This window comes from Saccharothrix longispora (assembly GCF_030852425.1).
Lineage (GTDB): Bacteria > Actinomycetota > Actinomycetes > Mycobacteriales > Pseudonocardiaceae > Actinosynnema > Actinosynnema longispora.
On sequence record NZ_NSDM01000005.1, the window covers coordinates 1 to 113,779 of the forward strand.

Annotated in this window: 111 protein-coding genes, 1 pseudogene and 1 riboswitch (1 of these 113 cut by a window edge); of the genes and pseudogenes, 50 read left to right on the top strand and 62 right to left on the bottom strand. The window is 73.8% G+C overall.

From position 1 onward, the window contains the following. Positions 1-139: 139 nt before the first annotated feature. Positions 140-433 (top strand): annotated as a pseudogene (locus CKY47_RS36900) (DUF222 domain-containing protein); the annotation flags it as partial. A 240-nt stretch (positions 434-673) separates the two neighbouring features. On the opposite strand, the gene CKY47_RS13100 reads toward CKY47_RS36900, so the two are convergent. The 4 genes from CKY47_RS13100 to CKY47_RS13115 form a co-directional block, all read right to left on the bottom strand. After that, on the bottom strand, positions 674-1,948 hold the full coding sequence (locus CKY47_RS13100) for an MFS transporter (protein WP_306746025.1): 1,275 nt from the start codon (positions 1,946-1,948) through the stop codon (positions 674-676). A 100-nt stretch (positions 1,949-2,048) separates the two neighbouring features. Next, a complete protein-coding gene (locus CKY47_RS13105; RefSeq protein WP_306746026.1) occupies positions 2,049-3,239 on the bottom strand; it encodes a MalY/PatB family protein in 1,191 nt (396 codons plus the stop codon). A gap of 12 nt (positions 3,240-3,251) precedes the next feature. Further along, complete coding sequence (locus CKY47_RS13110) at positions 3,252-3,680, bottom strand: GFA family protein (RefSeq protein WP_306746027.1); 429 nt, start codon at positions 3,678-3,680, stop codon at positions 3,252-3,254. Next, entirely contained in the window at positions 3,677-4,516 is an 840-nt protein-coding gene (locus CKY47_RS13115) for a 2OG-Fe dioxygenase family protein (protein WP_306746028.1), read from the bottom strand. Before CKY47_RS13115 ends, CKY47_RS13110 begins: the two co-directional genes overlap by 4 nt. 402 nt (positions 4,517-4,918) lie before the next feature. Between CKY47_RS13115 and CKY47_RS13120 the strand changes: the two genes are divergently transcribed. Next, positions 4,919-6,217, top strand: a complete 1,299-nt coding sequence (locus CKY47_RS13120; protein WP_306746029.1) for a preATP grasp domain-containing protein — start codon at positions 4,919-4,921, stop codon at positions 6,215-6,217. 100 nt (positions 6,218-6,317) lie between these two features. Here CKY47_RS13120 and CKY47_RS13125 read toward each other — a convergent pair whose 3' ends face one another. Further along, positions 6,318-7,208, bottom strand: coding sequence for a MurR/RpiR family transcriptional regulator (locus CKY47_RS13125; protein ID WP_306746030.1), 891 nt, complete (start codon positions 7,206-7,208; stop codon positions 6,318-6,320). 135 nt (positions 7,209-7,343) lie between these two features. On the opposite strand from CKY47_RS13125, the gene CKY47_RS13130 reads away from it, so the two are divergent. The 3 genes from CKY47_RS13130 to CKY47_RS13140 are packed head-to-tail and all read left to right on the top strand — an operon-like array spanning position 7,344 to position 10,380. Further along, positions 7,344-8,735 (top strand): MFS transporter, encoded by a 1,392-nt coding sequence (locus CKY47_RS13130; RefSeq protein ID WP_306746031.1) that lies wholly within the window; start codon positions 7,344-7,346, stop codon positions 8,733-8,735. Further along, complete coding sequence (locus CKY47_RS13135; protein WP_306746032.1) at positions 8,732-9,175, top strand: GAF domain-containing protein; 444 nt, start codon at positions 8,732-8,734, stop codon at positions 9,173-9,175. The genes CKY47_RS13130 and CKY47_RS13135 overlap by 4 nt, the downstream gene beginning before the upstream one ends. Next, positions 9,172-10,380 carry a metal-dependent hydrolase family protein gene (locus tag CKY47_RS13140; RefSeq protein WP_306746033.1) on the top strand — a complete coding sequence of 403 codons (1,209 nt, stop codon included), beginning with the start codon at positions 9,172-9,174 and terminating at the stop codon, positions 10,378-10,380. Before CKY47_RS13135 ends, CKY47_RS13140 begins: the two co-directional genes overlap by 4 nt. 43 nt (positions 10,381-10,423) lie before the next feature. Here the strand turns inward: CKY47_RS13140 and CKY47_RS13145 are convergent, their stop codons facing one another. Beyond that, a complete protein-coding gene (locus CKY47_RS13145; protein WP_306746035.1) occupies positions 10,424-11,053 on the bottom strand; it encodes a TetR/AcrR family transcriptional regulator in 630 nt (209 codons plus the stop codon). A 31-nt stretch (positions 11,054-11,084) separates the two neighbouring features. Here CKY47_RS13145 and CKY47_RS13150 point away from each other — a divergent pair, with 31 nt between their 5' ends. Further along, positions 11,085-11,750 (top strand): hypothetical protein, encoded by a 666-nt coding sequence (locus CKY47_RS13150; protein ID WP_306746036.1) that lies wholly within the window; start codon positions 11,085-11,087, stop codon positions 11,748-11,750. On the opposite strand, the gene CKY47_RS13155 is transcribed toward CKY47_RS13150, so the two are convergent. Both CKY47_RS13155 and CKY47_RS13160 read right to left on the bottom strand, forming a co-directional pair. Then, positions 11,705-12,379 carry a response regulator gene (locus CKY47_RS13155; RefSeq protein ID WP_306746037.1) on the bottom strand — a complete coding sequence of 225 codons (675 nt, stop codon included), beginning with the start codon at positions 12,377-12,379 and terminating at the stop codon, positions 11,705-11,707. The two genes, CKY47_RS13150 and CKY47_RS13155, sit on opposite strands and share 46 nt — an antisense overlap. Continuing rightward, positions 12,376-13,758, bottom strand: a complete 1,383-nt coding sequence (locus tag CKY47_RS13160) for a sensor histidine kinase (protein WP_306746038.1) — start codon at positions 13,756-13,758, stop codon at positions 12,376-12,378. The genes CKY47_RS13155 and CKY47_RS13160 overlap by 4 nt, the downstream gene beginning before the upstream one ends. 47 nt (positions 13,759-13,805) lie before the next feature. Between CKY47_RS13160 and CKY47_RS13165 the strand changes: the two genes are divergently transcribed. Beyond that, entirely contained in the window at positions 13,806-14,588 is a 783-nt protein-coding gene (locus tag CKY47_RS13165; protein ID WP_306746039.1) for an alpha/beta hydrolase, read from the top strand. On the opposite strand, the gene CKY47_RS13170 is transcribed toward CKY47_RS13165, so the two are convergent. The 5 genes from CKY47_RS13170 to CKY47_RS13190 are packed head-to-tail and all read right to left on the bottom strand — an operon-like array spanning position 14,578 to position 20,414. Next, positions 14,578-15,237, bottom strand: coding sequence for a TVP38/TMEM64 family protein (locus CKY47_RS13170; protein WP_306746040.1), 660 nt, complete (start codon positions 15,235-15,237; stop codon positions 14,578-14,580). The two genes, CKY47_RS13165 and CKY47_RS13170, sit on opposite strands and share 11 nt — an antisense overlap. Beyond that, the gene (locus tag CKY47_RS13175; protein ID WP_306746041.1) at positions 15,234-16,376 is read right to left on the bottom strand and encodes a CHAT domain-containing protein; all 1,143 of its coding nucleotides are present in this window, start codon (positions 16,374-16,376) and stop codon (positions 15,234-15,236) included. The genes CKY47_RS13170 and CKY47_RS13175 overlap by 4 nt, the downstream gene beginning before the upstream one ends. Further along, entirely contained in the window at positions 16,370-18,187 is a 1,818-nt protein-coding gene (locus tag CKY47_RS13180) for a tetratricopeptide repeat protein (protein ID WP_306746042.1), read from the bottom strand. Before CKY47_RS13180 ends, CKY47_RS13175 begins: the two co-directional genes overlap by 7 nt. Beyond that, entirely contained in the window at positions 18,184-19,164 is a 981-nt protein-coding gene (locus CKY47_RS13185; protein ID WP_306746043.1) for a hypothetical protein, read from the bottom strand. The genes CKY47_RS13180 and CKY47_RS13185 overlap by 4 nt, the downstream gene beginning before the upstream one ends. Continuing rightward, positions 19,161-20,414 (bottom strand): hypothetical protein, encoded by a 1,254-nt coding sequence (locus CKY47_RS13190; RefSeq protein ID WP_306746044.1) that lies wholly within the window; start codon positions 20,412-20,414, stop codon positions 19,161-19,163. The genes CKY47_RS13185 and CKY47_RS13190 overlap by 4 nt, the downstream gene beginning before the upstream one ends. 81 nt (positions 20,415-20,495) lie before the next feature. Between CKY47_RS13190 and CKY47_RS13195 the strand changes: the two genes are divergently transcribed. Both CKY47_RS13195 and CKY47_RS13200 read left to right on the top strand, forming a co-directional pair. Continuing rightward, entirely contained in the window at positions 20,496-21,533 is a 1,038-nt protein-coding gene (locus CKY47_RS13195) for a PA2928 family protein (protein WP_306746045.1), read from the top strand. Positions 21,534-21,547: 14 nt separating this feature from the next. Further along, positions 21,548-22,327 carry a hypothetical protein gene (locus CKY47_RS13200; protein ID WP_306746046.1) on the top strand — a complete coding sequence of 260 codons (780 nt, stop codon included), beginning with the start codon at positions 21,548-21,550 and terminating at the stop codon, positions 22,325-22,327. A gap of 190 nt (positions 22,328-22,517) precedes the next feature. On the opposite strand, the gene CKY47_RS13205 is transcribed toward CKY47_RS13200, so the two are convergent. Then, positions 22,518-23,150, bottom strand: a complete 633-nt coding sequence (locus CKY47_RS13205) for a superoxide dismutase family protein (RefSeq protein ID WP_306746047.1) — start codon at positions 23,148-23,150, stop codon at positions 22,518-22,520. A 311-nt stretch (positions 23,151-23,461) separates the two neighbouring features. Here CKY47_RS13205 and CKY47_RS13210 point away from each other — a divergent pair, with 311 nt between their 5' ends. From CKY47_RS13210 to CKY47_RS13250, 9 genes are all read left to right on the top strand, one after another. Further along, a complete protein-coding gene (locus CKY47_RS13210) occupies positions 23,462-24,175 on the top strand; it encodes a hypothetical protein (RefSeq protein WP_306746048.1) in 714 nt (237 codons plus the stop codon). Further along, on the top strand, positions 24,160-24,639 hold the full coding sequence (locus CKY47_RS13215) for a hypothetical protein (RefSeq protein ID WP_306746049.1): 480 nt from the start codon (positions 24,160-24,162) through the stop codon (positions 24,637-24,639). The genes CKY47_RS13210 and CKY47_RS13215 overlap by 16 nt, the downstream gene beginning before the upstream one ends. Beyond that, positions 24,614-25,159 carry a hypothetical protein gene (locus tag CKY47_RS13220; RefSeq protein WP_306746050.1) on the top strand — a complete coding sequence of 182 codons (546 nt, stop codon included), beginning with the start codon at positions 24,614-24,616 and terminating at the stop codon, positions 25,157-25,159. The genes CKY47_RS13215 and CKY47_RS13220 overlap by 26 nt, the downstream gene beginning before the upstream one ends. Continuing rightward, a complete protein-coding gene (locus CKY47_RS13225) occupies positions 25,159-25,281 on the top strand; it encodes a hypothetical protein (protein WP_306746051.1) in 123 nt (40 codons plus the stop codon). The genes CKY47_RS13220 and CKY47_RS13225 overlap by 1 nt, the downstream gene beginning before the upstream one ends. An 18-nt stretch (positions 25,282-25,299) precedes the next feature. Continuing rightward, positions 25,300-25,842: a hypothetical protein gene (locus CKY47_RS13230; protein ID WP_306746052.1), complete on the top strand. Its 543-nt coding sequence runs from the start codon at positions 25,300-25,302 to the stop codon at positions 25,840-25,842. Between the two features lie 22 nt (positions 25,843-25,864). After that, positions 25,865-28,990: a S8 family serine peptidase gene (locus CKY47_RS13235; protein ID WP_306746053.1), complete on the top strand. Its 3,126-nt coding sequence runs from the start codon at positions 25,865-25,867 to the stop codon at positions 28,988-28,990. A gap of 79 nt (positions 28,991-29,069) precedes the next feature. After that, positions 29,070-29,501 carry an SRPBCC domain-containing protein gene (locus CKY47_RS13240; RefSeq protein WP_306746054.1) on the top strand — a complete coding sequence of 144 codons (432 nt, stop codon included), beginning with the start codon at positions 29,070-29,072 and terminating at the stop codon, positions 29,499-29,501. After that, positions 29,491-29,859: an ArsR/SmtB family transcription factor gene (locus CKY47_RS13245; protein ID WP_306746055.1), complete on the top strand. Its 369-nt coding sequence runs from the start codon at positions 29,491-29,493 to the stop codon at positions 29,857-29,859. Before CKY47_RS13240 ends, CKY47_RS13245 begins: the two co-directional genes overlap by 11 nt. Before the next feature lie 46 nt (positions 29,860-29,905). Then, positions 29,906-30,601, top strand: coding sequence for a DUF899 domain-containing protein (locus CKY47_RS13250; protein WP_306746056.1), 696 nt, complete (start codon positions 29,906-29,908; stop codon positions 30,599-30,601). A gap of 7 nt (positions 30,602-30,608) precedes the next feature. Here CKY47_RS13250 and CKY47_RS13255 read toward each other — a convergent pair whose 3' ends face one another. From CKY47_RS13255 to CKY47_RS13270, 4 genes are all read right to left on the bottom strand, one after another. After that, positions 30,609-31,022: a roadblock/LC7 domain-containing protein gene (locus tag CKY47_RS13255; RefSeq protein ID WP_306746057.1), complete on the bottom strand. Its 414-nt coding sequence runs from the start codon at positions 31,020-31,022 to the stop codon at positions 30,609-30,611. Beyond that, positions 31,019-31,387 (bottom strand): hypothetical protein, encoded by a 369-nt coding sequence (locus CKY47_RS13260; RefSeq protein ID WP_306746439.1) that lies wholly within the window; start codon positions 31,385-31,387, stop codon positions 31,019-31,021. The genes CKY47_RS13255 and CKY47_RS13260 overlap by 4 nt, the downstream gene beginning before the upstream one ends. 149 nt (positions 31,388-31,536) lie before the next feature. Continuing rightward, complete coding sequence (locus tag CKY47_RS13265) at positions 31,537-32,016, bottom strand: hypothetical protein (RefSeq protein ID WP_306746058.1); 480 nt, start codon at positions 32,014-32,016, stop codon at positions 31,537-31,539. Then, on the bottom strand, positions 32,013-32,540 hold the full coding sequence (locus CKY47_RS13270; RefSeq protein WP_306746059.1) for an RNA polymerase sigma factor: 528 nt from the start codon (positions 32,538-32,540) through the stop codon (positions 32,013-32,015). Before CKY47_RS13270 ends, CKY47_RS13265 begins: the two co-directional genes overlap by 4 nt. A gap of 203 nt (positions 32,541-32,743) precedes the next feature. Here CKY47_RS13270 and CKY47_RS13275 point away from each other — a divergent pair, with 203 nt between their 5' ends. Together CKY47_RS13275 and CKY47_RS13280 are read left to right on the top strand one after the other, a co-directional pair. After that, positions 32,744-33,205, top strand: a complete 462-nt coding sequence (locus CKY47_RS13275) for an ATP-binding protein (RefSeq protein ID WP_306746060.1) — start codon at positions 32,744-32,746, stop codon at positions 33,203-33,205. A 40-nt stretch (positions 33,206-33,245) separates the two neighbouring features. Beyond that, positions 33,246-33,632, top strand: coding sequence for an STAS domain-containing protein (locus CKY47_RS13280; RefSeq protein WP_306746061.1), 387 nt, complete (start codon positions 33,246-33,248; stop codon positions 33,630-33,632). A 43-nt stretch (positions 33,633-33,675) separates the two neighbouring features. On the opposite strand, the gene CKY47_RS13285 is transcribed toward CKY47_RS13280, so the two are convergent. After that, positions 33,676-34,623 (bottom strand): EamA family transporter, encoded by a 948-nt coding sequence (locus CKY47_RS13285; RefSeq protein WP_306746062.1) that lies wholly within the window; start codon positions 34,621-34,623, stop codon positions 33,676-33,678. Between the two features lie 39 nt (positions 34,624-34,662). On the opposite strand from CKY47_RS13285, the gene CKY47_RS13290 reads away from it, so the two are divergent. After that, positions 34,663-35,193: a CGNR zinc finger domain-containing protein gene (locus CKY47_RS13290; protein WP_306746063.1), complete on the top strand. Its 531-nt coding sequence runs from the start codon at positions 34,663-34,665 to the stop codon at positions 35,191-35,193. Positions 35,194-35,203: 10 nt separating this feature from the next. Here the strand turns inward: CKY47_RS13290 and pdxR are convergent, their stop codons facing one another. Next, the gene (pdxR, locus tag CKY47_RS13295) at positions 35,204-36,706 is read right to left on the bottom strand and encodes a MocR-like pyridoxine biosynthesis transcription factor PdxR (RefSeq protein ID WP_306746064.1); all 1,503 of its coding nucleotides are present in this window, start codon (positions 36,704-36,706) and stop codon (positions 35,204-35,206) included. A 28-nt stretch (positions 36,707-36,734) separates the two neighbouring features. Here pdxR and CKY47_RS13300 point away from each other — a divergent pair, with 28 nt between their 5' ends. From CKY47_RS13300 to CKY47_RS13310, 3 genes are all read left to right on the top strand, one after another. Further along, positions 36,735-37,643, top strand: a complete 909-nt coding sequence (locus CKY47_RS13300; protein WP_306746065.1) for a DMT family transporter — start codon at positions 36,735-36,737, stop codon at positions 37,641-37,643. 170 nt (positions 37,644-37,813) lie between these two features. Continuing rightward, positions 37,814-37,996, top strand: coding sequence for a hypothetical protein (locus tag CKY47_RS13305; RefSeq protein WP_306746066.1), 183 nt, complete (start codon positions 37,814-37,816; stop codon positions 37,994-37,996). A gap of 125 nt (positions 37,997-38,121) precedes the next feature. Next, a complete protein-coding gene (locus CKY47_RS13310) occupies positions 38,122-38,274 on the top strand; it encodes a hypothetical protein (RefSeq protein ID WP_306746067.1) in 153 nt (50 codons plus the stop codon). Here the strand turns inward: CKY47_RS13310 and CKY47_RS13315 are convergent. Genes CKY47_RS13315 through CKY47_RS13325 form a run of 3 tightly spaced genes read right to left on the bottom strand, consistent with a single transcriptional unit; the run spans position 38,247 to position 47,460 of the window. Next, positions 38,247-39,197: a Dyp-type peroxidase gene (locus tag CKY47_RS13315; protein WP_306746068.1), complete on the bottom strand. Its 951-nt coding sequence runs from the start codon at positions 39,195-39,197 to the stop codon at positions 38,247-38,249. The two genes, CKY47_RS13310 and CKY47_RS13315, sit on opposite strands and share 28 nt — an antisense overlap. Continuing rightward, the gene (locus CKY47_RS13320) at positions 39,197-39,700 is read right to left on the bottom strand and encodes an immunity 26/phosphotriesterase HocA family protein (RefSeq protein WP_306746069.1); all 504 of its coding nucleotides are present in this window, start codon (positions 39,698-39,700) and stop codon (positions 39,197-39,199) included. The genes CKY47_RS13315 and CKY47_RS13320 overlap by 1 nt, the downstream gene beginning before the upstream one ends. Then, positions 39,670-47,460 carry an RHS repeat-associated core domain-containing protein gene (locus CKY47_RS13325; protein ID WP_306746070.1) on the bottom strand — a complete coding sequence of 2,597 codons (7,791 nt, stop codon included), beginning with the start codon at positions 47,458-47,460 and terminating at the stop codon, positions 39,670-39,672. The genes CKY47_RS13320 and CKY47_RS13325 overlap by 31 nt, the downstream gene beginning before the upstream one ends. 418 nt (positions 47,461-47,878) lie before the next feature. On the opposite strand from CKY47_RS13325, the gene CKY47_RS13330 reads away from it, so the two are divergent. The 3 genes from CKY47_RS13330 (at position 47,879) to CKY47_RS13340 (ending at position 50,923) form a co-directional block, all read left to right on the top strand. Continuing rightward, positions 47,879-48,583, top strand: coding sequence for a phosphatase PAP2 family protein (locus tag CKY47_RS13330; RefSeq protein WP_306746071.1), 705 nt, complete (start codon positions 47,879-47,881; stop codon positions 48,581-48,583). Between the two features lie 148 nt (positions 48,584-48,731). Further along, complete coding sequence (locus CKY47_RS13335) at positions 48,732-50,027, top strand: choice-of-anchor B family protein (RefSeq protein ID WP_306746072.1); 1,296 nt, start codon at positions 48,732-48,734, stop codon at positions 50,025-50,027. A 17-nt stretch (positions 50,028-50,044) separates the two neighbouring features. Further along, positions 50,045-50,923, top strand: a complete 879-nt coding sequence (locus CKY47_RS13340) for a DUF8832 domain-containing protein (protein WP_306746073.1) — start codon at positions 50,045-50,047, stop codon at positions 50,921-50,923. Position 50,924: 1 nt separating this feature from the next. Here the strand turns inward: CKY47_RS13340 and CKY47_RS13345 are convergent, their stop codons facing one another. The 5 genes from CKY47_RS13345 to CKY47_RS13365 all read right to left on the bottom strand — a co-directional run bounded on the left by CKY47_RS13345 (position 50,925) and on the right by CKY47_RS13365 (position 55,629). Continuing rightward, positions 50,925-51,434 (bottom strand): hypothetical protein, encoded by a 510-nt coding sequence (locus CKY47_RS13345; RefSeq protein WP_306746074.1) that lies wholly within the window; start codon positions 51,432-51,434, stop codon positions 50,925-50,927. Continuing rightward, complete coding sequence (locus CKY47_RS13350; RefSeq protein ID WP_306746075.1) at positions 51,431-52,510, bottom strand: DNA polymerase III subunit beta family protein; 1,080 nt, start codon at positions 52,508-52,510, stop codon at positions 51,431-51,433. Before CKY47_RS13350 ends, CKY47_RS13345 begins: the two co-directional genes overlap by 4 nt. A 45-nt stretch (positions 52,511-52,555) precedes the next feature. Then, entirely contained in the window at positions 52,556-52,870 is a 315-nt protein-coding gene (locus tag CKY47_RS13355; RefSeq protein ID WP_306746076.1) for a DMT family transporter, read from the bottom strand. A 10-nt stretch (positions 52,871-52,880) separates the two neighbouring features. Beyond that, positions 52,881-52,945, bottom strand: a riboswitch (guanidine-III (ykkC-III) riboswitch). 294 nt (positions 52,946-53,239) lie between these two features. Further along, entirely contained in the window at positions 53,240-54,604 is a 1,365-nt protein-coding gene (locus tag CKY47_RS13360; protein WP_306746077.1) for a Gfo/Idh/MocA family protein, read from the bottom strand. An 11-nt stretch (positions 54,605-54,615) separates the two neighbouring features. Next, positions 54,616-55,629 carry an Lrp/AsnC family transcriptional regulator gene (locus tag CKY47_RS13365; RefSeq protein WP_306746078.1) on the bottom strand — a complete coding sequence of 338 codons (1,014 nt, stop codon included), beginning with the start codon at positions 55,627-55,629 and terminating at the stop codon, positions 54,616-54,618. A gap of 86 nt (positions 55,630-55,715) precedes the next feature. On the opposite strand from CKY47_RS13365, the gene CKY47_RS13370 reads away from it, so the two are divergent. Beyond that, a complete protein-coding gene (locus tag CKY47_RS13370) occupies positions 55,716-56,126 on the top strand; it encodes a hypothetical protein (protein ID WP_306746079.1) in 411 nt (136 codons plus the stop codon). Between the two features lie 67 nt (positions 56,127-56,193). Here CKY47_RS13370 and CKY47_RS13375 read toward each other — a convergent pair whose 3' ends face one another. Further along, entirely contained in the window at positions 56,194-56,436 is a 243-nt protein-coding gene (locus tag CKY47_RS13375; protein ID WP_306746080.1) for an acyl carrier protein, read from the bottom strand. A 146-nt stretch (positions 56,437-56,582) separates the two neighbouring features. On the opposite strand from CKY47_RS13375, the gene CKY47_RS13380 reads away from it, so the two are divergent. Then, on the top strand, positions 56,583-57,041 hold the full coding sequence (locus tag CKY47_RS13380; RefSeq protein WP_306746081.1) for a PaaI family thioesterase: 459 nt from the start codon (positions 56,583-56,585) through the stop codon (positions 57,039-57,041). 27 nt (positions 57,042-57,068) lie between these two features. Here the strand turns inward: CKY47_RS13380 and CKY47_RS13385 are convergent, their stop codons facing one another. Continuing rightward, complete coding sequence (locus tag CKY47_RS13385; protein WP_306746082.1) at positions 57,069-57,764, bottom strand: class I SAM-dependent methyltransferase; 696 nt, start codon at positions 57,762-57,764, stop codon at positions 57,069-57,071. A gap of 212 nt (positions 57,765-57,976) precedes the next feature. On the opposite strand from CKY47_RS13385, the gene CKY47_RS13390 reads away from it, so the two are divergent. After that, entirely contained in the window at positions 57,977-58,726 is a 750-nt protein-coding gene (locus CKY47_RS13390) for an inositol monophosphatase family protein (RefSeq protein WP_306746083.1), read from the top strand. Between the two features lies 1 nt (position 58,727). On the opposite strand, the gene CKY47_RS13395 is transcribed toward CKY47_RS13390, so the two are convergent. Next, on the bottom strand, positions 58,728-58,967 hold the full coding sequence (locus tag CKY47_RS13395; protein WP_306746084.1) for a hypothetical protein: 240 nt from the start codon (positions 58,965-58,967) through the stop codon (positions 58,728-58,730). Between the two features lie 6 nt (positions 58,968-58,973). Here CKY47_RS13395 and CKY47_RS13400 point away from each other — a divergent pair, with 6 nt between their 5' ends. The 5 genes from CKY47_RS13400 to CKY47_RS13420 all read left to right on the top strand — a co-directional run bounded on the left by CKY47_RS13400 (position 58,974) and on the right by CKY47_RS13420 (position 62,865). After that, complete coding sequence (locus CKY47_RS13400; protein ID WP_306746085.1) at positions 58,974-59,717, top strand: NAD-dependent protein deacetylase of SIR2 family; 744 nt, start codon at positions 58,974-58,976, stop codon at positions 59,715-59,717. Positions 59,718-59,835: 118 nt separating this feature from the next. After that, the gene (locus CKY47_RS13405) at positions 59,836-60,705 is read left to right on the top strand and encodes an LLM class F420-dependent oxidoreductase (RefSeq protein WP_371320662.1); all 870 of its coding nucleotides are present in this window, start codon (positions 59,836-59,838) and stop codon (positions 60,703-60,705) included. A 113-nt stretch (positions 60,706-60,818) separates the two neighbouring features. Beyond that, positions 60,819-61,499, top strand: coding sequence for a GTP cyclohydrolase II (locus tag CKY47_RS13410; protein WP_306746086.1), 681 nt, complete (start codon positions 60,819-60,821; stop codon positions 61,497-61,499). A 20-nt stretch (positions 61,500-61,519) separates the two neighbouring features. Then, on the top strand, positions 61,520-62,413 hold the full coding sequence (locus tag CKY47_RS13415) for a dioxygenase family protein (protein ID WP_306746087.1): 894 nt from the start codon (positions 61,520-61,522) through the stop codon (positions 62,411-62,413). After that, the gene (locus tag CKY47_RS13420) at positions 62,410-62,865 is read left to right on the top strand and encodes a MarR family winged helix-turn-helix transcriptional regulator (RefSeq protein WP_306746088.1); all 456 of its coding nucleotides are present in this window, start codon (positions 62,410-62,412) and stop codon (positions 62,863-62,865) included. Before CKY47_RS13415 ends, CKY47_RS13420 begins: the two co-directional genes overlap by 4 nt. Before the next feature lie 18 nt (positions 62,866-62,883). Here CKY47_RS13420 and CKY47_RS13425 read toward each other — a convergent pair whose 3' ends face one another. The 7 genes from CKY47_RS13425 to CKY47_RS13455 all read right to left on the bottom strand — a co-directional run bounded on the left by CKY47_RS13425 (position 62,884) and on the right by CKY47_RS13455 (position 69,616). After that, entirely contained in the window at positions 62,884-64,053 is a 1,170-nt protein-coding gene (locus CKY47_RS13425) for an RtcB family protein (protein WP_306746089.1), read from the bottom strand. A gap of 108 nt (positions 64,054-64,161) precedes the next feature. Next, positions 64,162-65,082: a PDR/VanB family oxidoreductase gene (locus tag CKY47_RS13430; RefSeq protein ID WP_306746090.1), complete on the bottom strand. Its 921-nt coding sequence runs from the start codon at positions 65,080-65,082 to the stop codon at positions 64,162-64,164. Continuing rightward, positions 65,075-65,854 (bottom strand): MOSC domain-containing protein, encoded by a 780-nt coding sequence (locus CKY47_RS13435; protein WP_306746091.1) that lies wholly within the window; start codon positions 65,852-65,854, stop codon positions 65,075-65,077. Before CKY47_RS13435 ends, CKY47_RS13430 begins: the two co-directional genes overlap by 8 nt. Before the next feature lie 228 nt (positions 65,855-66,082). Beyond that, the gene (locus CKY47_RS13440) at positions 66,083-67,336 is read right to left on the bottom strand and encodes an SGNH/GDSL hydrolase family protein (RefSeq protein ID WP_306746092.1); all 1,254 of its coding nucleotides are present in this window, start codon (positions 67,334-67,336) and stop codon (positions 66,083-66,085) included. Between the two features lie 13 nt (positions 67,337-67,349). Further along, positions 67,350-68,048, bottom strand: a complete 699-nt coding sequence (locus CKY47_RS13445) for a polysaccharide deacetylase family protein (protein WP_306746093.1) — start codon at positions 68,046-68,048, stop codon at positions 67,350-67,352. Positions 68,049-68,225: 177 nt separating this feature from the next. Then, entirely contained in the window at positions 68,226-69,353 is a 1,128-nt protein-coding gene (locus CKY47_RS13450; protein WP_306746094.1) for an endo-1,4-beta-xylanase, read from the bottom strand. A gap of 122 nt (positions 69,354-69,475) precedes the next feature. Further along, the gene (locus CKY47_RS13455; RefSeq protein WP_306746095.1) at positions 69,476-69,616 is read right to left on the bottom strand and encodes a hypothetical protein; all 141 of its coding nucleotides are present in this window, start codon (positions 69,614-69,616) and stop codon (positions 69,476-69,478) included. A gap of 81 nt (positions 69,617-69,697) precedes the next feature. On the opposite strand from CKY47_RS13455, the gene CKY47_RS13460 reads away from it, so the two are divergent. The 6 genes from CKY47_RS13460 (at position 69,698) to CKY47_RS13485 (ending at position 74,377) form a co-directional block, all read left to right on the top strand. Further along, positions 69,698-69,928, top strand: coding sequence for a hypothetical protein (locus tag CKY47_RS13460; protein ID WP_306746096.1), 231 nt, complete (start codon positions 69,698-69,700; stop codon positions 69,926-69,928). 231 nt (positions 69,929-70,159) lie between these two features. After that, positions 70,160-71,605 carry a family 43 glycosylhydrolase gene (locus tag CKY47_RS13465; RefSeq protein ID WP_306746097.1) on the top strand — a complete coding sequence of 482 codons (1,446 nt, stop codon included), beginning with the start codon at positions 70,160-70,162 and terminating at the stop codon, positions 71,603-71,605. Positions 71,606-71,615: 10 nt separating this feature from the next. Further along, complete coding sequence (locus CKY47_RS13470) at positions 71,616-72,047, top strand: RbsD/FucU family protein (RefSeq protein WP_306746098.1); 432 nt, start codon at positions 71,616-71,618, stop codon at positions 72,045-72,047. A gap of 127 nt (positions 72,048-72,174) precedes the next feature. Further along, a complete protein-coding gene (locus tag CKY47_RS13475) occupies positions 72,175-72,675 on the top strand; it encodes a DUF2231 domain-containing protein (RefSeq protein ID WP_306746099.1) in 501 nt (166 codons plus the stop codon). A gap of 371 nt (positions 72,676-73,046) precedes the next feature. Next, complete coding sequence (locus CKY47_RS13480) at positions 73,047-73,430, top strand: ATP-binding protein (protein ID WP_306746100.1); 384 nt, start codon at positions 73,047-73,049, stop codon at positions 73,428-73,430. A 173-nt stretch (positions 73,431-73,603) separates the two neighbouring features. Beyond that, complete coding sequence (locus CKY47_RS13485) at positions 73,604-74,377, top strand: IniB N-terminal domain-containing protein (protein ID WP_306746101.1); 774 nt, start codon at positions 73,604-73,606, stop codon at positions 74,375-74,377. Between the two features lie 91 nt (positions 74,378-74,468). Here the strand turns inward: CKY47_RS13485 and CKY47_RS13490 are convergent, their stop codons facing one another. The 7 genes from CKY47_RS13490 to CKY47_RS13520 all read right to left on the bottom strand — a co-directional run bounded on the left by CKY47_RS13490 (position 74,469) and on the right by CKY47_RS13520 (position 83,487). Next, positions 74,469-76,550 (bottom strand): substrate-binding domain-containing protein, encoded by a 2,082-nt coding sequence (locus CKY47_RS13490; RefSeq protein WP_306746102.1) that lies wholly within the window; start codon positions 76,548-76,550, stop codon positions 74,469-74,471. 454 nt (positions 76,551-77,004) lie between these two features. Then, on the bottom strand, positions 77,005-77,625 hold the full coding sequence (locus CKY47_RS13495) for an ABC transporter ATP-binding protein (RefSeq protein ID WP_306746103.1): 621 nt from the start codon (positions 77,623-77,625) through the stop codon (positions 77,005-77,007). Continuing rightward, a complete protein-coding gene (locus CKY47_RS13500; protein ID WP_306746104.1) occupies positions 77,622-78,425 on the bottom strand; it encodes an ATP-binding cassette domain-containing protein in 804 nt (267 codons plus the stop codon). The genes CKY47_RS13495 and CKY47_RS13500 overlap by 4 nt, the downstream gene beginning before the upstream one ends. Beyond that, positions 78,422-79,258: an ABC transporter permease gene (locus CKY47_RS13505; RefSeq protein ID WP_306746105.1), complete on the bottom strand. Its 837-nt coding sequence runs from the start codon at positions 79,256-79,258 to the stop codon at positions 78,422-78,424. The genes CKY47_RS13500 and CKY47_RS13505 overlap by 4 nt, the downstream gene beginning before the upstream one ends. Then, the gene (locus tag CKY47_RS13510; RefSeq protein ID WP_306746106.1) at positions 79,255-80,235 is read right to left on the bottom strand and encodes an ABC transporter permease; all 981 of its coding nucleotides are present in this window, start codon (positions 80,233-80,235) and stop codon (positions 79,255-79,257) included. The genes CKY47_RS13505 and CKY47_RS13510 overlap by 4 nt, the downstream gene beginning before the upstream one ends. After that, complete coding sequence (locus tag CKY47_RS13515) at positions 80,217-81,800, bottom strand: ABC transporter substrate-binding protein (protein WP_306746107.1); 1,584 nt, start codon at positions 81,798-81,800, stop codon at positions 80,217-80,219. Before CKY47_RS13515 ends, CKY47_RS13510 begins: the two co-directional genes overlap by 19 nt. Before the next feature lie 511 nt (positions 81,801-82,311). Further along, on the bottom strand, positions 82,312-83,487 hold the full coding sequence (locus CKY47_RS13520) for a serine/threonine-protein kinase (RefSeq protein ID WP_306746108.1): 1,176 nt from the start codon (positions 83,485-83,487) through the stop codon (positions 82,312-82,314). A 198-nt stretch (positions 83,488-83,685) separates the two neighbouring features. Between CKY47_RS13520 and CKY47_RS13525 the strand changes: the two genes are divergently transcribed. Next, positions 83,686-84,585, top strand: coding sequence for a class I SAM-dependent methyltransferase (locus tag CKY47_RS13525; RefSeq protein WP_306746109.1), 900 nt, complete (start codon positions 83,686-83,688; stop codon positions 84,583-84,585). A 145-nt stretch (positions 84,586-84,730) separates the two neighbouring features. Here CKY47_RS13525 and CKY47_RS13530 read toward each other — a convergent pair whose 3' ends face one another. Continuing rightward, on the bottom strand, positions 84,731-85,129 hold the full coding sequence (locus tag CKY47_RS13530) for a MerR family transcriptional regulator (protein WP_371320670.1): 399 nt from the start codon (positions 85,127-85,129) through the stop codon (positions 84,731-84,733). Positions 85,130-85,608: 479 nt separating this feature from the next. On the opposite strand from CKY47_RS13530, the gene CKY47_RS13535 reads away from it, so the two are divergent. After that, entirely contained in the window at positions 85,609-87,057 is a 1,449-nt protein-coding gene (locus tag CKY47_RS13535) for a SulP family inorganic anion transporter (protein WP_306746111.1), read from the top strand. 191 nt (positions 87,058-87,248) lie between these two features. On the opposite strand, the gene CKY47_RS13540 is transcribed toward CKY47_RS13535, so the two are convergent. From CKY47_RS13540 to CKY47_RS13550, 3 genes are all read right to left on the bottom strand, one after another. Beyond that, positions 87,249-87,671, bottom strand: a complete 423-nt coding sequence (locus CKY47_RS13540) for an ATP-binding protein (protein ID WP_306746112.1) — start codon at positions 87,669-87,671, stop codon at positions 87,249-87,251. A 79-nt stretch (positions 87,672-87,750) separates the two neighbouring features. Next, positions 87,751-88,473: an ANTAR domain-containing response regulator gene (locus CKY47_RS13545; RefSeq protein WP_306746441.1), complete on the bottom strand. Its 723-nt coding sequence runs from the start codon at positions 88,471-88,473 to the stop codon at positions 87,751-87,753. A 199-nt stretch (positions 88,474-88,672) separates the two neighbouring features. Beyond that, positions 88,673-89,284 (bottom strand): TetR/AcrR family transcriptional regulator, encoded by a 612-nt coding sequence (locus CKY47_RS13550; protein ID WP_306746113.1) that lies wholly within the window; start codon positions 89,282-89,284, stop codon positions 88,673-88,675. Positions 89,285-89,397: 113 nt separating this feature from the next. Here CKY47_RS13550 and CKY47_RS13555 point away from each other — a divergent pair, with 113 nt between their 5' ends. The 3 genes from CKY47_RS13555 to CKY47_RS13565 all read left to right on the top strand — a co-directional run bounded on the left by CKY47_RS13555 (position 89,398) and on the right by CKY47_RS13565 (position 93,252). Then, the gene (locus CKY47_RS13555) at positions 89,398-90,516 is read left to right on the top strand and encodes an NADH:flavin oxidoreductase (protein ID WP_306746114.1); all 1,119 of its coding nucleotides are present in this window, start codon (positions 89,398-89,400) and stop codon (positions 90,514-90,516) included. Positions 90,517-90,587: 71 nt separating this feature from the next. Further along, positions 90,588-90,914, top strand: coding sequence for a DUF6204 family protein (locus CKY47_RS13560; protein WP_306746115.1), 327 nt, complete (start codon positions 90,588-90,590; stop codon positions 90,912-90,914). A gap of 850 nt (positions 90,915-91,764) precedes the next feature. Next, a complete protein-coding gene (locus CKY47_RS13565; protein ID WP_306746116.1) occupies positions 91,765-93,252 on the top strand; it encodes a hypothetical protein in 1,488 nt (495 codons plus the stop codon). Positions 93,253-93,257: 5 nt separating this feature from the next. Here CKY47_RS13565 and CKY47_RS13570 read toward each other — a convergent pair whose 3' ends face one another. After that, positions 93,258-93,461 carry a DUF2795 domain-containing protein gene (locus tag CKY47_RS13570; RefSeq protein WP_306746117.1) on the bottom strand — a complete coding sequence of 68 codons (204 nt, stop codon included), beginning with the start codon at positions 93,459-93,461 and terminating at the stop codon, positions 93,258-93,260. Between the two features lie 215 nt (positions 93,462-93,676). Here CKY47_RS13570 and CKY47_RS13575 point away from each other — a divergent pair, with 215 nt between their 5' ends. Continuing rightward, positions 93,677-93,970, top strand: a complete 294-nt coding sequence (locus CKY47_RS13575) for a hypothetical protein (protein WP_306746118.1) — start codon at positions 93,677-93,679, stop codon at positions 93,968-93,970. Here CKY47_RS13575 and CKY47_RS13580 read toward each other — a convergent pair. Further along, positions 93,939-94,586, bottom strand: coding sequence for a TetR/AcrR family transcriptional regulator (locus tag CKY47_RS13580; RefSeq protein ID WP_306746119.1), 648 nt, complete (start codon positions 94,584-94,586; stop codon positions 93,939-93,941). The genes CKY47_RS13575 and CKY47_RS13580 overlap by 32 nt on opposite strands. Before the next feature lie 86 nt (positions 94,587-94,672). Here CKY47_RS13580 and CKY47_RS13585 point away from each other — a divergent pair, with 86 nt between their 5' ends. The 3 genes from CKY47_RS13585 (at position 94,673) to CKY47_RS13595 (ending at position 101,762) form a co-directional block, all read left to right on the top strand. Beyond that, on the top strand, positions 94,673-96,406 hold the full coding sequence (locus tag CKY47_RS13585; RefSeq protein ID WP_306746120.1) for an ABC transporter ATP-binding protein: 1,734 nt from the start codon (positions 94,673-94,675) through the stop codon (positions 96,404-96,406). Continuing rightward, positions 96,403-98,256, top strand: a complete 1,854-nt coding sequence (locus CKY47_RS13590; protein WP_306746121.1) for an ABC transporter ATP-binding protein — start codon at positions 96,403-96,405, stop codon at positions 98,254-98,256. The genes CKY47_RS13585 and CKY47_RS13590 overlap by 4 nt, the downstream gene beginning before the upstream one ends. 302 nt (positions 98,257-98,558) lie before the next feature. Beyond that, a complete protein-coding gene (locus CKY47_RS13595; protein WP_306746122.1) occupies positions 98,559-101,762 on the top strand; it encodes a S8 family serine peptidase in 3,204 nt (1,067 codons plus the stop codon). Positions 101,763-101,860: 98 nt separating this feature from the next. Here the strand turns inward: CKY47_RS13595 and CKY47_RS13600 are convergent, their stop codons facing one another. From CKY47_RS13600 to CKY47_RS13650, 11 genes are all read right to left on the bottom strand, one after another. Next, positions 101,861-103,111, bottom strand: a complete 1,251-nt coding sequence (locus CKY47_RS13600) for an MFS transporter (protein WP_306746123.1) — start codon at positions 103,109-103,111, stop codon at positions 101,861-101,863. A 29-nt stretch (positions 103,112-103,140) separates the two neighbouring features. After that, positions 103,141-104,388 carry an ATP-grasp domain-containing protein gene (locus CKY47_RS13605; protein ID WP_306746124.1) on the bottom strand — a complete coding sequence of 416 codons (1,248 nt, stop codon included), beginning with the start codon at positions 104,386-104,388 and terminating at the stop codon, positions 103,141-103,143. Positions 104,389-104,439: 51 nt separating this feature from the next. Next, the gene (locus CKY47_RS13610; RefSeq protein ID WP_306746125.1) at positions 104,440-105,744 is read right to left on the bottom strand and encodes a cation:proton antiporter; all 1,305 of its coding nucleotides are present in this window, start codon (positions 105,742-105,744) and stop codon (positions 104,440-104,442) included. Further along, positions 105,744-107,555 (bottom strand): ABC transporter substrate-binding protein, encoded by a 1,812-nt coding sequence (locus CKY47_RS13615; RefSeq protein ID WP_306746126.1) that lies wholly within the window; start codon positions 107,553-107,555, stop codon positions 105,744-105,746. The genes CKY47_RS13610 and CKY47_RS13615 overlap by 1 nt, the downstream gene beginning before the upstream one ends. Before the next feature lie 18 nt (positions 107,556-107,573). Next, on the bottom strand, positions 107,574-107,921 hold the full coding sequence (locus CKY47_RS13620; protein ID WP_306746127.1) for an avidin-fold protein: 348 nt from the start codon (positions 107,919-107,921) through the stop codon (positions 107,574-107,576). Continuing rightward, positions 107,918-108,751, bottom strand: a complete 834-nt coding sequence (gene ddaH / locus CKY47_RS13625) for a dimethylargininase (RefSeq protein WP_371320663.1) — start codon at positions 108,749-108,751, stop codon at positions 107,918-107,920. Before ddaH ends, CKY47_RS13620 begins: the two co-directional genes overlap by 4 nt. A 77-nt stretch (positions 108,752-108,828) precedes the next feature. Beyond that, entirely contained in the window at positions 108,829-110,070 is a 1,242-nt protein-coding gene (locus tag CKY47_RS13630) for an ATP-grasp domain-containing protein (RefSeq protein ID WP_306746128.1), read from the bottom strand. A 12-nt stretch (positions 110,071-110,082) separates the two neighbouring features. After that, positions 110,083-111,714 carry a class I tRNA ligase family protein gene (locus CKY47_RS13635; RefSeq protein WP_306746129.1) on the bottom strand — a complete coding sequence of 544 codons (1,632 nt, stop codon included), beginning with the start codon at positions 111,712-111,714 and terminating at the stop codon, positions 110,083-110,085. Continuing rightward, entirely contained in the window at positions 111,711-112,079 is a 369-nt protein-coding gene (locus tag CKY47_RS13640) for a cupin domain-containing protein (RefSeq protein WP_306746130.1), read from the bottom strand. Before CKY47_RS13640 ends, CKY47_RS13635 begins: the two co-directional genes overlap by 4 nt. Before the next feature lie 28 nt (positions 112,080-112,107). After that, positions 112,108-113,433 (bottom strand): lysine N(6)-hydroxylase/L-ornithine N(5)-oxygenase family protein, encoded by a 1,326-nt coding sequence (locus tag CKY47_RS13645; protein ID WP_306746131.1) that lies wholly within the window; start codon positions 113,431-113,433, stop codon positions 112,108-112,110. Positions 113,434-113,758: 325 nt separating this feature from the next. After that, positions 113,759-113,779, bottom strand: partial view of an FAD-dependent oxidoreductase gene (locus CKY47_RS13650; protein WP_306746132.1) — the 3' end only. 1,011 nt of this gene lie beyond the right edge of the window; 21 of the gene's 1,032 nt are visible here — the last part of the coding sequence; the start codon falls outside the window, past its right edge; it ends in the stop codon at positions 113,759-113,761.

A 113,779-nucleotide genomic window follows, 5' to 3' on the forward strand; every position in this document is an offset into this window, starting at 1 on the left:
CGCCGAACAGGACCGCGTGGACGAGGTGGACGAACCCGCCGCCAAGACCGGCGACGTGCTGCACCTGCGCGACCTGCCCGGCGGACGACTCGAATTCTTCGGCGAACTGTCCGCCGAGACCGGCGCGCGGTTCACCGCGATGCTCGAACCACTCCCCACACCCCACCCGGACGGCCCCCGCGACGCGGCACGACGGCGCGGTGAGGCGTTCGCCGACCTGGTCGCACTGGCTTCGCGGTCGGGCGACCTGCCCACCGAAGCCGGAGAACGGCCGCACATCAGCGTCACCATCGACCACGACACCCTGCGCCGGGGCGTCGGGCACGCGGTGCTCGACGGCGACCACCACCTCAGCGCCGCCCAAGCCCGCCGCACCGCCTGCGACGCCACAGTCCTCCCCGTCGTCCTCGGCGGGGCGTCCGAAGTGCTCGACCCCGGCCGCGCCAAGCGGACCGTGAGCACCGCCCAACGCCGCGCGCTGCACGCCCGCGACCGGGCCTGCGCCTTCCCCGACTGCCACCGACCACCCCAGTGGCGCGACGCCCACCACATCCAACACCACCCCGACACATCGACCCCGCCCAGAGGCCACGCCAGAACCTGCTCCACCGACCACCCACCCCCCACCCCGGCGCTGGCCGCCTGCCCCTGTTCGTCCTCGTCCAGCAGGACCTCATCGTCCCTGGTCGATGCCGGCATCCCGAGGCAGCCGGAAAACCGATTTCCCGAGCATGGGCAGGACGCTGGCCAGCATCCCGACGACGCACACCCAGAGGGCGTTGCGGTCTCCGACGGCCTGGACCAGAAAGCCCCCGAGCAACCCGCCGACCGGCATCATGCCCCACATCAGGAACCGCATGGTGGAGTTCATCCGGCCGTGCAATTCGGGCGGGCAGATGGCCTGGCGGTAGGTGAGCTGTGCGACGTTCTGGACGGCGCTGCCACCGATGTAGGCGGCGTAGCCGAGGGGGTAGAGCGCCACCAGCCAGCCACCACCCACCAGCGGCATGACCAGGAGCAGCGGGAACGTCACGACGAACGGCAGCCACAGCGTGCGGGCTATCCCGAGTTTCGAGATCACGCGGTTGGCGAGCACGCTCCCGACGACCCCGCCGACCGCGACGGCCGCGGTCACCAGGCCGTAGACCGCGGGTTGCAGGCCGAGCGTGCCCACCAGCAGCAGCGGCTGGACGGTGAGCAGCGCGTACTCGAACAACAAGGCGATCATGCCGTGGACCACGACGCGCCGGAGAATCGGCTGGCCCATGACGTAACGCATCCCGGTGGTGATCTCCCGGCGCAGTCGGGGCCGCTCACCGAGCCGCAGGACCTCCGGTTCCCGTGGCCGGATCCTGCCGAGCAGCCCGGCGGAAACCAGGTGGCAGGCCGCGTTGAACGCCACCGCGCCCGAGGAGGTGATCAGTTGGACCAGCACCCCTCCCGCGGACGACCCGACGAGCAGGCTCCCGTTCCCCGTCACCTCCAGCTTGCTGAAGGCGGCCTGCAAGCGGTCCTTCCCCAACAGGCGCGAGACGTAGCTCTGCTGGGCCACGTCGAAGAAGACGTTGCCGAAACCGATCACCAGGGCGACCACGTACAGCTGCACGAGGCTGAGCACCCCGAACAGCGCTGTCACCGGCACCGACACGAGCGCCAGCGCGCGGATCAGCTCGGCGGCCACCATCACCGGCCGCTGCGGTAACCGGTCCACCCAGACCCCGGCGGGCAGCGCGACGACGAGGAAGGCGATCGTGCTCGACGCCACCAGGAGTCCCACCTGCTGGGGGGAGGCGTGCAGCACGAGCACCGCGACCAGCGGCAGCGCGACGAGCGTGACCTGGCTGCCGGTGCGGCTGATCGCATCGGCGGCGAACAGCAGGCGGAAACCCCGGTGGGAGCGGAGCAAGTCGTCGGTTCGTCGTTCGCGCCCCGGCACGTCCACGGTCATGACGCGTCCACCACCCGCGCCGGCTCGGGCACTACGGCGCTCATCACGACTCCGCCTCCAGGGGTGACCGGTCGACCACGCGACCGGGATCGACTGGTCCTCAGTGGACTGGGTTACCGCGTGCCGGCGACCGGACCGGGTCCGCCGCCCCGGCCGCGTGAGCCAGCCGTTGCACGATCTCGGCGAGGATAGCGGGGGTCGTGGCGAAGTTGAGCCTGAGGAAACCCACGCCGGGCGGGCCGAACTCGGCGCCGTCCAGCACGGTTACCCGCGCGCGTTCGACGATGTCCGCGGACCGCGGGTGGTCGCGGAGGTCGAGCCAGCCCAGGTAGGTGCCTTCGGGCGGGGTGTAGCGGGCCTTCGGCAGGTGCGAGTCGAGCAACTCGGCCAGCAGGTGGCGGTTCCGGTCCAGTCGAGCGAGCACCGCGTCGAGCCACGGCCCACCGCTCAGGTACGCGGTCGTGGCGGCCAGGACGCCCAGTGTGGCGGTGCCGTCGGTGTGCAGCCGACCGAGTTCGCCCCACCGCTTCCGGTCGGCTTCGTTGCCGGTCAGCAGTTGGGCGCACTTCAGGCCGGCCACGTTCCACGCCTTCGACGTGGACGTGGCCGTGATCGCGTGCCCCGCCGCGGCGTCGCAGGTGGTCGCGTACGGGACGTGGTGGTGCCCGCGGTAGACGAGGGGCGCGTGGACCTCGTCGGAGAACACCCGGCCGCGATGGCGTTCGACGACCTCGGCGATGGCCAGCAGTTCGCCGCGCTCCGCGACCGTGCCGAGGGGGTTGTGGGGGTTGCAGAGGACGAGCAGGTTCCCGCCCGCCGCGAAGGCGCGGTCGAGCGCGTCCAGGTCGTAGCCGTAGCGCCCCCCGGACTCGACCATCCCGACCTGGATGACGCGCCGACCGAGCAGGCGGGGCACGACCAGGAAGGGCGTGTACGCGGGCACCGGCACGATGACGGCGGAGCCGGGGCGGGAGAAGCACTCGACGGCGATGTGCAGGGCTCGGATGACGTCCGGCAACGGCCGCACGTCCGCGGGCGACAGGTCCCACCCGTACCTGTCGTGCTGCCAGGCGGCGCACGCCTCGGCCAGCCGCGCCGTCAGCCGGGGCGTCAGGTAACCGACCTGGTTCCGGTTCACCGCGTCGTGCAACGCCTCCGCGACCTCGGGCGCGGTCCCGAAGTCCATTTCGGCGACGCACGCCGCCAGCCTGTCCGGACCGGCCGTGTCCCACTTGAGCGCACCGCGCTCGCGCAGCGAATCGACCGTGATGCCGTCGGAACCTCTCCACACCCGGGATGTCACCTACTCCGTCAGCACGTGTTTCCCGGCGGCGATGCTCGCCTCCCAGTTCTGACCGTCGAATTCCACGAACTCGATGTGCTCCGCGGGGCCGAGGTCGAGGCAGCGCGCGTTGACGCTGAAGTAACCGGTCGGGTGCGACCGGGGGCGGTAGAACGGCAGGACACCGCAGACCGCGCAGAAGGTGTGGTCCGCGACGCGGTCGCCGAACCGGTAGGGCTTGAGGAACTGCTGTCCCTCGTGCAGCGTGAACCGCTCCTCCGGGACCATCAGTTCCTGGTGGCCGTGCCGGTAGCAGATCCCGCAATTGCACAGCGTGATGGTCAGGTTCCGGCTGGCCGCCGCGGAGAACTTCACCCCGCCGCAGTGGCAGCTGCCGTCGTACCACACGCGCTCGACGGTCTCGGCCGGTGAAGGCGCGTCGTCTGTCACGGTGTCACTCCGATCAGTCCGTCGGCGTCGATCCGGGGAGGGGTCGCGGGAATGTCGAACGACATGGGCAGGGTCCGGTGCGGGGTGGTGGAGTCGTACCGGAAGGAGACGTGCCCCTCCACGGCGGGCTTCCTGGTGAAGAAGATGAGCATGTCCCGGACGGCCGGCTCCGCGTCGTCGATCGGGTAGACCGGCGAGACGCTGTGCTTGTACTCGTGGTCGACGACCATCAAGGTGTCCAGGAAGTCGCGGTGCCGCGCCCTCCCCTTGACCAATTCGGGATTCGTCTCGTGCCACCGACGACCGTTGACCTCGCTCATGTCGTGGAGGATGGTCTCCGCGCTGTCGGCGGTCATGTTCCGCGAGGAGAGGAACGTGGTCATCGTGTGGTCCACCCCGTCGGAGTGCACGCCCTCCAGCGCCGGTTCGCCCAGCAGGTCCGGGGTCGTGAGGGTCCTGAGGTTGAACAGGGTGCAGATCCACTCGGCGCGCCCGTAGTCCAGGTGGGGCCGCCGCGCTATGTCCACACCGTGGACGACCAGGAACTTGAAGATGAGCATCGCCTGCAGCGCGGTGTTCGACTGCAGGTCGTCCTGCACCTCGGCGAACCTGCGCAGCGTCTCCGAGTCGTGCCGGACGAAGTCCTCCTTGCGGGAGAGGATGAAGGGCTGTGATTCCAGCCGGTATCCGCGCCGCGCCTGCGCGTCCAGGCAGACCCGCCCGTTCCTGCTCCTGCGGAAAGGCAGCGTGGGGTCCGTTTCCAACCGGTCGCTCACCAGCTTCAGCCGCTCGAAGTCCTCGTCCGTCGCGCCGAGGGAGCTCAGCAGCGAAACCATTCTCGCCCCGTCGACGAACGTCCATCGGGCATGGATGTACTCGGCTCTGACATCCATGACGTCGGACATGACGGAATCGTATTTCACGACCTTCACCACTCCCTGCGAACGGCCCCGACAGCAAGCGCTCTGCGACGTAACCAACTTGACAGGGGCAACCGGCCGGCGCTTCTTCCAAGCTGCCCTCACGGAGTTCCACGAGAGCACCCTGGAAGAAGACAGCCTCTCGGAGGTCCCGGAAACATGGCGTGCGGGTCGGGCCTCGTCGAGGATCGGACGGACACGCGCACCGTCGAATTCAACGCCGAGGCCCGGAACTTCATCCGGAATGCCGATCGCCACTCCGAACAGGGAGAACGACCGTTGCCAAAGTTGATGTTCGCCAATTCGACCAGCCGCGCGATGGCGGCACGGTGGGATGACGTCCCGGATGACGCGAAGGACTCCTACCGCTTCCTCGCCAACCGGATGCTGTGGTCGATGGACGAGGGCGACATAGCGATCATCCCGGGCAGGGTCGGTGAGGCGTGGCTGTCGTACGTCGCCGAGCTGCTCGGCCTCGCGTCGCCCCCCACGGTGCTCTCCCTGCGCGACTACCCCGGCGACGGGTGGTACTCCGGCGGGCGCCCCCGGCTGGTCGAGGACCTGCGCCGCCTCATGGCCGGGAGCGGCGCCGCGGAACCGTGGCGCCTGGAGTGCTACATCCACGACCGGGACATCGCCGGTTGGGAGCGCCTGCTCGGCATCGGCGCGGAGGAGTCCGTGCGCTTCGCGCAGGGGACCGCGGAACTCGTCAACTCGAAGTCGGTCTTCCGGTCGATGGCGACGGCCTTCGGCATCCCGGTCGCGGAGGGGCGCGTGGTGGATCGCGGCCCCGAGCTGGTCGACTGCGTGTCGGAACTGCTCGGCCGCACCGGGGCCGTCATCGTCAAGCAGGACGTGAACGCCGGCGGGGACGGCAACATCCTGCTGACCACGGTCCAGGGGGGCAAGGAGGCCGGCGCCCACTACGTGGTCCACCTGGCCGCGACGGACCGCGGGACGGTCGCGGCGGCGCTCGGGCCGTTCGGCCTCACGGACGTGCCCGACCTGCCGGCCGGCGCCGGTCCCGCCCACAACGTCGTCGAGGTCTACCACGAGTCGGTCCGCGAGCTGTCCGCCGACGTGTTCGTGCCGAAGACCGGCGCCCCGACGCTGATGAGCTACAGCGACCTGCGCATGGCGGAGACGTGGAAGGGCAGCACCTACCCGCCGCAGGACCTCACGCCCAGGCTGCACGCGCACCTGGGCGCGTACATGCAGCAGGTCGCGATCGTGGCGCAGCAACTCGGCTACCACGGGCCGATGAACATCGACGCGATCGTCACCACGTCGGGCGAACTGCTGTTCAACGAGTTCAACGGGCGGGTCGGCGGCACGACCGGCATCGACACCATCGGACGACGGCTGCTGGGTGAGGACTACCTCGACCACCACGTCCTCACCTCGCAGATCGACGTGCCCGCGCCCGCGTGCGACGTCCTCACGAAGGTCCTGGACGACCACGGGCTGCTGTTCACGCGGGGATCGGACCGCGGCGTGATCATCTACAACGACACCACCGAGGACACGGGCACGGTCGAGTACGTGGTGGTCGGCCGCGGGTGGGACGAGACGTCCCGCAGCGAGGAGCAGCTCAGGAGGGTCCTGGACGAGCTCTGAGCGACCGCTGGGACTTCGTCGGGTCGAGCGGTGCCGCGTGGGCCGACGCCCGGCCGCGCCGCACGCCTGAAGCCCTGCGGCGTGAGCGCCCGACGAAGTCCTACCGGCCGTTCGGCGACTGGCTCGGCCGGCGGTGCAGGAGGCCGAACTTCGCCCACATCGCCTCGGCCGCCTCGATGGACGCGGCGGTGCGGGCGGGGTCCACGGCGGCCAACTGGGCGACCACGGCCTGCGCGACGGCCATGCCCGCGGTCAGCGACGGGAAGAACGCGACGCCTTCGGCGGGCACCATCAGCATCGCCTCGGCCGCCGCGGCGAGGGCGGGACTGGCCGCGTCGGTCACCGCGAACACCCGCGCGCCGCGCGAGCGGGCCTCGTTGGCCGCGAGGACCGTGCTCTCGTACAGCCGCCAGAAGCTGATCGCGATCAGCACGTCGTCGGGGCCGGTGAACGCGACCGCGTTGGCCAGGTCGGCGTCGTTCGCGGACACCGCCACCACGTCGTACCCGGCCAGCCGCGCGTTGTGCGCGAACGCGATGCCCACCGCCGCGTAGCTCCCCGAGGCGATCACCACGGTGCGCCGGGCTTTCGCCACGGCGTGCGCGATGGTGACGACCACGCCCTCGTCGAGCCGCCGGTGCAGCAGGGCGAGCCCGTCGAGGTCGCGGCGCACCGACGCCGACCCGGGCGAGCCGACGCCGTGGTGCTCGGCTGCCACCTGGGGCGCGCTCAGGGAGGACAGGTACCGGGCGCGCAGCTCCTGCTGGAGCGCGGGCCAGCCGGCGAAGCCGAGGGCCTGCGCGGTGCGCGTCACCGTCGCCACGTTCACCCCGGCCAGCTGCGCCAGTTCGGCGGTCGAGCCGAACGACGCCCGCCTGGGCTGCGACAGCAGCACCTCCAGCAGCGCGGCGGCCTTGGGTCGCAGGCCGCGTTCGGGCACGCGCCCGCGCAGCCACTCCTCGAAGCCGTCGGCGGCAGCACGGTCCGTCATCTCGCCCCTCCCAGCACGGCGGACACGGTACGCGGTCGCGAGACGTCAAAGATGCAACATCTATTGCGCTTTTCAGAATCTGAACTATACGTTGCATGCCATCCACTCGCTGGTCACGACCCCGAAGGGCGCTCCATGACCCTGTTGGCTCGCTTGGACAGGCTCCCGCTGAGCCGTCCGCACTACGGCCTCCTGCTGATCGGCGGGCTCGGCTACACCTTCGACGGCATGGACTCGGCCGTCGTCGCCTTCCTCCTGCCCAGCGCCCAGCAGGTCTGGGGCCTGGACAACGGCCAGCTCGGCCTCATCGGGTCCGCCACCCCGTTCGGCTTCCTGTTCGGCGCGGCCATCGCGGGCCTGCTCGGCGACCGCATCGGCCGCAAGAAGGTCATGATGTACGCGCTGGCCTTCTACGCGGTCTTCTCGGTCGTGGCGGCCTTCTCCCCCAACTACGAGACGTTCCTCGTGGCCCGCGTGCTGGCCGGCGCCGGCGCGGGCGCGGAGAGCGCCATCATCGCGCCGTTCCTGTCCGAGTTCGTCCCCGCCAAGCGGCGCGGCTGGTTCGTCGGCGCGCTGGCCGGGTTCTTCTCGTTCGGCTTCGTGATGGCGGCCCTGATCGGCCGGTTCGTCGTGCCGGTCTCCGAGGACGGCTGGCGCATCGCGCAGCTGATCACCGCGTTGCCGATCGTGATGCTGCTGTGGTGGCGGCGCTCCCTGCCCGAGTCGCCGAGGTTCCTGCTCCAGCAGGGCCGCCACGCCGAGGCGGAGCGGGTCGTCGTCGACCTGGAGCGCCGGGTCGAGAAGGCCACCGGCGAGGCGCTGCCGCCCGTCCCCGAGACGACGGCGCGGCCGGTCACCGAGACGCCGAAGGTCACGTTCGGCCGCGCGCTGAAGTTCATGTGGAGCCCCGCGATGGCCAAGCGCACCGCCGTGATCTGGCTGGTGTGGTTCGTCATCACGTTCTCGTACTACGGCTTCTTCTCCTGGATCCCCACGCTGCTGATCCAGCAGGGCATCACGGTGACCAAGAGCTTCGAGTTCTCGATCATCATCTACCTGGCGCAGATCCCCGGCTACTTCTCCGCCGCGTGGCTGTCGGAGAAGCTGGACCGCAAGAACACCATCGCGATCTACCTGACGGGCTCGGCGATCAGCGCGTTCTGGCTGTCCCAGATGGAGACCCCGCTGACCATCACGGTCGCGGGCGCGGTGCTCTCGTTCTTCCTCAACGGCACCTACGCGGGCGTCTACTCCTACACGCCCGAGGTGTTCCCGACCTGGATCAGGGCCACCGGCACCGGTCTGTCCAGCGCGTTCGGCCGGGTGGGCAGCATCCTCGCGCCCACCATCATCGGGCTGACCGCGGCGAGCCTCGGGTTCGCGGGCGTGTTCGGCATGACCACGGCGGTGCTCGTGGTCGGCGTGGTGTGCGTGCTGGTGTTCGGCCTGTCCACGGCCGGGCGCTCCCTGGAGGACCTGACCGAGCGGGGCGGACCCGCCGAGACCGCGAAGGAGATGGCGACGTGACCGACCTGGCCGTGCTGGAGGAGAAGGTGCGGGACAGCGTGGGCGTGCGGCTGTTCACCGTGCTGGCCTGGGTGCCGGAGCGTCGGGCGCTGCGCCGCGTGCACAGCAGCCACCCCGACCGCTACCCCGTCGGCGGGGAGAAGACCGTGGAGGTCGCCGCGGTGTGGCTGGAGCGCTGCATCGAGGGCGCGGAGCCGTTCTTCGGCCGCGACGCCGCCGCGGTGCGCGAGATCTTCGCCGACCACGAGCTGATCGAGAGCCTGGGCTGCGGCTCGATCGTCAACGTGCCGGTGGTCGACGAGCGGGACGGGCGGGTGCTCGGCGTGCTGAACATCCTCGACGCCGAGGGCGCCTACGACGACGGGTCGGTCGCCGCCGCGCAGGCCCTGGCGCCGCTCGCCGTGCCGGCGCTGCGCGAGGCCGTCGGGGGTGCCCGGTGAGCCTGCTCGTGCGCGACGCGCTGGTCCTCGACCCGGCCACCGGCGAGTACGCCGAGGGCGACCTGCGCTGCGAGGACGGCCGGGTCGTGGAGGCGGGGCCGAACCTGACCGCGCCCGGCGCCCGGGTGCTCGACGCGGCCGGCGCGGTGGTCGTGCCCGGCCTCGTCGACGCGCACGTCCACGTCACCGCGTCCACCGCCGACCTCGGCGCGCTCACGTCGCTGTCGCCGTCCTACGTGGCGGCGCACAGCGCCCGCACCATGTCGCAGATGCTGGACCGCGGGTTCACCACCGTGCGCGACGCCTCCGGGGCCGACTGGGGCCTGTCGCTCGCGCAGGCCGAGGGCGTCCTGCGCGGCCCGCGCCTGCTGTTCTGCGGCAAGGCGCTGAGCCAGACCGGCGGCCACGGCGACGTGCGCGGCCCCGGAACGACCGTGCACGACTCGAACCAGTGCTGCGCCGGGCTCGGCCGCATCGCCGACGGCGTGGACGCGGTGCGCACCGCCGCCCGCGACGAGTTGCGCAAGGGGGCGCACCACATCAAGGTGATGGCCGGCGGCGGCGTCAGCTCGCCGACCGACCGGATCGACTCGACCCAGTACTCGGTGGAGGAGCTGCGCGCGGTCGTGCAGGAGGCGGAGGCGGCCAACCGCTACGTCGCCGCGCACGCCTACACCGCCCGCGCGATCAACCGGGCGCTGGAGGTCGGCGTGCGGTCGATCGAGCACGGCAACCTGCTCGACGACGCCAGCGTGGAGCTGTTCCTCGCGCACGACGCGTTCCTCGTGCCGACGCTCGTCACCTACTGGTCGCTCAAGGAGGAGGGCCGCGGGTTCGGCCTGTCCGAGGCGAGCTGGCGCAAGGTCGACGAGGTGCTCACGGCGGGCCTGGAGGGGCTGGAGCGGGCCGCGCGCGGCGGGGTGAAGCTCGTCTACGGCAGCGACCTGCTCGGCGGGATGCAGCGGCACCAGGCCCACGAGTTCCGCCTGCGCCGCGAGGTCCAGGACGCGGTCGACGTGCTCCGGGCGGCGACCGTCAACGCGGCGGAGCTGCTGGGTCTGACCGGCGAGGTCGGCACCCTGGCGGTCGGCGCGCACGCCGACCTCCTCGTCCTCGACGGCGACCCGCTGGAGGACGTCGGCGTGCTCGCCCGACCGGACGGCATCCGCCACCTCGTGCAGGCCGGGGTCGTGCTCGACCGGTGAGCCCCGGGGCGGCCCGGTCAGCCGATCGGGCCGCCCGCCGGGGTCACCGGGCCAGGAGTTCGCGGGCGAGCGCCCCGCCCCACCACCGCTCGACCCGGTCGGGCCGCCAGCCGCGCTCGGCGGTGAGCACGGTGTAGACGTCGATGTTGCACACGGCCGCGTAGACGTCGACGGCGGTGGCCACGTCCAGGCCGTCGCGAAGGGTGCCCGCGGGCCAGGACGAGAACACCCGGACGCGGGTCCCGTCACCCCGCCGCCGCCCCCGGTCGTAGGCGGCGGCCAGCTCGGGCTCGGCGCGCCCCGCCTCGCGCACCAGCGCGATGACGTCGCCGGAGCGCTCGAACAGCCGCCGGTCGTAGGCCGCCATCGCGGCCAACTGCCCCTCCGGGGAGGCCGACGCCTCCAGGGCGTCCACCATCCCCGCCGCGTCGGCGGACAGGTCGGCCGCGTCGGCGACGGCCCGCACCAGACCCGCCTTGTCGCCGTAGGCGGCGTAGACCGTGGGCACGGAGACCCCGGCCCCCTCCGCCACGGCGCGCACGGTCGTGCCCGCCCACCCCCGTGACACGAAGACGTCGCGAGCCGCGCGGGCGATCTCGGCCCGCGTCCGCCGGGCCTGCTCCTCCCGCCGCAGCGAGTCGTACCGACGCTTGCCCGCACCCTCCGCGCCCACTCGTCCACTTTACCGCTGCTATATTCATTTTATGCCGCGTAAACCCAATGCTGGCGGGCCTCCCACCGGTGTGTTCACCCGGATCGCGGGGGCCGCCTGCCTCGGGTTCACCGCCACGATCGTGCTCGCCAACGTCGTCGACCTCGTCGTCGGCGCCGACGGCCTCGCCGCCGCGCTCACCCCGACGGCCTGGGTGCTGTCCACCCTGTTCGGCGCGGGCGCCGTCTCGGCGCTGTGGCGGTCCGAGCGCGAACGGGGCGAAGCCTGGTCCCTGGTCGGGTTCGCCGGGCTGCTCCTCCAGAACGGCGCGTTCGCGGCGGTGACCGCCCTGCGCCTCGCACTCCCGTCCGCGGACCGGTCGGCGGGTCTGCCGGCGCTGCACGACGCGCTGTTCACCCTCAACGGCGTCTTCCTGGCCCTCGCCCTCACCGGGCTGTCCGTCGGCGGCGTGCGCTCCGCCCTGATCCCCTGGTGGCACGCCGCGCTCGGGCTGCTGTCCGCCGCCCTGCTGTTCGCCTCGGCCACCCTCGCACCGCTGGTCGTGGCCCGCCCCGGTCCGCCGGGCCTGCTCGGCCTCGGCGGCTGGCTGCTGTGGGTCGGCTGGCTCGTCGCGTACGGCGTCGCCCTGCTCCGCGCGGGCGCCCCGGTCGGTCAGGCGGTGTCGGCCCGGCCCGGCGAGACGATGCCCTGCTCGTAGGCGTACACGACGGCGTGGGTGCGGTCGCGCAGGCCGAGCTTGTTGAGCACCCGGGAGACGTGCGTCTTCACCGTGGTCTCCCCCAGGTACAGCGAGCGGGCGATCTCGGCGTTGCTCGCCCCGCGCGCCAGTTCCACCAGCACCTCGTACTCGCGGTCGGTCAGCTCGGCCGGACGGTGCCCCGGCGCGGGGGCGGCGGGGGTGTTGAAGCGGGCGATGACCCGGCGGGTGACCTCGGGCGAGAGCAGGGCGTCGCCGCGCGCCACGATGCGCACCGACTCGACCAGGTCCTCCGGTGAGGCGTTCTTCAGCAGGAACCCGCTCGCGCCGGCGCGCAGCGCCTCGAACAGGTAGTCCTCGCGGTCGAACGTGGTCAGGATGACGACCTTGGCCGTGCTGTCGGAGGCGAGGATGCGCCGGGTCGCCTCCAGGCCGTCCACGCGCGGCATCTGCACGTCCATCAGCACCACGTCCGGCCGCAGCCGCTCGACCAGCTCGACGGCCTCGCCGCCGTCACCGGCCTCGCCGACGACCTCGATGCCGTCCTCCGTGCCGAGGATGACACGGAAGCCCGCGCGGACGAGGGCCTGGTCGTCGGCGAGGACGACGCGCAGCGGTTCGGCGGTCACGCGTGCTCCTCGACGGGGTCTGCGGTCCGCTCCTCGGCTGCCCGCTCCTCGGCAGCAGGTTCCGCGGCAGCAGGTTCCGCGGCAGCAGGTTCCGCGGAGGCGGTCGGGTCGGTCGTGGGCAGGGTGGCGCGGACGAGGTACCCGGCGTCGCGCCGCGGTCCGGCTTCGAGCTGACCGCCGTGCACGGCGACGCGCTCGCGCATGCCGAGCAGGCCGAACCCGCCGGTCGGGCGGCCGGCGCCGCCCCGGCCGTCGTCGGTGACCTCCACCTCGACCGCGCGGTCGAGGTACCGGACGCGGACGTCGACCCGGCGCGCGTGGGCGTGCTTGACCACGTTGGTCAGCGCCTCCTGCACCACCCGGTACGCGGAGAGCGCGACGGCGTCGGGCACCGGCCGCACCGCGCCGAACGTGCGGTGCTCGACCTCCAGCCCGGCGGCGCGCGCGGTGGCGACCAGCTCGGGCAGCCGGTCGAGGTCGGGTGCGGCGCGCTCCTCCGCGGAGCCGTCCTCCGGGTCGGCCCGCAGCACGCCCAGCAGGCCGCGCAGCTCGCCGATGGACACCCGCGCCGTCTCCTCGACCTGCTTGAGGGCGTCACGCGCCAGGTCGTGGTCCTTGTCCAGCACGCGCCGCGCCGCGGCGGCCTGGATGCCCATCACGGACACGTGGTGCGCCACCACGTCGTGCAGGTCGCGGGCGATGCGCATGCGCTCGGCGACCAGCGCGCCGCGCGTGTTCTGCTCCTGCGACCGCCGCAACTGCTCGGCGCGGTGCTCCAGCTCGGCCTGCCGGCGCGCGGACACCCACGCCACCTCGCCTGCCGCGTAGGCGCCCACGAAGTACACCAGGTTGAACGCGAGGCTGTGCAGCACGGACGCCAGCACCGGGTCCAGCGGGCCGGCCGCGGAGGAGAACGGGTGGGGCGGTCCGATGAGGAACTTCACCAGCGCGAACCCGAGCCAGGCGAACATCACCACGACGACGCCCACGCGCGACCAGCGCGCCACGACCCGGTTGGGCTCCCACGCGCCGGCGGTGTAGATCGCGAGGAACAGCGCGGCGGACGGGACGAAGCTGTCCCCGGTCTGCCTGGTCTGCGCGCCGATGAACACCGCGCCCACCACCAGCAGCACCAGCAGCGGGTAGCGGCGGCGGACGACCAGCGGAGCGGTGACCGCGAGGCTCCACAACAGCTGCTCGGTCAGCGACGGCGGCGACTCGAAGGCGAACGCGCCCATGCTGCTGACCAGGACCGTCATGCCCAGCCCGCCGAGCGCGACGCCCAACGCGAGCCAGACGTCGCGGCGCTGCTGGGCGGGGGTGGGGCGCGGGCGGCGCCACTCGGACCACCGGGGCTCCCCGCTGGTCGCGGTTGCCATGGGCACAACCTAACAACCCGGTCGGGTGACTCCGCGATGATGGTCGGGTGCACGGACGGGTGTTGCCCTGGTCGGTCGCGGTCGTCACCATCGTGGCCGTGGTGCTCGGAGGCGCGTTCGCGTTCCAGCGCAAGCTGGTGTTCCTGCCGTCCGGCGCGGCGGGCGGGCCGCCGGCCGGCGCGCACGAGGTGGTGCTGACCACCGGTGACGGGCTGCGCCTGACGGCCTGGCACTTCCCGGTCGCCGACGCGCGGGCCGCCGTGCTGGTCGCGCCCGGCAACGCGGGCAACCGGTCGCTGCGGGCGCCGCTGGCCCGGGCGCTGTCCGCCCGCGGGCTGTCCGTGCTGCTGCTGGAGTACCGGGGGTTCGGCGGCAACCCGGGATCACCGAGCGAGGAGGGCCTGGCGCTCGACGTGCGCGCGGCGCGGGACTTCCTGGTGCGCTCCACCGACGCGCCGCTGGTGTACTTCGGGGAGAGCCTGGGGTCGGCGGTGGTGGCGGAGCTGGCCGTCGAGCACCCGCCCGCCGGGGTGGTGCTGCGGTCGCCGTTCACGGACCTGGCCGCGGTGGGGCGGCGGCACTACCCGTTCCTGCCGGTGCGGTGGCTGCTGCTGGACGAGTTCCGCACGGTCGACCACGTGGCGCGCACCGCGGCCCCCGTCACCGTCGTCCTCGGCGACGCGGACTCGGTCGTGCCACCGGAGCAGAGCCGGGCCGTGGCCGACGCGGCGGGCGGTCGGGCGGTGGTCGTGCCCGGCGCGGACCACAACGACCGGGTGCTGCTGGACGGTCCCGAGGTCGTCGGGGCGGTGCTCCGCTTCACCTCCTGAGCGCGCCGCGCCGCCACACCGCGGCCCCCGCGAGCGCGGGCAGCGCCACGGCCGCCGCGGCCAGCGCCCACTGGCCGACCGTCAGGTCCCCGAGCGACGCGCCCGCGGTCGTGTAGACGAGCGTGGCCGGCACGACGCCGGCGGCCGTGCCCGCCACGAACGACACCACCCGCACACCGGTCACCCCGGCCGTGTAGTTGACCAGGCCGAACGGCACGACCGGCAGGAACCTCAGGCCGACGACGGCGAGGAACCCGTGCCGCCGCAGCACGTCGTCCACCCGGCCGCGGGTGGGGTGGACGACGTCCCCGCCGAGCCTGCGGGCGAGGGCGAAGCTCGCCCACGCGCCCGCCGTGACGCCCAGCACCACCACGAGGGCCCCGACGACCGGTCCGAACAGGACGCCGCCGAGCACGCTCAGCACGGGCTTGGGCACCAGCACCACCGACCCGACCGCGCACACCGCGACGAACGCGAACGGCGCGGCGGGTCCGGCGCCCTCGACCCACGCCCGGATCTCGTCCACGCCGGGCGTGACGCCGGTGAGCACGCCGACCGCGAACAGCGCGAGCAGCGCGCCCAGGAGCGCCAGGCGGAGGGCGGCCGCCCCGCGGGGCGGCCCGGCCGACGCGGCGGGTCCCGGGGTCACCGGACGGGCGCCCAGGTCGTCGTGAACGCGCCCCACAGCAGGGGCGAGCAGGTCGGGTCGCCCGTCTCCTCCCAGCGGGTCGCGAGGCCGCGCTGCCACTCGTTGAGCGCGGCGGCCGGAACGGGGGCCCGGTGGGCCTCGTCGACCGCTCGGACGATCGACGGCAGCACCGGTGTCGCGGGGAACGCGGGCACCAGGCGGCGCAGCCCCTCGTCGGTCGGCAGGGTCCAGCGGGTGGCCGTGACGTGCTCGGCCCCGCCGTTGACCATCGCGGTGACCAGGCCGGACGGTTCGGCGAACCGGAGGTCGCCGCCGCTCTCGCAGGCGATCAGGGCGACCCGGTTCGGGATGCGCCACGGTCGGGGGGCGCCGGGCCGGTGGCCGAGGACGACATCGGCCGCGGTCAGCGGGCGGTGGTCGCCCAGGAGCGCCGCGCGGCCCGTGGTGGCGGCGGTGCACGACAGGTGCAGGCGCGCGTCGAGGCCGTGCCCGCCGGTGGTGACGTGCCCGACGTAGACGAACCGGGAGGCACGGGCGAGCGCGCCCTCCAGGGCGTCGCGGGCGACCTCGGTCCGGCGCGGCGCGCCGAGCACCGCGCCGAGCGCCGAGTCGTCCGGGAAGCCGGGCACCCGGGGGTCGAGCACCTCGACCACCGGTCCGCGCGGGTCGAACGGGGACACCGCGCGGTCGGGGTCGTTGGCCACGGTCGCCGGCGGCAGCACGGAGATGTCCAGGTCGTGCACGGCCCTGGTGCCGTCGTCCACGCGCAGCGCCTCCCACGGCACCAGGGCGGTCGACGGCGACGGCAGCACGCGCAGGTGCGGCCGCACCCCCCGGGCGAGCGCGGAGTTCAGCTCGCCGGCCAGCTGCGCGGGGATCAGCGCGGCGGCGAGGCGGGTCGACAGGTCGGCTTCCCGCGCGCGGTCCACCAGGGGCCCCTCGGCGAGTGAGCGGCGCAGCGCGGCGAGCGCGCCCTCGCCGGGAAGCGGCGACGGCACGGCCGCGGCCCACTCGGCCAGCACCCCCGCCACCCGTTCGCGCGGCAGGACCAGCACCCTGGGCTCGGCGGGCAGGTGCTCCCAGCGCCACGACACGTACAGGTCGTCCGCGTCGACCAGTTTGAGCTGCACGGTCACCACGACGGCACCGCCCGGTCCGCGCGCACCGGGAACCCGTACCGCCGGGCGGCCACGTCGATCCAGTGGTCGAGCGCGGACGGCACGGCCGGGTCCACCCGCACCCTGGGCGGCAGCGCGAAACCGACCGAGGCGAACGCGGGGTCGTCCCCGCCGGAGAACCCGGACGCCGCGTACGGCAGGGCGTCCCCGACCGGCGGCGGCACGGGCAGCGACACCAGCGCGCCGCGTTCCGCCACCGCCCCGGAGGCGTCCGGCGACACCGCGTCGGAGGCGTCCAGCGACACCGCGCCCGCCACGTGGTCGAGGTACTCGGCGGCCAGCGCCACGTCCTCCACCGCCCGGATCGCCAGGAACGCCGACCGCGTCGCGGGCGCGGACGCCAGCGCCGCCCACCGCTCGCGCAGCGGCCCGTGCGGGAACCTCTGCCGCACCGCCTCCGCCGCGAGCGCGGCGGGCAGCGCCAGGTCCAGGGCCCGCGCGCCCAGCGCCCGCCGCTCCTCCCCCGTCGCCGCCGCCGCGCGGCGCACCAGCGCGTCCGCGCGCCACCACGCCATGCCGAGCGCCACGTGCCACAGCCCGGCCGCCTCGCACACCTCGGCGGCCTCGGCGTAGCAGGACTCGGCGGCGGCGAACTCCCCGACGGCCTCCAGCGCCGCGCCGCGCACCTGCCGGACGGCCACGACCTCCAGCGGTGAGGCGTCGTCGCCGAACAGGTCGAGCACGCGGTCCAGCAGCGCCACCGCGTCACCCGGCCGACCGCGCGACACGGCCACCGCCGCGCGGCCGTGCAGGCACACCGCCTGCCGGCGGGGGTCGTCGGCCAGCAGAGCGGCCTCTTCGTACAGCGCGTCGGCCCGGTCGGGGTCGGCGGCCAGGTACGCCACCCGCCCCGCGCCCACCAGCGCGACGAACTCGCCCTCGACGTCCCCGGTGGCCGCGCACAGCTCGCGCGCCAGGTCCAGGTGCCCGGCCGCCGAGGCCAGGTCGCCGGTGCCGCTCGCGACCTCGGCGAGGGTCTTGTGCACGAAGGCGGCGAGCTGCGGCAGGTCCGCGTACGCGAGGTCCAGGGCGTGCCGCGCCTCCGCGTCGGCCTCGGCGTACCAGCCGCCGGCGGCCAGCACGAGCGCCCGCACGGCCCGGACGACCGCCTCGGCCGCTCCCTGCCCGACCCGTGCCGACGCCTCGTCCAGGTCGGCCAGCGCCTCCGGCAGCCGGACCTGCCCGAGCAGCCACAGCGCCCGCGCCACGAGCACCCCGACCAGCGGGTCGCCCCGGTCCTCGGCGAGCCGCCGGTGGGTCCCGGCGCGCGCGGTGTCGCCCGCCTCCTCGGCGAGCGCGGCCAGGTTGGCGTGCAGGTTCGCCAGCAGGTGCGGCGCGTGGTGGGCGGCGAGCGCCGCGGTCTCCACGGCGTCCCGCTCCGCCTCGGCCGACCGCCCGACCATCACCAGCAGCGCCACGCGGGTGGTGCGCAGCACGGCCTCGTCGGCGGGGTCGGCGCCCATCAGGGCCTGCTCGACGTCCCACCACGCCTCGTCCCAGCGGCCCAGCCACGGCAGGACGTCCGCGCGGGCGGCGACCAGGGAGGCCCGCATCGCCCCGTCGTCCAGGGCGAGGGCCTCGGTCAGCAGCTCCACGGCCCGTTCCCGCTCGCCGAGCAGGTCCACGACCTGCGCGAGGTTCAACAGCGCCTGCGGGCGCTCGGCGGGGGCCACCACGTCGAGGGCCGCTTCGAGCACGGTGCGCGCGGCCGGCAGGTCGCCGTCCGCGGCCAGCAGCACGCCCCGGTCGTTCAGGTCCTTCCAGGGGGTCACCGGGCCGCCCGCTCGGTGAGCGTCGCGGTCGGCGAACCGGCGCGGGAGCGCGCGTAGGCGAGGATCGCGGCCCGGCGCTCCTCGGCGTCGGGCGCGGGCGGGACGGGTTCGGCGAAGCCCGGCGCGTACACGACCGGCACCCGGCGGTCCGGCGGGAGCAGCAGCAGCGAGGCCGGCACGGGCGCCGAACCGGTGACGCGGCCCAGGTCGTCGGTCGAGTCCAGCGGCACGTCGACGCCGGCGAAGCGGGCCGCCAGCCGCGTCCTCCCCGGGCCGCCGACGACGGTGACGTCGAGGAACGTGCCGCCCTGCCGCCGCACGACGGCCCACTCGGCGGGCGCGGCGGCGTCCACCGCGCCCTGCGGCACCAGCGCCCAGTCCACGGGGGACTGTCCGGACAGGACGGTCACACCCGCGCGCGGACCGGTCCCGCCCGCCGCCAGGGCGTAGGAGGACCGGGTGGGCGCGGGGTCGCGCACGACACCGGAGTCCTCGGCCAGCTCGGCCACCCGGAGTGCCAGGCCCGGGTCCGGCACGTCGCCCACGACCTCCGCGACCGCCCGCGCGGTCGCGTCCGGGTCGTCGAGCAGGTGCTCCGCGGCGGAGGTCGCGACGGCCCGTTCCGCGGCCAGCAGCACCGGGTCCAGCGCCGGCACCCCGGCCGTGGCCGACGCGGGCCACCACGCCCGCGCCCACGTCAGCTGGGCCAGCACCCGGCACGCGTCGCGCACCGGCAGGTCACCGCCCACCGGCACGTCCACCTCGTCCGCTCCGCCGAGGACGTCCGCCGCCGCGTCCCCGTAGACCTCCCACAGCCAGTCGGCCGCCCGCTCCGGGTCGTCCACCCGCGCGGCGGGCGGCCCGTCCACCAGCACGTCCCACGCCAGCACCGCCCCGGCCGCCTCGACCAGCGCCGTGCGCTCGGGCAGCTCCGGCCAGTCGCCGACCACCAGGGTCCGACCCCGCGTCACCCTCACGCCCCGGCCTCCCGCTCCAGGACCGACCGCAGCCGGTCGCGCTGGTCCAGGATCACCGACCGCAGCACGCCGTCGAGCACGTCCCACACCTCGTCGGCGGTCACCGGGTCGTGCCGCAGCTCACGGCCGTGCACCCGCACCCACAGCCGCCGCAGGTACGCCTCGCGCACCGCGCGCACGTCGGCACGCACCCCCGGCGGCACGGCGGCCGGCCCCCGCAGCGCCCGGTGCACGTACGCCTCGCGCTCCCAGCGCAGCCGCAGCCGGGCCGCCGCGCCGCCCGGCGCACCCGTCGGCGCGCCCACCAGGTCGGCCGACGCCTCGCGGCCCAGCACCAGCACCACCCGGCTCTCCTCGACCGCGAGCTGCCAGGGACCCGCCGACCGCCCGATCTCCCGCCGCACGAGCGAGGGCACGTCGTCCAGCCCGGCCCGCGCCGCGGCGTTGGTCAGCGGCAGGAACAGGCGTTCCACGATCGACCGGTCGAACGGCTTGGGCAGGGTCCGGGTGGACGCGCCCGCGCCCAGCTCGGGGCGGCACGGCCGGTCGCGGTCGGTCAGGCCGTGCGCGAGGGCGACGCCCGGCGCCCCCAGGTCGGCCGCGCCGGCGGTGCCCGTGGCGTGCTCGACCAGCGCCCCGAACAGCGCCCGGTCCGGCGCCGAGGCGCAGGTGGCGAGGAAGTCGGCGGTCGCCGGCGGCAACCGGGTGGGTCGGGGCGCGGCCATCGCCGCCCACGTGGCGTGCAGCAGCCGGGTCAGCTCGCCCGCGTTGGCGGCGTCGGTGACGAAGTCGCGCAGGCCCGCGACCGTGGGTCCCTGCCGGTCGTGCACGTCGGCGAGCACGGCCCGGGCTCGTGCCGCCGCGTCCGGGCCCGGTTCGCCGTGCCCGGTGGCCAGCTCGAAGCAGCGCTGGAAGTACAGGTCCTGCGGGTTGCCCTCGGTGATCCGCAGCCGGCGGCGCTCCTTCTTCAGCACCAGGAACCAGCTCGCGGTGGCCGCCAGCACGGGCCCGGCCCCCGCGACGCGGGCGCGCAGCGCGTCGACGTGCTCCACGGCCACCGCGCCCGCCGCGAACTCGGGGTGCCGCACGGGCCGCAGCACGAGCGGGTCGAGCAGCAGCTTCACCGTGCGGGCCAGCGGACGCCCCGCGGCCCCGCTCAACGGCGCGACCGCGTCGCCCAGCTCCGCCCACGCCTGCGCGATCAGCAGACCGCGCGGCAACGTCGCCGTCCCGGTCTTCGCGGTGGTCACGGGTTCGAGCCTAGCCGTTCCTGTGATCGGTAGGAGCGGGTCGCGCCCGACGCTGGCACCACCACGGACCAGGGAGACCCGATGTACGAGATGCCGGAGCAGTACACGCCGGTGGCGCCCTACGAGACGCCGCCACGACCCCGTCGCCGGGTGGCGCCGCTCGCGCTGCTGCCGCTGGTGCTGTTCGCGGCCGCGTTCTTCGGCGGGTCCTACCTGCTGTCGCCGGAGCCGGACGTGGAGGTGGGCCCTGGGTTCGGGTTCGCCCGGGTCGACGGCCGCCAGGCGGTGCTGGTGCCCTACGGGCGGCACGGGCCGCGCGGGATGTTCCAGCTGATGGCGCAGGACGTGTTCCAGGTGCGGCTCGCGGCCGTCGACACCGCGTCCGGCGAGCTGCTGTGGGACGCGCAGCTGTCCGACCGGCTGATCTGGGAGGCGACCGTGCTGGCCGCCGGTGAGCGGTACGCCTACCTGGCCACGGACTCCGGGCTGGTCGTCGTCTCCCTGGCCGACGGGTCGGTGGTGGCCGGCGGCGCGGACGTCGTGGGCGAGGCGTACGTGGCGTCGCCGACCGCCTACGCCCACGACCCGGACGGGCGGCGGGTGGTGGCGCTGGACGCGAACGGCGTCGTGCTCGCCGTGCCGCTCGACGGTGTCGAGGCCGTGCCCGTCGAGCCCGGGCCGTGGGCGCAGCGCCTGTCCGGGAACAACGTCCCGCCGCCACCGCCCACCGCCCGCGAGGTGCGCCTCGGCGCGGAGGTGCTGGCGCTGCGCGACCTGCCGGTGGGCGGCGTGCTGGTCCGCACCCCGGGTGACGTGCCGGTCTGCGACACCGTGTTCCACGGCGCGGCGCTGCTGGCCGGGGCCGCCCCGGCCGGTCACGTGCTCGTGCAGCACCAGCCGTCGGTCAACGACCGGGGCACCGCGCTCAGCGCCGTGTCCCTGGCCACCGGCCGGGTCACCGCCACCGTCGGCACCGGCGCGGCGGCGACCCGCGCGGTCACCGGTCCGGACGGCACGACCGCCGTGGCCGCCGGTGACGGCCTGGTCATCGCCCGGGCCGACGGCTCGCTCGCCGACCTGGCCGTCGGCGGGACCGACTTCTTCGGCAACCCCACCTGAGAGAGGACGTCCCGATGAGGATCTTCGCGTGGACCACCCTGTTCGTCTGCCTGGCGCTGACCGGTGTCTGGCTGCACGGCGGCCTGACCGGTGAGGACGGGTTCGCCTGGTTGAACGGCTGGCTGACCGGCCCGGCGCTGCTCGTGTCCGCCGTGCCGACCGTGTTCGCGGTCTCCCGGGCCGTCGACGGCAGCTTCGCGGCGCTGCGCGGCGGCGTGCCCCACGAGTTCCGCGGGGCGCCCGTCGGCATCGGCACCGTGGTCGCCGTCTCCCGCACCGGCGTGAGCGTCGACGACCAGCCGCAACTGGCCATCCGGCTCCAGGTGGACACCCCGGACGGCCGGTCGTTCCCGGCCACCGCGAAGCAGGTCGTGGACCTGACCGAGCTGGGCGCGGTGCAGCCCGGGGCGATCCTGCCGGTCCGCTACCTGCCCGACGGCCGCGCGGCGCTGGCCACCGACGCGCCGCAGCACGAGCTCCAGCGCGCCCTGGACCTGGTGCAGGTGGCGAAGGGCCACGTCACGCCCCGGCAGCTGCACATCTCCGAGCACGGCGTGGACGCGCAGGCGGTGGTGCTGGCGATGGCCCCGACCGGCGAGGTCCGCAACGGCCGGGTCGTCCTCCGGCTCGCGCTGCGCGTGACCCGCCCGGACGGCTCGGTGTTCGACCTGACCCAGGAGAAGAACGCCCCGCCGAGCGCGGTTCCGGCGCTCCAGGTGGGCAGCCCCGTGCGGGTGAAGTACCTGCCGCACGACGAGTCGGAGGTGGCGCTGCTGATGTCCCTCGCCCCGTGAGGGGCGGCAGCACCGTGAGGGGCGGGCGGGGCCAGGGGGCCCGCCCGCTCCTCACGCTGCGGTGGGCGGGTATCACTGGCGCGCGATCACGGAGAACTCCCGGTCGAGCACGGCGCCGCAGGACGCCCGCGCCCGCCGGGTCCGTGACCGATCAAGGTCGGGTACCGCCCTCGTCCGGCGGCGGGACCGGTCAGGCCCCGGTGAACGGCGCGGTGAGGCAGGCGACCCGACCGCCGGCGCTGCCCGCCTGGCCGGGCTCGGTGGCGGTGGCCTCCTTCTCGTGCACCACGATCGACGCGGGCGCGCGGTCCCCGAAGCCGAACGGCACGGTGGTCTCCGTGCTGCCCGCGCCCTGCGCGTCGGTGGTCAGGTCCAGCCAGATCTCGTTCTGCGGGTTGGCGTACGTCGGGTCCGTGGACGGCTTGTCCGGGCCCGCGGCCGGGTCCTGGTCGTGCTGGTAGTGCGGACCGGCGTCCGCCCCGGTCTCCCCGCACGGCTCGGTGTGCGCGTGCACGGCGTAGCCGCGGTCGGGCTGGAGGCCGTCGACCAGCAGCCGCACGGTCGTCGAGCCCTCGCCCTCGGCGACCTGGAGTTCCAGCTCCGCGCCGGGCGGGGCGGCCACCGGGTCGTAGGTGAACGCGACGTCCGCCGACGAGACCTCCGCCAGCACGCCCACGTGCCGGTTGGTCACCTCGGACGGCGGCGCGGACTGCGGCGTCGACCCCGACCCGGACGCGGTCGTGCCCGGCGCGGCCCCGTCGTTCCCCCCGCCGCACCCCACTGCGGTGCACAGCGCCGCGACCAGCACGATGCCGACGCGCATGGTGACTTCCCCCTTCGGCTGCCCGATGTCGTCACCGATCCGGCTACCCTCGTCACTGGGCGTGAAACGTCGGCCGGACGACCCGGCCGCACGCCGGTTCGGCGCACCGAACCGGCGGTCCGCACCGCGACCCGCCGGTCGGGAAGCCCGGTGACCGGATTGCCCCGCCGCGCAGCGCGGGCACCGCTCCGGCACCAGCGGTTGCCGCTCCGCCCCGGTTCAAACCCGCCACGCTGCGACGACTTCGGGGTGCGAGCCGTTCGGCGGAAGCCGGTGGAGGAGCCGCGAGAGCTGTTCTAGCGTCTGCCGGCGTGACCGCCGAACAACGATTAGCCCTGGTCGCCCCCAGTGGCGACCAGGTCACCGTGACGCTGCCGGACACCGCGCCGGTGTCGAGCGTGGCCGCCGCCGTGCGGTTCGCCGGAGGCTCCTACGGCACCGGTTTCCAGATCGGCCCGCGTGGCTACCACGACTTCGCCTGCACGCACGTCGCACCAGCGACCACCACCGACCGCTTCCTCGTGCACGGTCGTGAGGTCGTGGTCGCCGAGGCCCGCGACGGCGAGTCGTCGGTGGCCACGCTGATGGGCTCCTACCACGAGCTGATGACCGTGTACGCGGGTCCGGCGCCGCGCCGCGAACGGGTGTTCGCCCTGTTCGGCTCACTGCGCGTGGACGACCGGGTGCCGGGCATGGTCGTCGCGCCCCGTGCCGAGACGCTGCTCGGCACGATGAGCGAGCACGTCGTGGTCGTGGTGCGCGACTTCGGGACGGTGTCGATCCCCGGCCCCCGCCAAGCGCGCGACCACGTCCCGGCGCACGCCGGCGCGCCCACCCGGCACGGCGAGGTGTGGAAGGTCGCGCTGCCCGGCGCGGAGGGCTCGACCAGGCCGGCGGACCACGCGTTCGTGCTGGGCTGCGCCCGGGGCGTGGCCGAGGTGCGGCTCGCCGACTCGCCGCACCGGACCGACCGGGAGCGCCTGGACTGGCTGGACGGCATCGCCGTCGCGTGGAGCGCGCCGTGAACCCCGGCACGGCGTTCGCCGTCTTGACGTGGGTCGCGATCCTCGTGCTGTTCCTGGGTCTCGCCGCCGTGCTGCGGGAGGTGCGGCTGCTGCGCGCGACCGTGGCGCGCGACCCCGGCGGGTTCTCCTCGGCCCAGCCGGACCTGGTGCTGGGTCCGCGGTTCGCCGGGCGCGTGGTGCTGGCCGCGGACTCCGGCTGCCCGCTGTGCGTGGCGGTGGCGCGGCGGCTCGCCGACGCGGTGCTGCTCACCCACGAGTCACCGGACGTGTGGGACACGCGGCTGGACGTGGTGCGCGACCGCGAGGCGTGGCGGGTCGTGTCGCACCTCGCGCCGCCCGTGCTGATGCTCGTCGACGCCGCCGGGCGGGTGGCGCGGGTGGTGCTGCCGGTGCGAGAGGAGCAGGTGGACGACGTGCTCGACGAGTGGGGGGTGCGCGGTGATCGCGTTCGACTCGATCCCTGACCTGACCGGTCCCGCGCCGGGCCCCGGGCGCAGCACCGCGCTGAGCGGCCTGAGGCCGTCACGGCGGCGGACCGTGCTCAAGGCCGTGGCGCTGGGCGCGCTGACCATCGGGTCGGCCGCGCTCACCCTGCCCGGCCGCGCCCGCGCGGAGACCGGCCCGAACGCGCTGACCGGCTGGGACCGCACGGACTGCCGCGACGCCTACCCCACCGGTTACCCGGAGGACGGCGACACCGGCGGCGAGTTCGTCGGCACGTACGCCGCCTGCTACGCCGGGGCGTGGCGCAGCAGCGAGTTCTGCGAGGGCGGCTGGCACAAGTACGGCACGGTGACCGCCGGCGACGTGCAGGTCGACCACATGCCGGTCGCCACCACGTGCGGCACCGTGACCGCCAAGAACGCCTGGCGCTGGACCACGCCGGACGGCCGGGTGTACCGCTGCTCCGACGGGTTCAGCACCTACTGGGGCGGTGGGCACACCGGGCAGACCTACCTGACGATCTGCCGGGCCAGGGTCTGATGCCGTGGCACCCGCTCGTCCTCGCCGCCGCGCTCACCGCCGCGTCGGCGGGCGGCGCGGCGCTCGCGCCGTGGCTGTTCGTCGGCGTCACCGCCGGGTTCGCCACGTCCGGCTCCACTTGAAGCCGGAACTCGGCCGACGTGCTGAGCTCGCCGGTCTGGCGAGGCACACCCGCGCTGGCGTTCCGCGCCGGCCTGCTCCTCGGTGGCGCGATCACCGCTGCCGCGCTCCTGGTCGTCGGCTCGCTGCTGCGCGTGCCGCTGCCCGGGTGGCTGCGGTGGGCGCTGGTGGCGCTCGCGCTGGCCGCCCTGCTGCTGCGGGAGGCCGGCGTGCTGCGGTTCACCCTGCCGGAGAACCGGCGGCTGGTGCCGGAGGGCGTGTTCCGGCTGGGCCGCCTGCTCGGCCCGCTCCAGTTCGGCCTGGAGATGGGCACGGGCGTGCGGACCTACCTGCCCAGCGGCCTGCCGTACGCGGCGGCGCTGGCGGTGCTGCTCACCGCGCCGCCGTCGGGCGCGCTGTGGACGGGTGTCGGGTTCGGCCTGGGCCGCGCCCTCATGACGACGGCCGCGCTGCGCCACCCCGGCGACTGGCACGCCCTGTGGGGCCGCTACTCCGCCCGGCTGGCGGCGCTGCTCGGCTGCGCGTTCCTGGTGTCGCTGGCGGGCGCGGCCCTGACCGGCTGATCGTGTCGACTGGAGGAAGACCGTGCGTGCCCCCACCCTCGCCCTGGTCCCGCTGCTGGTGGCGGGCGCCCTCACCGCGCCCGTGCCGGCGCACGCCGTCCCGGGTGCCCGCGGCGAACCGGACGGGCCCACCGTCACGCTGGTGACCGGCGACCGGCTCACCCTCCTGCCGGGACCGCGCGGTCTCGCGGTGCGGGTGAGACCGGCGCCCGGCCGCGAGCACGTCGGGTTCCTGCGCGACGGCGACCGGGTCGTGCCCGCCGACGCCCTGCCGCTGCTGGACGCCGGCCGGCTGGACCCCCGCCTGTTCGAGGTGGCGGGGCTGCCGCGCGACCGGCCCACGCCGCTGATCGTGACCGACGCGGGCGGCGACGTGCCCGCGACCCGGGCGCGTGCCCTGCCGAGCGTGCGCGGCGCGGCGGTGGAGCCCGCCGACGGGTTCTGGGCCTGGTTCACCCGCTCGAACGCCTCGGTGTGGCTCGACGGGGTGTCGAAGCCGACGCTGGCCGCGAGCGTGCCGCGGATCGGCGCGCCCACCGCGTGGGACAGCGGTCTCACCGGGGCGGGCGTGACCGTCGGCGTCCTGGACACCGGGGTCGACGCGAGCCACCCGGACCTGGCGGGCCGGGTGGTCGAGCAGGCCGACTTCACCGGCACCGGCACCGCCGACGAGGTCGGCCACGGCACGCACGTCGCCGGGATCGTCGCGGGCAGCGGCGCGGCGTCCGGCGGCCTGCACCGGGGCGTGGCACCGGACGCGCACCTGGTCAGCGGCAAGGTGTGCACCGCGTTCGGCTGCCCGGACTCGGCGGTCATCGCGGGCATGGAGTGGATCGCGCCCCGCGCGCCGGTGGTGAACATGAGCCTCGGCGGCGCGTACAGCGACGGCACGGACCCGGTGTCCCGCGCGCTGGACGACCTCACCGCCCGGCACGGCACCCTGTTCGTGGTCGCCGCGGGCAACGACCGCGCGCTCGACCAGCCCGACCCGCTCGCCTCGGTCACCTCCCCCGCCGCGGCCGACGCCGCGCTCGCCGTGGGCAGCGTGGCGAAGGACGACACCACCAGCCCGTTCTCACCGCGCCTGCCCCGCCTGCGCGACCACGCCGTGAAACCGGACATCGCCGCGCCCGGCGGCGACGTGGTGTCCGCGCGCGTCCCCGGCACGCCCGCCGGCGACACCGCGCCCGTGGACGGGCACTACGCGGCGCTGTCCGGCACGTCGATGGCCGCGCCGCACGTCGCCGGGGCCGCCGCGCTGCTGCGCCAGCGGCACGGCGGCTGGGCGGCGGACCGGCTCAAGCCGCACCTGGTCAGCACGGCGCACCCGACGGCCGACGTGTTCGAGCAGGGCGCGGGCCGGGTGGACGTCGCCCGCGCGGTCAGCCAGGACGTGAGCGCCTCGGGCGGTGTCGGCTTCGGGTTCCTGCCCTGGCCGCACGCCGACCGCCCGGACCGGACGGTGACCTACCGCAACGACGGCCCGGCGCCCGTGACGCTCTCGCTCAGCACCGACTCGCCGCTGTTCACGCCATCCGCGCCGCACGTGGTCGTGCCCGCGCGCGGCACCGCCTCGGTGGTCGTGCACGCGGACCCGGCGGGCGCGTCGGGGCGGCAGGGCGCGCGGTTGACCGGCACCGCGGCCGGCGTGGTGGTGCGCACGGCGCTCACGGCGGTGCTGGAGCCGGAGAGCCACGACGTGCGCGTGACGTTGCGCGGGCGCACGGGCACGACGGCGTCGTCCGTGGTGAAGGCGGTGGACACGGCGACCGGCGCGGCGTTCGGCGTGCGGCTGGTGGGCGGCACGGGCGTCGTCCGGCTGCCCAGGGGGCGCTACGACGTCAACGCCGTCGAGCTGTCCGACCGCGACGACGTGACCGTGCTGTCGTCGCCCGGCGTGACCGTGGACCGGGCGACGTCGGTGGTGCTCGACGCGACCGGCGGCACCCCGCTCACCACGACCGTGGACCGGGCCGGGGTCGAGTTCCGGACGGGCGAGCTGCTGCTGGTCTCCGGGACGGCCGAGCGCACCTCCGCGCTCGGCTGGTTCGCGCGGCCGGGCCAGCGCGTGCACCTGGTCGCCACCCCCGGCACGGTCACCGACCACGTGTTCTCGTTCTCCTACCGGGTGCTGCTGACCACCCCGGACACCGCCTACCACCTGGCGTTCCTGTCGCGCGGGGCCATCCCGGCGGGCCGGTTCACCGCGCGCGACCGCGACCTGGCCCGGGTGGACGCCCGCTACTACGCGCAGGGCGCGCCCACCGGGGGACAGCGGTCGGACTACGCGATGATCGACGCCCCCGGCGCGAACAGCGGCATCTTCGAGGCGTCGCCGCACGCGATCCCGAGCCGCCGCACGGAGTTCTACACCGCGTCGGACGAGGTGACGTGGCAGCACCTGACCGCGGTGTACCCGCCGGGCGCGGAGGACGTGGAGAACACCGTCTCCTACCGGTCCTACCGGCCCGGCCGGTACACCGCGCACTGGAACCGCGCCCCGCTCGGGCCGGCGTTCGGCGACGCGCGGCTCGGGTTCGGCGTGCAGCGGGTCGACGGGCGGCTGTCGGTCGCCGTCACCCTGCTGTCCGGCGGCGACCCCGACCAGTTCACGCTGATCTCCTACAACGCGACGGGCACCACCGAGCTGTTCCGCGACGGGGTGTCCCTGGGCGTGAGCGACCTGCCGGGCACCGGCGTGTTCGACGTCCCGGAGGGGCCGGGCGCGTACACGCTGCGGTCCACCGCCGAGCGGGCCGTGCCCTGGTCGGTGATCGGCACCCGGGCGGACGTCACCTGGACGTTCCGCGAGTCGGGCGGGCCGGTGCCGATGATGGTGGTGCGCGCGGCGGGCGACGTGGACGGGCAGGGTCGCGCGCCCGCCGGGCGGGTGTTCCCGCTGCGGTTGGTCACCCAGTACCAACCGGGTGCGCCGGCCGGCCGGGTGGTGTCGCTGACGGTCGAGTCGTCGTCCGACGACGGGGTCACCTGGCGGACCGCGCCGACCGCGTTCGACGCGAGGGGCACGGGCCTGGCGCTGGTGTCCCACCCGGCCGCGCCGGGCTTCACGTCCCTGCGGATCACCGCCCGTGACGCCGCCGGCAACTCGGTGACGCAGACGGTGGTGCGGGCCTACCGGACGGGGTAGGCGCGGGACGGGACGTTGACGCAACCGGATGGTTGCCATATGGTGGCAACCATCCGGTTGCACCCTGTTGGAGGTCGTCATGGCGTTCCCCGATCGCATCGAGCGGTCCATCGAAGTCGCCCACCCACCCGCGAAGGTCTGGGACGCGCTCACCACTGCCGAGGGCCTGGGCAGCTGGTTCGGCGACGACGCGGCGGTCGACCTGCGCCCCGGCGGCGCGGTCCGGTTGGGCTGGACGAACGGGGACAGCGTCGAGCTGCGCGTGGAGCACGTGGAGGAGCCGTCGGTGTTCGCGTTCACCTGGCGCGTCCACGGGCTCCCCGAGGACGACCCGCGCCGCACCTACGTCGAGTTCACGCTCGAACCGGTCGACGACGGCACGCGGGTGACCGTCGTCGAAACCGGTTTCGGCCAACTGCCGGAAGATGCCCATCGCACGGCGCACGACGGCAACACGCAGGGGTGGGAGGAGAAGCTCGGCGAACTGGTCGACCACCTCGATGCCGCCTGACAGCCCCGGCCGCGCCCCCGCCGACCGCGCCCTGGCCGACCGCGAGGCCGTCGCCGAGCAGGTGTTCGTCGCGCTCGCCGACCCCACCCGGCGCGCCCTGCTCGCACGGCTGGCCTCGACCGGCCCCGCGACGGCCACCGAACTGGCCGACCGGCTGCCGATCACCCGGCAGGCGATCGCCAAGCACCTCGCCCTGCTCGCCGAGGCCGGTCTGGTGACGGCCGAACCCGGCGAACGACGGCGGGTGCGCTACCGGCTCCGCTCCGCCCCGATGCGGGTGGCGCAGCAGTTCCTGGCCGCGCTGGCCCGCGACTGGGACGGTCCGCTCGGCGCGTTGAAGGACCACCTCGACCGGTGAGCCCGCCCGGGCCCGCCTCGTTCCGCGCACTCGAAGGGAAGACACCGTGAAGACACCTCCGGTCGTGTCACCGCAGGAGTGGGAGGCCGCCCGCCTCGACCTGCTCGTGCGGGAGAAGGAGCTGACCCGCGCCCGCGACGCGCTCGCCGCGCGGAGGCGGCGGATGCCGTGGCTGGCCGTGCGCGACGACTACCGGTTCGAGGGTCCGCGGGGCGCGGTGAGCCTGCTCGACCTGTTCGAGGGACGCCGTCAGCTCATCGTCTACCGGGCGTTCTTCGAACCCGGCGTGTCCGGCTGGCCCGACCACGCCTGCAAGGGGTGCTCCCTGGTCGCGGACCAGGTCGCCCACCCCGCCCACCTGCACGCCCGCGACACCAGCCTCGCCTTCGCCTCGCGCGCGCCGCAGGCGGACATAGGCCGGCTCAAGGCGCGGATGGGCTGGCGGATGCCCTGGTACACCATCACCGACGGGTTCGACGCCGACTTCGGCGTGGACGAGTGGCACGGCACGAACGCGTTCATCCGCGACGGCGACCGGGTGTTCCGCACCTACTTCGTCGACAACCGCGGCGACGAGGCGATGGGCGGCACCTGGAGCTACCTCGACATCACCGCGCTCGGGCGGCAGGAGGAGTGGGAGGACTCCCCCGAGGGCTACCCGCAGACCCCGCCGTACGCCTGGTGGAACTGGCACGACGAGTACGACGGGACCGCGTCCGAGGGGTGCCGCTGTTCCGGGTGAGCCCCGTTCAGTCGGTCGCCGGGGCCAGCAGCTGGGCCAGCACGCGCTTGACCGCGACCGTGAACCGGCCCATCACGGTGCCCGGCGCGCCGAGCAGTACCAGCAGCAGCGTGCCGCTCAACGGCTGCACGCCCACGCACCCCCGGTCGCCTTCGAGCACGACGCCCTGGAGCCGCCCGAGGTTGGACGCCTGGACGAACCGGTAGCCGATGCCCGCGGACGCGGCGGCCATCGCGGCGGCCTGGGCGGCGGTGTCGTCGGGGTGGGACGTGCCGGGGCCCAGGTCGGCGGCGAGGACGATGCCGTCGCGGCTGGTGACCACCAGGCCGTCCACGCCGTCGACGTCCGCGCGCACCTTGCCGAGCAGCTCCCCCAGGGCCGCGGGGTCCTGGAGCCGGATCTGCACCCGGTCCGCGGTCATACGATCAGCGCCTGCTCGACGCGCCGCAGGTGCAGCCTGGCCAGTGCCAGGTTCGCGCGCGACCGGTCGAGGACCAGGTAGAGGAACATCCGCGCGCCCTTGTCCTCCGCCAGCGGCCGGATGATGTGGTACTGCTTCGACAGGGTGATCAGGATGTCCTCGATCGCGTCGTCGAGCTGGAGCGCCGCGATGGTGCGCAGCTTGGCCCGCACGACCTCGGTGTTGCCCGCGCCCGCCGTTTCGAGGTCCAGCAGCGCGTTGCCGCCCTGCGCGCCCAGCGTCATGCCGCTGTCGTAGTCGACCAGTGACACGCCGACCGCGCCTTCCACGGCCATCGCCTCGCGCAACATCTCGTCGATGTTCACCCGCAGGACCTCCACCTCGAACGATCGATCGACACGCACCGTACCCAGAGATCCCCCACTCGGTCGGACGGGCTGTCGCCCATCCGGCCAAATAGGACGAGAATGTTACGTAGCGAATTGACAGGTTAGGCCATTCGAGTCAGTGACCGTTAGTCCACCTCACCTTCCCGGGGGAGCGATTCCCCACCCAGCCGCGCCTTGCGTTCGAGCAGCGCGGCGCGGGCCCGCCGCGCCGCCACCAGGTTCACCGCGGCCACCGCGCCGAGCACCAGCACCAGCACGACCGGAACGGGGCGCACCTCGTGCCGTGCGAGGGCGATGGCGGACGCGCCGAGCGTGAACACCGCCCACGCGACCACCCCCGCCCAGGCCGTCACCACGCGGTCGCGGGCGAACAGCGGCGTCCGCCGCGTCAGCACCCAGGCCGCGACCCCGGCCCAGCCCGCCCCGATCGCCGCCAGCACCGCGAACGCCGCCGCCGTGCGCGGCGGCAGCCCGGGCTCGGTCGCCCACAGGAGCACCACCAGGCCGGCGCCCACGAGCCCGGCGAGTCCCACCGCCGCGTACCCCAGCCGCCTGCGCAGCGACAGCGGCGCGTCCAGCCGGCGCAGCACCTCCTCCGGCGTCATGCCCCGTACCCCTTCCGCGCCAGTTCCGCCCGCATCAGCCCGCGCGCCCGGCCGAGCCTCGACTTGACCGTGCCGACGGGGACGCCGCACACCTGCGCGCACGCCTCCACCGACAGGTCCTCCAGGTAGAACAGCATCAGCACCTCCCGTTCCCGCACCGGCAGCGCGCCCAGCGCCTCCGCCACCACCTCCCGGTCGAGCACGTCGTCCGCCTCGTCGCGCCCCTCCGGTCCGCGCCCCTCCGGTCCGGGCACCCGCTCGGGCCGCGCGTACTCGTCCCGCAGCCGGTTCACGATCGCGCGGCGCGCGATCGTGAACAGCCACGGCGCGAACCGCTCGGGCCGCCGCAGCCGGGGCAGCCCCCGGAACACCGCGAGCCAGACCTCCTGCACCACGTCGTCGTCCGGTCCGTCGAGCATCCGCCCGACGTACCGCTCCACCACGCCGTGCCAGGTCCGCACCAGCTCGGCGAACGCGCCGCGCTCACCCAGTTGGCACCGGACGACCAGCAACTCGTCGCTCATCCGCACCTCCCTTCGCCCCTTCAGTCGAGGACGGCGCGGTTCCGGTTCACGGCCCCGGACGACGGTCGCGCTGTGACCACGACCACCCGGTTCGCGGTAAGCGTGTTCACCTGTCCTGGTGTAGAGGGGCCGTACGAGGGGAAACCGGGCTGTGCCACGACGTACTCCCCCGAGGCGTTCGACCACCACCACGAGGATGCGGAATGCCGGATCACAGCTCACTCCGGGCGCCTGTCGCCACTCCGACCGCGGGCGGCGACGACGTGGTGGCGCTGGACGCCGCCCCCACGTCCGACAACCTGGCCGCGATGCGCGGCGAGATCGCCCGCGTCCTCGCGGGCTCGGACGAGGAGTTCGTGCAGGACGTGCAACTCGTCGCCACCGAACTGGCCGCCAACGCGTGCGACCACGCCGCCGCGCCGCGCCACCTCCTGCTGCGCCGCGAGCGGGCGGGCGACGGGTCGCTCCTGGTGGTGGAGGTGCGCGACGGCACACCGGACCGGTTGCCGCTGGTCGGCCGGTCCACGCTGGGCGAGCACCGCGGCAACGGGATGCGCATGGTGCTGACGCTCTGCCAGGACTGGGGCGTGCGCCGGATGGCGGAGGCGAAGGTGGTGTGGGCGCGACTGCCCTTTCCCGGCCTGACCCCCGCACTGGTGGGCTGATCCGGGTTTACCGTCACTCGATCGTGGGCATGGATTCCCTGTGACTTCCTCGCAGCTGCCCTCGACGGCGACCACCAGCACGACCCCCGGTGACGCGGCGGTGGTCCGCGTCACCGGTGAGATCGACATGTTCACCAGTGACGACCTCTTCCACCGCTGCGCGACCGCCCTCGACGGCGGCGCGGCGTGCCTCGTCGTGGACTTGGCGGAGGTGACGTTCTTCGCCTCCTCCGGCATCGCCGCGCTCGGCCGGCTCCGCGAGCACAACGCGACACCGCGCAGGCCCGTCCACGTGGTGGCCTCCAGAGCCGTGCGGCGCTCCCTGGAGTTGACCGCGATGGACCGCCTCCTGCCGCTGCACGACACCGTCGACGAGGCCCTCGCCGCGGCCCGCTTCGAAGCCCACCTGGACGGCGCGACCGGCTGACCCCGGTCCGCCGCGGACGTGGCCCGGGCGTCACGAGGCCGGATCACGTCCGCGGTTCGCCCAGCCGCACCACCACGACCCCGAGCAGGGTGAGCGCGCCGCCGACCAGTTGGCCCGGTCGCACCGCCTCCCCCAGCAGCACCCACGCGAAGACCAGCGACATCAGCACCTCGGTGAGCGCCACGAACGACGCCAGGCGCGAGCCGAGTCGGCGGGTCGCCGCGATGCCGGTGACGTAGCCGAGGGCCGCGGTCACCACGCCGAGCCCGAGCACCGGCAGCCACCAGGCCACGGTGACGCCGTCACCGGCGACTCCGGCGAACCGCACCGGTGCGGTCGTCGCCTCGAACGGGACGAGCCCGACCAGGCCGGCCACGACCAGCACCAGGCCGCCGAGCAGCAGTCCGCCGGCCGCCAGGGCGCTGCCGGGCAGCGCGTCGTCCTCCCGCCCCGAGAGCACGAAGTAGACCGCCGCGCCGACCATGGCGCCCAGCGCCCACAGGACGCCGATCACGTCCACCTCCGCGCCGGACAGCAGGTCCAGGACCAGCAACAGGCCGACGACGCCGAGCGCCGCCCCGAGGACGGTGAGGCGGCCGGGCCGCCGGCCGTGCCGCAACCACAGCCAGCCGACCACGGCTATCGGCGCGGTGTACTCCACGAGCAGCGCGACGCCCACCTCCATCCGCGCCACCGCGTTGAAGAAGGACAGCTGGCAGGCCGCCACGGCGACGAGCCCGTAGCCGGCGACCAGCGGTGCGTTGCGGCGCAGCAGGTGCGTTCGCCCGCGCAACCGGACCACGGCCACCGGCAGCAGCACGAGCGCGGCGAGCAGCACCCGCACCGCCACCGCCGCGGCGGACGTCCAGCCGGCGTCCATCAGCCCGCGGCCCAGTGGCCCGGACAGCCCGAAGGACGACGCCGACACCAGGGCGAGCCCCAGTCCGGAAGCGGCCCGACCGGTCTCCTTGTCATGCGTCACCAGGCTCATGACCCATGACGCTATGGACGCCGACGGTAATATGTCAATGTGGTTTTCACCCATGACACGACCGCTGCCCTGCTGGCGGCGGTCGAACTCGTGAACTCGGTCGCCGAGCCGGACTCGATGACCGGGCAGGCGCAGGTGGACGCGTTCTTCGCGAAGCACGGCTACACCGGCGCCCCGGCGCGCGACGACCGCGACCTGGCGGCGGTCCGCGCGCTGCGCGCCCCGCTGCGCCGCATGCTGACCAGCGATCGGGACACCGCGGCGCGACTGGTCAACGACGTGCTCGCGACCCACCGCGCGGTGCCCAGGCTGGTGCGCCACGACGGGTTCGACTACCACCTGCACGTCGTGCACCCGGACACGCCGCTGGCCGACCGGATCGCCGCGGAGACGGCCATGGCGATGGTCGACGTGATCCGGGCGGACGAGATGAGCAGGCTGTCCGTGTGCGCCGACGAGGCGTGCGAGGGCGTCGTGCTCGACCTGTCCCGCAACCGGTCGCGCCGCTACTGCTCCACCGCGTGCGGCAACCGGCTCGCCGTGGCCGCCTACCGGGCGCGGAGGAAGTGACCCCGACCGGTCAGAGCAGGTCGCGCAGCGACTCGCCGAGGACGGCCACGCCCTCGGCGATGTCGCCGGCGGTCGCGGCGGCGTAGCCGAGGACCAGGCCCGGGTCGCCCGGCCGGTGGCGGTGCCAGGACAGCGGGTGCGCCTTCACGCCCCGCGCCAGCGCGGCGGTGACCAGGTCCACGTCGGAGAACGGCGTGCCGAAGGTGACCATCAGGTGCAGGCCGGCCGCGGCGCCGTGCACGCGGGCGCCCGGCAGGTGCCGGCGGACCGCCCCGATCGTCGCGTCGCGGCGCTCGCGGTGGCGGCGGCGGACGAGCCGCAGGTGCCGCTCCAGGTCGCCGTTGCCCATCAGGTCCGCCAGGACCAGCTGCGGCAGCACCGCGTTGCCGAGGTCCGCGTCCCGCTTGGCGGCCACCACCGCGTCCCGGTACCGGGCGGGCGGGAGCAACCAGCCGGTGCGCAGCGCCGGTGCGAGGAGCTTCGACACGCTGCCCGCGTAGGCGACCCCGTCGGCGCGCAGGGAGCGCAGCGCGGGCACCGGCGGCCGGTCGTAGCGGTGCTCGGCGTCGTAGTCGTCCTCGATCACCAGGCCGCCGCCGTCCACCCACCGCATCAGCTCGCGCCGCCGACGCCCGTCGAGGACCACGCCGGTCGGGAACTGGTGCGCGGGTGTGAGGAGCACGGCGGGCGCGCCGGTGGCCACGAGGTCGTCGACGCGGACGCCGTGCGCGTCGACCGGGACCGGTGGGGTGGCCAGGCCCCAGTTGGCCAGCTGCTGCCGCGCGCCGAGCGACCCCGGGTCCTCGACGGCGACGTCGGCGACGCCCTCGTCCCGCAGGACGCGGGCCAGCAGGGCGAACGCCTGCGCGACCCCGGCGACCACGACCACCTCGTCGGGATCGGCGCGGATGCCGCGGTTGCGGGCGAGCCAGGCGGCCACGGCGGCGCGGAACACCGGGGCGCCGCGCGGGTCGCCGTAGCCGAAGTCGGCCGGTGACAGGCCGTCCAGCACGGACCGCTCGGCGCGCAACCACGCGGTGCGCGGGAACGCGGCCAGGTCCGGCACGCCCGGCGACAGGTCGATCCGCGCGGGCAGCGCGCGCAGCGCCTCGAAGTCCACCGCGCCCGCCGGAGGTCCCGGTGGCGGCGCGGATCGTCCCGGCGGCACGGCCGGTCCGGGCGGTGGGACGGCGGGAATCGGCGCGGCGACCACGACCGTCCCGGCGCGACCGCGCCCCACGACCTGCCCGTCCTCGGTCAGCCGCTGGTACGCCTCGGTGACCACGCCGCGCGACACCCGCAGCTCGGCGGCCAGCGCCCTGGTCGGCGGCAGCCTGCCGCCGACCGGCAGCCGACCGTCCAGGACTGCCTGCCGCAGCTGTCGGGTGAGCCAGTCCGCGAGTCCGCCGACCGGCGCGTCGGTGAGGTCCAACTGGAGGAAGTCCGCTCCCGGCGTGGACCGGTCGGCACCGGTTGTGGACCTGTCGGTCGAGCCCTCTTTGGACCTGCTCATCGGACCATTGTGGCGGCAGGGTGACGGCATGCAGGAAGTCACCCCGGTCACCGCACCCGTCCGACCTCCGGTGCGCGGCATCGCCACGGGCATCACCGCGATGGCCCTGGTCGGCGGCAGCGTCGGCGTGTCCGGCGCGCTGGTCGACGCACCGCTGTTCACCGCGCAAGCCGTCCGCTACGCCGCCGCGATCGTCGTCCTCGCGCTCGTGGCCAGGTTGTTGCGCGTGCCGATCGTCCGACCGCGCGGGCGGGAGTGGGGGTGGTTGGCGGGCATCGCGGCCACCGGCCTGGTGTTGTTCAACGTGGCCGTGGTGCGCGGGGTCGCGCACGCCGAGCCGGCGGTCGTCGCGGTCGCGATCGCGTGCGTGCCGGTGGTGATCGGCGTCGTGGGGCCGCTGCTGGAGCGGCGGACGCCGCAGGGGCCGGTGCTGGTCGCGGCGGTCGTGGTCACGGCGGGCGCGGCGCTGGTCGAGGGCGCCGGGCGGGCGGACGCGCAGGGCGTGGCGTGGGCCGCGGTCGCGATGGTGTGCGAGGCGGCGTTCACGCTGCTGGCGATCCCGGTGCTGGCCCGGCACGGCGCGTGGGGCGTGTCGCTGCACTCGGTGTGGCTGGGCGCGGTGATGTTCGGCGTGCTGGGCCTGGTCGCGGAGGGCGCGGGCGCGGTGGCGGAGGTGACGGCGACCCAGTGGGCGGCCGTCGCGTACCTGGCGGTGATGGTGACCGCCGTGGCGTTCGTGCTCTGGTACTCCACGGTCGCCGCCCTCGGCTCGGGCCGGGTCGGCCTGCTCACGGGTGTCGCCCCGGTGGCCGCCGCGCTGGCCGGGATCGCGGTGGGCAGCCGCGCGCCGGGACCGCTGGTGTGGGCGGGGATGGCGGTGGTCGTGCTCGGCCTCGCCCTGGGCCTGCGCCACCGGTCGGGCGACGCGAAGGCGTGACGCGGAGGCCTGTCCGGGGGTGCGACGCGGTCGATCCGGTGGTCGCCCTCGGGCCGGTGTTCGAATCCGGGCTGCGGAAATTCGCCCCATCGTGGTGTTTAAAGCGTTCTCACCCGGATGTGGACGCATGTCCCGCCGCCGGCGCGCGTCGGTCTTCGGACCATGTGCGCATGACCACTCCGATCTTCGACGCGCTGTTCGAGACCCACTTCGGACCGGTGAACCGGCACACCACCGCACGGCGCGGGCGTCCCGACGTCGCCGAGCAGCGCATCCCCGAGCAGCAGCCCACCGCCGGCCTCCTCCAGCAGTGGTGGGACACCGCGGCGCGGCACGGGCTCCACGGGCGCTGAGCGGCGGGTGACGCGGGTCACCCGCGTGGACGATACGGTCCCGTCCGACGTGAGTCGGACGGGACGATGCCGTTCCGTCCGATCGAGGAGACCCGGGTCCCCATCCCGCACCGAGCGGGGTAGGCGTGGGCAAGAGCGCGCTGCACCGCCGCCGGTCGGTCGAGCGTGGCGAGCCGCCCGCCGGCCTCGGCCTGGAGCCGGATCACCTCGACCGCCTGGCCGAGCACCCGCTGGGCGCGCTGGGCGCCCGTCAGCCCGGGGACGGCACGGCGAAGTAGCCGCCGCCGACCGCGAGGAGGTAGGGGGCGAGCGCGTCCGCCGGCATCCGCGACTGGGCGAGGGCGAAGCCGGTGGCGTAGTCGTCCTGGAAGGCCATGAACAGCACGCCCTCGTCGGGGGTGCCCTGCGGGGTCGGCGGCGCCTGGTAGGACCACGACCTGCGGAGCATGCGCGGCGACGGCGCGCCGGGCGTGCGGGGGTTCATCGCCCGGACGTGCGAGTCCAGCGGGATCACCGCGCCGGTCGGGTCGGCGGCGAGGTCCGGGACCTCGTGCGGCGGGGTGCCGTCCAGCCACGTGCCGTCCGGCCGGCGGCCGACGATCCGGCTCTGCCGCTCCCCGGTGTCGTGGTCCCACAGCCGGTGCGCCAGGCGGATCACCCGGACCGCCAGCAGGGCCTCGCCGGTGGGCAGCAGGATCGACCGGTCGTTGGTCTGGCCCTCGACGAAGCCGAACGGGTTGCGCTGGAGCGCGTCGTCCACGGTGTCCCGCCGGACCGGGGTCCGCCAGGTGACCTCCACGTCCGGCAGGGCGTCGCACAGCTCGGTCAGCCGGTCCGCGCACGCCGCCTCGTCGTCGCCCTCCACCTGGAGGAACGCGTCGGTGTTCGCGCGCTCGGGCAGCAGCACCTCGCCCGGGAACGGGGGCATCGCGGTCAGACCCGGCGTGGTGGGCGACAGGCGCGCGCCGAGGCCGACCAGGACGTCCGGCTCGCCGCGCAGCTCCCGCAGCGGACCGGCCGCGCCCGTGCGCAGGAACGCCACCGCGCCCGCCCGGCCCGGTCGCCGCAGCGCCGGGTGCGCGGTCCGGTCCACGCCGGTCCGGTCCACCTCGGTCCGGTCCGGTCCGGGGGCGGGCGATCCGCACCCGGTCAGGGCGGTGAGCACGGCCCCCGCCAGGAAGGTGCGCCGGGTCGGGCTCATCAGGTGTAGCCCACGACGGGCAGGCCCAGCGCCCGCCCCACCTGGCGGTCCACCGCCACGTACCCCGCCAGGCCCCACGTGCCGCACGGCTCGGTGCGGCGCGCGACGGGCGCGCCGCGCTCGTCGAGGTGCTGCCCGTCCGCGGTGCGGAAGCAGTGGTGCGCCAGCACGTCGCCCTCGGCGAGGTCGTGGTGCGCGACCGGGCGGAAGTAGCCCTTCGACCACGGCAGCCGGTTGATGAACAGCGGCGGGATCAGCAGGGCGTCCGGGCGCAGCCGCGCGAGGTCGGGCACGGGCTCGTCCGACGGCGGGCCGTAGACGTAGACCAGGTTCGCGCCGGGCATCGGCGCGCGCTCGCGCGGCAGGTCGGCGGCCACCACCCGGCCGAACAGGAACCTCCCGTCGGCCAGGTGGAGCGCGAACACGTCGCCCGCGCGCACCGCCTTGCGCGAACCCGGTCCCGCGACCAGGTTCACCTCGGGTACCCGTTGCGGTTCAACCACGCCTCACCCCAGTTCACGGCCTGATCGTAGTAGGGGTGCTTGGGGCTGATGCTGTTGATCTTGTTCTCCCCCTTGTGGCGGCTGATCAGCGCCTGCTCGATGGCACGCGCCTCGCCGCGGGTCACCGAACCGTTGCGGGTCACCGTCTCCAGGTGGTCGAACGCCTTGCCGGCGTGCTCGCCGGCGCGTCGGGAGACGTTGTTGGTGATGCCGGAGTACACCGAGTCGCCGTTGCGGATGCCCCGGTAGACGTCCACGCCCGCCTCGGCGTTGCGGCCCTGCGTCAGCGCGTTCGGGAACGGCGGCATCGCCTTGGACGCCTTGCCCAGCCCGGACAGCGCTCCGCCGAGGGCGCCCATCGCGCACCCGCCCGCCGCCGCGCCGCCCACGCCGCCCCAGCCCCAGTCGACCTTGCGACCGGACAGGCGCTGGCCCGCGTAGTTCATGCCGCCTTCGAGCAGCCCGCCGACCAGGCAGCCCACCAGCAGCGGGTTGTGGCCGGACGGGTCGGTGAGGTTGGTGGGCGAGTTCGCGGCGTAGGCGTAGAGGTTCGTGCCGCCCGCGATGCCGATCGGGTCCTCGGAGATGAACCGCTGCAACGCCGGGCTGTAGTACCGCGCCCGGTGGTGGCTCAGCCCGGTGCCGTCGTCCTGCCGCCCGGTGAACGCCAGGTCCGAGCCCCGCCGGTCGCCGGTGGTGGTCGGCACGCCGAACGGGTCGTAGGCCGTGGTGGCGGCCGTGGTCCCGTCCGCGCGGCCCAGCGCGACCGGCGAGCCGAGCGCGTCGGTCAACGTCGTGTCGGTGACGCCCGCCGCGGTGCGCGCGAACCACTGGTCCGTGCCGGCGGACAGCAGCGACCCGGTCACCGCGCCCGCCGCGTCCAGCTCCGCGACGGCGTTCGCGCCGTCGGTGACGAACCTCGTCGTGACGCCGCCGACCGCGCGGGTGGTGCGGGTGCCCGCCGCGTCGTAGGCGAACGCGGCGGTGAGGCCGACCCGGCTGGTGCCGGTGAGCCGGCCGCGCGCGTTCCACGTGTAGGTGGTGGTGCCGTCGCCGGTCAGGTTGCCGTCGGCGTCGTAGGTCAGCGCCGTGCCGCCCGCCGAGGTGAGGCGGTTGGCGTCGTCGTAGGTCAGGTCGGCCCGCGCCGCCGGGAGGGCGACGCCGGCGAGGCTGCCGGTGACGGACGTGCGGCGGCCACTGGCGTCGTAGGTGTAGCCGATCCCGCCCTTCGGCGTGCCCTGGTGGGCGTAGGCGATGCCGGTGACCTGGCCCGCGGCGTCGTGGGTGTAGGTCTGCGTCCACCCGCCCGGCAGGGTCAGCACGGCCACCCGGCCCGCCGCGTCCCTGGTGGCGGTGGTGGTGTCGCCGCCCCGGCTGACGCCGGTGAACGCGCCGGACGCGTCGTAGGAGTAGGTGGTGTCGGGCAGCCCGGCGACGCTGGTGGACGTCTGCCTGCCCGCCGCGTCGTACCCGCGGCCGACCGTGCCGTTCGGGCCGGTCACGGCGACGAGGCGGTCACGGGCGTCGTAGGCGTGGGTGAGCGTGCCGCCCGCGCTGTCCTCCAGCACGGCCAGGCGGTCGAGCGCGTCGTAGGTGTAGGTGAGCTGCGACTCCTGCGCGGACGCGCCCGTGACGCCGAACCTGGTCCCGGTCGGCCGGTCGAGCGCGTCGTAGGCGGTCTCGGTGCGCTTGCCGGAGCGAGTGACCGAGGCCGTGGGCCGGCCCGCCGCGTCGTAGGTGGTGGTGGCGGTGCGGCCGAGCGGGTCGGTCGTGGACACCGGCCGGTCCTGGCCGTCGTAGGACCACCGGGTGACCTTGCCCCGCTGGTCGGTGTACGACGTCAGGTTGCCGCCGTCGTCGTAGCCGAAGCGGCTCACGCCGCCCAGCGCGTCGGTGACGGCGACCGGCTGGTCGAGGGCGTCGTAGGCGGTCAGCGTGGCCGCGCCGGACGGGTCGGTCTCCTGCGCGAGGCGGCCCGCCGCGTCCACGAAGTGCTTCGCGGTGCGGCCCAGCGGGTCGGTGGCCGTCACCGCGCCACCCGCCTCGTAGGTGAACCTGGTGACCGCGCCGCCGGGGTCGGTCACCGTCGCGACCTGGCCGGACGAGGTCCACGTGGTGGTGGTGACGCGGCCCGCCGGGTCGGTGGCGGTGAGCGGGTTGCCCTTCGCGTCGTAGGTGTAGGTGGTGGTCGCGCCGTCGGCGTCGGTGGTGGACGTCGGCCGGTCGAACGTCCCGTACGCGGCCGTGCCGCTGGTGAACGCGTCACCGGTGCCCGCGAGCCCGGTGATCGCGGTGATCCGCCCGCCGGCGTCGTAGGTGTACTCGGTGCGCCTGCCGTACGGGTCGACCACCGCGTCGACCCGGTTGTCCGGGCCTCGCACGTAGGTGGTGGTGCGGGCCAGCGGCGTGCCGTGGGCCGCGGTGTCGGACGCCACCATGTGGTTGGCGTCGAAGACGACCCGGCGCACGGACCCGTTGGGCTGGGTCACCCGCGTCTCGGTGATCGCGCCCGCCGCGTCGAGGGTGTAGGCGAAGTGGAACGTGCCGCCGTCGGCGAGGTCCTGCCGCCGCACGCGGCCGTTCGCGTCGTAGGCGACGTCGAGGTAGGCCACTCCCCTGGCGTCGGTGATCCGGGTGATCCGGTTCGCACCGTCGTAGGCGTAGGTGGTGACCTTGCCCGCCACGTCGGTGACGGTGGCGAGCCTGCCCGCCGCGTCGTAGGTGTAGGCGGTGGTGCGGCCGATGTTGTCGCGCGCCCGGCTGACCCGGTTGGTCGCGTCGTACTCCAGCGCGATCCAGCGCCCGTTGGGCGAGGTGATCCGGGTGACCTCGCCGTTCGCGCCGCCGGTCCGGGTGAACGTGACCTGGTTGCCGTTGCGGTCCTGCATCGCGCGCGGCCTGGCGTACCAGGGGAAGAAGTACTTCGTGCCGTCGCGCAGGGTCAGCACCCAGTCGCCGTCGGCCTGGGCGATGGTGGAGCCGGTGAACCGGCCGGGTGAGCCGACCGCGCCGAACACGGCGTCGCCGTAGCCGGTGCCGGGCGAGGTCCGCACGTAGTGCGCCCGTCCGCCGCCGGGCGTGTAGAGGTCCACCTCCTGGTACTGCTGCTCGGAGGCCAGGAACATGTTGAAGTCGGCGCCGGAGTTCAGGCCGAACTCGCGGACCTTGCCGTCGCCCTGCCAGTACTGGCGGGTCAGCGCGATGGGCAGGGTGTCGTTCAGGCCGAGGTCGGTGTGCGCGTCGGTGAGCAGGCCCGTGGACAGGTCGACCGGGTCGCCGGACAGCTTGTCGATCAGGTCCTGCCACCACGGCTTGTCCGGCTTCGGGTTGCCGGGCGTGTTGAACATCGCGCCGTCGAGCGTCCACAGGCGCGTCTTCTCGTCCGGCACCACGCGGGTGCCGTCGTCGTTGACGCGGCCCTTGCCGTAGACGTACCAGCCCTTGTCGGTGGGGTCGTAGTTCCAGAAGTCGACCTCGGTGCCGGGCGGCAGGTCGGTGTAGTTCGGGTACACCACCGACGCGCCGTCGGGGAAGATCGACGTTCCGCCGGGCTGCACGGTGAAGTACGTCGGCACGATCCCGTTGCGCGGCAGCGGGTACGGCGGCCGGTCGACCGGGATGGCGGTGATGCCCAGCTCGCGCACCACGTTGCCGTCCTGGTCGCGCACCACGGACCCCGCCGGGACGCGCACCTCCAGGCCCGGCACGTCGGGCGTGGTCAGCACGGTCTCCTCGGTGGTCGGCGCGCCGATCTCCACCGTGTTGCGCATGTCCAGGCGCGGCAACCACACCGTCGCGTCGAGCGGCGTGGTGGTACCGGCCGTGATCCGGGCGCGGATGCGGAACGTGCCGAACTTGACCTTCCCGGCCGCGTACCCGTCCACGACGACCGTGGTGGCGTTCTCGCGGACGTCCGCGAGCAGGAAGCGGCCCTGCGCGTCGGTGGTGGTGCGCACCGAGTCGACGCGCACCGGGATGCCGGCGAGCGGCGCGCCGTCGAGGTCCCTGACGTGGCCGCTGACGGCCGTCGTGCCGGGCGGCGCCACGAGGTCCTGCACGGGTGCGGGGGCGGCGCGGCGGGTCGACCAGTCGACGCCGTCGAGGTTGCCCTGGTCCGGGGACCAGGCCGGGTCGAGGTCGGGTTCGGGCGCGGCGTCGGGGGTGGCGGCGTTCGGCGAGCGCAGGTCGGCGGGCACGCGCCCCGGCTCGGTCTTCGCGGGCCTCGGGTCGTCGACGTGCGGCGCGTCGTCCGGTTTGCGGGGTCGGGGGAATCGGACCTGGGCCTGGGCCTGGGCCTGGGCCTGGGCCTGGGGTTCGGTCACCTCGGTGGTGGCGGTGGCCGCGCCGGCGGGCAGGGAGGCGGTGAACGTGACGGAGCCGAGCAGCGCCCCCGTCGGCATCACGACGAGCCGGTAGGCGCCGGCCGAGGGCAGCGTGACGTCGAGCGTGGAGTTGCCGTACTTGGCCGCGCCGATCCGGGCGCCGCTGGGGCCGTTGAGCTGCCAGTCCAGGTCGCAGCAACCGAACGACGACGACGTGCCGGAGGACTGGATCACCACGCGCTGGTTCGCCGCGCCGGTGAAGATCGCGTAGGCGTCCTGGCCGGGGTTGGTGAAGGTGACCGGTGTGGCGGTGCCGTTCAGCGGGAGCGTGCCGAGGTCGAGGTCGTTCGGCACGGTCCAGGTCTTGACGGTGGTGCCGCCGGTGAGGGCCGCGGCCGGGTTGAGGTCGATCCGGTACGTGCCGTCCTGCGGCAGGGCGATGGTGTCCAGGGTGTTGTTGTTGTACTTCGCACTGCCCACGCGCGCGCCGTTGGGGGCGGTCAACTGCCAGTCCAGGTCGCAGCAGCCGAACGACGACGACGTGCCGCTCGTCTGGATCAGAACGCGCTGCCCCGTGGTGCCGGAGAACGTCGTGTAGGCGTTCTGACCCGGGTTCGCGAACGTGACGGTCTTCCCCGTGCCGTCGGTCGGCTGCGCGCCCGCGTCCAGGTCTGCGGGGACGGTCCACGCCTTGATCGTCGTGCTGCCGGTCAGGGCGGCGGCCGGGTTGAGGTCGATCCGGTACGTGCCGTCCTGCGGCAGGGCGATGGTGTCCAGGGTGTTGTTGTTGTACTTCGCACTGCCCACGCGCGCGCCGTTGGGGGCGGTCAACTGCCAGTCCAGGTCGCAGCAACCGAACGACGACGACGTGCCGCTCGTCTGGATCAGAACGCGCTGCCCCGTGGTGCCGGAGAACGTCGTGTAGGCGTTCTGACCCGGGTTCGCGAACGTGACGGTCTTCCCCGTGCCGTCGGTCGGCTGCGCACCCGCGTCCAGGTCTGCGGGGACGGTCCACGCCTTGATCGTCGTGCTGCCGGTCAGGGCCGCGGCCGGGTTGAGGTCGATCCGGTACGTGCCGTCCTGCGGCAGGGCGATGGTGTCCAGGGTGTTGTTGTTGTACTTCGCGCCGCCCACCCGCGCGCCGTCCGGGGCGGCCAGCCACCAGTCGAGGTCGCAACACCCGAACGACGACGACGTGCCGCTCGTCTGGATCAGAACGCGCTGACCCGTGGTGCCGGAGAACGTCGTGTAGGCGTTCTGACCCGGGTTCGCGAACGTGACGGTCTTCCCCGTGCCGTCGGTCGGCTGCGCGCCCGCGTCGGCGTCGGCGGGCACCGTCCAGACCTTGGCCGTCGTGCTGCCGACGAGCGTGCTCGCCGGGTTGAAGTGGACGCGGTAGGTGCCGTCCTGCGGCAGGGCGATGGTGTCGAGGGTGTTGTTGTTGTACTTCGCACTGCCCACCCGCGTGCCGTCCGGGGCGGCCAGCCACCAGTCGAGGTCGCAGCAGCCGAACGACGACGACGTGCCGCTCGTCTGGATCAGAACGCGCTGCCCCGTGGTGCCGGAGAACGTCGTGTAGGCGTTCTGACCCGGGTTCGCGAACGTGACGGTCTTCCCCGTGCCGTCGGTCGGCTGCGCACCCGCGTCCAGGTCTGCGGGGACGGTCCACGCCTTCACCGTCGTGCCGCCGACCAGGGCGGCGGCCGGGTTGAAGACGAGGCGGTAGGTGCCGTCCTGCGGCAGGGCGATCGTGTCGAGGGTGTTGTTGTTGTACTTGGCGTTGCCCACCCGCGTGCCGTCCGGGGCGGCCAGCCACCAGTCGAGGTCGCAGCAGCCGAACGACGACGACGTGCCGGTGGTCTGCACGATCACGCGCTGCCCGGTGGTGCCGGTGAACGTCGTGTAGGCGTTCTGGCCCGGGTTCGCGGTCGTGACCGTCCGCGCCGTGCCGTCGAGGGCCTGGGCGCCCGCGTCGAGGTCGTCCGGGACGTTCCACGCGCTGACCGTGGTGCCGCCGGTGAGGCCGCGGGCGGGGTCGACCCGAATCCGGTAGGTGCCGGTCTGCGGCAGGGTCGTGGTGTCGAGGGTGTTGTTGTTGTACTTGGCGTTGCCCACCCGCGTGCCGTCCGGGGCGGCCAGCCACCAGTCGAGGTCGCAGCAGCCGAACGACGACGACGTGCCGGTGGTCTGGATCAGGACGCGCTGCCCGGCGGTGCCGGCGAAGGTGGTGAAGGCGTTGCGGCCGGGGTGGGTCGTGGTCACCGGCTTCGGCGTGCCGTCCAGCGGTTGGAGGCCCGCGTCGAGGTCGGCGGGCACCTTGTGCACGGTCACCGAGATGGTGCCCGCGTTGGCCGAGGTGTTGCGCAGCACGATGGTCCGCAGGCCGGGTCCGGTGGCGGGGCCGGTCTCGATCCAGCCGCTGGTGCCGGGGCACGACGCCGAGCCGGTCTGCCGGTTGCGCTCGTCGTAGGCGCGGGCTTCGAGGTTGCACGAGCCGAACGTGCCGCCGGTCAGCGTCACGGCGAAGCGCTCGCCGTCGGCGGCCGGGAAGTGCCGCAGGGCGTACTTGCCCGCGGGGACGGCGACCTGCGTGGCGGTGTCGACCGGGATGCCGGCGGTCGAGTCGATGTTCTCCGGGGCGACGCCCGCGGGCGGCACGACGAGGACGCCGGCGCTGGTCGCGGTGCCGGCGGGGGTGCTGAACGTGACGGGGCCGGACGCCGCGCCGGGTGGGACGGTGACCGTCAGGCTCGTGTCGGTGCGGGCGGTGACCGGGGCGAGCAGCCCGTTGACCCGCACCAGGTTGTTGGCGAACCCGGGGTCGGTGTTGGCGACGGTGAGCGTGACCGCGGCGCCGCTGAGGGCGGTCCTGGGCGTGAAGTCTGCGAGGGCGGGGCGGTCGTCGCCGATCACCACGACGCCGTCCAGCGCGGCCGTGCCGTTCGGCGAGGTGACCGACAGCGGGCCGCTGCCGGCGCCCTCGGGGACGGTCACGACGAGCCGGTCGGGTGTCGCGGAGGTGACCGTGCCGGGCGTGCCGTTGAACCGGGCGCTGGTGCCGGTGGCGGTGAAGCCCTTGCCGGTGACCGTGACGGAGTCGCCGGGGCGCACCCTGCCGGGCACGGCCGACAGGACCGCGACGGCGGGCGTGCCGAGCCGTTCGACGCCGGTGGTGTTGCCCGCCGCGTCGTAGCGGTAGCGGACGACCGAGCCGTCCGCCGCGACGACGCCGGTGAGCCGGCCGAGGGCGTCGTAGGCGTAGGACGCCGCGCCGGGCGGTGGTTCGACCTGTGGTTGGGCGGCCTGCGACCGGGCGGCCTGCTGCGGCAGCGGCGACCGCTGTGGCCCGGGTTGGGCGGTGGAGTACCCCGCGGCGGAGCCCGCGACGGTGAGGAGTGCCAGGAGCAGGGTGGCGAGGCGTCTGGTCGAGCGCGGCACGTCGTCTCCTCGGACCGGGGGGAGGGTCGCGGGCAGGGGCACAACCCGGCCGCGGGGAGGCTCGGCCGGTCGGGCGGCACAGCGCGCAGCGGGGAGCAGGGATCGCTGCGATCGACGTTTCGCGGCGCGAACCGGGTTCATTACAGGGGTCACCCGAATGCCGGGCCCGGTTGATCGTTCCCGGTCGCGTGGACTACCCGTCCGCGCACGTCGGGCTCGGTCCGGTGCCCGAAATGACCGGCTTCGGGGTGCCGCAAGGACGGCCTGCGGCCTCCTGGCCCAACGGTGGGGCGCCGGCACGCCCGAGGTCGCCGGCACGGCCCGCGCACGTCGGCGGGTTCCCATACCCCACACCGGGGGACGGTGGATCACGACCACCTTGCGACACGCCGACGAGCAGGTGAATAACCTTGGCGTCGTGATCACCGCAGTGTTCGAGACCAGCGCCGACCTCTACCGCGCGATCACCGAGTTCGCCGCCGGGACACCGCTGTGGTTCCAGGGCTTCGCCGAGTGGGGCACCGACGGCGGGCTGGTCGTGTTCGCCCTGCTGTTCCTGCTGGCCGCCTGGCGGCTCCGGCGGGCGCCGTCCCGTTCGCTGGCCCCGGCCCTGCTGGCGCCGTTCGCGACCGTGGGCGCGTACGCGATCAGCGAGACGGCCAAGTCGTTCATCGAGGAGGAACGCCCCTGCCGGGCGGTGGCGGGCGCGCTGGCGCTGGCCGAGTGCCCGCCCGCGGGCGACTGGTCGTTCCCCAGCAACCACGCCACGATCGCCGCCGCGAGCGCGGGCGCGCTGGTGCTCGCGTGGCGCGGCCTGGCGCCCGTGGTGCTGCCGCTGGCCGCGATCATGGCGCTGTCACGGGTGTTCGTGGGCGTGCACTACCCGCACGACGTGGCCGTCGGCTACCTGCTGGGCGTCACCGCCGCGCCCCTGCTGGCCCTCGCCTTCCGCCCGGTCGCCGTGGCGCTCGTCGACCGCTTCCGCCCGCTCCTGCCCGGGTCGACGTCCCCGACGCCGGACGCGGACACGGTCGTCGTGGGCGCGGTGGACGTCACGGAGCGCATTCCCCGTCCCACCCCGGCCGGCGACGACACGACCCGGCGTCTGCCGCGCGTGCGCTGATGTCCCGCCGGACGAACGGGAAGTCGCCGGAGAACCGACGATCGGCGGTTCACCCACCGTAGCCACTCCCCTACCGTGGGACTCGATCGGGAACCCTGCTCCCGGACGGCCCCAGCGGTCCGGGCATTTCCGGCGAGGAGCGCTGCCCATGAGGATCCTGCGAACAGCCGGGCTGGCCGTGCTCACGGCCTCCTTGGTCGCGCTGTCGATGACGGCCGCGTCCGCGCACGACCCCGACACCCCCGAGGGCCAGGCCGCGGCCCGCACGTTCATGGCGGACCACGTCCCCGCCGAGCGGCACGCCGTGGTCGGCACCGCCGCCGGCGTGCCCTGCGTCGACGGCAAGGCCGACATCTACCCCTGCGAGAACGTGGACCTGCTCAGCGTCCTGCCGCTGTCGCGCATGGGTGGCGGCAACGGCAACGACGTCTGGGGCTGGACCGACCCGTCCTCCGGCAAGGAGTACGCGATCGTCGGCCGCACCAACGGCACCGCGTTCGTCGACGTGAGCACGCCGACATCGCCCAGGTACCTGGGCAACCTGCCGTCCAACGGCGGCAGCAGCAGCTGGCGCGACATGAAGGTGTACCAGGACCACGCGTTCATCGTGGCCGACTTCATCACCGGCCACGGCATGCAGGTGTTCGACCTGACCCGCCTGCGGTCGATCACGACGCCGCAGACGTTCACCGCGGACGCCCTGTACAAGGGTTTCGGCCCGGCGCACAACATCGCGATCAACGAGGAGACCGGCTTCGCCTACGCGGTCGGCTCCAACACGTGCGGCGGCGGACCGCACATCGTCGACATCCGCACCCCCAAGTCCCCCGTCAAGGCGGGCTGCGTGTCCCAGGACGGCTACACGCACGACACCCAGTGCGTGGTCTACCGCGGCCCGGACACCACCTACCGGGGGCGGGAGATCTGCTTCAACGCCAACGAGGACACGCTCACCATCGTCGACGTGACCACGAAGTCCGCCCCGGTGCAGATCTCGCGCAAGGGCTACTCCGGCGCGCAGTACTCGCACCAGGGCTGGCTGACGGAGGACCAGCGGTACTTCCTGCTGGACGACGAGCTGGACGAGTCGAGGGGCACCGACAAGCGCACCAAGACCTACATCTGGGACCTGGCGCGGCTGTCGTCCCCGGTGCACACCGGCACCTACAGCTCTCCGGCCACCGCGATCGACCACAACCAGTACGTCAAGGGCGGGTACACCTACCAGGCCAACTACCAGGCGGGCCTGCGCATCCTGGACGTCACGCAGGTCGCGTCGGGGCGGTTGACCGAGGTCGGCTACTTCGACATCCACCCGGCGTCCGACAGCGCGAAGTTCAACGGGGCGTGGAGCGACTACCCGTACTTCGCCAGCGGCATCGTGCTGGTGAACGGCATCGAGCAGGGCCTGGTCGTGGTCAGGCCCAACCTCCCCTCCCGGTAACCCGCGAGGGGGGGGACGTGCGCGACCTGCGGTTCACGGACTGGGTGTTCGTCGTGGCCGCCGCGGCGGTGGTGGTGGCGGGCGGGCTGGCGCTGTCCACCCCGTCCCCACCCGGCTCGGCGACGCACTCCACGCACCAGCGCGCGGCGGACCTCGTGCCCGCCGCGCACGGCGACGGCCTGTCCGACAACGAGAGCGGCTACCGCCTGGAACAGGTGACGACACCGGGCACGCGCGGGGACGCCGTGCCCGTCGCGTTCCGCGTCATCGGCCCGGACGGACTGCCGCGCACGGGCTTCCGCGAGAACCAGACCAAGCAGCTGCACCTCTTCGCCGTCCGCGACGACATGCACGTCTTCCGGCACGTGCACCCGACGCTCGTGGGCGACGAGTGGCACACCGCCCTGGACCTGCCCGACGGGGGCGCGTACCGGATGTTCGTCGAGTTCGTGCCGCACGACACCGCCGACCCCCGCCACCCGGTCGTGCTCGGCGTGCCGTTCAGCGTGCCCGGCGACACGACCCTGGTCCCCGTCCCGGCCCCGGACGTCGAGGCGGTCACCTCCGACGGGTACACGGTGACCCGCGTCGACGAGCCGGTGACGCCCACCGCCCTGCGACCGCAACGGCTCCGGTTCGCCGTCCGCGCCCCGGACGGCGAACCGGTGCGCGCGCTCGACCCGCACCTGGGCGCCTACGGGCACGTGACCGGTTTTCACACCGTGCTGCTGTCGGCCACCCACCTGCACCCGCTGGAACCGCTGGGCGTGCCGCTGACCGGCGGCGGGCTGTCGTTCCAGGCCGTCTTCGCCGAGCGCGGCGAGCACCGGCTGTTCCTGGAGTTCTCGCACGGCGGCTCCACCCACACCGCGGCCGTCACCGTCGAGGTCGTCTGAACTACCGGGTGGCCGGCCCCGGCGCGCTCGCGCGCTTCCCGGTGGACCGGCGCTCGATCGCCTCGGCGACCTCGTCGACCGCCCGCCGGATCATCGTGCCGTAGCCGTCGTCCCCGAGGGTGTGCTCGTGGCGCCGGGCGGCGGAGACGTGCTCGGCCGCGGCGGTGAACGAGCCCAGCCTGCGGAAGCCGTCGGCGAGGTTGAGGTGCAGCGACGGGAGGAAGGCGGCGATGCGCAGGCCGTCGTGGTGGCGTTGGACCCGGTCGTCGGTGAGGACCTGCGCGGCGTCGAGCGCGCGGACGTCCCAGACGAGGGCCTCCGCCGGGTCGTCGTGGAGGTCGGCCGCGTAGTGCGCGAGGACGCACCGGTGGAAGGGGTCGCCCACCGGGCCGATCCGGCGCCAGAGCTCCAGCAGCCGCGTGCGCGCGGCGGCGGTGTCGCCGGTGTGGCCGAGGCTCACGGCCGCCGTGATCTCGGCCATGGTGGGGTCTTCGGTGGGTGCGGTGGTCATCGGGCACGTCCTTCGGGTTCCGCGCGGAGGGGCATGACGAGGGTGGTGAGGTCGCCGTCGTCGGCCGAGCGGACGACGACGGGGTCGTGGGGGCCGGCGAAGTCGAGCATCACGTCCGGGCCGACCGCCGTGCCGATCGCCGGGTGCAGGGTGGTGGTGGCGAACCCGATCGTGAGCGCCGGGCCGGTGACGACGGCGGCGACCGGTGGTGCGGGCGGGGTCCCCGCGGACGAGACGACGACCCGGGACCCGCGCACGTCGAGCCGGACTCGGTGGTCGTGCTGCGCCTCCACCTCCCGCAGCAGGGCGTTGCGGGCCACGAGGACGCGGGTGCGCACCTCCGGCAGGGACGCCAGCAGCAGCCGGTGGTCGGGGAACGGTTCGGGCAGGGTGCGGCACTCGCGGGCATCGCCGTCGTCGTCGCCCCGGAGGTGGACGCGGCCGGCGCGGGTGCTCACCCGCAGGTCGTGCCGGCGGCGCGTCCACGGCAGCGCCAACCGCAGGTCGTCGGCGTCGACGGTGACCGCCCAGTCGGCCTCGCTGGGCGCGGTGGGGACCAGGGTGCGGGTCGACAGGCGGTACCGGTCGGTGGCGGTGAGCACGACGCCGTCGGCGGACACCTCGACGCGCACCCCGTTGAGCACGGGCAGTTCCGGCTCCTGCGCGGTGGCGGTGAGGACCTGCTCGACGGCGGCGGTGAACACCGGGCCGTTGAGGCACACGCGGGGGGCCGACGGCACGAGGCCCAGCGCGGCCTTGACCGCCGCGGCGGTCTCCCACGCCCGGCGGGTGCGGTGCGCGAGGTGCGCCACGTGGTCGTCGATGATCCGGGCGGCATCGCGGGAGCCGGGCGCGAGGACCTCGGCGATCAGCTCCAGTGGCATGTCGACCTCGCGCAGGCGGCGGATCGTCACGGCGCGTTCGGCCTGGTCACGGGTGTAGTAGCGGTACCCGGACGAATCGTCCACGCTGGCCGGTGGCAACAGGCCCGAGTCGGCGTAGAAGCGCAGCGCGCCGGCCGTCAACCCGCTGGAGCGGGCGAAGGCACCGATGGTGAGGAGTTCGGGGTCGGGCACCCGGCCATCATCGGGCTTCGGGTAACCCGAAGGTCAACCCCGCGGTCAGTGGGTGAGCTTGAGCCCGATCACGCAGCCCACGATCCCGGCCAGCAGCAGCGCCCTGACCAGGGACACCGGCTCCGTCCCTGACCACATGGCGTAGCCGGCGGTCAGGGCCGCGCCGATCCCGACCCACACCGCGTACGCCGTGCCCACGGGCAGGCCGCGCATGGCGTACGCGAGACCGCCCATGCTGCCGGCGGCGGCGATGGCGAACACGACCGTGGGCCAGAGCCTGGAGAACCCCTCCGACCTGCTCAGGGCGGTGGCCCACACGGCTTCCAGCACGGCGGAGAGGAGGAGGACGATCCAGTGCACGACGACTCCCGGAACGCCGTCTTGTCGCTGACCGGGTACGGCGCCGCTCGTCCGGGAACCCGCTCCGGGTTCGCCTCCACCTTCCCACACGCCGGTGCGCCGGACGCGGCGCAGTCGGTCACCAGCCCCGCCGCCAGGGCCACCACGATGACGACCACGGCCGCCGCCAGTCTCATAACCGCTCCCCGATCGGTCCCGGACGCCGTTGTACTGCGGATCGGTTGTCCGGTGTCGGTGCGGCCCGGCCGGACGACAAACACCGGACAGCGCACACCGGACAGCGGGCAGCGGGCAGCGGGGACAGCGCGCCGGTCCCACCGGTTCGCGGCACAGGGGTGCGCCGGTCCGACCGGCAGCCGGTTTCCGCGTTCACCCCTCCTGGAACAGGTCGGCGAGGCGCACCGCCCGGCCGGTGTCCAGGGAGCGGTTCGCCGCGATGCCCACGCCGGCGGCGAGCAGGCCGTCGCGGAGCCCGGCCCGGCGGCCCAGCGGGTCTTCGACGCCGGACGGGCGGAACACGTCGGCCAGCAGGCGGGCGTCTCCCCCGCCGTGGGCGCCTTCGCCCCGCGGGACGTCGACCAGCCGGGCCGGGGACCAGTGGGGTTGCAGCAGGAGCCGTTCGCCGGGCGGACGGGGGTCGGCGGTGATCGGGCGGTCGGCGGTGGCCGCGCGCTCCGGGGTGGCGCTCGGGTCCACCACCGGGCGGCCCACCAGGCCCGCCGCGCCGACCGGGGGCACGTGGCCGCGTTCCACCACGTCCAGCTCCAGCCTGCCCGCCGTGCCGTTGACCGCCACCCGGTAGCCCTCCCACGGCGAGTGGGCGTTGAGCGAGTAGCTCATCGACGCGCCCGAGCGGTAGCCGACGACCACCGAGAGGTTGTCCTCCGTGGTGATGCCCCCGCTGAACACGTCGCGGTCGCGCAGGTAGCCGTCGTCCGGCTCGGCCTCCAGGTAGAGCCTGCGCAGCACGTCGTCGGCGCGCAGGTCCAGGGCGAACGGGTCCGTCCCCGCCCCCGCCGCGCCCGTCGAGCGCTCCGGACGCGGGCCGAGGCCGCGCGCGGCGGCGTTCTCGGCTCCGTAGAACCGCAGGCCGCCCAGCGCGAACACCGTCCGCGGCACGTCGCCCAACCACCAGTGGACCAAGTCGAAGTGGTGGCTCGCCTTGTGCACCAGCAGGCCGCCGGAGTCGGCCTTGTCCCGGTGCCAGCGCCGGAAGTAGTCGGCCCCGTGCACGGTGTCCAGCACCCACTCGAAGTGCACGGAGGTCACGTCGCCGATCGCGCCCCCCGCGATCAGCCGGCGCACCTCGCCGTTGCGCGGCGAGTACCGGTAGTTGAACGTCACCACCACCCTTCCCGCCGAGTCGCGGGCCGCCTCGGCGATGGCCCGCGCGCCCTCGGCCGTGGTGGTCAGCGGCTTCTCCACCACGACGTCGCACCCCGCCCGCAGCGCGGCCACGGCGTAGCGGTGGTGGGTGGCGTCCGGCGAGGTGACGACCACCGCGTCCGGTCGCCGCTCGCGCAGCAGGTCGTCGAACCGCTCGGGCGCGTAGCGCGCCGGCGCGCGTCCCAGGACGGCGTCGTAGTAGGACATCCGGGTCGGGCTCGGGTCGCACCACGCCACCACCTCGCCGTCGTCGGCGTACTCGGACGCGAGCGCCTCCACGTACATCGCGGCGCGGTGGCCCACGCCGACCACGGCGTAGCGGCGGCGGGAACCCGCGGTGTCGGACAAACCGGTGCTCCTCACGGTGCGGGCAGCCGGCCGTCGTGCCGGACCGCCCAGGGGTCGACCGGCACGACGGAGGTGCTGCGGCCGTCGGGGGCGAGCAGGCAGCCCATCCGCTTGACCGCGCGCAGCTCGATCGTGCGGTCGTTCACGGCCAGGCTCGGGAAGTGGGTGGACAACCGCTCCTCGAAGCGCCGGCTGTCCGGCAGCGACCGCAGCCACAGGCTGATCACCAGGTTGTCCGCGCCGGTCACCGCCGCGCACATGCGGACCTCCGGCAGCGCGGCGAGCCCGTCCACCACGGCGCGCAGCCCGTGCGGCGGCACCCTGGCCCAGAAGCTCGCCGACACCGGCCACCCGGTGACGGGCTGCGCGGTCTCGCACCGGAACGTCAGCGTGCCGTCGCGCACGGCACGGGCCAGCCGCCTGCGCGCGGTGGACGCGCTGGTACCGGTGCGATCGGCGAGGTCCGCGACGCTGCACCGCGCGTCGGGGGCCAGCGCCACCAGCAGGTCCCGGTCCGCGTCGGCGAGGACGCCGGCGACCGGCGGCGGTGCGCGCAGGACCGCGCGCTGCCCGCCGGTCAACGAGTCGAACCGCCACGCGCCGCCCTCGGCGAACATCCGCGTGACCAGGTGCGTCCGGGTGGCCCGAACCCCGGTCAGGCCCAGCACCAGGGTGGACAGCGACGCGAGGTCCGGCGTGAGAACGGTCAGGCACAGGTCGCGCCCGCTGCTGGCGATCGTCACGGAGGCGATCTGCGGCACCCCGACCAGCTCGGCGATCACCCGCTCACGGGTCGCCGGCTCGCAGTCGACCTCGACGAACGCCAGGCAGCGGTGCCGGGCCCAGCCCACCAGGCGCGGGTACGCGGTCACCCGGACCACCCCGGCCCCGGTCAGGCGATTCCAGCGGCGGGCGGCCGTGGCCGGGTCCACGCCGAGCGCCGCCCCCACCTCGGCCCACGAGGCCCGCGGAGCGACCTGGACTACGTTGACCAGCGCCCGGTCGGTCTCGTCGAGGTCGTACACGGCGGAATCCTGCACCGAACCCCCCGGTCGTGGTGCTTACCAGGCATCTCCACCCCAGGTTAGACCCGGATGGCGACCGTGGGGCCATGGACGCGAAGCGGAAGAACCCGCACACCACCCGCACCGCCGGCTGGACCGGCCTGGTCGTCGCCGGTCTCGGCGCACCCGCCTACGCCCTGTGCACCGCGTTGATCGACGACGGCACCGGCCCGCTCGGCTTCGTCGGCGACGTCGCCACGCTCTGGGGCCGGGGGACGCAGGCCGCCCTGGTCCTGCTGGGACTCGCCGTGCTGCTCGCCTTGGAAGCGGCGCTGACGAGGGGCTTCACCTCGGCGAGGACGAAAACCTGGGCGGTGGTGCCACCGGGCGCGGCGGCCGGCCTGGTCGCGGCGCCGCTGCTCGTGCTGGTCGCCGTCCCCTGCCTGCTCCTGCTCACCGCGCTCGCGGCGATCAGCGACAACGACAGCCCCCGCGACGACTGGATCGGCGGGCTCTGACCCGGCGCGGGGTGCTGAAGCGGCGGTGGGGTCCACTCGGGGTTGGACCCCACCGCTGGTGGGCGGCTCAGCCGACCGCAGGACCGGAGTCGCCGCTGGCCGCCATGTCCTTGAGGAACTCGTGGCACTGCTTGGCCCGCGCCGAGTCCTCCTCCATCACCCGGCGGAAGAAGTCGGCGATGTCCTGCCGACCCGCGTTCTCCGCGTCACGGACGTACTGGCCGTAGTCGTGCCCCGCCTTGAGCGAGTGGTACTGCACGGAGATGAGGTCGTAGCTGACGTCGTCGAACCCGGTCTCGCCGGTGGCCATCGTTCCTCCTCGGTGTCTCACCCGGACTGCGGTGTCCCTTGGCCTGGTCCGCTTACCCCGCACGACGCCGATCAACCCCCTGCGCGCCGATTGCGTCCGGACGGGTGTCGACCGCACCACCCGGGGGTCCCTCTACTGTGGACGCGGTGACCAGCATCCAGGAACGCCTCTACCCCGACCTGCCCTGCTTCGGCTGCGGCCACGGCAACCCGAAAGGACTGCGCCTGCGCAGCCACCCCGGCGACGACGGCGTGGTGACCGCCGCGTTCACCCCGTGGCCCGAGCACGACAACGGGCTGGGCTTCCTCAACGGCGGCATCATCTGCACCGTCCTGGACTGCCACAGCGCGGCGGCCGTCGTCCTGGAGGCGGAGCGACGCGGCTGGCCGGCCCTGCCCGGCGCCGCACTGCCCTACGTGACGGCCGGGCTGGACGTCCGCTACCTGCGCCCCTCGCCCCTGGAGCAGCCGGTGGAACTGCGGGCGGTGGTCCGGGAGGCCGCCGAGGCGCAGATGCTGGTGGACGTCTCGCTCGTGTGGGACGGCAAGCCGCGCGCCGAGGCGACGGCCCTGTGGAAGCGGTGGCGTCCCCGACCCGCGAACTGATCCCCGGACAGACCCGCGCGGACCCCGTCAGGCGCGCGGGCGCACCGCCCTGATCCACAGGTGCCACGGGACGTCGTCGTCGCCGACCCGCGGCTCCCGCAGGGCCTCGATCAGCAGACCGGCGTCCTCCAAGGCCTCCGCGTAGGCGCTCAACGGGTGGTTCCAACCGCTGAACCTCATCCGCATCCCGTCCCGCTCGACCTCCTCCTCGAAGCGGTGGCGCCCGAAGTACGGGCGGTCGAGGACGAACAGACCGCCGCGGCGGCTGCCGGTGTTGGTGATCGGGTGGGTGATCGACAGGCACAGCCTGCCGCCCGGCTCGAGCACCCGGCCGATCTCCGCGACGGTGCCCGGCAGGTCGTCCACGTCCATGAGCACGTTGTAAGCGACCACCAGGTCGAACCCACCGTCCGGCAAGGGCAGGCCGGCCGCGTCCGCGAGCAGGTACCGCCCCCCGGGGTCCGCCTGCCGCGCCGCCTCCAGCAGGGTGGGCGAGGCGTCGACACCGGTCACCCGGTGACCCCGTCCACCGAGGTCGCGGGACACCCGACCCTCGCCGCACCCCAGGTCGAGGGTCGCCCGGCCGGCGGCCGGCACCAGCGCGAAGAACGCGTCGCGGTAGCGCCAGTACGAGTCGAAACCGGGCTTGCGCACCCAGGCGATCCAGTTCCGCGCCTGCTCTTCCCAGCCCTGCGCGGCCGTCGTCAGCGCCTTCTCGGTCACCGACCGGACTCTAGTGCCCGCCGCACGTCGACCCGGGCGCACGCGCGGACCGCCGAGGACGGGTGTGGCCGTCGACCGGGGCAGCCGTGTAGAACAGCCGTGCAGACCAGGCCGACGCCGAACGACCACACCCGAGGACGACCATGCGACCGGACCCCGCCGCGCCGCCCCACCTCGACGACACCGTGCCCCACACCACCGGGAGCTGAGGCGTGGACGACCACACCCTCGCCCGCCGGCTCGCCGACGCCGCCCGCGACCTGCTGCTGCGCCTGCGCACCGACCGCACTGACCTGCACGGCGCCGACCTCGGCCGCGAAGGCGACCGGCTCGCGCACGGACAGCTCGCCGCAGCCCTCGCCCACCACCGCCCCGACGACACCGTCCTCTCCGAAGAGGGCGGCCCCGTCCCGACCGACCGGCGCACCGGCCGCCTGTGGATCGTCGACCCCCTCGACGGCACCCGCGAGTACTGCGACCGGAGCCGCGGCGACTGGGCCGTCCACGTCGCCCTCGCCGACGGCGGCACCCTCGTCGCCGGCGCCGTCGCCCTCTCCTCCGGCCACACCCACGCCACCGACGCGCCCACCCCGCTGCCCCCGCCCGCCCACCGCGCCCGACCACGCGTCGTCGTCAGCCGCAGCCACCGCCCCGCCCTCGTCGACGCGCTGGCCGACGTCCTCGACGTGGACCTCGTCCCCCTGGGCTCTGCCGGCGTCAAGACCGCCGCCGTGTGCACCGGCGACGCCGACGCCTACGTCCACGCCGGCGGCCAGTACGAGTGGGACAGCGCCGCACCCGTCGCCGTCGCCGCCGCGGCCGGGGCGCACACCTCCCGCATCGACGGCAGCCCGCTCGTCTACGCCACCCCCGACTCCGGCATCCCCGACCTGCTGGTCTGCCGCCCCGAACTGGCGTCCACGCTGCTCACCGCCCTCGCCACCGCCCGCACCCGACCCTGAATCAGCCCAGGCAGCTGCCGCACCGGCGCACGAGCGAGTAACGGGCCTCCAGCTCACGGCGCGTGCCGCAGATCCGGATGTGCCCGCCCAGCCCCGGCACCGCGCCGATGCCGCGGCAGCTCACCCGGTGCAGGACCATCGACGCGGGCGCCAACGTCGGCTCGGCGTTGATCACGAACTGCCCCGGGTTGGCCGCCACCCACCACTCGTAGGCGCCGTTGTCCTCGTTGAACTCCAGCATGCCCCCATGATCCCCCGCGCCCGCACGCCCCGGCTTGGGCCGATCGACCGAACCCGCCACCGGCCGGCCGACCCGAAAGCGCTGGTAGAACACCACCGCCGCTGGTACGTCGACCACGGGACGACGGTGGAGATCGCGTGCGACGAATCCGGCTCCGAGGGCGAGAAGCCCGTCGGCGGGGTCACCGCCGTGTTCGCCCACGCCGCCGTCCGCCTCGACCTCGCCACCGCCGAGGAGTACAAGGCCGACCACGTCCGGCGCACCCGCAACCGCGCCGCCCTCATGTGGCTCCTCGGTACCAGCGGTCCCATCCACGGGCGCGGCCACGTGCAACTGGTCGACAAGCGACTCCTCCTCACCGCACGCGTCGCCGCCGTCTACGGCCACCCGCCCACCGGTGAACCGGGGCCCTACAACGACGCCCTGCGCGCCCGCGGCCCCCGCGGCGCACTCGACCCGCTGTTCCCCGCCGTCGTGCGCGCCGTCCTGCACGACCACCACCCCTCCCTCATCGGGAAGCTCCAGCAGGTCGCGCCCGGTCTGCGCAACCTGACCCCCGTCGCCTCCCCCACCGACGCCCGCGTCCGGGTCGCCGACTTCCTCGCCGGCATCGCCCGCCGCACCGCCGAGGAGGAGCTGCACGGCAGGCGTGACGACGAGGTCGTCGCACTCCTGTGCCCGTACGTCTTCGGCGACCTGGGCCGCCCTCGTCCCCCGTCGAATGGTTCGTTTCGGATGACACTGAAATAATCGCGAAAATCGGGACCACTGGTCCGTCCTTTCAGGACGGACCATGCTTGACCCGGAGCGCGCTCCAGGCACTAGCGTCGCGACCGTCGGTGACGAGCGGTGGAGAACGGAGCGCGACGTGCGACTCGGGGTGCACATCAACCGGTTCAACCAGGACCCGCCCCTGCTCGGCCCCGGGTTGGCGGCCGCCTGCGCGGCGGCCGAGGAAGCCGGGGTCGGCTGGTTGTCGGTCATGGACCACTACTTCCAGATGGAGCAGAACGGCGGTGCCGAGGACGCGATGCTCGAGTGCTACACGACCCTCGGTTTCCTCGCCGCGCACACCTCGACGATCCGCCTCGGCGCGCTCGTCACGGGCGTCACCTACCGCCACCCCGGCCTGCTCGCCAAGATCGTCGCGACCCTGGACGTGCTGTCGGGCGGCCGGGCGACGCTCGGCATCGGCGCCGCCTGGTACGAGCGCGAGCACGTGGGCCTGGGTGTGCCGTTCCCGCCGCTCGCCGAGCGCTTCGAGCGCCTGGAGGAGGCGATCCGGATCTGCCTCCGGATGTGGGACCCGGCGGAGAACGGCCCGTTCGAGGGCAGGTACCACCGACTGGCCGAGACCCTGTGCGTGCCGGCGCCGGTGAGCGCGCCGCACCCGGAGATCATGATCGGCGGCAACGGCGAGCGGAAGACGCTGCGCCTGGTCGCCCGGTACGCCGACGCGTGCAACCTCCTCGTGGCGGAGCCCGCGGAGGTGGCGCACAAGCTCGACGTGCTGCGCCGCCACTGCGACGACCTGGGCCGCGACCACGGCGACATCCGCAAGACGGCGGTGCTCGTCGGCCCCGTCCCGCAGGAGGCCGACGCCCTGGCCGCGGACCTGGCGGGGTACGCGGACCTCGGCCTCGACACCGTCGTGCTCAGGTCGCCGGACGGCGACCCGGCCTCGTGGATCGAGCGGGTGGTCGCCCCGAACACCGGGCGGTTCACCGGGGCAGGCTGACCGCCGGTCCGGCCCGACGACACCGCCGTGACGCACGCCACGCCTCTAGTTGTTGAAGTTTCAAATTAAAGCGCGCAGGCTCGTACTTGAAACTTCAACATCCGGAGGTCGGGATGACGAGCACCGCGGTGGCCCCCGCGACACCGCCGAGCAGGCCGACCCCACCACCCGCTTCGGTGCGCACACGGGTCGTCGCGCCCCTGGCGTTCGCGGACGGGTACGGCACCGAGGCCGAGGTGTTCACCTTCACCGGCCTCGTCGACGGCCTGGAGCACCTCGCCCTGGGCCTCGGCGACTGGCGTGCCGCGGTCGACCGCCCCTCCGGCGCACCCCTGGTCCGCCCGCACAGCGAGTGCCTGACCGGTGACGTGTTCGGCAGCCTGCGCTGCGACTGCGGCCCCCAGCTGCGCGAGGCGGTCGAGCGGATCGCCGACGCCGGCGGTCTCCTGCTGTACCTGCGGCAGGAGGGCCGGGGCATCGGTCTGTACGCCAAGCTCGACGCGTACGCGCTCCAGGACACCGGCCTGGACACCTACCAGGCGAACACCGCCCTCGGCCGCGGCGAGGACGAGCGCGACTACACGCCGGCCGCCCAGATGCTGCACGCGCTCGGCGCCGACCGGATCGCGCTGCTGAGCAACAACCCCGACAAGGCGGCCCAGCTCGACGCCCTCGGCGTGCGCGTCACCGAACGGGTCCACACCGGCGTGCACCTCTCCCCGGCGAACGCCCGCTACCTGGCCGCCAAGGTCGCGCACACCCACCACACCCTCGACCTGCCCGTCACCGGCTGACCGCCCAGGAGCGCTCCCCCATGACCACGACCACGGCCCGCGCCGACGCGCTCATCCCCGCGACGCACCCGTTCCGGCAGCACCTCGACCGCGTGGCCGCCCAGGACGCGACCGCGGCGCACCGACCGTGGACGCCGGCCGACGGACCGCTGCCCGCCCTCTACCTCAGCCACGGCGCGCCGCCGCTGTTCGAGGACGCGCCGTGGATGACCCGGCTGCACGCCTGGGCGCGCGACCTGCCCCGGCCGCGCGCCATCCTCATCGTCAGCGCGCACTGGGAGTCCGCCCCCCTGGCGATCAGCAGCAGCGCGGCGGGCACCGGGCTCGTCTACGACTTCGGCGGCTTCGACCCGCTGTACCACCGGATGCGCTACGACACCCCCGACGCCGGCGACCTCGCCCACCAGGTGGCCTCCCTCCTGCCGCGAGCGGTGCACGAGCACCGCGGCCGCGGCCTGGACCACGGCGCCTGGGTGCCGCTGAAGGTCATGTACCCGGAGGCCGACGTCCCGGTGGTCCAGCTCAGCATCCCGACCCACGACGCCACCGCGCTGCTGGCCCTGGGCGAACGCCTGCGCCCCCTGCGCGACCACGGCGTGCTGGTCATCGGCTCGGGCTTCATGACCCACGGCCTGCCGTTCCTCACCCGCGACATGGTCGTCGACGGCGCCGTCCCCGGCTGGTCCGCGGACTTCGACGCCTGGGCCGCCGACGCCCTGGCCCGCGGCGACGTCGACGAACTGGCGGCCTTCCGCGACCGCGCACCGGGCATGCCCTACGCCCACCCCACCGTCGAGCACTTCACGCCGCTGTTCATCACCCTCGGTGCCGCCACCGACCCGACCGCGCCCGTCGACACCACGATCGAGGGATACATGATGGGGCTGGCCAAGCGATCCTTCCAGACCACATGACCAGGTGGCTGTCCGAACCCGAACTCGACACCTGGATGAGCCTGACCAGGGTCCTGCTCCTGCTGCCCGCCGCGCTGGACCGCCAACTGCGCGAGGACACCGGCGTCCCGCACGCGTACTACCAGGTCCTGGCCATCCTGAGCGACCAGCCGGACCGGTCCATGCGCATGACCGACCTGGCCAGGGTCACCGGAACGACCCCCAGCAGGCTCTCCCACGCCGTCGCCAGCCTCGAGCAGCGCGGCTGGGTCGAGCGCCGGGCGTGCCCGACCGATCGCCGCGGTCAGGTCGCCCGGCTCACCGACACCGGCCTGGCGGTCCTCGGAACCGCCGCGCCCGGCCACGTCGCCGAGGTCCGCCGGCTCGTCTTCGACCACCTCACCGACGACGACGTCGCCCGGCTGAAGACCATCACGGACAAGATCGCCGACGCCCTGCCGCCGGGCGCCTGACCCCTCGGCCGGGTCCGCTCAGTCGCCCTTGACGTTGACGACCTGGCGCAGGGTGTGGCGCACCTCCACGAGGTCCCGCGCGTCCTCCATCACGACGTCGATGTCCTTGTAGGCAGCGGGGATCTCGTCGATGAACGCGTCGGTGTCGCGGTACTCGATGCCGACCATCGCCCGGCGCAGGTCCTCGCGGCTGAACGCCCGGCGCGCGGCCGAACGCGAGTACTCGCGCCCCGCGCCGTGCGGCGACGAGTTCAGCGCCTGGCGGTTCCCCTTCCCCACCACCACGTACGACGCCGTGCCCATCGAACCGGGGACCAGGCCGGGCCGGCCCTCCTCCGCGTTGATGGCGCCCTTGCGGGACAACCACACCTGCGTGCCGAAGTGGGTCTCCTGCTCGGTGTAGTTGTGGTGGCAGTTGATCGTTTCGAGCCGCTCGACGTCACGGCCGGTCCACTCGGCCACGCACCGGACGACGCGGTCCATCATCTCCTCGCGGTTGAGCCACGCGAACTCCTGCGCCCAGCGCATCTCCTCGACGTAGCGCCAGAACTGGTCCTCGTCCTCGACCAGGTACGCCAGGTCGCGGTCGGGCAGGTCGATCCCCCGGCGCTCGCACTGCTGCCGGGCGATCCGGATGTGCTTCTGCGCGATCTTGTTGCCGACGCCGCGGCTGCCGCTGTGCAGGAACAGCCACACCCGGTCGGTCTCGTCGAGCGTGATCTCGATGAAGTGGTTGCCGCTACCCAGGGTGCCGAGCTGGAGCCGCCAGTTCCCGGCGTGGGAGGCGGGGTCGAACCCGGCGGCCTCCGCGTGGCGGTCGAGCACCTCGACGCGCTCGCGCGCCGTGTCGGTGAGGGTCTTGTTGTACTTGCCCGCCGACAGCGGGACGGCTCTCTCGATGGCCTGGCGCAGCGGGGCGAGGCGGCGCGAGCGGAAGTCGTCACCGGTGAACGGGGTGCGGACCGCGATCATGCCGCAGCCGATGTCGACGCCGACCGCCGCCGGGATGATCGCGCCCAGGGTCGGGATGACGCTGCCGACCGTGGCGCCCTTGCCGAGGTGGGCGTCGGGCATGAGGGCGAGGTGCGGGAAGATGAACGGCATCCGCGCCGTCTTCTCGGCCTGCGCGCGCGTGGCGGGGTCCAGGATGGACGCCCAGTTCATCAGCCGCTCGGTGATCTGCTGCACGGTTCTCCTCTGCTCGACGTGGAAGTCAGGCGTCGGCGGGCGGAACGCGACCGGAATACGCCTACCTCCGGGGAAGCACGGTCTCGTCGAGGACGGCCGTGAACTCGGTCATGCCGGCCCCACCGTGATCTCCTCCGACGCCGCGCGCGACACGCACGCCATCATCGACGTGGCCCGCTCGGACTCCTCCAGCACGACATCGCGGTGGTCCACCTCGCCCGCCAGCACCGACACCCTGCACGTGCCGCACGTGCCGGCCTCGCAGGACGAGTCCACCCCGACCCCCGCGCGGCGCAGGGCGGCCAGCAGGGAGCGGTGCGCGGGCACCTCCACGCGCAGGCCCGTCGGCGCCCACACCGCCTCGAACGGGCCCGCGTACCCGTCGTCCGGTGCGGTGAACTCCTCGACGTGCACGCGGCTCGGCCGCCAGTGCGCCGTGCGCTCCTGCACCGCGCGGATCAACGGCAGTGGACCGCAGCAGTACACGCGGGTGTCGTCGTCCGGCACGGCGAGGTGGGGCCACAGGTCGAGCCGGCCCCGCTCGTCGCTGTGGTGCACGGTGTCCGCCGCGAACTCCTCCAGGAAGGGGGTGTCCGACGCCGACCGGGACAGGTACAGCACGCGGACGGCCGGGTGCCCGTCGGCGCGCAGCCGCCCCACCATCGACCGGATCGGCGTGATGCCGATGCCGCCCGCGATGAACAGGTAGCGGCGCGCCGGGAGCAGCGGGAACCGGTTGCGGGGCGGGGTGGCGGCCAGGACGGTGCCCTCGGCGGCGGTGTGCATGCTCGCCGAACCGCCGCGCCCGTCGGGCTCCCGGCGCACGCACACCACGTACTCGCGCGGCGCGACGCCACCCGGTTCGACGAGGCTGTAGCTGCGCCGGTGCCCGCCCGGTGTGCTCAGGGTGAGGTGCGCGCCCGGTTCGTACCCCGGCAGCACGCCGCCCTGCGGGTCGCGCAGCACCACGCGGACCACCGACGGCGTCAGCGCGGTCCGCGACGCCACCACCAGCTTCAGGTCAGACAACCAACCCACCCCCCACGCGCAGCACGCCGTCGGACAGCACCTCGGCGTAGATGCCCACGTCCTGGTGGCCGTAGGTCCGGTCGAGCAGCCGCAGCACCGGCAGGTCGCGCCGGCCGGACGCCGGGTCGACCTCGGTGGCCGCGCACCGGCCCGTCCGGTACCTGCCGACCATCCGCACGCCGCCCAGCGTGAACTCCCGGTCGAGCAGGTCGACCTCGGCGAACGGCGGCAGCCCGTCGAGCAGGACGTTGGCGCGGAACCGGCGCGGGTCGACCTCCGCCCCGGTGCGCGCGGCGAAGTCGCGCACCGACGCCAGGTTCACCAGCGAGACCCAGTGCATCGGCCCGTCGCCCGCGAACGCGACGTCGGTGTACCGCCGGCCTTCCTCGGCGGCGAGCACCGGCAGCACGCCCTCGGGCAGGTCGAGGACCCGCGCGAAGAACGCCAGCAGTTCCTCTCGGTCCTCCTCCACGTGCGCCGTCAGCACCTCGTGGCCGGCCACGCGCACGGTGAGCTCGCCGGTGTCCACGTCGAGGTGCGTGTCCAGACCGGCCAGGCGGTGGTCGCTCACCAGCGCGTAGAACTCCGCCTTGCGCAGCCCTTCGCGCAGCCCCGGTCTGTACCTGCCCTCGGGGCGCGCGAACGCGAACCGGCGGTCGTGCGGCACGCCCTCGCCGCGGCGCAGCGGGACGTGCGTGAGCGGTTGCGGGCTCAGCCCCTTGATCGGGTAGACGTACAGCGCCGCCACCCGGGCGGTGTCTTCGGCTTCCATGCGCACAACGGTAGATCGTGGTGGGAGGCCCTACGCCTGTACGTCCATTCGTGTGAATCCCGGACCGGCTGGGCGAGGTGGCCCCGCACGTCGGCGGACGGCCGGCGGACCGGCTCGCGGAGCGGGTCCGGGGCGGGGATGCCGTGGACGACGGGACCGTGCCGCTGCGGGGTGGGCGGGTGCGGGGCCGCCCGCTGTGGGGGGGTGGGGCGGCCCCGCACCCGACCGTCACCGGAACAGGCGCAGCGGCACGGCGTTCGCCATCGCGGCCATGCCGGCGTCGTTCGGGTGCAGGTGGTCGCCGCTGTCGTAGGCCGCCAGCAGGCGCTCCGGGTCGCGCGGGTCGCGGACGGCGCGGTCGAAGTCGATCACGCCGTCGTGCTCGCCGCTCGTCCTGATCCACCGGTTCACGGTCTGCCGCGCCGCCTCGTTCTCCGGGCTGAAGAACCCGAACGAGTCGCCCTTGAACGGGGTGATCGTGCCGCCGTGGACGCGCAGCCCTCGAGCGTGCGCGCGGGCGATGAGCTGTCGGTGGGCGTCGATGACGTCCTGCGCGGACACCTTCTCCGACAGCGGGGCGCTGGTGCCGGGGTGGCCGAGGTCGTTCACGCCGAGCAGCACCACGACGTGGTCGGCGCCGGGCTGGGCGAGCACGTCCCGGTCGAAGCGGCGCAGGGCGGCCTGGCCGAAGTAGTTCGCGTACCCCTCGGCCGGGTGGCCGGCGGGCGGGTTCGGGTCGTGCAGCAGGCGGTTGCCGCTGATGCCCGCGTTGACCACGCCGAGGTGCCGCAGGCCCCGGTCGGCCTGGAACCGGCGGGCCAGCACGTCGGGCCAGCGCCGGTTGGCGTTGCGCGTGGTCTCCGCGCCGTCGGTGATCGAGTCGCCGAACGCCACCACGGTCGCCGCGCGCCTGCCGGTGACGGCGACCCCGGTCAGGAAGTGCCACTTGCCCAGCACGGCGGTCGGCGCGGGGTCGGCGTGGCCGGTGACGTTGCCCGCCGCCACGTACCCGTCCTGGTACGGGAACGCGTGCACGGTGTCCGCCCGCGTGCGCCGCGGCAGGTGGATGCTGACCACCAGGTCGGAGTCCGCGGCCACGGGCAGCGCGACCGGGTCGCTGAGCAGCGGCGCGCCGGGCGGCACGGTGACCGAGGCGCGACCGCCGAAGGTGAGCCGCCGGTCGCTGCGCGGGTCGATCGCGGCGGCGGCACCCGCGCGGCGGGCCACGTGCGCCTCGCCGATCACCAGCGGTCGCGTGCCGAACTCGTTGGACAACCGCACGCGCAGGGTGTCGCCGCCGACGCTCAGGTGCACGACCTGCCGCAGGGTCTGGTCCTCGAACGACGTGGTGTCCGAGGCGGGCACGGTCGTCGGCGAGGTGGCCCACGCCCCCGCCCACGACGTGCGCGGCGCGGCCGACGCCTGGGGCGTGGACAGCAGGAGCAGCGCGGCGGCGACCACCGCGAGGGAGCGCTTGAGCACGGGGACCTCCGGGTCAGCCGCGGGCGGGGCGGTCGAAGCGCCAGCCGTCGGCGCGCAGCAGCGGGATGACCCGGTCGACGGCCTCGACCGTCTGGGCGCGGTCGTTCGGGCCGTCGTGCATGAGCACCACGGCGCCCTCGGTGATCCCGTCGAGCAGGCGCTGGACCAGCACGTCGGCGCCCGGCGGCTCCCAGTCGGAGATGGCCAGCCGCCAGCCGAGCGGCGTCATGCCGAGCTTCGCGGCGACCGCCGGGGTCTGCCCCCAGCTGCCGTAGGGGGCGCGGAAGTAGCGGATGGGGGCGCCGGGCGCGGCGCGGCGGATGGCGGCGCTCGTCCGCTCCAGGTCGGCGGCGATCCGCTCGGGCGTCCACGTGCCCATGTCGTCGTGGTGCATGCCGTGGTTGCACAGGGCGTGCCCGCCCGCGACGATCGCGCGGACCAGCCGCGGGTTCGCCTCGACCTGGTCGCCCCACAGGCAGAACACGGCCTTCACGCGGTGCTCGCGCAGCACCCGCAGCAGGCGCGGCGTGTCGACCGGGTTGGGCCCGTCGTCGAACGTGAAGGACACCGCCTTCCCGCCGTGCCGGGTCGAGTCGACGATGGTCGGCGTGGCACCGGTCGGGCCTGCGCCGGTCGGGCCAGGGGCGGCCAGGGCCGGTGCGGCCAGGCCCAGCACCAGTCCGGTGGTCAGGAGCACCGTTCTCCACCTCATCGCGCGGTCCCTTCGTCGACGGCGGGCGCGGCGACCACTATCCGACCGGGTCCCCGTGCCGGCCATGGGTTTCGCGGAAGTTTCGGGTCTCGACTGGCGGGGTGCGGACGTCCGGGCGCGACGGCGCGGGGGCCGGTCCCCGACCGACCCCCGCGACCCTCCACACGGGACGCCGGCTCAGCGGCGGCCCGCCTTGGCGAGCGTGTCGCGCAGGACGTGGTAGGCGGGTTTGCGGGAGAAGTCCTCCCACATCACCGTCGCCGCGCCCTGGCCCTCGAAGAACACCGGGACCCAGGAGTACTTGTCGGTGAAGCCCCAGATCGTGAACGAGTCGCAGCCGTCGACGTTCAGGCACGCGACGAGCGTGCGGTTGTAGTAGTCGGCCTGCTGCGCGAGCTGCGCCTCGGTCGGCACGCCGCCCTCCGGCAGGTCCATCCGCACGTCCAGCTCGGTGATCGCGGTCTCCAGGCCCAGCGCGGAGAACCGCTCCAGGTTGGCCTCCAGGTCGCCGGGGAAGCCGTAGCGGGTGCTCAGGTGCGCCTGCGCGGAGAAGCCGTCCACCGGCACGCGCTGTGCCTTGAACTGCTTGATCAGCGCGAGGTAGGCGTCGCTCTTGGCGTTGACGCCCTCCACGCCGTAGTCGTTGAAGAACAGCTTGGCCTTGGGGTCGGCCTGGCGCGCCCAGCGGAACGCGTCCGCGATGATGCCGGGGCCCAGCTCCCTGATCCAGATGTTGTCGGTGGTGCGCAGCTCGCCGGTTTCGGTGAAGATCTCGTTGGCCACGTCCCACTGCTGGATGTCGCCCCGGTAGCGACCCACGACGGTCTTGATGTGATCGCGCAGGATGGAGCGCAACTCCTCCTTGGAGAAGTCGCCCTGCTCCAGCCACTCCGGGTTCTGGCTGTGCCACAGCAGGGTGTGCCCGCGCACGACCTGGCCGTTGCGCTTGGCGAACTTGACGATCGCGTCCGCCGTGCCGAAGTCGTAGCGGTCGCGCTCCGGGTGGATGTACTCCCACTTCATCTGGTTCTCGGCCGACACGGAGTTGAACTCGGCGGCGAGCACCGTGCGGTAGGGCTGGTCCGAGGTGAAGGGATCGGGGTAGGGCTGGTCCTCGTGGTGACCGCCACCGGCGACGGCGGTGCCGATGTGGAACCCCTTGGGGGCGGCCTTGCGCAGGGTGTCCTTCTTGGCGTGGCCGGGCGGTCGGTGGTCGACGCTCGGCGCGGCCGAGGCCACCAGCGTCAACGGGACCGACAGGGCCACGGCGGCGAGCGCCGCGGTGGCCAGGCGGGTCGGCTTCATCAAAGAGGTCTCGCTTCCTCACGACGGCGTGGGGTTTCGAAACTTTCGTAAGCACAAATGAAAGTTTTCGAGATGCCGGACCTTAAAATGGCGGTCACGTCACCGTCAAGGGCCGGTCGCGGTCAGGCCGCGGCGGCCGTCGGGTCGAGCCGGCGCGCACTGGTCTCCCGCAACGCCGGCACGCACACCGCGGTCAGCGCGCAGAAGGCGGCGATGACGGTGGAGACGACCACCAGCCCGCGCCCGCCGGTGGCGCGCCGCACCTCGGCGAACAGCAGGGGCGCGAAGCCGCCCCCGGACCGGCCAGCCGGTAGCCCAGCGAGGCGCGGGTGTAGCGGTCGCCCGTGCTGGACAGCTCGCCGCAGAGGGCGGCGGGCGGTCCGTGGACCATCGGGTGCGGCACGCCCTGGCCCAGCACGAGCGCGACGACGAGCAACGCCGTGTCGCGGGTGCGCCGGGTGTTCGACACCGAGGCCATCGCGGACCGCTACCGCGCCTTCATCGCCCGCCGGGACCGGCTCGGGCTCGTGCGCCAGGACCCGCACCTGCCGGCCGAGCACCTGGACGAGGACTGACCCGCCATCCGCGCCGAGGAACTGTTCCACGACCTCGACCTCCGCTACCGCGCCCCGGCGTCCGCGATCGCCACCGACCTGGTGGACGACATCGCGCTTTCCCGCCGCACCTTGCTGTTATCGCTAACACCTGCCGACCGTCAAGAGGCAAATCGTCTGCCAAACAGTGGTTGAGCGCAGGAAACCTCGCTGTTAGCGTTAACAGCCCTGATGTGCTCAGAGGAGGCAACGATGCCCACTCGCCCGCAGCTCCCCCGCGCCCTGCTCACCACCCTGGTCCTGCTGGCCGCGCTGCTCGCGGCCGGCACGCCCGCCGCGTCGGCGACGCCGGCGACGCAGTTCACCAACCCGGTGGCGAACAACCGGGCCGACCCGCACGTCTTCAAGCACACCGACGGCTACTACTACTTCACCGCCACCGCGCCCGAGTACGACCGGATCGTGCTGCGCCGCGCCACCACGATCCAGGGCCTGGCCTCCGCGCCGGAGTCGGTGATCTGGCGCAAGCACCCCAGCGGTGAGATGGGCGCCCACATCTGGGCGCCGGAGATCCACTTCGTCAACGGCAAGTGGTACGTGTACTTCGCCGCCGGCCGCACCGACGACGTGTGGCGGATCCGGCCCTACGTGCTGGAGAACTCCAGCGCCAACCCCCTGACCGGCACGTGGACCGAGCGCGGCAGGGTCAACGTCCCGTGGGACACCTTCTCCCTGGACATGTCCACCTTCGTGGTCGGCGGCACGCGCTACCTGACCTGGGCGCAGCAGGAGCCTGGGATCTCCACCAACTCCAACGTCTACCTGGCCCGCATGGGCTCGAACCCGTGGAGCATCACCGGGAGCACGGCACGGCTCGTCGTGCCGACGCTGGCCTGGGAGACGCGCGGTCACAAGGTCGCGGAAGGACCGTCGGTGGTGCAGCGCGGCGGGCGGGTGTTCCTCACCTACTCGGCGAGCGCGACGGACGCCAACTACTGCCTGGGGATGCTCAGCGCGTCGGCGTCGGCGAACCTGCTCGACCCGGCGTCGTGGACCAAGAGCGCCAACCCGGTGTTCCAGAGCAACGCGGCGACGAGCCAGTACGGCCCCGGGCACAACTCGTTCACGGTGTCCGAGGACGGCCGGAGCGACATCCTGGTCTACCACGACCGGGGCTACCGGGACATCTCCGGCGACCCGCTGAACGACCCCAACCGACGCACCCGCGTGCAGAAGGTCTACTGGAAGGCCGACGGCACCCCGGACTTCGGCATCCCGGTCGCGGACGGCCCGACCCCGGTGCGGCTCAAGGCGTCCAACGTCGCCGACGCGTTCGTGCGGCACTACGACTACGCGGCCCGGTTGGACGCGAACGTGTCGCCGCTGGCCGACTCGCAGTTCCGGATCGTGACCGGCCTGGCGGGATCGGGCACGGTGTCGCTGGAGTCCGCGAACTTCCCGGGGTACTACCTGCGGCACCGCGACTTCCAGGTCTACGTGGAGCGCAACGACGGCTCGGCGCTGTTCCGGGGCGACGCGAGCTTCACCCGCCGGGCGGGTCTCGCGGACGGCGCCGCGGTGTCGTTCGAGTCGCAGAACCACCCCGGCCACTACCTGCGGCACGCGAACTCGCGCGTCGTGGTCAACCAGGTGTCCGACGCGCTCGGTCGCGCCGACGCCACGTTCGTCCTGGAGTGAGGTCCCACAGATGCTGCGCTACCCCCTGCTGCACCCGCCCCTGCTGAACGCCCTGGCCACCGCCGGCCACGGGAGCAGGGTGCTGCTCGCGGACGCGAACTACGCGCACCGCACCAACACCCACCACCGGGCCGAACTGGTGCACCTGAACCTGCGGCCCGGTCTGGTGACGGTGGACGAGGTGCTGGCGCCGGTGCTGTCCGCGATCCCCGTGGAGGCCGTGCACACCATGCGGCCGGACGAGGGCGGCACTCCCCCGGTGTGGGCCGAGTACGAACGCCTGCTCGGCCCGGACCTGCCGCTGCGGCCGCTGGCCCGCCAGGAGTTCTACGACGCGTGCCGCTCGCCCGAGCTGGCGGTCTGCGTGGCCACCGGTGACGGCAGGCTGTACGCCAACGTGCTGCTGACGATCGGTTTCGTGCCCGCGCCCGTCGAGGGGTAGCGGGCGTGCGGGCGGCCCGGTCGGGGTCCCCGACCGGGCCGCCCGCGTCACGCCTTCGGGTGACGTCCGGACCGCTTTCGCCCAACCGGGGTAAGCCTCCTGTGAAGGCGCACCAGGGAGGACGGCCATGCGACGTCGCGTTCGGACCGCTCGGACGGCTCGGCACGCCGTGCCGCCCAACCTCACCGCGTTCCCGTTCGGCCTGCTGACCACGGCCGTCGGGTTCGACGTGCTGCACCTGCTCACCGGGCGGGCCGACTTCGCCGTGACCGCGGCCCACCTCATCGCGGCGGGCGTCCTGCTCGGCTCGGTCACCGCCGCGGGCCGGTGGCTGGCGTGGCTGCTCGCCCCGGACGCGCTGGGCGACCGCGTTCGCCGGATCAGCCTGCTGTACCGCACGACCAACACGGTGGTGCTGCTGCTGTTCGGGACGAGCTGGCTGCTGCGCCAGGGCTACCAGGACTGGCTGCCGACGTGGTCGGCGCTGGGCGCGGCGTGGGCGGGCCTGCTCACCGCGGGGTTCGGCGGCTGGCTCGCGGGTGAACTGGCCGAACGGCTCTCCCCCGGGGGCGAGCACCGGGCGGTGGTGGGCACCGGCGGGACCGCGGGACCGGCGACCGCACCGTGACGCTCGGCGACGTGGTCGAGCACCTCTCGCCCGGCGACGGGGCCACCACTGTCCTGCACGGTGGCCCGGGTCGTCCCGCGGCGTTCCCGGTCGGCACGTGGGAGCGAGGGTGAGCACTCGTGTCGATCACCGCCGAACCGGGCCGGACCCGGTTCGCGTTCGACCGCGGTGACGGCCGCCCGTCCCTGACCGACCTGCGCGCGTCGGCCCGCACGTCGCTGTCCGACCTGACCGCTGCCGGGTGTCGTCCGGATCGAGGCGGACGAGGCGTGGTCCGGTGTCCGACGTCACCACGGCCGAGGTTTCGGCGGAACCGTCCGGGGTACCTCCGAGCGCGTGCCTTGAAACCACAGGGCCGTGGGGGTGTACCGATGAACTCGCTCGACCTGCCCGACGACGGCGTGGACCGCCACGTCGACGCCCCCTCGTCCGCGACCGCCGTCGGCGAGTGGCTGCGGCAGGTCGCCTACGGCGTCGATCCCCGGCACGTCGCGGACCTCGCGCTGATCACGACCGAACTGCTGGCGAACGCCCACCGGCACGCGGAGGGCCCGTGGCGGGTCCGGGTGTTCCGGGTGGAGGGCGCGGTCCGGGTGGAGGTGCAGGACCGCAGCCCGAGCCTGCTGCCGGTGCTGGGCAGGGCGGACCGGCCGGATTCGGGGAGCGGGTTGCTGCTGGTCAACCGGCTGTCCGCGCACTGGGGCGTGAGCCTGGCCGCGCGGCACAAGGTCGTGTGGGCCGAAGTGCCCGCGTGACGGCCGGTCGGGTCGGAGGGCGGCGCGAGCCCCCATTCCCCTAGGTGCTCGCCCAAGCGTCCCCCTATCGAGGGACACCTGTTCGAACTAGGCCCGTTACCCGATGTGGGGGACTTGGTCGCGGACCTAGCCTTGCCCCGGCAAGCAGATCCCAACCTCTCGGGAGCACAGCGATGGACCCCGTCCAGACCCTCCACGACTTCACGCTCGGCCTGCTCCGGGACCCGCAGGCCCGCTCGGCGTTCCAGCTCGACCCCCGGGGGTCGCTCGACGCCGCCGGGCTGGGTGACCTGACCGCGCTGGACGTGCGCGAGGTGCTGCCGCTGGTGCTCGACTACGCGCCCACCTCCGGCCTCGACCACGCCCTGACCGGGGTGGACGCCGACGACCTGCTCGCCCTGCTCGGCGACAGCCCGATCGCCCCGGGTGAGGACCTGCTGGGCCACGGCCTCGACGACAACACCGCCACGGCGGCGGTGACCGGTGCCGCGGCCGCCGCGCAGCACCTGGCCGGCGACCTCGCGGGTTCCCTCGACGCCGACGTGCTGAACGAGGTCGGCGACGTCGCGGCCAAGGGCGGCGTGACCGACGTCGTCGGTCACGTCACCTCCGGTGTGGCGGGCGGCGACGTGCTCGACACGACGGACCTGACCGGTTCGGTCGAGGACGTCACCGGCGCGCTGCACGTCGGCGACACCCTCTCCGGCGACATCACCCGCAACGCCCTGGACCTGCACGACATCGCGCAGGTGGGCGACGTCGCGAACGTGGGCGAGGTGGTCGGCGACGTGGCGAACATCGGCGAGGTGGTCGGCGACGTGGCGAACGTCGGCGACGTGACCACCAAGGTCGGCGACCTGACCGGCATCGGCCGGATCACCGACGTGGCGGACCTCGACCACGTGGGCGTCGGCGACGTGCTGAGCGGCAACGAACTCCACTTCTGACGACCACCCGGACGCGGGTCCACCGGGGGGCCGTGGACCACGCCCGCCCGCCCGCGTCGCACCGGTGCCACGGTGCGACGCGGGCGCTTCGTCAGCCCGCCCGCGCCCGCGCGACGCTGCTGCGCCGCGGCGACAGGTGCGGCGCGACCAGGACCGGTCCCGGCGCGGGCTGCCCGGCCAGGGCGGCGACCAGCACGCGCACGGCCCGGTCCCCCGCCTCGGCGACCGGCAGGTGCACCGAGGTCACCGGTGGGCTCAACCGCTCGGCCACCTCGTCCGCGCACACCGCCACCACGGCCACGTCGTGCGGGACGTGCCGTCCCAGGGCGCGCAGGGCGGCGGGCACGTCGCCGAGCACCGACTCGTTGTGCACCACCAGCGCGGTCGCGCCGGGCAGTTCGCCGAGCAGACCGGCCAGCGCGCGGGGCAACGGCCCGTCGACCGGCCGGGCGCTGTGCTCGACGTCCCGGCGCAGCGCCGCGGCGGCGAACGCCGTCATCGTGCGGCCCGCGAAGCCGGTCTCGCGGCGGTAGGCGGAGCTGGGCGCGCCGAGGAACCCGACGCTGCGGTGACCGAGGCCGACGAGGTGGTCCAGGCAGTGGGCCATGGCGGCGGCGAGGTCGAAGTCCACCCGGAGCACGCCGTCGGTGCTGGCCGGCGCGCCGATCGCGACCACGGGCAGCCGGGAGGCGCGCAGCAGCGGCAGGCGCGGATCGTGCGCCTGCACGTCCACCGCGACCAGCCCGTCGACCTGTCCCTTGCGGGCCGCCCGCCGCAACCCCGCCTCGCCCCGGTCGGCGGTGACCAGCAGGACGTCCAGCCCGTGCCGGTCCGCCGCGTCGACCACCGCGTCCACCAACCGGGTCGAGGAACGCGGCGCGAGGCTTTCGGACAGCACCAGCGCCATCCGGTCCACCCGTTCGGCGGGCGCCGCGGCCGACCGCGCGTAGTCGAGCGCCCGGATGCTGCGCTCGACCCGCGACCGCGTCTGCGGGGAGACCGACCGGTTGCCGGTGAGCACGTAGGACACGGTGCTCCGGGCCACGCCGGCGTGGCGCGCGACATCGCCGAGCGTGACCACTGCGAACTCCCTCGTCCACCGGTCCGAAACTCTTTCGCGGGGCCAGTATGTGGCACCGCGCGGACCAGCGACAAGATCGGTTCCCGAGGTCGCCCGGCCGCCCGCCTCCCCCTCCTGCGGGTCGAGCAGGTCCTCCGGCGCCCGTTCCACGACGGCGGACATGGTGCCCTGGTAGGTGGCGGTGACGTGGTTGTCGTCGAGGTAGACGAAGACGTTGCCGATGACCGGCGGGCAGAAGTCCGCGGTGCAGTAGCAGTCGCCGAAGTCCAGGAAGGTCACCGTGCCCGGCACGTCGTCGAGCAGCGCGTAGGGCGGGTCCGCGGCGTACAGCTCGGCCTTCGGGGCGCCGCACCGGGGCGCCTCGGGACCGTGCTCGGCCGCGCAGAGCGACGGGGAGAACGGGAACCGGGGGTTGTCGCGCACGGCGGCGACCCGGATGCCCGCCTCCGCCAGGGTGCGCCAGTGCGCGACGAACCCGGGCGGCGTCACCTCGGTGAGCCCGACGCGGACGTCGCGGGTGCCGTTGGCCAGCACCAGGTCGGGTCGCAGCACCAGGAGCTCGGCCAGCACGTCGGCGTTCCACCGCAGGCAGCCCGGGTCGCCGGGCATGAACTCGGAGTCCGAGGAGAACGGGCACCCGCCCTTGAGCACCGACGTCACCTCCCAGTTGCGCTGCCGCGCGATCGGGCCGAGGGGCGCCAGGAACTGCTGCATGTGCGAGTCGCCGACGACGACGATCCGCTTCTCCGGCACGCCGTCCACGGGACTGCGGCACGACTGCACCTCGTCGTTGTGCTCGCTCGGCGTGCACGTGCTGCCCCCGATCCGCGCGAATTCGAGGGGCGGCGAGACCAGCGGCGGCACGATGGACGCGTCCTCCGCGCCCCAGTACTCGAAGCCGGGTTCCCGCGCCATCGCGCCGGGGTGGTCGAGGTCGTCCACGAACCGCGCCTGGTGGGCGGCCTTGCGCTCGCTCGCCACCTGCCAGCCCCAGGCGCCCAGCAGCACCGGGACCATCAGGACCGCGGCGAGCCGGTAGGCGCCCCACGGGGAGGCGACGCCGATCGAGGACCGCCGCAGGGGCTCCTCCACGAAGCGTCGCGTCGCCGCGGCCAGCACTCCGCGTACAGCGCGGAGGCGACGACCTCGCGGATCGTCTGGAACCAGGTGTACTGGGCAGCAGGACGACGCTCGCCGCCGTGACGACGGCCAGCACGGTCAGCGCCGCCGGGAAGAGCCTCTTCACCGTCCGCGCCCAGTGCGCGGCGTAGGCGATGCCGTCGCCGGACGCCGCGCGCAGCAGCTGCGCCGTCACCAGGAAGCCGGAGATCAGGAAGAACACGTCCACGCCGCCCGACACCCGGCCGAGCCACACGTGGTAGACCACCACGAGGACGGCCGCGACGCCGCGCAGGCCCTGGAGTTCCGGGCGGAACCGAAGGGCCTTCCCCTCGGCTGGTTCGGTGGTCGTGGTCCTGTACGCGCCCGGAACGCCGGGCACGTTACCCGGCGGCACCGGGTGGCGGACGTGCGCGTTCGGCTGCGATCAGGTCGTGACGGCGGTGGTGTCGTCGAGCGCCAGGACGCGGTCGGCGACGGCGTCGAGCAGCGGGCGGTCGTGGGAGACGGCGAGCACGCCGATGCCGTCGGCCCGGGCGGTGGCGAGGAGCAGGTGCCACACCTCGGCCTGGCTGATGGGGTCCAGGCTCGCGCTGATCTCGTCGGCGACCAGGTAGCGGGGCCTGGTGAGCAGCGCGCGGGCGAGGGCGACCCGCTGCGCCTCGCCGCCGCTGATCTCGTGCGGGAAGCGGTCGAGCAGGGACGGCGGCACCAGGTCGGCGGTGTCGGCCGCGCCGGCCTCGGCCAGCGCCGCGCGGATCTTCCACCGGGGGTCCAGGGCGAGGTGGGCGTGCTGGAGCACCAACTGCACCGGGTTCGGCACGCCGCGCCGCCGGTCCGGGGCCGGTGGCCGCCCGTCGGCGGACACCGTGCCGCGGCCCGGCGCGACGTGGCCGGCCAGGAGGCGGCCGAGGGTGCTCTTGCCCGCGCCGCTGGGTCCGTGCAGGCCGACCACCTCGCCCGGTCCGACGGTCAGCGACGCGCCGCGCACGACCCAGGGCGTCGTGCGGGAGTAGCGGAACCACACGTCCCGCGCTTCGAGCGTCACACGTCCTCCGGGAGGTGGAAGCCGTTCGCGGGCAGGGCCCGCCACAGGGCTCGGGTGTAGGGGTGGGTCAGGTGGTCGTCCCCCGGACCGGCGCCGCGGAAGTCGGCGGGGCGCGCCTCGTCGACGGTGCGGCCGTGGCGGCAGATGACGACGCGGTCGGCGACCTCCAGGGCGGCGGCGAGGTCGTGGGTGATGAGCACGACGGCGCGGTCCTGGTCGGCGATGCGGCGCAGTTCGGCGAGGACGGCGCGCACGGACTCCGGCGGCAGGCCGGGGGTCGGCTCGTCGGCGAGCACGAGGGCGGGGTCGGCCATCATCGCCATGGCGGTGAGCACCCGCCGGACCATGCCGCCGGAGAGCTGGTGCGGGTGCCGCCGGGCGACCTCGGGCCCCAGGCCGCGGTGGGCGAGCGCCGCGCCGGCCGCGGTCGCGGGGCGCCCGGCCAGCGTCGCGGAACGGCGGACCTGGCGACCCACCGGCGTGACGGGGTCGAGGAAGGTCACCGACTGGGGCAGCAGCGCGATGTCGCGGCCCGCGCGGTCGCGGCGTGCCGGGGGGGCGAGGACGGCGCCGTCGAAGCGGATCGTGCCGCTCTCGACGGCGTTGGGCGGCAGCATGCCCAGCACGGCGTGGGCGAGCAGGCTCTTGCCCGCGCCGCTGGCGCCGACCAGGGCGACGAGTTCACCCCGGTCGGCGGTGAGGTCCATGCCGGACAGCGCGGTGACGGTGCGGCGGCGCAGGCCCCGGTCGTACTGGGTGAACGAGACGGCGAGGGAGTCGATGTCCAGCAGGGGGCTCACAGGTGGTGGCTCCTCGGGTCGATCAGCGAGCGCAGGTTCTCGCCGATGCCGTCCACCGCCTTGACCACGAGCAGCAGGCACAGGCCGGGCAGCACGGCGAGCCACCACGCGCCCGCCGACAGGAAGCGCATGGACTCGGCCAGCAGGATGCCGGTGGACGGCTCGGCCGGGTCCACGCCCAGGCCCAGGAAGGACAGCGCCGCCTCGTGCAGGATCGCGTGCGGGAACAGCAGGACCGTCCCGACCAGGAAGTGCCCGGCCAGGTGCCCGGCGACGTGCCGGCGGGCGACCCACCAGCGGCCCCGGCCCAGGTTCGCGGCGACGGCGACGTAGTCGGAGGTGACGACCTGGCGGGCCTGGCCCCGCAGCACGCGGGTCAGGTGCGGCCAGTGGGTCACGGCGACCGCGATCACCACGGCGTCCGTGCCGCCGCCCAGGGCGAAGGCCAGCAGGAGCAGCAGCACGAGGTGCGGCAGCGCCAGGAACAGGTCGACCAGCCAGCCCACGACGGCGTCGACCTTCGGCCCGCCGACCGTGGCGGCGCACGCCATGAGCAGGGCGATCACGGCGGAGATCGCGGCGGCGGTCGTGCCGACGACCAGGCTCAGCCGCAGTCCCGACAGCACGCGGGCCAGCACGTCGCGGCCCAGCCAGTCGGTGCCGAACCAGTGCCCGGCCGACGGCGCCAGGTTGCGCTCGCCCAGCGACGTGGTCTGCGCCGCGTCCCGGACCAGGGTGCCCGCCACCAGGATCGCGACCACGACGAACGTGGACAGCCCGAGCAGCACGAGCGTGCGGGTGCGCCGGTCGAACCGCCGCGCGGTCGTGGTCACCGGGCCACCGCCCTCGGGTCGAGCACGGCGTGCACGCGGTCGCCGACGAGGTTGCCGGTGAACACCAGCACCGTGGTGAACAGCGCGATGCCCAGCAGCAGCGGCACGTCCTGCCCCAGCGCCGCCGTCGTGGTCGCCGCGCCCAGACCGGGGTAGGAGAACACCTGCTCGGCCAGCACCGACCCGCCGAACAGCTCCCCGATGGAGCCGAACTGGAGCAGCAGCGCGGGCGCGGCGGCGTTGCGCACCACCCGGTGCAGCACCAGCCCCAGGCCGCGCTCGCCCTGCGCCCGCGCGAAGGCCACGTGGTCCGACGCCAGCGCCTCCACCACGGCCTGCCGCGTGTGCAGCACCACCGGCGCGATCCCCACCACGCTCAACGTGATCGCGGGCAGCGCCAGGTGCGCGAGCCGGTCGCCGAGCCCCACCTCGTCGGAGGGCACGCCGATCGGCACCGCGCAGCACACCGGCGCCCAGTTCAACGACACCGCGAACACGTACAGCAGCAGCAGGCCGACCCAGAACGTCGGCGCGGACGCCAGCGCGTACGAGAACCAGGTGATCGCCCGGTCCGCGGGCCTCCCCCGCCGCATCCCGGCGACGAGCCCCAGCACGAAGCCGAGCAGGCCGGACAGCAGCCACGCGAGCGCCATCAGCGCCAGGCTGGTGAGGAACTTGTCGCCGATCACCTCCAGCACCGGCCGGTTGAACGTCAGCGAGAACCCGAAGTCCCCGCCCAGCAGGTTGCCGGACCAGCTGAGGAACCGCTCGTGCGCCGGGTCGTCCAACCCCCATCGCTCGGCGATCAGCGCGCGCTGCTCGGGTCCCAGGGACGCGACGTCCGCGCCCACGTAGGCCGCGACCGGGTCCACCGGCGAGTTCACCATGAGCGCGAACGCGGCGACGGCCACGGCGACCAGCAGCAGCGCGAGCCCGCCGAGCCGCCCCGCGACGGCGGTCAGCACGTCCAGCGCCAACCGGCGATGCCCTGCGTGATCGGCCAGCCGTGCCCGTGCGGCTCGACCTGGAGCTTCCCCAGGTCCAGGCACGCGTCGGCGTAGTAGGTGTGGTCGAGGTTGACCAGCCACGCCCACGCCGCGTCGGCCCCCGGCCCGAACTCGCGCTGCGCCGCCTTCCAGTGGGCGGTGGCCTGCTCGGGGTCGGTGGCGGCCAGGCCGGCGGTCAGCTCCGCGTCGACGGTGTCGTCGCGGTACAGGCCGGGGTTCCACAGCTCCACGCCGGCCTGCGCCGACGAGTACAGGTTGACCATCTCGGTCGGGTCGTGGCTGCCCCAGCCGAACAGCACGGGGTCGGCGTGCATGCGGGTGCGGATGACGTCCCAGCTCTCGCCCTTGGCGGTCACCGCGACGCCGACGGGCTCCAGCATGTCCGCCACGGCCAGCGCCAGGCCCTGCCGCAGCGAGTCCCCCGCCGGGTAGAGCAGGGGGAACCCGGCCTTGACCCCGGCTTTCTCGCGGACGCCGTCACCGTCGGTGTCGACCCACCCGGCGGCCTCCAGCGTCCGCTTCGCCCCCTCGGGGTCCTTGTCCGGGACCGCTGCGGACGGCTCGTACCAGGGCAGCCCGTCGACCGGGCCGGTGGCCGGGCGGCCGAAGCCGTCGAGGACGCCGTCCACCAGCGCCTGCCGGTCCAGCGCCGCGTTGACCGCCCGCCGCACGGCCTGGTCCGAGGTCACGTCGTTGCCGATGGGCCGCCCCTCGGCGGTCGTGCGCCCCTCGTCGGGCAGGAACGGGAACATGATGCCCCGGTTGTCCACCGACTCGACCCGGGTCAGCCTCATGCCGGGCATCTCGCCGACGGCCAGCGACGACGGCAGCGCCGCCACGTCGACCTGCCCCGACCGCGCCGCCGCCAGGCTCGCGTCCTCACCCGTGAAGACGAACACCACCCGCTCGAACGCGGGCTTCGCGCCGTAGTAGGCGTCGTTGCGCCGCACGATCAGCTGCTGGCCCTCGTCCCACTGCTCGAGGACGAACGGCCCCGACCCGACCGGCTCGCGCGCGTAGTCCGGCCCGTGCGCGTGCTCCGGCACGATGCCGAGCGACACCAGCCGGTTCACGAACGTGCTCTGCGGCTTCGTCAGGCGCAGCTCCACGGTGTCCTCGTCCACCGCGACCGCCTCGCGCAGCACGGTCACGTCGGTCACGCCGCCGCTCTTGGCGGCCGTGGTGAACGTGTACGCGACGTCCCGCGCGGTGACCGGCTCGCCGTCGCTGAACTTCGCGTCGGCGCGCACGTCGACGGTCCACACCAGGCCGTCCGGGCTGACCTCGTGCCGCGTCGCCAGGTCGTTGACCACGTTCAGGTCCGCGTCGCGCGCCAGCAGCGTCGACTGGAACAGCGGCGAGCCGTACCGGCCCCAGCCCAGCGTCGGGTCGTAGCCCTCCTCGGACTCGCCGCCGATCGCCAACCGCAGCTCGGTGGGCGTGCCGCCGTCGCTCCGGTCACCGCCGGAGCACGCCGACGCGGCCAGCGCGGCCGCGAGCACGACCGCACCCCCCTGCCAGGTGGACTCGCGCACGCCGCTTCCCCTCTCCCCGCCTGTTATCGCCGGTAATTCGTAACAAGCAAGCTATGGCGGAAGGGGCGGATGTGCCTGACCTCACAAGATCCGCCGACGAGCGCGTGACCAGGGGCGGGTGGGACACCGCGCAGTGGCCGAGGTGGTGTTCGCCGTGGCGGCGGTCGTCACGACGGTGCTGAGCCTGGACGCGACGATCGTGCTGCCCACCCCCGGTCGCGCCGGCGCGACCGGGCGTCCCGTCCGCACGTGTACGCGTGCGCGCACCTGTCGAACCCGGCGTCGCCGCTGGCGCCGGTGTCGAACCCGACCAACCCGGCTTCGTGCCGCAAGGCCGACCTCGTCGATCAGCGGAAGCGCACCACGTCAGCCGTTGCGTTCGGCACTGGGGCACAGAGGCCGAAAGGCTTTCCGGCCGGCGCCCGCCACGTCGACGGGCGCGGTGCCGCTCTCGCACCCGCCCCGCGGAACTGCCGGGAGCAGGCGCGGGTGGACCGTCGAGGGGCAGGGGTCAGGGCTTGTCCTTCTTGCCGTGCTTCGGTCCCTTGCCCGGGCTCTGGCCGTCCGCGTGGGGCGCGGCCGGGGCCCGCACGACGGCCGGGGCCTGCTCCTGGACGGGTGCCTGCGCTTCGACAGGGGCGGGGGCCTGGGCCTGGGCTTCGCCAGGGGCCCGCACCTCGACCGGCACCGGCACGGTCACGGTCACGGTGTCCACGACCGGCTCGACCGGCTCGACCGGCCGCTGTGTGCTCGTGCGGGGCGGCTCCGCTCCGGGGCCGGCGCTGCCGGTGGACGACCAGGCGAACCCGACCGTGCCCACCACGGCCAGCAGGCCGGCCGCCACGAGGAGCGCGCCGTGGGCACGCGACGACGACGGGACGGGCTCGCCGTCCTCCACCGACGCGCCGTCCTCCAGCACCCGTGCGCACCACGCCGCCGCCGGCCGCGCGGCGGGGTCCGTCGCCGTCATCCGGCGCAGCAGCCCGGCCAGGTCGTCCGGCAGGTGGTCGGGGACGCGCGGCGGGCGGTGCAGCCGCGCCACGGCGGCCTCCACGTCGCCGCCCTCGTACTCGCGGCGCCCGGTCAGGCACTCCAGCAGCACCAGGCCCAGCGCGTAGACGTCCGCCGCCGGACCGACCGGCTCACCCCGCACCTGCTCCGGCGCGAGGTAGGCGGCGGTGCCGACGACCTGGTCGGCGCGGGTCAGGCGGGTCGAGTCGACCAGCCGCGCCAGTCCGAAGTCGGCGAGGAACGCGGTGCCGTCGCGGTCGACCAGCACGTTCGACGGTTTCACGTCGCGGTGCACGACGCCGTGCGCGTGCACGTGGTCCAGCGCGTCGGCCAGCCGCGCGCCGAGCACCCGGACCTCCTCGGTCCCGAGCGGCCCGTCCCCGAGGTGGTCGCGCAGCGTACCGCCCTCGACCAGGCCCAGCACCACGAACGCCTGCCCGGCGTCGTGCCCGGCGTCGTGGACCGCGACCAGGGCGGGGTGCGACAGGCCGGCCAGCGTGGTCACCTCGACGTCGAACCGGCGACCGGCGGCGAGGTCCTCCCCCGGCCGGAACACCTTGACCGCGACGTGGCGCGCCAGCCGCACGTCCCAGGCCCGGTGCACGTCGGCGACGCCCCCGGTGCCGAGCAGCCCGTCGAGGCGGTAGCGGCCGGCCAGCAGGTCCACCACGGGCACCTCTCTCCTGTGATTCCGTGCGGAACCACCGGATGCCCCCCGATCGGGTGACACAAACTGCACCGGGTCGCGTTTCACGGGCGAAACCGCGGTACCGGGGGGCCTGTGGCCGGCGTGGCGGGCCCGCCTGACCGATGGCGGCGGGACAGCCGGACAAGTCGGTGGCTCGTCCGGAGATGCGTCGTTAGCCTCCGGCGGGTGAGCTGTGAAGACCCGCGGGCGTACCTGCTCGGGATCGAGGGCATGGCGTTGTTGCGCGCGTTCACCGGAGAGTTCGACCGCGACTTCGTGGAGGCGCGGATCGCGGAGATCCGCAGGGTGCTCGCCGACGAGGAGTTGGCCGATGCCGCCGTGGAGGTCGACCGACTGGACGCGGTGGCGGGCTATCGACTGTGGTCGAAGACCTACGACCGGCCGAACTCGGCCTTCGACCTCGACGAGCCCCTGGTGAGGGGGATCATCGACTCCCTGCCGGTGGGCGTCGCCCTGGATGCCGCGTGCGGGACCGGTCGTCACGCCCGGTTCCTGGCCGAGCGCGGCCACCGGGTCCTCGGTGTGGACGGCTCGCCCGACATGCTCGCGCGGGCGCGTGCGAGCGTGCCGCGGGGTGAGTTCCTGCTCGGTGACCTGCACCGACTCCCGGTGGCCGACGCCGAGGTCGACCTGGTCGTGTGCGCCTTGGCGCTGACCCACGTCCCCGCGCTCGCGCCGGTCATCGCGGAGTTCGCCAGGGTCCTGCGCCCCGGCGGGCACCTGGTGATCTCCGACGTCCACCCGGAACGGGTGGCGCGGGGTTCGATCCCCTCCGTCCGCGATGCCGAAGGCCGCCCCGCGCGGGTGAGCACCCACCACCACTTGATCGGGGACTACCTGCGCGCCGCACTGCCGGTGGGGCTCCGCGTGCTCCGTTGCGAGGAGCCTTCCGCGCCGACCGGCGAACCGTCGGAGCCGACGCCCCCGACCAGCGCGTTCGGGGAGGTGGGGCCGTGGGACCTGTGGCCGTGGTGTCTGGCCGACATGGTGCCGGAGGCGGCACGGGCCGCCGTCGCGGGCGTACCCGCCCTGGTCGTCTGGCACTTCCGGCTGGCCGAGTCGTGACACCACCACCGGCGCGGGCCGCCGCAGCGCACGTCGGCGGTCGGGCGCGGTGTGGCGGTTCCGGCACAGGGGGCTGCGACGCCGGTCAGGCCCGCCTCGCGCGGGTCCGCGACGAGCACGGGGGCGTCGTGCCGCCGACCGCCGGTCAGGGACGTCCGCCGGGGGTGTCCCGGGTCAGGTGGGCGCGCAGGGTGGCGGCGAAGTCCTCGGCCCGGGCCAGTTGGACGCGCAGCTTGTCGATCTGCTCGACGGCGGCCTGCTCGTAACGGCGCACGCGTTCCAGCAGGGCTTCGCGTTCCCCGGTGTCGAGGGTGCCGTCGGCGTCGAGGCGGTTGGTGGCGTCGAGCAGGTCGTGCATCTGCTCCAGGGTGAAGCCCAGGGGTTTCATCCGGCGGATCACCATCAGCCGGGCGACGTCCGCCTCGGTGTAGAGGCGGAAACCGCCCTGGGAGCGGGCGGAGGGCACGACCAGGCCGGCCTCCTCGTAGTGGCGGATCGTGCGCAGTGACAACCCGGTGCGCGCGGCGACCTCGCCGATCTGCATGTGCCCGTCGTCCACCACCGGTGTCCCCGCCCTGGTTTCCCGCGAGATGTCCGACACACCCCCGTGCAACTCTACTCTAACGTCAGGGTAGGGTTGTCGGCGGCGAGGGCGGCCGTCCGCCGCGCCGTCGTGTCGGGGTCGGCGCCGCCTCCGGTGACGAGTCGAACCCCGCGGGAGACGAGCGTGCCCGAGTCCACGACACCTGGTGCCGCGGCCTGTCCGCCGTAGCACCCGGCCCTCGGAAGCACGGCCGGGCACCACCGGCGCACGCCTGCCTCCCACTCCGCGAGTCCGCTCCCCCTCCTCGGTCCGCCCTCCGCGGGCCGCCCCGCGCGGGGTGTCGATCCCGGCACCGCCGTCTTCCACCGCACGCCCCGACCTGCCGCGGGTGTGCCCGAGCACGACAGGTACCCGCTTCCTTGTCCTCTTCTCCCGCCCTGTCCGCGTCCCGACGACTGCGAGCCCTGACCCCCGACTGGTTGCGCGATCCCAAGGTCTGGCGCACCGAGGTGCTGGCCGGCCTCGTCGTCGCGCTGGCGTTGATCCCCGAGGCGATCTCGTTCTCGATCATCGCCGGGGTCGACCCCGCCGTGGGCCTGTTCGCCTCGTTCACCATGGCCGTGGTGATCTCCGTGGTCGGCGGGCGCCGGGCCATGATCTCCGCCGCCACCGGCGCCGTCGCCCTGGTCATCGCCCCGCTCAACCACGAACACGGACTGGCCTACCTCATCGCCGCGGTCATCCTCGCGGGCGTGTTCCAGATCGTGCTCGGCGCGCTCGGGGTGGCCAGGCTGATGCGCTTCATCCCCCGATCGGTGATGGTCGGCTTCGTCAACGCACTCGCGATCCTGATCTTCATGGCCCAGGTGCCGGAGATCCGCGACGTCCCCTGGGCCGTCTACCCGCTGGTCCTCGGCGGCCTGGCGCTGATGGTGCTCTTCCCGAGGATCACCACCGTGGTGCCCGCCCCGCTGGTCTCCATCGTGGTGCTCACCCTCATCACGCTCGGTGCGGGCATCGCCGTGCCGACCGTCGGCGACAAGGGCGCGCTGCCCTCCTCCCTGCCGGTGCCGGGCCTGCCGGACGTGCCGTTCACCCTGGACACCCTCGCCATCATCGCCCCCTACGCCTTCGCCATGGCGCTGGTCGGGCTGATGGAGTCGCTGATGACCGCCAAACTGGTCGACGACATCACCGACACCCACTCCGACAAGACCCGCGAGTCCGTCGGCCAGGGCGTCGCCAACATCGTCACCGGCTTCTTCGGCGGCATGGGCGGCTGCGCGATGATCGGCCAGACCATGATCAACGTGAAGGTCTCCGGAGCCCGCACCCGCCTGTCGACCTTCCTCGCCGGCGCGTTCCTCATGGTGCTGTGCATCGCCTTCGGGCCGCTCGTCTCCGACATCCCGATGGCCGCGCTGGTCGCCGTCATGGTCATGGTGTCGTTCGCGACCTTCGACTGGCACTCCGTCGCCCCCAGGACCTTGCGCCGCATGCCGCTCGGCGAGATCACCGTCATGGTCACCACGGTCGTGTGCGTGGTGGCCACCGACAACCTGGCGATCGGCGTCGTGGTCGGCTCGGTCACCGCCATGGTCATCTTCGCCAAGCGCGTCGCCCACGTCGCCGAGGTCACCGCCGTCACCGACCCCGACGGCACCACCGTGGTCTACCAGGTCACCGGCGAACTGTTCTTCGCCTCCTCCAACGACCTCGTCGGCCGGTTCGACTACGCCGGCGACCCGCCCCACGTCGTCATCGACCTCAGCGCCGCGCACGTCTGGGACGCCTCTTCGGTCGCCGCGCTCGACGCGATCGGGACCAAGTACGCCCAGCGCGGCAAGACCGTCGAGATCACCGGGCTCAACACGCACAGCGCCCACCTGCACGGCAGGCTCACCGGCGAACTGAGCGCAAGCCACTGACGCTCCGGGCGTGTCCCGCCGTGCGACGTCGGGCACGCCCTGGCCGAGGCGGCTGTCGAGTTGCCCCGGCCGGCGCGCGGGGGTGGGACCGACCGTCCCGGCGCGGCGCCGTCCACACCGCTGCGCCAGGTCATCGAGCCGATCACCGGCCGCCTACGCCCACCAGCCGCCCGACCACCGACCCCCCGGGCTCAACTCGTCCGGTCGGTCGCCTGGCAGACGATCTCCGCCCACACGGTCTTGCCCGCGCCCTGTTGTCGCACGCCCCACTCGGCGGCGATCTGCGACACGATCACCATCCCGCGGCCGCGGTGGCCGCCCAGCCTGGACCGACCCACCCGCACCCGGCCCCGGCTGCCGTCGTGGACCTCGACCCGGATGCGGCACGGGTCCTGGTCGCGGTGCAGCGCCACCCGGCGCGGCGCGGCGCCGTGGTCGTACGCGTTGGTGACCAGCTCGGTCACGACGAGGACGCAGTCCGTCACGTCGTCGTCCCCCAGGTCCGAGAGCGCCTCGCCCGCCCACCGGCGCACCGCCACCAGTGGTGGCACCTCGTCGGCGAGGTCGAACGCCACGGTTCTGGCCTCGACCTCGCCCTCTTCTGCGACTGTCACGCCGATCACGCCCTCCCAGCTGAAGACGTGTAGTCCGTACCCCGTCGGCGAACGGCCGAATCCCCCCGACGCGGTGGCCTCAGCCGTCGGCCTGGCTGACGTCGTCGACGAACCGCTCCGCCAGGTCCCGCAGCTTGGGGTTCTCCCGCTGGGACCGGTCCACCGGCAGGTTGAACGCCTCCTCGGCGTCGACCTGGTGCACGGCCATCACGATGCCCTTGGCCTGGTCGATCACGGCGCGCGAGGTGAGGGCGCTCCGGAGCTGGTCGGCCTGCCGCCTGGCCCGCACGTAGCGGCGGGCGTTGCGCAGCCCGGCCTCGGCCGCCGTCGTGCAGAGCTCCAGCAGGGCGGCGTCGAGTTCGCGGAAGCCGTGGGTCCGCTCGCTGTAGAGGTTCAGCGAGCCGTGGTACTCGTCCTCCAGGACCAGCGGCGCGGACAGGTAGCTGGCCACGCCCAGGCCGTCGGCCGCCACGGCGAACGCCGGCCACCGCTCGTGCACCTCCGCCACCGCCACACGCTGCACCACGCGCGTCCGCGCCGCCTCCAGGCACGGCCCCTCCCCGACCCCGTACTGCGCCCGGTCCACCTCGGCGGCCCGCTCGCCGGTCAGCGCGACCGTCCGGGGCTCGCCGGCGTGCAGCACCGTCACGCTGGCCATGTCCGCGCCGGGGATCGCGGAGACGACCTGCCGGCACACCCGGTCCATGATCGTCGCGAGGTCCTCCTCCTCGTCGAGGACCCTCGACAGCTCGTCCAGCGCGCTCGTGACGTCGTCGAGCCGGCTCACCAGCCCCGCGATCATCGGGTCCACCGGTACCTCACCCACCCGACCGCCCCCTCGTGCCGGGCCCGGGCCGCGTCCCGGCCGACCGGGGTCGTGACGCACGTCTCCCACGCCAGCGGTCACGTCCGCGTCAGCCGTTCCGTCACACCGGTGAACCTACCCGCCGGACGGCGGCGGGCCGTGCGGACGACGAGCCCCCGGCCGGGCGCCGGGCGGTTCACGCCGTGGGCAGCGGCGGCACGTCCACGCGGCCCAGGCCGTCCAGGCAGATGCGCAACTGCCGCCGCCACGCGCCGGGGAAGCGCTCCGCCGTCATCTGCACGACCAGGGTCAACGAGGACAGCAGGAGGGTGAGGTCGCCCGTCGTCACGTCGGGCCTCAGCACGCCGGCCTCCTGGGCCCGGGCGCGCAGGTCGTCGACGACCGGGTTGAGCAGGCGGGTGCAGTCCGGGGCGGGGCCGCGCCACGTGCCGCTGTAGGACTCGACGACGGCGCGGTGGCGGCCCTGGTTGGCCAGGGCCTGCTCGAAGAAGCCCTCCAGCGCGGCCCTCGGGTCGTCGGTGTCGGAGGCGGCCTGCCGGGCGGCGCACGCCCACGCGGTGAACTCGCGGTCGAGGATCGTGCCCAGCAGGTCGTCCTTGGTCGGGAAGTGGCGGTACAGCGTGCCCATGCCGACGCCGCTGCGCTGGGCGATCTCCCGCACGTCGACCGCGCTGCCCTGCTCGGCGAGCACCTCGGTGGCCGCCTCGATGATCGCCAGGCGGTTGCGCTCGGCGTCCGCGCGGCGACCGCGCCTGGCGGGGGCGTCGTGCTCGTCGGCGGCGGTCACGGTCTCAGCATACTGCGCCGCGACGACTACCGGAGCAAGTGCTCCGCTTGTGCTAGCGTCGTTCAGGAGCACGTGCTCCGCTTATTGTCCACGCCTCCCGGAGGACCCAGCACATGACCGCGCCCGAGTTCGTCGCGCCACTGTTCCGCCCGTTCGACCTGGGTGGCCTGACGCTGCCCAACCGCATCGTCATGGCGCCCATGACCCGCCAGTTCTCCCCCGGCGGCGTCCCCGGCGAGGACGTGGCCGCCTACTACGCGCGGCGCGCGGCCGGCGGGGTGGGCCTGATCGTCACCGAGGGCACCTACGTGGACCACCCCAGCGCCGGCGAGAGCGCCGACGTGCCGCGCTTCCACGGCGAGGAGGCCCTGGCCGGGTGGGCGCGCGTCGTGGAGGCGGTGCACGCCGAGGGCGGTCGGATCGTGCCGCAGCTGTGGCACGTCGGCCCCGCGCGCAAGCCCGGCGCGCCGCCGGTCCCGGACGCCCCCGTCCTGACGCCCTCCGGCCTGGCCCTCGACGGCACGCCGCTCGGCGAGGCCGGCCCGGTCCCGTCCCCGGCCGACCTGGACGCGGTCGTCGAGGCGTTCGCCGACGCCGCCGCCTCCGCGCAGCGCCTCGGGTTCGACGGCGTGGAACTGCACGGCGCGCACGGCTACCTGATCGACAGCTTCCTGTGGGCGGGCACGAACCGGCGCACCGACGCCTACGGCGGCGACCCCGTGGCGCGCACCCGGTTCGCGGCCGACGTGGTCACCGCCGTGCGCAAGGCCACCGGCGCCGACTTCCCCGTCGTCCTGCGCCTGTCGCAGTGGAAGCCCAACGCCTACGACGCGCGCCTGGCCGGGACCCCGCAGGAGTTGGAGGCGGTCCTGGCGCCACTGGTCGACGCGGGCGTCGACGTCTTCCACGCCTCCACCCGCCGCTACTGGGTGCCCGAGTTCGACGGCTCGACCCTGAACCTGGCGGGGTGGGTCAAGAAGATCACCGGGCGCCCCACCATCTCGGTGGGCTCGGTGGGGCTGGACAACGAGTTCGTGGAGAGCTTCGCCGGCAGGACCTCGTCGACCACCGGCATCGACCGGCTGCTGGAGCGGCTCGGCGCGGACGAGTTCGACCTGATCGCCATCGGCCGCGCCCTGCTCGGCGACCCGGCGTGGGCCGAGAAGGTCCGCACGGGCCGCGTCGACGAGGTGACCGCGTTCACCCCGGCGGACCTCACCCGGCTCACCTGATATCCCGTTGCGCGGCCCGGGCCGTTCCCCGACGATGTGGCGGCCCCACCCCACCCACCGGGAGATCGCAGATGGCGGAGCACACGTACCGGGTCACGGTGCGCGGCCGGTTCACCGACCTGGACGAGGCCGGCCGCGCCAGGCTCCTGGCGGCGGCCGATCGGCACGACGTGCTGACCAACGGGTTCTCCGACGAGGGCGCGCTGTCCTACGACCGGGCGCTGGACTTCTTCAGCTTCCGCGTCCAGCTGCGCGCCGAGGTGGAGGCCACCGATCGCAGGGTGCGCGACCGGGGCCTCGTCCTCGCCGCACGGGCCGTCGAGGCGTACGGCGTGGACTTCCGCGACCTGCGCGCCACGGCCACCGACGTCGACCTGATCAAGGTCCGCCGCCGCTGAGGGCGGCTACCCGCGGGTTCACCGGTGCGGGTCCGGCAGGTCCGCGGTCCGCACCGGGTCCGCCGGCGCAGGGCGGGCCGCCGCGTCGGCCTCCGCGACGTCGGAGGCGGGACGCCGATCGACGTGCCGTCCGCGGCCGATCGCGCACGCGGCACCTCCTTCCACGTGGTCACCACCACGGCGTCCGGTGCCGCACCGTCGCCCGCGACGGCGCGTGATCGCCGTCATGCCCTCATAGCCCGAACGAGTGAGAGCGAGGACACCCGCACGCCGGAACACGGAGACGGGGCGTGACGTTGTACGAGATGGTCGGTGCGGTCAGTGTCCCCCGGGCCTCACCCACAAAGCCTTCGCGGAAGACCGTTCGGCTGGAGCCGCGTCGAGCCCCTCGCCGAGAGGCGACCGCCGCACCGACCACCAGAACCCGCCTCCGGTCGCCGTCTCCCCCCTCGGGCGACCGGGGGCTTCCTCATGTCCACAGTGGACTCGCCAGCCCACGCCCGGACCGCGCCGCGCGACCCTCGTGACAGATTTTTCGAGCGGACGGCATGGGATCGCGACCGACCGGGTACCTGAGTGGTGCGGAGCAGGGCCCGCGAGGGATGGGTTGGCCGGCACCCTGCCGGTGGTGCGGATCGTGGTCGGGGCCACGCTCGGGGGCACCACCGGCAGGGTGCCGACGTCTTTCCCGGGAATCCGGCCCCTCCGGGAACGTCCCCCGCGCTCACCCCCACCGCGCCACACCCGAAGTCCCGTACCCCGGCACCGCCGATCGGTCCTGGTGCTCCCTCACCACCAACGGGTAGACCTGGTGCGTCGATCACCGTTGATCGGGACGAGGAGGCACGTGGTGGAAGGCGGAATCGGTCGTCGGACCCTGCTGCGCGGCGCGGGGGCGGCCGCGGCACTGCCCGCGGTGCTCGGCTCGCCGCACGTGGCGGCGGCCGCCGAACCGGGTGCGACACCGTTCGACCTGCACTTCGGGGTCACCCACAAGTACCGGCCGTTCGACCTGGTGGCGCCGCGGTTCGTGCAGTACGACAGCGCGCTGACACCCGCCCCGCGGGCCGCCGCGAACACGCTCGTCACGACCGGGGCGCGCCCCCGGGCGCCGTTCGGCTCCGTGCTGGTGGAGGTGCTCGGCACCGATCCCGGCGGCACGGTGGTCGCCGGGCTGGCGGGCGGTGGCACGTCGGTGCTGGGCACGGTCGACCCGTCCGCCGGGCGCGCGACGATCGAGGTCACCACCAACGGCGCCACCACCGTGGTCAAGACCGCCGACGTGCGCGTGGCCGGCGCGTTCCGACTCGCCGTGGTGGTCAACGAGAACGCGGTCACCGTGCTGGTGGACCCGACCGGCACCGGCACGGGGTGGCAGCCGGTGCTGACCGAGCGGGACCGCGTGCGCGCCCTGGTGGACCTGCGCGTGCCGGACGTCCTCGGACGGCTCGACTACGCCTACGGCGGTCGCGGCGCGGTGCGCCTGGGTCGGGTGCGGGCGGGCTACTTCGGGCAGGCCGGCGTGCGCGACCCGCACCTGGTGCAGCACGCCGACGGCAGGCCGTTCATCCGCGACGGCAAGCTGTACCTGACCATGACCAACGCCGGGCTGGGGTTCTTCCAGCAGGCGCACTGGGCGGTGTGGACGCTCGACCTGGCCGACCCGACCCGCCTGGACCAGGTGGCGGTGCTGTTCTTCGCCCGCGACGGCGTCGTGCTGGGCGACCACGCCGGGCAGATCGTGTACGACGACCGGACCGGCCGGTTCATCCTGCTCATGAGTTCCTGGGGCGACTTCGACTTCAAGGGCGTGCACATCCGGCACGCCACGACGCGGGCCGACGTGCTGTCCGGCGTGCACGTGATCCCCACCGAACGCCTGCCGCTGCCGACGGCCGTCAGCTCGTGGGACCCTGCCCTGACCAGGGTCGACGGCCGCTGGCGGCTGGCGTTCGTGGAGAGCGAGGCGCAGCAGTCGGCGTTCGTCTTCCACCCCGCCCTGGCGGTGGGCCCGCGCGGAGCGGACTACGCCGAGTCGCTGACCCTGGTCGGCGCGGACCGCACCGTGGACCAGACCGAGGGCACGATCATCCAGCGCGTCGGCGGCGAGTGGTACCTGTTCGCCAGCGACGGCGACGCGCGGAACTACCCGGTGTACGACCTGGCGATGCGGAAGCTGGGCACGCTGGACGCCCCGTACGGCACGAACATCCCGCACCCGATGCTGGTCCAGGTCGGCCGCGAGTGGTGGATGATCACGTTCGACGGCACGCAGTACGCCGAACCCGTGCTCGGCTACGGCGGGCACGGCGACCTGGTGCTGATGCGCGCACGCTGACCCCGCTACCGCCCGACGCCGTCGGCCGACTCCACCGCCCGCAGCACTTCGGCGAGGTCCGCGTAGTCCCGGTCCGGGATCGCGCGCAGCGCCTGCACGGCGGTGGGGTCGCCCCGGTCGACAGCCGCGTCGATCAGGTCGTTCCTGGTCGAGGGGGAGTCCGCCTCCCCGAGGGGTTCCTCCAGGTGGTCCCGGATCGTCGCCGCCATCGTTCCTCCCGGTGCCCGCCGTGCCGTCCCGCAGCCCGTACCCCCGGTGGCCGGGCGAAACGGCGACCACCGGGTCGGGGCCCTTCCGGCACACCCTGAGCAGCACACCGCAATTCTCGGATGCACGTGCATCTGCACGGTAGAATCCGGGTGCATATCGCACTATCGTGCTCGTCATGTCGCTGCCACCGCCGTTATCGCACGCTTCCGTCGCCGTGTTGCGCACCGCCGTCGACCAGGCCATCTCCGCCTTGGGCGCCGCGCCCGCCGACGACCTCCGGCTCGACGCGGTCCTCGCCGACGTCGCCGACGCCGCACCCGACCTGTCCGAACCGGCCGATCCCGCCGACCTCGGCCCGGACGGCCCGGACAGGGCGCTGGCGGAGGCCCAGCGCATGCTCGTCATCGGGTTCCGGCGCGCCGCCGACGGTGACGTCGACGCCACCCGAACGTCGTTCCTCGCCGCGTCCACCGTGCTCAGCCGGATCGGCGGCGCGACCGCGGCCTGACCCCCCGCCCCGAGGACGGCCCCCGACAGGCGAGGCCGCGCAGGAGGGGCAGGTAGATGTCGTCCACCAGTTCGGCGATCGTGTCGTCGGCGACGGGGACGCCGCACATCGTGGACTCGTTGCGGACCAGGTCGAGCGGGACGCGGGCCACCCGGTGGGGGATCTCGACCTCGGGCAGCTCACCCCGCGCCACGGCCCTCGCGACGATCTGCTCCACGGCCCCCGACAGCGGCGACTTCGAGGTCAGCCGATCACGGAGGACCTCCGCCACCTCCGGGTGGCGGAACGCCTCCCCCATCACGCCCGCGATCATCTCGTTCATCATCGAGTCCGCCCGGCGGGCCACCAGCGTGAACAGCGCCACCAGGTCTTCCCGCAGGTCGCCCGTGTCGACGGGGGTCGACGACACCGGCACGCGGTGACCCCACGCGGCCAGCACCAAGGCGGCCCGGCTCGGCCAGCGCCGGTAGACGACCGGCTTGCTCGTGCCCGCCCGCGCCGCCACCGCCTCCATCGTCAGGCGCGCGTAGCCGACCTCGGTCAACTCCGCCCACGCCGCGTCCAGGATGGCGGCCTCCAGCTCGGCGCCGCGGCGGCGCGACCTCGGTTCGGGCACCCTACTCCTTAGATACGTTGCGTATCTTATACGACGGGTCTACCGTGCAAGCCTAAGACACGATCCGTTTCCTATGGGGGAAGTCCTTGCTCAGCCGCCTGCTCCGCACGCACCTGCGGCCGTACCGGCGAGAACTCTCGATCGTGCTGGCGCTCCAACTCGTCGGCACCGTCGCCTCGCTGTACCTGCCCAGCCTCAACGCCGACGTCATCGACTTCGGCATCGCCACCGGCGACACCGACTACATCGTGTCCACCGGCGGGTGGATGCTGCTGGTCAGCGCCATCCAGATCGCCTGCTCCATCGGCGCCGTCCTCTACAGCGCCCGGGTCGCCATGAACTTCGGCCGCGACGTGCGCTCGGCCGTGTTCCACCGCGTCGGCCGGTTCTCCGCCCGCGAGGTCGCCGCGTTCGGGCCGTCCTCCCTGATCACCCGCACCACCAACGACGTGCAGCAGGTGCAGCTGCTGGTGGTGATGGTGTGCACCGTGCTGGTCACCGCGCCGATCATGTGCGTGGCGGGCATCGTGATGGCGCTGCGCGAGGACGTCGGCCTGTCCTGGCTGCTGCTCGTGTGCGTGCCCGCCCTGGCGGTGTCGATCGGGCTCATCGTGGTGCGGATGGTGCCCCAGTTCCGCCTGATGCAGGAGCGCATCGACGCCGTCAACCGGGTGCTGCGCGAGCAGCTGGCCGGCATCCGCGTGGTGCGCGCGTTCGTCCGCGAGCCGCACGAGAGCGAGCGGTTCGCCGGCGTCAACCGGGCGCTCACCGACACCGCGCTGCGGGTCGGCCGGTTGCAGGCGCTGGTCTTCCCGGTCGTGATGCTGATCCTGAACGGGTCGAGCGTGGCCGTGCTGTGGTTCGGCGCGCACCGGGTCGACACCGGGCAGATGCAGGTCGGCGCGCTGACCGCGTTCATCAGCTACCTGGTGCAGATCCTCATGTCGGTCATGATGGCCACGTTCATCTCGATGATGATCCCGCGCGCCGCGGTGAGCGCCGAGCGGATCAACGAGGTGCTCGACACCGACTCGTCCGTGACGCCTCCCGCGAACCCCGTCGTGGAGCTGCCCCGGCAGGCCCGGGTGGAATTCGTCGACGCGGAGTTCCGCTACCCCGGCGCGGCGGAGGCGGTGCTGCGCGACATCACGTTCACGGCCGAGGCCGGCCGGACGACCGCGATCATCGGCAGCACCGGCGCGGGCAAGACCACGCTGGTCAACCTGATCCCCCGGCTCATCGACGTCACGTCCGGCGCGGTGCTGGTGGACGGCGCGGACGTGCGGGAGGTCGACGCCGACGTGCTGTGCTCGCGCATCGGCCTGGTGCCGCAGCGGCCGTACCTGTTCACCGGCACGATCGCGAGCAACCTGCGCTACGGCAACCCCGACGCGACCGACGAGGAGCTGTGGGCGGCGCTGGAGGTGGCGCAGGCGCGCGACTTCGTGGAGGCCATGCCCGAGGGGCTGGACGCGCCGATCGCGCAGGGCGGCACGAACGTGTCCGGCGGCCAGCGGCAGCGGTTGTCGATCGCGCGGGCACTGGTCCGCGCCCCCGGCGTGTACCTGTTCGACGACGCGTTCTCCGCGCTGGACCTGGCCACCGACGCCCGGCTGCGCGCGGCGCTGCGCCCGCGCACGGCGCACGCGGTGGTGATCGTCGTGGCCCAGCGCGTGTCGACGATCATCGACGCGGACCTGATCGTGGTGCTGGACAACGGTTCCGTGGTCGGCACCGGCACGCACCACGAGCTGTTGGCGACGTGCCCCACGTACGTCGAGATCGTCGAGTCCCAGCTGACCCCGGAGCAGGCCGCATGAGCACCACCACGACGAACCGGGCACCCGCGCGGATGGGCGCGGGCTTCGGCGGCATGGGCATGCCGATGGGCAAGGCCGAGAACTTCACGCCGTCGGCCAAGCGGCTCGTGCGGCGGCTGCGCCCCGAGCGGAACGCGGTCGCGGCCGTCGTCGCGCTGGGCGTGACCAGCGTGGCGTTCGCGGTGGCCGGGCCGAAGATCCTGGGCCACGCCACGGACATCATCTTCGACGGCGTCCTCGGGCGGCTGCGCGGCGACCCGGGCGCCGGCGTCGACTTCGGTGCGCTCGGTCGGGTGCTGACCTGGGTGCTGGCGCTGTACCTGGCGTCGTCGCTGTTCGCCTGGGCGCAGGGCCGCATCCTCAACAACGTCGTGCAGCGCGTGGTCCTCACGCTGCGCGCCGACGTGGAGGCGAAGCTGCACCGGCTGCCGCTGCGCTACTTCGACGGCCAACCGCGCGGCGAGACGCTGTCGCGGGTCACCAACGACATCGACAACGTCTCCACCACGTTGCAGCAGACCCTGAGCCAGCTGCTGACGTCGCTGCTCACCGTGGTGGGCGTGCTGATCATGATGATCACCATCTCGCCGCTGCTGGCGCTGATCGCGCTGCTGCTGATCCCGGTGTCGGTGGTCGTGACCGGCCGCATCCGCAAGGTCTCGCAGGCGCAGTTCGTGGCGCAGTGGAAGCACACCGGTGCGTTGAACGCGCACATCGAGGAGGCGTTCACCGGCCACCAGCTGGTGAAGGTGTTCGGCAGGCAGCGGGAGTCCGAGGAGGAGTTCCGGCGGCGCAACGACGCGCTGGTGGGTTCGGCGACGAAGGCGCAGTTCGTGTCCGGCCTGATCATGCCGATCATGATGTTCCTGTCGAACCTCAGCTACGTCGCGGTGGCGGTGGTCGGCGGCCTGCGCATCACGTCGGGCGCGATGACCCTCGGCGAGGTGCAGGCGTTCATCCAGTACTCGCGCCAGTTCACCCAGCCGCTGACCCAGGTGGCGTCGATGGCGAACCTGATGCAGTCGGGCGTGGCGTCGGCGGAGCGGGTGTTCGAGGTCCTCGACGCCGAGGAGCAGACCCCGGACCCGGCCGACGCCCCGGTCCCCGAGGCGAGCCGCGGCAAGGTGGTGTTCGAGCACGTCGGGTTCTCCTACCGGGAGGACCAGCCGCTGATCGAGGACCTGTCGCTGGTCGCCGAACCCGGGCAGACGGTGGCGATCGTGGGACCGACCGGCGCGGGCAAGACCACGCTGGTCAACCTGGTGCTGCGCTTCTACGAACTCGACTCCGGCCGGATCACCCTGGACGGCACGGACATCACCGCGCTGCGCCGCTCCGACCTCCGGTCGAGGATCGGCATGGTCCTCCAGGACACCTGGCTGTTCGGCGGCACGATCCGCGACAACATCGCCTACGGCCGCCCGAACGCGACGGAGGAGGAGATCGTCGCCGCCGCGCGCGCCACCTACGTGGACCGGTTCGTGCGGACCCTGCCCGACGGGTACGACACGGTGATCGACGAGGAGGGCACGAACGTCAGCGCGGGCGAGAAGCAGCTGCTGACGATCGCGCGCGCGTTCCTGGCCGACCCGTCGCTGCTCATCCTGGACGAGGCGACGTCGTCGGTGGACACGCGGACCGAGTCGCTGGTGCAGCACGCGATGGCGGCGCTGCGGTCGTCGCGCACGAGCTTCGTCATCGCCCACCGCCTGTCCACGATCCGGGACGCGGACCTGATCCTGGTGATGGAGGCGGGCCGCATCGTGGAGCAGGGCACGCACGACGAGTTGCTCGCGGCGGGCGGCGCGTACCACCGGCTGTACTCGGCCCAGTTCGCCGCGGCGGGTTGAGCCGACCGGGCGCGGGGACCGGGCGGGGTGCGGGGGCCGACCGGCTCCCGCACCCCGCGTGCCACCCGGGCCGGAATCCCCGGCGCGCCGGTGGCGACGCGCGAACGCGGACCGGCGTCGACCCGCGCACCACCGCTACGGCATGTGCAGCAACACCACGGTTGCCGGTATTGCCCGTCGGCGCGCGTCGGTAACGTCGAGCCCGTCTGGGGGGCATCGTCACTTCCGGTTCACCGCCACCGCGGGTCTGCGACGCCTCCCGACCGCGCGATCCACAGCGCGCCACCGATCCGGGAGGGACTGTGTTCAGACCACGAAAGCGCGGTAGGGCCTCGACGGCCGTCGTACTGGCGGTCGGGCTCGTCGTCGCGGTGCCCGCGGGGGCAGGCGCGGAGCCGCCCGCACCCGCGGAACGCCCGGCGGCCCAGCCGCGGACCGTCACGTTGATCACCGGCGACCGGGTCGTGGTGACCGGCGAGGCGGTCGGCGCGTTCCGGCCGGGACCTGGTCGCGAGGCGATGACGTTCCACTCCGCCCACCGGGACGGGCGGTTGCACGTCGTCCCCGAGGACGCGGCGAAGGGCATCGCCGCGGGCCGGCTCGACCCGCGGTTGTTCGACGTCACCGGGCTGATCGAGGCCGGGTACGACGACGCGCGCAGCGACCACGTGCCGATCATCGTCACCGGCGCGCCCACCGGCCTGCGCGCCACCCGGGCGTTACCCGGCGCGGTGGCCGCGCAGGCGCCCAAGGCCGACGCCGGCGCCGCGTTCCGCGACCTGCTCGCCGACCCCGGCGTGACCAAGGTGTGGCTCGACGGCATGCTCCGCCCCTCCCTCGACCGCTCCACCGCGCAGATCGGCGCGCCCACCGCGTGGCGGGCGGGCCTGACCGGCCGGGGCGTGAAGGTCGCCGTGCTCGACGGCGGCGTGGACGGCCGGCACCCCGACCTGGCCGGCCGGGAGGTCGCCGAGCGCAACTTCACCGACGACCCCGACGCCACCGACCGCGACGGCCACGGCACGCACGTCGCCGCCACCATCGCGAGCGGCGACCGGGAGTACCGGGGCGTCGCGCCCGGCGCCCGCATCCTCGACGGCAAGGTGTGCTCGAACGGCGGGTGCCCCGAGTCCTGGGTCATGGCGGGGATGCGGTGGGCCGTCGACGAGGGCGCGGACATCGTCAACCTCAGCCTCGGCGGCTACGACTCCCCCGGCGTCGACCCGCTGGAGGAGGCGGTCAACCGGCTGTCCGAGGAGACCGGCGCCCTGTTCGTCGTCGCGGCCGGCAACGGCGGGCGGTCCAGGTCGATCGACTCGCCGGGCAGTGCCGACGCCGCGCTCACCGTCGGCGCGGTCCGGCACGACGACGACCTGGCGCACTTCTCCAGCCGCGGTCCCCGCAACGGCGACGGCGCGGTGAAGCCCGACATCACCGCGCCCGGCCTCAACATCGTCGCCGCCAGGGCCGCCGACGCCGTCATCGGCACCCCGGTCGGCAGGCGACACCTGGCCCTGTCCGGCACGTCGATGGCCACCCCGCACGTCGCGGGCGCGGCGGCCCTGCTCGCCCAGCAGCACCCCGACTGGACCGGCGCGCGGATCAAGGCCGCCCTCATGGCGTCCGCCGAGCCGAACCCGGACCTGGGCGTGTTCGACCAGGGCACCGGCCGGGTGGACCTGACCAGGGCGATCACCGCGACCGTCGGCGCCGATCCGGTGAGCCTCGCGTTCGCGGAGCAGCAGTGGCCGCACCACGACGACACCCCGGTGACCAGGACCGTCACCTACCGCAACAGCGGCCGGCAGCCGGTCACGTTCGACCTCACCGCCGAACTCCGCGGCCCGGACGGCCGGCCCGCGCCGGCGGGTCTGCTCACCGCGTCCCCCGCGCGGGTCACCGTGCCCGCCGGCGGCACGGCCGCCGTGGCGGTCACCGCGGACACCAGGGTCGGTTCCCTCGACGGCGTCTTCTCGGGCGTCCTCGTCGGCGGGCCGACGCGCACCCCGGTCAGCCTCGCCCGCGAGGTCGAGAGCCACGAGATCGCGGTCGCTCACCTCGACGCCGGGGGCAACCCCGCCCACGACCACACCACCGTGCTCGTGGGCATGGACAACGACGTCTTCACGTCCCTGTACGGCGTGGACGGCACCGCCACCGCGCGCGTGCCGAAGGGCGAGTACCTGGCGCGCTCGTTCGTCCGCACCGGCGACCGGGCGGCGGTGATCGCCCGGCCGAGCCTGACCGTCGACGCCGACCACACCCGGTTCACCGTCGACGCCCGGGTGGCCGCGCCGATCGAGGTCACGCCGCCCGAACCCGGCACGACCGCGGTGATCGGGGACATCAACCTCTCCCGGGTGCTCAACGGCCGGCGCGTCGTGCTCAACACGGCGTTCCTGACCGGTTTCGCGAACCTGTCGCTCGGCCACGACGGCCCGGCGCTGCCCGAGCAGGAGCTGAACACCTCGATCGGCGCCCAGTTCCAGGGCGCCCCGGTCGACGGGACGCCGGTGCACTACCGGTTCCGCTGGTTCGAGCAGGGCTCGGTGCCCACCGGGTTCACCCGCGCGCCGAGCGCGGACGACCTGGTCGAGGTGCGGACGGACTTCGCCCCCGGCCCGGCCGACCGCCTGCACCTGCACAGCGGCAGCGCCGACCCGCCGGACCGCTCGGGCGGCTGGTCGGTGCTGCTGCCCGTGCCCGCGGGCGGCGCGGTGGTGGACCGCATCACGCCGGAGCGGATGACCTGGGACTGGTCCTACCTGCGGCAGTCGCCCGACTACCGCACCGAGGCCGACTACTCCGCGTTCGACCGCACGTACGAACCCGGCCGCGACCACGAGGAGCGGTTCCTGTTCCCCGTGCTGGGACCGGGTCTGTCCGGGTACGCGGCGAACTACCTGAGCGTGCACGAGGACCGCATCACGTCCCAGGTGCCGCTGTTCAACGACCGCGACGGCAACCTGGGCCGTTCGTCCGCCCGGTCGGCACGCACCTCCCTGTACCGCGACGGCCGGCTGGTCGGCCTGATCCGGGACCAGTGGGGCGAGTTCAGCGTGGAGGCGGGCGAGGCCCGCTACCGGGTGGAGCACGACGTGGTCCGCGACCCGGCGGCGTACGAGCTGAGCACGCACGTCACCGGTGCGTGGACGTTCCGCGCGGACGTCCTGCCCGACGGCCACGGCCGCCGGTTGCCGATGTCGGTGGTCCGCTTCACCCCCGCCCTCGACGACGGGGGCGGCACCCCGGCCGGCGGCCTGCTGCGCGTGCCGCTGACCGTGGAGCAGCAGGAGGGGGCGGACAACGGCGAGGTGGGCCGGGTGCGGGTCGACGTGTCGTTCGACGACGGCAGGACCTGGCGGACGGTGCCCGTCGCCGGTGGCGCGGCCCTGGTGCGGCACCCGGACGCGGCCGGGTACGCCTCGCTGCGCGCCTCCGGTTCGGACGACGACGGCAACACGTTCGAGCACACCGTGATCCGCGCTTACCGGATCACCGGGTAGGACCCGCGCGACCGGGCGGGAGGGAGTGGCGTGCCACCGGCGACGATCACCGGACCGGCCTGCCACTCCCCTCCGCCCCGCCGCGGGCGGACGCGGGATCAGCTCTGGCCGACCGGTTCCTCCGCCTTCTCCGCGACGCGGGGCTCCTGCCGGGTGGCGAAGTACCCGATCACCGCGCCGACCAGCGACACCGCGCCGAGCACGGGCCAGACGGCGTGCCCCAGCTGGACGAACAGGAACCCGCCCACGATCGGCCCGGCGGCCGAGCCGAGCCCGAAGACGAACTGGAAGCTGCCGATGTACCGGCCCTTGAGGTGCGGGGGCGCGACCACGCCGGGGTAGGAGAACACGACCGGTCCGCCGATGATCTCGGCCAGCGTCCACAGCAGCGTGCCGATGATGATCACGGCCGGCCCCAGGGGCAGGCCGTAGGTGGCCACGCCGAGGCCGAGCAGCACGAACGTGACGGCCACGACGATCTTGGCCGGCATGTTCTGCGTCGTCTTGGTCACCAGCAGCTCGAACATGATCACCACCGCGCCGTTGAGCGCGACCGCGAACGTGTACCAGAAGATCGGCACCCCGGACTTCTGCACGTCCAGCGGCAGCGTGGACAGGTACTGCATGTAGACCACGCCGTTGATGAACACGACCAGCAGGAACGCCAGGTACCGGCGGTCGCGGAACACCTCGGCGTAGCTGCCGGTCGCGGACGCCGAGTCGGCCTCGCCGAAGCGGATGCGCTTCTCCTCCGCCTTGGACGGCAGGACCAGGTGCGCCACCACCGCGTAGGCCAGGGCGATCAGCGCCTCGCCCCAGAACAGCAGCTGGTAGCTGTCACCGCCCCAGTGGTACAGGGCCAGCCCGATCAGCGGCGCGGCGGTCGTGCCGAGGTTCATGCCGAACCGGTACATCGCGAAGATCATGACCTGGCGGTCGTCGTCGGTCAGCTCCGACAGCAGCGTCGCCGACGCCGGCCGGTAGACCTGGGAGACCGCGCCCACCGCCGCGATCGCGACGATCAGCAGCGGGTAGCTGGGCAGGTAGAGCAGTGCCGCGATGAGCGCGGCGGACCCCGCCATGCTGAGCACCGTGGAGTTGCGCGCGCCGAGCCGGTCGGCGAGCGCGCCGCCGATGAGCACGCCGATCACGCTGCCGACGCCGTACACGCCCAGCGCGGTGGCCGCTTGGCCGTCGGAGTAGCCCTTCGCGGTCAGGAACAGCACCAGGAAGATGTTGAGGAAGCCGCCGACCTTGTTGATGAAGACGCCGCCCAGCACCGCCTTCACCGCCACCGGCGACTCGACGAACGTGCTCCAGATGCCTGCTGACTTCTTTTCTGTCGCCATCACTTCACATTTCTCGGGATGCGGGGATCTCAGGCGGGCTTGACGTCGAAGGCGGTCTCGGCGGCGGCCAGCCGCTCGGCGACCTGGGCGCGGGAGTCGCCGGTGGCGACGGCGAAGGCGATGCGGCCCCACACCGTGCCCTTGGGCGGCGGCGAGACGACGGCGCCGGGCCGGGCCACCACGACGACGCGGTCCATGCCCTCGGGCAGCGCCTCCTCGGCGAACCCGAGGGAACCGATCGTGGTGTCCTCCTCGGCCACGTAGAAGAAGCGGATGCCGGCCACCCGGGCGCGCGTGGGCGTCAGGTCGACGGGCCTGCCGGTCGCCGCCGCCGCCGCGACCAGACCGGGGTCGATGCCGGTGGCGAGCAGGCCCAGGTACGGGATCAGGTCGCCGCCGAGGCGGCCGTTGACCTCGATGACCCGGGGGCCGGATTCGGTGAGCATGAACTCCGAGTGCGTGACGCCGTCGGTGAAGCCCAGCGCCTCGTGGGTCCGCTGGAGCGCCTTGAGCAGCGCGGGGTCGGCGAGCAGCGGGTCGTGGGCGTCGACGAAGTGGCCGACCTCCTCGGCGTAGGGCGGGTAGCCGACCACCTTGCGGCCGACGAACAGCGGGGTCACCTCGCCGTCGCGCACCACCGAGTCGACGCTGATCTCCTCGCCGGAGACGAACTCCTCGACCAGGACCGGCTGGTCGGTGTCGAACACGACCGGCTCGGGCCCTTCCGCGGCCAGGGTGAAGGCGAAGTTCGCCCGCAGCCCCTCCTCGTCGGTCACCTTGACCACGCCGAGGCTGGCGCCCAGGCCGCGCGGCTTGAGGATCACGGGGTAGCCGACCACGCCCGCCGCGGCCACCGCGTCGTCCACGGTCTTGACCGGGATGGACCGGGGCTGGGCCACGCCGGCGAGGTCCAGCGCCGCGCGGGTCCGGCCCTTGTCGCGCAGTCGCCACACCACGTCGGGGTCGCCGTTGCGGGCGCCGACGGCCTGCGCGACGAACGCGGCGGCGTGGATGCGCGCCTCGTCCCAGCACAGCACGCCCGCGATCGCCTCGCGTCCGGCCAGCGCGGTCGCCGCGGCGGCCATGGCCGGGCCGTCCATGGTGTTGGGCAGCACGGTCCAGCCCGCGACGTACTCCTTCTCCCACTCCGGCTCGGTGCTCAGGAACAGGTGGACGCGGTACTCGGCGGCGATCGAGCGCAGCAGGTACTCGCGGTAGGTCCGCATGCCGGTGGCGACCACCAGCAGCAACGGGCGGGTGTCCTCGGGGGTGGTCATCGTGCCGTGCCTCGTTTCCGTGTGCTCAGGGGTGTGGTTGTGGTGCGGGGGTCAGCCGCTGAACGCCCGTTCGCGCTCGCGTTCCTCGTCCGTGACCGCGATGCGCCTGACCGCGTACCGCAGGGTCGGCGGCGCCATCAGCGACGTCACCACCGCGACCAGCACGACGATCGTGTAGGTCTCGGTCGTCAGGACCCCCAGGCGCAGGCCGACCATCGCGACGATGACGCCGATGACGCCGCGCGCGTTGAGCCCGGCGCCCAGGGCCAGCCCCTCCCAGTGGCCCAGGCCGCCGACGCGGGCCCCCAGGTAGGCGCCCGCGAACTTGCCGATCACGGCGAGCAGCAGGACCAGTGCCGCCGCGCCGAGCACCGCCGGGTGCCGCAGGGCGGTGAGGTCCATGCGCAGACCGGCGGTGGCGAAGAACAGCGGCGCGAGCACGGACATCACGATCGTCCGCAGCGGTGCCAGCTTCGCCCGGTCCAGCACGCCCGACCAGCTCATCAGCAGACCGCAGGCGAACGCGCCCAGGATCGGCTCCAGGTGCAGGGCGTGGGTCCCGGCCGACGACGCGACGACCAGCACCACGACCGCGGTCACCGTCACGCCGGGCTCGACCGACCGGGAGGCGAGCCTCAGCACGAGCGTGACCACCGGCCTGCCCACCACCACCGCGACCAGGACGACCGCGACGAGGGAGCCGACCGCGAGCGCCACGCTCCCCGCGCTCAACCCGCCGGCCGCCATGCCGGCGACCACCGCCAGCAGCGACCACCCGGCGATGTCGTCCAACCCGGCCGCGGTCATGGTCAGCTGGCCGATGTCGCGGTGCATCAGGTTCATCTCCAGCAGCACCTTGGCGATCACCGGGATGGCGCTGACGCAGATCGCGACCCCGATGAACAGCGCGAACACCGGGCGGGCGGCGCCCTCACCGATCATCACGCCGGGGAGCACCATCCCCGCCCCGACCCCGAGGCCGAGTGGGAGCAGCAGGCCGCCCGCGCTCACCCCCGCCACCAGGCCGAGCCGCCGGCGGGCGAACCGGAGGTCGATGTGCGTGCCGGAGAGCCCGACGAGCAGCAGCACGCCGAGCTGCCCGACCGCGTCGAGCAGGTGCAGCTGCCCCTCGCCCACCGGGAACAGCCAGGCCGAGAAGCCCGGTGCCACGACGGCGAGCAGCGACGGGCCGAGCAGGATGCCCGCGGTGAGCTCACCCACCACCGCGGGCATCCCGAACCGCGTCGCGAGCCGGCCCAGCGCGAAGGCGACACCGAGCAGCACGGCGACCTGGAGCAGGAACACCAGCATCGGGTGTGCGCCGATGGGGCTCGGCGGCGCGGCGGCGAGGAGCATCAGCCCCGCTCCTCCACGTAGTACCAGTTCTCCGGGTTGATCATCCCGTACGGGTTGACCGGTCCGAACCCGCGCAGGGAGTCCGCGACCTCGAACAGCCGGATCGGGAAGTTCGGCGTGAAGATCACCGGGACCTGCTCGGCGATGTAGTCCTGGTACTCGTACAGCACGTCGAGGTCGTCGCTGGTGACCGTGCGGTCGATCAGCTCGTCGGCCTTCGGGTCGGTGTAGAAGCCGAAGTTGCCGCCGGCGCCGGTGGAGAACAGGATCTCGCCGGTCGGGTGGTGGTAGGCCCACCCGCCGTTCCAGCAGCACATCTCCCACAGGCACGGGGTCCGGTCCGAGGGCGTGCACGGCGCGTCCTCGGCGACCAGGACCGAGCCGTAGACCTCCTGGAGCCGCAGTTCGATGCCCGCCTCGGCGGCGGCGTCGCGGAAGCCCTCCATCACGCGGGTCAGGGCGGGGCGGCCCTCGACGTAGCGCATCAGGATGGACAGCTCCGTGCCCGCCGGGATGCCCGCCCCCGCCTCGCCGGGGCCGATGCCCGGTCGCACGCACACGGCGGGCGTCCGGCTGGTGTCCCAGCCGTTGGCCTCCAGCAGCTCCTTGGCGTGCCGCGGGTCGAACGGCAGCGGCCACGCCCCCTCGCGCTGGCGGGGCGAGACGTACTCCGTCCGCGGGTACATCGGCACCGGGCCGTTCTGCCGGTAGGCGTAGCCCTGGTAGATGTCCCGCACCGCGGTGTCCTGGTCCAGCACGCTCTGCAACGCCTGCCGGATGTAGGTCTGCGCGAACATCTTCCCGACCACGGTCGGGTTGTTGTAGTTGAGCGAGATGTACCGGATGCAGAACGCCGTCTGCGGGTACATGGTGTACTTGCCCGCCAGCGGGTTCGGTCCGCCGACGACCGGGTCGACCGCGGGTTCGGTGGCGAAGCTCAGCGGCAGGTAGCCGACCTGGATGCCGTTGTCGGCGTCGGGTCCGGCCTGGAGCATCCGGTACTGCTCCTCGTCGGAGAACGTCGGCACCTGGCGGAACTCGTCCAGGTACGGCTTGTTCGGACCGGAGTAGTGCTCGTTGGGCACGAACGTGACGACGCCTTCGAGGGTGTAGCTCTTGAGCCGCCAGGGTCCGCTGACGATGCTCCAGACCGGGCTGTCGGCCCACCTGGTGCGGTGCTCGTTGCCCTCGTCCACGATGTCGCCCTGCTGCGCCATCAGGTACTCGTAGACGGCTTCCACGTCGGCGAGGCCACCGGAGGCGTCGGCCGGTCCGGCCTCCGTGCGGTCCCACGCCCTCGGCAGGGGCGTGATGGTGCTGAGCTGGTTGTGGAGCACCCAGTGCCGGGAGTACACCCGGTCGAAGGTGAAGTACACCTCGTCCTCGGCGCGCTTGCCGTACGACGTCAGGTTGTCGGGGAAGTAGCCCGGCACGTACTCGCCGTACCGCGCGCCCTTGACCTTCATCAGGTTGACCCAGAACAGGACGTTGTCGGCGCAGATCGTCTCGCCGTTGGACCACTTCCACGGCTTGATCCTGATGGTGACGGTGAGCCCGTCCTCGCTCCACTCCGGCGGCTCGCCGATGCTCTGCGCGTAGTCGACGTCCGGGGTGCCGTCGCTGCCGAAGTAGTACAGCGTCCGGTACATCAGCGCCTGGAACTCCAGGATGTTGCGGGTGCCCATGCGCTCGGCCGGGGTGAACGGGAAGATCACCGCGGGCGGGAAGCCGGGCGCGCACGCCCAGGTGACCACGCCGCCCTTGCGCGGTTCGCCCTCGGTGGGGGCGGTGATGGTGCTGGCGGATGTCATCTCAGTGGTGTCCTCGGGTCAGCCGGTTTGCGCAACGGGGATTTCCTCGATCACGGACACGCCGCTGGACGCGTGCGCGCCGAAGCGCTGCCACACCTCGTCCAGCCGGATGCGGCCGTCGTCGAGCACGTTCGGGGTGCTGCGGCAGTGCCCGGAGATCACCTCTCCGTCGTCGAGCACCATGCAGTAGGCGAAGTCCAGCGAGCCGTCGGGCCCGGCGGTCCCGGTGAGCGCGCCGCGGCGGGCACGGCCGCCCAGGAACTCGCCCCACAGCAGGTCGCCGTCCTGGTGGTAGACCGCGACCCGGCTCTCCTCGGGCGCGCCGTCGGCGACCGGCCGGAACCTCTTGCCGTCGTAGTTGATCACTTTCGTGGCTCCCCACGGAGTTCGAGCGTGCAGCACTTGGCGCTGCCGCCGGATTTGAGCAGTTCGGAGAGGTCGACACCGATGGGGGTGAACCCCCGGTGGACCAGCTCCCGGATCAGGTGGTCGGCCTCCTGGGCGAGCAGCACGTGCTTGCCGTCGGAGACCGCGTTCAGGCCGAAGACCTCGGCGTCGTGGTCGGTGGCCAGCAGGGCGTCCGGGTACAGCTCGCCCAGCACCGCCCGGCTGCGCGCCGAGAACGCCTCGGGGTAGTACATGACCTCGTCGTCGTCGAGCACCGCGAGGGCGGTGTCGAGGTGGTAGTAGCGCGGGTCCACCAGCTCCAGCGGCACGACCTCGCGGCCGAGGTGGTCGGCCGCCTCCGCGTGCGACCGCCGGTCGGTGCGGAAACCCGTGCCCGCCAGCAGCCTGCGGCCGACCACGAGGTAGTCGCCCTCGCCCTCGTTGACGAACTCCGCCTCGCGGGTCGCATAGCCCCTGGCGCGGAACCACTCCAGGTACGCCGGGCCCTCCGGTCCGCGCTCCGGGTGGCGGAACCGCGCGGAGAGCACCCGGCCGTCCACGACCGTCGCGCCGTTGGCGGCGAACACCATGTCCGGCAGGCCGGGCAGCGGGTCGATCAGCTCCACCTGGTGCCCCAGGCCGAGGTAGAGGTTGCGCAGGCGCTCCCACTGGAGCACCGCGATCCCGTTGTCGGTCGGCTTGTCCGGCCGCATCCAGGGGTTGATGGAGTAGGTGACGTCGAAGTGGCTGGGCCGGCACATGAGAAACCGCCGGGGGCGCGCCACTCGGGCGTCGGTCTGCTGCGGCACGGGTGTCCTCTCGTGGTGGACGGTCGTCGGGCCCGGCGCCGCATGTGGCGCGACGCCGGGTGCCGGGGGGAGCGGGCCTAGCGGAAGGAGACCTGGATCTTCGAGGCGTACTCCTCCATCAGCGCGAGCGCGTCCTGTTCGGACGATCCCGTGGTGCCGAGGAAACCGACGATGGTGTTGCCGTCCGGTGGGCGCTTGACCACGTCGCCGGGTCGGGCGGTGATCTTGAGCAGGAACACCCGCTCCGACCCGCTCACCTCCGCCGGCACGTCCACCCGGTCGACCACCCCCGCCGCGGAGATCAGGCACATGGACGCGGTGTGCGTGCCGGTCGGCTGGAAGTGCCGCACGTCCGGCCGCTTCCCGGCCGCGATGTCGACGACGGCCGCGATGGGGTCGTGGTCGGCGGTGATCCTGGCGATCATGTCCAGGCCACCGCCGCCCACCCGGGCCGCGATCTCCAGCAGGTACGGCTCGCCCTCGTGGAAGCGGACCTCGGCGTGCATGGCGCTGCGCCGCAGCCCCTGCGCCAGCGCGCCCGCCTTGACCACCTCGTGCACGGTGGCCAGGTCCTCCGGGCTCATCGACGTCGGCGCGTGGTGCACGTCGTCGTCGAAGGTGCCGCCCTCGGCGGTGATCCGGTCGACCACCGAGCCGAGGTAGAGCTCGCCGTCCCACGAGACGGCCTCCATCAGGTACTCCTTGCCGTCCAGGAACGACTCGACGAGCAGCCCGTTGGGTCCGAGGTCGATGCCGTCGGCCTCGGAGTTCGCCCAGAACAGCTCCCGGATGCCCGCGGCGGCCTGCTCGTGGTGCTCGACGAGTTCGGCCTCGTCGTCGCACTTGAACACGAAGTGGCTGCCCGCGCCGAGGGTCGGCTTGATGATCACCGGGTAGCCGAACTCCCGTGCCGCCTCCTGCGCCTGCTCCAGCCCGGTGACGTAGCGGAAGCGCGGGATCGGCGCGCCCGCCGCCTCGTGCGCCTCGCGCATCAGCAGCTTGTTGCGGCTGTTGAGCGCCGCCTCGACGCCGATGCCGGGCAGGCCGAGCGCCTCGGCGATCGTCGCGACCGCCACCACCGCCGCCTCGGAGAAGGTGATGACACCGGCGAAGTCCTCGACCGCGTGCCACTCCTTGGCGGTGGCGATCATGTCGCCGATGTCCTTGGTGCCGACCAGCCGGTAGCGGTCGGCGGGCCAGAAGTCCTCGGTGCCCTCGCCGTTGAGCACGTACAGCTCGACGCCGAGCGCCTCCACCTGCTGGTAGCGCGAGTGGTAGTACTGGAGGTACTGGCGGGTTTCCACGGTCAGCAGTTTCACGGCGGTTGCCTCCTATCGGGCGCCGTCGAGCGCGGGCGAGAGCCCGGTCGGCGTGGTGGTGGAGGGCAGCGGCGGGAAGCGGAACGCGGGCACCGACTCGGCCCGTGCCGACACCAGGGCCAGGTCCACGCCCTCGGCGAGCAGCGCGTCCGCGACGTCGACCAGGATCGGCGCGGCGCACGCGAGCAGGGTGCGGGTCTCCAGCAGCAGGTCGCCGGGTGGCACCGGCGAGTGCCCGTTGCGCCTGCCGTCCACCGACCGGGCCAGCACGCGCAGCCGGCCGAGCTGGGTGATGACGGTCTCCGCCGCCCGGCCCAGGCTGAAGTTGGGCAGTTCGTAGCAGAGCCGGAAGCGTTCCACCATGGCCGCCGCGCGGTGCCTGCCGTCCTCGGTGGTGCGCAGCGGCGCCGAGGCGTCCACGCCGACCAGGGCCAGCGACACGGCTTCGGCGAGTTCGTTCCACGGCTCCACCAGCCGCCGCGTGGTGACGGCGTGCAGGGCGTCGCGGCTGAAGTTGGTGCGCTGGTACTCCGGCGCGGTCAGCGCGAGGAAGAAGCGCACCAGGTCCCGCGGCACCTCGGCGAGCAGGTCCGCGCTCCAGATCAGGTGGTTGCGGCTGGTGGAGAACTTCTCGCCGTCCAGGTCGTAGAACTCGTTGCAGACGTTGCTCTCCGGGGTGACGTACCGGTCGCCGTGGGCGAGCAGCATCACCAGGTCGACCAGGCCCCAGTGGTAGACGTTGTCGAAGCCGTGGAAGTAGACCAGCTCCGCGTCGCGCTCGGCACGCCAGTGGTGGTCGGTGTCGCCGCCGGCCTCGCCGAGCTGGTTGGCGCTCCACCACGTGCTGTACATGGCCGCGGGCATCCCCTCGATCCACGGGTAGAGGATCTGGCCGGGCGTCTCGGGGAACGGCGCCGCGATGCCCCACGTGCCGGGGAAGGTGACCGGGACGTCCGGCAGCGGCCGGGCGAGCAGTTCGCCGATCAGCTGCTTGGCGTGCGGGCGCCAGCGCGGCGTGCGGGAGGCGTAGTAGCTGGTGAGCCGGTCGCGGTACTCCTCCATCGGCAGCACGAGGATCGTCTGCTCCCGGTAGACCACGGGGTCGGTCGGGTCGATCGTGTACTTCGGGTCGACCAGCTCGTCGAAGTTGTTGGGGTGCCCGCAGTTCTCGCACGCGCCGCCGCAGCTGCCCGCCATGCACACCGGGCAGGTGCCGGAGACCAGGCCGTCGTAGAGGAACCGGCCCGCGTTCTTGGCGTAGGGCAGGCGCACGGTCCGCAGCCGGAACCGGTCCGCAGCGTGCAGGTCGGTCACGTAGTCGAGCACCGTGCGGCGGTAGCGGTCGTCGATCGGCGGCAGGCCGACCATGAGCGTGCCCATCGCCTCCAGCGACCGCTCGATCCTCGCCGTGGACGTCTCCACCAGCTCCTCGGGCGTGGTGCCCAGGCGGTGCGCGGTGGACACGACGTAGCTCTGGCTGTCGTCGGTGCAGGTCGTGTAGATCACCGGGCGGCCGTCCGCCCGCAGGTAGCGGGCGTAGACGTCGCCGGACAGGTACGGGCCGGCCATGTGGCCGACGTGCAGGTCCCCGTTCGACGTCGGCGTCGCCGCGATGACTATCGCCGGCCGGGTCCGGCCGGTCACGCGGATTCCCGGTGGCGGGCGGCGAACTTCTCGGTCATGTCGGCGTCCCACCAGATCGCGTAGAACTCGAAGTCCCCGTCGCCCCGGTTGACCACCTGGTGCCGCTCGTTCGGGGTGAAGTGGACGACGTCACCCGCCACGAACGGCGTCTCGCCGTCGTCGGTGACGATGTGGGACTCGCCGGACATGGCGACCCAGATCTCGTACTCGTGGTGGCCGTGCGCGCCGGACTCGGCTCCCGGGCGCACCACGCACCACGACCCCTCGAACGGCGCGTTCACCAGCGACCAGGGCATCAACCTCTGGGCGACCAGGCCGTTGTCCGGCTTGAGGTGCTCGCGGTCGAGCTTGCGGATCTCCATCATGGCTGTCGTTCCTCCGTGCGGAAGTGGTTCAGGCGAGGTGGGGGACGCTGGCGATCAGGTCGGCGTCCGAACGCGGACGGCTGTCCGGCTCGGACCCCGCCCGACCGGCCAGCAGGTCTTCGACGATCTCGGCCGCGCGGATGGCGAGCACGCTGATCAGCGAGTCGGCGATGCCGTGCGTGGCCTCGTTGACGCCCTGGAGGTAGACCCGGGCGGACACCGTGCCGGGCAGGGCCATCCGGTAGTTGCGCGTGACGGTGAACTCCTCGACGCCGATGGTGGCGGCCAGCGACCGGGTCAGCGCGGGCTGCTGCTTGGCGAAGCCGGTGCCGAGCATCACGACGTCGCACCGCAGCTGCTCGGGCTCCCCCGACTTGCGGTCGACCAGGGTCAGCACGACCTCGTCGCCGTCCAGCCGGGCGCCGGCCACCTCGGCCATGGGGATCATGTGCATGCGCTGGGTGCCGGTCAGCTTCTCCAGGTACATCGTCCGGTAGAGGTTCTCCAACATGGACGGTGCGAGCCCGGAGTAGTTGGTCCGGTGCATCTCCGCGAGCAGCTGCTCGCGGGCCGCCGGCTGCGCGGCGTGGAAGGTGTCCACGAACGACGGGTAGAACAGCTCGTTGGTGAACTTGCTGCTCTCGTAGCCGTTGAGCCCGATGGACCGCATCACCATGGTCACCCGGGCGTTGGGCAGGGCCTGGTGGGAGGTCCACAGCATCTCCGCCGCGCTCTGCGCGCCGCCCACGACCACGATCCGGTGCTCGGCCTCGGGGTCCAGCTCGGCGAAGCGCCCGAGGAACTCGGTGCTGTGGATGACCCGTTCCCGGGGCAGCCCGGCGAACGCCACCGGCACGTGGGGGTCGCGGCCCGCGCCGACGACGAGGTCGCGGCACCGCACGGTGCCGCCGTCGGCGAACCGCACCAGCCAGCCGACGACCTCGCCCGCCACCACGTCACCCGGCTCGACCGCGACGACCCGGCGGCCGTGCTGGACCCGCACCGCGGTCAGCGACCGGGCGACCCAGCTCAGGTAGTCGGAGATCTCCAGCCGGTAGGGGGTGAAGGTGCCGAGGTTGATGAACTCGTCCAGCCTGCCGATCGAGTGCAGGTAGTTGACGAAGGAGAACTCGCTGCGCGGGTTGCGCAGGGTCACGAGGTCCTTGAGGAAGGACACCTGGCTCTGCGACCAGGGCAGCAGCATCCCCCGCTGCCAGGCGACGTCCTCGTGCTGCTCGACGATCAGCGAGCGGGCGGCGAGGTCGGGGGCCAGTTCCTCCAGCGCCACGGCCAGCGCGAGGTTGGCGGGCCCCGCACCGATCGCCAGCAGTTCTACATCCTGGTGGTCCAACACGTTTCTCCCAGACTTGAAGGGGGTGGCGGCGCGATGGCGACACCACCGCAGGGCAGACCGGCAGAAAATCTCGACAGGAAGGGATTCGTCCGGTCCGCCGGCGGCGGGAAAATGTTCCCGCGCCAGGAAGTCGGTGACAGCCGTTTCGGCTTGCCGATGGAACGTAAATGCTCCGGCAGCCCGGCACAAGGATTTTGCGACGACCCGGGATCGGGTCGATAGGGAAAGCTTATCCGCCCGGTCACCGGTTTTTCGGGCAGCCCGAATCAGCCCGCGAGCCGGGATGACTTTCCCACGGGTAGGACGAAAAAATCCTTCAGTAAATTCAGAGGGTGTTCAGGAGGTC

Bases quoted from the DNA above. Each gene is read 5' to 3' on its own strand.
- CKY47_RS13615 (WP_306746126.1), bottom strand. From the start codon at position 107,555: ATGACATCCGCCAGCACCATCACCGCCCCCACCGAGGGCGAACCGCGC.
- CKY47_RS13590 (WP_306746121.1), top strand. From the start codon at position 96,403: ATGAGCACCACCACGACGAACCGGGCACCCGCGCGGATGGGCGCGGGC.
- CKY47_RS13375 (WP_306746080.1), bottom strand. From the start codon at position 56,436: ATGGCCACCGGCGAGACCGGGTTCGACGACGTCAGCTACGACCTCATC.
- CKY47_RS13395 (WP_306746084.1), bottom strand. From the start codon at position 58,967: ATGCTGGAGTTCAACGAGGACAACGGCGCCTACGAGTGGTGGGTGGCG.
- CKY47_RS13610 (WP_306746125.1), bottom strand. From the start codon at position 105,744: ATGCTCCTCGCCGCCGCGCCGCCGAGCCCCATCGGCGCACACCCGATG.
- CKY47_RS13100 (WP_306746025.1), bottom strand. From the start codon at position 1,948: ATGACCGTGGACGTGCCGGGGCGCGAACGACGAACCGACGACTTGCTC.
- CKY47_RS13200 (WP_306746046.1), top strand. From the start codon at position 21,548: ATGAGGATCTTCGCGTGGACCACCCTGTTCGTCTGCCTGGCGCTGACC.
- CKY47_RS13480 (WP_306746100.1), top strand. From the start codon at position 73,047: ATGAACTCGCTCGACCTGCCCGACGACGGCGTGGACCGCCACGTCGAC.
- CKY47_RS13545 (WP_306746441.1), bottom strand. From the start codon at position 88,473: ATGATCGCGGGGCTGGTGAGCCGGCTCGACGACGTCACGAGCGCGCTG.
- CKY47_RS13245 (WP_306746055.1), top strand. From the start codon at position 29,491: ATGCCGCCTGACAGCCCCGGCCGCGCCCCCGCCGACCGCGCCCTGGCC.
- CKY47_RS13285 (WP_306746062.1), bottom strand. From the start codon at position 34,623: ATGAGCCTGGTGACGCATGACAAGGAGACCGGTCGGGCCGCTTCCGGA.
- CKY47_RS13195 (WP_306746045.1), top strand. From the start codon at position 20,496: ATGTACGAGATGCCGGAGCAGTACACGCCGGTGGCGCCCTACGAGACG.
- CKY47_RS13255 (WP_306746057.1), bottom strand. From the start codon at position 31,022: ATGACCGCGGACCGGGTGCAGATCCGGCTCCAGGACCCCGCGGCCCTG.
- CKY47_RS13475 (WP_306746099.1), top strand. From the start codon at position 72,175: ATGCGACGTCGCGTTCGGACCGCTCGGACGGCTCGGCACGCCGTGCCG.
- CKY47_RS13465 (WP_306746097.1), top strand. From the start codon at position 70,160: ATGCCCACTCGCCCGCAGCTCCCCCGCGCCCTGCTCACCACCCTGGTC.
- CKY47_RS13160 (WP_306746038.1), bottom strand. From the start codon at position 13,758: ATGGCAACCGCGACCAGCGGGGAGCCCCGGTGGTCCGAGTGGCGCCGC.
- CKY47_RS13300 (WP_306746065.1), top strand. From the start codon at position 36,735: ATGCAGGAAGTCACCCCGGTCACCGCACCCGTCCGACCTCCGGTGCGC.
- CKY47_RS13450 (WP_306746094.1), bottom strand. From the start codon at position 69,353: ATGAAGCCGACCCGCCTGGCCACCGCGGCGCTCGCCGCCGTGGCCCTG.
- CKY47_RS13265 (WP_306746058.1), bottom strand. From the start codon at position 32,016: ATGACGCCGGAGGAGGTGCTGCGCCGGCTGGACGCGCCGCTGTCGCTG.
- CKY47_RS13205 (WP_306746047.1), bottom strand. From the start codon at position 23,150: ATGCGCGTCGGCATCGTGCTGGTCGCGGCGCTGTGCACCGCAGTGGGG.
- CKY47_RS13600 (WP_306746123.1), bottom strand. From the start codon at position 103,111: ATGGCGACAGAAAAGAAGTCAGCAGGCATCTGGAGCACGTTCGTCGAG.
- CKY47_RS13420 (WP_306746088.1), top strand. From the start codon at position 62,410: ATGACCAGGTGGCTGTCCGAACCCGAACTCGACACCTGGATGAGCCTG.
- CKY47_RS13275 (WP_306746060.1), top strand. From the start codon at position 32,744: ATGCCGGATCACAGCTCACTCCGGGCGCCTGTCGCCACTCCGACCGCG.
- CKY47_RS13240 (WP_306746054.1), top strand. From the start codon at position 29,070: ATGGCGTTCCCCGATCGCATCGAGCGGTCCATCGAAGTCGCCCACCCA.
- CKY47_RS13130 (WP_306746031.1), top strand. From the start codon at position 7,344: ATGACCCTGTTGGCTCGCTTGGACAGGCTCCCGCTGAGCCGTCCGCAC.
- CKY47_RS13640 (WP_306746130.1), bottom strand. From the start codon at position 112,079: ATGATGGAGATCCGCAAGCTCGACCGCGAGCACCTCAAGCCGGACAAC.
- CKY47_RS13335 (WP_306746072.1), top strand. From the start codon at position 48,732: ATGAGGATCCTGCGAACAGCCGGGCTGGCCGTGCTCACGGCCTCCTTG.
- CKY47_RS13605 (WP_306746124.1), bottom strand. From the start codon at position 104,388: ATGACCACCCCCGAGGACACCCGCCCGTTGCTGCTGGTGGTCGCCACC.
- CKY47_RS13115 (WP_306746028.1), bottom strand. From the start codon at position 4,516: ATGGTTTCGCTGCTGAGCTCCCTCGGCGCGACGGACGAGGACTTCGAG.
- CKY47_RS13270 (WP_306746059.1), bottom strand. From the start codon at position 32,540: ATGAGCGACGAGTTGCTGGTCGTCCGGTGCCAACTGGGTGAGCGCGGC.
- CKY47_RS13555 (WP_306746114.1), top strand. From the start codon at position 89,398: ATGACCGCGCCCGAGTTCGTCGCGCCACTGTTCCGCCCGTTCGACCTG.
- CKY47_RS13410 (WP_306746086.1), top strand. From the start codon at position 60,819: ATGACGAGCACCGCGGTGGCCCCCGCGACACCGCCGAGCAGGCCGACC.
- CKY47_RS13225 (WP_306746051.1), top strand. From the start codon at position 25,159: ATGCCGTGGCACCCGCTCGTCCTCGCCGCCGCGCTCACCGCCGCGTCG.
- CKY47_RS13305 (WP_306746066.1), top strand. From the start codon at position 37,814: ATGACCACTCCGATCTTCGACGCGCTGTTCGAGACCCACTTCGGACCG.
- CKY47_RS13125 (WP_306746030.1), bottom strand. From the start codon at position 7,208: ATGACGGACCGTGCTGCCGCCGACGGCTTCGAGGAGTGGCTGCGCGGG.
- CKY47_RS13530 (WP_371320670.1), bottom strand. From the start codon at position 85,129: ATGCAGATCGGCGAGGTCGCCGCGCGCACCGGGTTGTCACTGCGCACG.
- pdxR (WP_306746064.1), bottom strand. From the start codon at position 36,706: ATGAGCAGGTCCAAAGAGGGCTCGACCGACAGGTCCACAACCGGTGCC.
- CKY47_RS13150 (WP_306746036.1), top strand. From the start codon at position 11,085: ATGCCGCGTAAACCCAATGCTGGCGGGCCTCCCACCGGTGTGTTCACC.
- CKY47_RS13345 (WP_306746074.1), bottom strand. From the start codon at position 51,434: ATGACCACCGCACCCACCGAAGACCCCACCATGGCCGAGATCACGGCG.
- CKY47_RS13120 (WP_306746029.1), top strand. From the start codon at position 4,919: ATGGCGGCACGGTGGGATGACGTCCCGGATGACGCGAAGGACTCCTAC.
- CKY47_RS13470 (WP_306746098.1), top strand. From the start codon at position 71,616: ATGCTGCGCTACCCCCTGCTGCACCCGCCCCTGCTGAACGCCCTGGCC.
- CKY47_RS13315 (WP_306746068.1), bottom strand. From the start codon at position 39,197: ATGAGCCCGACCCGGCGCACCTTCCTGGCGGGGGCCGTGCTCACCGCC.
- CKY47_RS13370 (WP_306746079.1), top strand. From the start codon at position 55,716: ATGGACGCGAAGCGGAAGAACCCGCACACCACCCGCACCGCCGGCTGG.
- CKY47_RS13415 (WP_306746087.1), top strand. From the start codon at position 61,520: ATGACCACGACCACGGCCCGCGCCGACGCGCTCATCCCCGCGACGCAC.
- CKY47_RS13570 (WP_306746117.1), bottom strand. From the start codon at position 93,461: ATGGCGGCGACGATCCGGGACCACCTGGAGGAACCCCTCGGGGAGGCG.
- CKY47_RS13485 (WP_306746101.1), top strand. From the start codon at position 73,604: ATGGACCCCGTCCAGACCCTCCACGACTTCACGCTCGGCCTGCTCCGG.
- CKY47_RS13560 (WP_306746115.1), top strand. From the start codon at position 90,588: ATGGCGGAGCACACGTACCGGGTCACGGTGCGCGGCCGGTTCACCGAC.
- CKY47_RS13445 (WP_306746093.1), bottom strand. From the start codon at position 68,048: ATGAGGTGGAGAACGGTGCTCCTGACCACCGGACTGGTGCTGGGCCTG.
- CKY47_RS13400 (WP_306746085.1), top strand. From the start codon at position 58,974: ATGATCCCCCGCGCCCGCACGCCCCGGCTTGGGCCGATCGACCGAACC.
- CKY47_RS13435 (WP_306746091.1), bottom strand. From the start codon at position 65,854: ATGGAAGCCGAAGACACCGCCCGGGTGGCGGCGCTGTACGTCTACCCG.